Origin of the sequence: Streptomyces sp. AC550_RSS872, from assembly GCF_019049285.1 — a bacterium.
Lineage (GTDB): Bacteria > Actinomycetota > Actinomycetes > Streptomycetales > Streptomycetaceae > Streptomyces.
In genome coordinates, this window is sequence record NZ_JAGMUL010000207.1 from 1 (window position 1) to 112360 (window position 112360).

General features: G+C 71.1%; 102 protein-coding genes and 9 pseudogenes (1 of these 111 cut by a window edge). 57 read left to right on the plus strand and 54 right to left on the minus strand.

The window, feature by feature from the left end; all coding sequences use genetic code 11:
• The coding region (locus tag KUM44_RS42885) for an aldo/keto reductase (protein WP_217212475.1) at positions 1-315 on the plus strand (315 nt) is incomplete at its 5' end.
• A 469-nt stretch (positions 316-784) separates the two neighbouring features.
• Here the strand turns inward: KUM44_RS42885 and KUM44_RS42890 are convergent.
• A pseudogene (locus KUM44_RS42890) lies at positions 785-1964 on the minus strand (IS701 family transposase).
• Between the two features lie 93 nt (positions 1965-2057).
• Between KUM44_RS42890 and KUM44_RS47875 the strand changes: the two are divergent.
• Both KUM44_RS47875 and KUM44_RS47880 read left to right on the plus strand, forming a co-directional pair.
• A pseudogene (locus tag KUM44_RS47875) lies at positions 2058-2449 on the plus strand (IS5 family transposase).
• A 98-nt stretch (positions 2450-2547) separates the two neighbouring features.
• Positions 2548-2913, plus strand: a complete 366-nt coding sequence (locus KUM44_RS47880) for a transposase (RefSeq protein ID WP_217215182.1) — start codon at positions 2548-2550, stop codon at positions 2911-2913.
• Positions 2914-3126: 213 nt separating this feature from the next.
• Here KUM44_RS47880 and KUM44_RS47885 read toward each other — a convergent pair.
• The 5 genes and pseudogenes from KUM44_RS47885 to KUM44_RS42925 all read right to left on the minus strand — a co-directional run bounded on the left by KUM44_RS47885 (position 3127) and on the right by KUM44_RS42925 (position 11005).
• Positions 3127-5115: pseudogene (locus KUM44_RS47885) on the minus strand (beta-galactosidase).
• Positions 5116-5568: 453 nt separating this feature from the next.
• Positions 5569-7923 carry a sialidase family protein gene (locus tag KUM44_RS46550; protein WP_254390954.1) on the minus strand — a complete coding sequence of 785 codons (2355 nt, stop codon included), beginning with the start codon at positions 7921-7923 and terminating at the stop codon, positions 5569-5571.
• Between the two features lie 77 nt (positions 7924-8000).
• A pseudogene (locus KUM44_RS46555) lies at positions 8001-8344 on the minus strand (beta-galactosidase); the annotation flags it as partial.
• 838 nt (positions 8345-9182) lie between these two features.
• A pseudogene (locus KUM44_RS46560) lies at positions 9183-9940 on the minus strand (MMPL family transporter); the annotation flags it as partial.
• A 219-nt stretch (positions 9941-10159) separates the two neighbouring features.
• Positions 10160-11005, minus strand: coding sequence for an NAD(P)H-binding protein (locus KUM44_RS42925; RefSeq protein ID WP_217215185.1), 846 nt, complete (start codon positions 11003-11005; stop codon positions 10160-10162).
• Positions 11006-11152: 147 nt separating this feature from the next.
• Here KUM44_RS42925 and KUM44_RS42930 point away from each other — a divergent pair, with 147 nt between their 5' ends.
• Positions 11153-11545, plus strand: coding sequence for a helix-turn-helix domain-containing protein (locus tag KUM44_RS42930; RefSeq protein ID WP_217215186.1), 393 nt, complete (start codon positions 11153-11155; stop codon positions 11543-11545).
• Between the two features lie 681 nt (positions 11546-12226).
• Here KUM44_RS42930 and KUM44_RS42935 read toward each other — a convergent pair.
• From KUM44_RS42935 to KUM44_RS42945, 4 genes are all read right to left on the minus strand, one after another.
• A complete protein-coding gene (locus tag KUM44_RS42935) occupies positions 12227-12397 on the minus strand; it encodes a hypothetical protein (protein ID WP_217215187.1) in 171 nt (56 codons plus the stop codon).
• Positions 12398-13238: 841 nt separating this feature from the next.
• The gene (locus tag KUM44_RS47425) at positions 13239-13463 is read right to left on the minus strand and encodes a DUF6003 family protein (protein WP_308402851.1); all 225 of its coding nucleotides are present in this window, start codon (positions 13461-13463) and stop codon (positions 13239-13241) included.
• A 222-nt stretch (positions 13464-13685) separates the two neighbouring features.
• Entirely contained in the window at positions 13686-14543 is an 858-nt protein-coding gene (locus tag KUM44_RS42940) for an RNA polymerase sigma factor SigF (protein ID WP_308402852.1), read from the minus strand.
• Between the two features lie 174 nt (positions 14544-14717).
• Positions 14718-15119: an ATP-binding protein gene (locus KUM44_RS42945; RefSeq protein WP_217215188.1), complete on the minus strand. Its 402-nt coding sequence runs from the start codon at positions 15117-15119 to the stop codon at positions 14718-14720.
• 287 nt (positions 15120-15406) lie between these two features.
• On the opposite strand from KUM44_RS42945, the gene KUM44_RS42950 reads away from it, so the two are divergent.
• Complete coding sequence (locus KUM44_RS42950; protein ID WP_217215189.1) at positions 15407-16159, plus strand: GAF domain-containing protein; 753 nt, start codon at positions 15407-15409, stop codon at positions 16157-16159.
• A gap of 118 nt (positions 16160-16277) precedes the next feature.
• Here the strand turns inward: KUM44_RS42950 and KUM44_RS42955 are convergent, their stop codons facing one another.
• Positions 16278-16931 carry a hypothetical protein gene (locus KUM44_RS42955; protein WP_217215190.1) on the minus strand — a complete coding sequence of 218 codons (654 nt, stop codon included), beginning with the start codon at positions 16929-16931 and terminating at the stop codon, positions 16278-16280.
• 165 nt (positions 16932-17096) lie between these two features.
• Between KUM44_RS42955 and KUM44_RS42960 the strand changes: the two genes are divergently transcribed.
• Positions 17097-18536, plus strand: coding sequence for an NF041680 family putative transposase (locus KUM44_RS42960; protein WP_217215286.1), 1440 nt, complete (start codon positions 17097-17099; stop codon positions 18534-18536).
• Between the two features lie 240 nt (positions 18537-18776).
• Here the strand turns inward: KUM44_RS42960 and KUM44_RS42965 are convergent, their stop codons facing one another.
• From KUM44_RS42965 to KUM44_RS42975, 3 genes are read right to left on the minus strand one after another with little or no spacing between them, the layout of a single operon-like run.
• Positions 18777-18989, minus strand: a complete 213-nt coding sequence (locus KUM44_RS42965) for a hypothetical protein (protein WP_217215191.1) — start codon at positions 18987-18989, stop codon at positions 18777-18779.
• A gap of 22 nt (positions 18990-19011) precedes the next feature.
• Positions 19012-19416 carry a hypothetical protein gene (locus KUM44_RS42970; protein ID WP_217215192.1) on the minus strand — a complete coding sequence of 135 codons (405 nt, stop codon included), beginning with the start codon at positions 19414-19416 and terminating at the stop codon, positions 19012-19014.
• Between the two features lie 19 nt (positions 19417-19435).
• Positions 19436-20266 carry a hypothetical protein gene (locus KUM44_RS42975; RefSeq protein WP_217215193.1) on the minus strand — a complete coding sequence of 277 codons (831 nt, stop codon included), beginning with the start codon at positions 20264-20266 and terminating at the stop codon, positions 19436-19438.
• Between the two features lie 239 nt (positions 20267-20505).
• Here KUM44_RS42975 and KUM44_RS42980 point away from each other — a divergent pair, with 239 nt between their 5' ends.
• The 5 genes from KUM44_RS42980 (at position 20506) to KUM44_RS43000 (ending at position 29249) form a co-directional block, all read left to right on the plus strand.
• Positions 20506-21231, plus strand: coding sequence for an SDR family NAD(P)-dependent oxidoreductase (locus KUM44_RS42980; RefSeq protein WP_217215194.1), 726 nt, complete (start codon positions 20506-20508; stop codon positions 21229-21231).
• Between the two features lie 440 nt (positions 21232-21671).
• Positions 21672-22874, plus strand: coding sequence for a glutamate--cysteine ligase (locus KUM44_RS42985; protein ID WP_308402853.1), 1203 nt, complete (start codon positions 21672-21674; stop codon positions 22872-22874).
• Between the two features lie 150 nt (positions 22875-23024).
• Positions 23025-24809 (plus strand): N-acetylglutaminylglutamine amidotransferase, encoded by a 1785-nt coding sequence (locus tag KUM44_RS42990; RefSeq protein WP_217215196.1) that lies wholly within the window; start codon positions 23025-23027, stop codon positions 24807-24809.
• Complete coding sequence (locus KUM44_RS42995; protein WP_217215197.1) at positions 24782-27028, plus strand: prolyl oligopeptidase family serine peptidase; 2247 nt, start codon at positions 24782-24784, stop codon at positions 27026-27028. The genes KUM44_RS42990 and KUM44_RS42995 overlap by 28 nt, the downstream gene beginning before the upstream one ends.
• A gap of 97 nt (positions 27029-27125) precedes the next feature.
• Complete coding sequence (locus tag KUM44_RS43000) at positions 27126-29249, plus strand: SpoIIE family protein phosphatase (RefSeq protein WP_217215287.1); 2124 nt, start codon at positions 27126-27128, stop codon at positions 29247-29249.
• Positions 29250-29292: 43 nt separating this feature from the next.
• Here KUM44_RS43000 and KUM44_RS43005 read toward each other — a convergent pair whose 3' ends face one another.
• On the minus strand, positions 29293-29514 hold the full coding sequence (locus KUM44_RS43005; RefSeq protein ID WP_217215198.1) for a DUF6480 family protein: 222 nt from the start codon (positions 29512-29514) through the stop codon (positions 29293-29295).
• Between the two features lie 35 nt (positions 29515-29549).
• Positions 29550-29972, minus strand: a complete 423-nt coding sequence (locus KUM44_RS43010; protein WP_217215199.1) for a CBS domain-containing protein — start codon at positions 29970-29972, stop codon at positions 29550-29552.
• A gap of 169 nt (positions 29973-30141) precedes the next feature.
• Between KUM44_RS43010 and KUM44_RS43015 the strand changes: the two genes are divergently transcribed.
• The 9 genes and pseudogenes from KUM44_RS43015 (at position 30142) to KUM44_RS43055 (ending at position 38460) form a co-directional block, all read left to right on the plus strand.
• Positions 30142-30564: a hypothetical protein gene (locus KUM44_RS43015; protein ID WP_254390955.1), complete on the plus strand. Its 423-nt coding sequence runs from the start codon at positions 30142-30144 to the stop codon at positions 30562-30564.
• A gap of 88 nt (positions 30565-30652) precedes the next feature.
• Positions 30653-31333 carry a DUF6766 family protein gene (locus tag KUM44_RS43020; protein WP_217215200.1) on the plus strand — a complete coding sequence of 227 codons (681 nt, stop codon included), beginning with the start codon at positions 30653-30655 and terminating at the stop codon, positions 31331-31333.
• A 44-nt stretch (positions 31334-31377) separates the two neighbouring features.
• Positions 31378-31602, plus strand: a pseudogene (locus KUM44_RS43025) (hypothetical protein); the annotation flags it as partial.
• A 228-nt stretch (positions 31603-31830) separates the two neighbouring features.
• On the plus strand, positions 31831-32577 hold the full coding sequence (locus KUM44_RS43030; protein ID WP_217215201.1) for an SOS response-associated peptidase: 747 nt from the start codon (positions 31831-31833) through the stop codon (positions 32575-32577).
• A 146-nt stretch (positions 32578-32723) separates the two neighbouring features.
• Positions 32724-33671, plus strand: coding sequence for a metal ABC transporter solute-binding protein, Zn/Mn family (locus KUM44_RS43035; protein WP_217215202.1), 948 nt, complete (start codon positions 32724-32726; stop codon positions 33669-33671).
• The gene (locus KUM44_RS43040) at positions 33668-34507 is read left to right on the plus strand and encodes a metal ABC transporter ATP-binding protein (RefSeq protein WP_217215203.1); all 840 of its coding nucleotides are present in this window, start codon (positions 33668-33670) and stop codon (positions 34505-34507) included. Before KUM44_RS43035 ends, KUM44_RS43040 begins: the two co-directional genes overlap by 4 nt.
• A complete protein-coding gene (locus KUM44_RS43045; protein WP_217215204.1) occupies positions 34504-35376 on the plus strand; it encodes a metal ABC transporter permease in 873 nt (290 codons plus the stop codon). Before KUM44_RS43040 ends, KUM44_RS43045 begins: the two co-directional genes overlap by 4 nt.
• Before the next feature lie 46 nt (positions 35377-35422).
• Entirely contained in the window at positions 35423-37402 is a 1980-nt protein-coding gene (locus KUM44_RS43050; RefSeq protein WP_217215205.1) for a heavy metal translocating P-type ATPase, read from the plus strand.
• 218 nt (positions 37403-37620) lie between these two features.
• On the plus strand, positions 37621-38460 hold the full coding sequence (locus KUM44_RS43055) for a class I SAM-dependent methyltransferase (protein ID WP_217215206.1): 840 nt from the start codon (positions 37621-37623) through the stop codon (positions 38458-38460).
• On the opposite strand, the gene KUM44_RS43060 is transcribed toward KUM44_RS43055, so the two are convergent.
• The 4 genes from KUM44_RS43060 to KUM44_RS43075 form a co-directional block, all read right to left on the minus strand.
• A complete protein-coding gene (locus KUM44_RS43060; RefSeq protein ID WP_217215207.1) occupies positions 38446-39516 on the minus strand; it encodes a LacI family DNA-binding transcriptional regulator in 1071 nt (356 codons plus the stop codon). The two genes, KUM44_RS43055 and KUM44_RS43060, sit on opposite strands and share 15 nt — an antisense overlap.
• Positions 39517-39689: 173 nt before the next feature.
• Complete coding sequence (locus KUM44_RS47430; protein ID WP_217215208.1) at positions 39690-40031, minus strand: hypothetical protein; 342 nt, start codon at positions 40029-40031, stop codon at positions 39690-39692.
• On the minus strand, positions 40028-41794 hold the full coding sequence (locus KUM44_RS43070; RefSeq protein ID WP_217215209.1) for a beta-galactosidase: 1767 nt from the start codon (positions 41792-41794) through the stop codon (positions 40028-40030). Before KUM44_RS43070 ends, KUM44_RS47430 begins: the two co-directional genes overlap by 4 nt.
• 37 nt (positions 41795-41831) lie before the next feature.
• Positions 41832-43004: a sugar MFS transporter gene (locus tag KUM44_RS43075; protein WP_217215210.1), complete on the minus strand. Its 1173-nt coding sequence runs from the start codon at positions 43002-43004 to the stop codon at positions 41832-41834.
• Positions 43005-43235: 231 nt separating this feature from the next.
• On the opposite strand from KUM44_RS43075, the gene KUM44_RS43080 reads away from it, so the two are divergent.
• The 3 genes from KUM44_RS43080 (at position 43236) to KUM44_RS43090 (ending at position 45462) form a co-directional block, all read left to right on the plus strand.
• Entirely contained in the window at positions 43236-43970 is a 735-nt protein-coding gene (locus tag KUM44_RS43080) for a transcriptional regulator (RefSeq protein ID WP_217215211.1), read from the plus strand.
• Positions 43967-44944 (plus strand): pyridoxal-phosphate dependent enzyme, encoded by a 978-nt coding sequence (locus KUM44_RS43085; RefSeq protein WP_217215212.1) that lies wholly within the window; start codon positions 43967-43969, stop codon positions 44942-44944. The genes KUM44_RS43080 and KUM44_RS43085 overlap by 4 nt, the downstream gene beginning before the upstream one ends.
• 155 nt (positions 44945-45099) lie before the next feature.
• A complete protein-coding gene (locus KUM44_RS43090) occupies positions 45100-45462 on the plus strand; it encodes a cupin domain-containing protein (protein ID WP_217215213.1) in 363 nt (120 codons plus the stop codon).
• A 210-nt stretch (positions 45463-45672) separates the two neighbouring features.
• Here the strand turns inward: KUM44_RS43090 and KUM44_RS43095 are convergent, their stop codons facing one another.
• The 5 genes from KUM44_RS43095 to KUM44_RS43115 form a co-directional block, all read right to left on the minus strand.
• Positions 45673-46647 (minus strand): NAD(P)-dependent alcohol dehydrogenase, encoded by a 975-nt coding sequence (locus KUM44_RS43095; RefSeq protein WP_217215214.1) that lies wholly within the window; start codon positions 46645-46647, stop codon positions 45673-45675.
• A 141-nt stretch (positions 46648-46788) separates the two neighbouring features.
• The gene (locus KUM44_RS43100) at positions 46789-48153 is read right to left on the minus strand and encodes a VWA domain-containing protein (protein ID WP_217215215.1); all 1365 of its coding nucleotides are present in this window, start codon (positions 48151-48153) and stop codon (positions 46789-46791) included.
• Positions 48150-49007, minus strand: a complete 858-nt coding sequence (locus KUM44_RS43105; protein WP_217215289.1) for a MoxR family ATPase — start codon at positions 49005-49007, stop codon at positions 48150-48152. Before KUM44_RS43105 ends, KUM44_RS43100 begins: the two co-directional genes overlap by 4 nt.
• Positions 49008-49146: 139 nt before the next feature.
• On the minus strand, positions 49147-50457 hold the full coding sequence (locus tag KUM44_RS43110) for an FtsX-like permease family protein (RefSeq protein WP_217215216.1): 1311 nt from the start codon (positions 50455-50457) through the stop codon (positions 49147-49149).
• 3 nt (positions 50458-50460) lie between these two features.
• Entirely contained in the window at positions 50461-51246 is a 786-nt protein-coding gene (locus tag KUM44_RS43115; RefSeq protein ID WP_374202128.1) for an ABC transporter ATP-binding protein, read from the minus strand.
• A 287-nt stretch (positions 51247-51533) separates the two neighbouring features.
• On the opposite strand from KUM44_RS43115, the gene KUM44_RS43120 reads away from it, so the two are divergent.
• Positions 51534-53072 (plus strand): FAD-dependent oxidoreductase, encoded by a 1539-nt coding sequence (locus KUM44_RS43120; RefSeq protein WP_217215218.1) that lies wholly within the window; start codon positions 51534-51536, stop codon positions 53070-53072.
• A 12-nt stretch (positions 53073-53084) separates the two neighbouring features.
• Here the strand turns inward: KUM44_RS43120 and KUM44_RS43125 are convergent, their stop codons facing one another.
• The 6 genes from KUM44_RS43125 to rhaI all read right to left on the minus strand — a co-directional run bounded on the left by KUM44_RS43125 (position 53085) and on the right by rhaI (position 60874).
• Positions 53085-53738, minus strand: a complete 654-nt coding sequence (locus tag KUM44_RS43125) for a lactate utilization protein C (RefSeq protein ID WP_217215219.1) — start codon at positions 53736-53738, stop codon at positions 53085-53087.
• Entirely contained in the window at positions 53735-55222 is a 1488-nt protein-coding gene (locus tag KUM44_RS43130) for a LutB/LldF family L-lactate oxidation iron-sulfur protein (RefSeq protein WP_217215220.1), read from the minus strand. The genes KUM44_RS43125 and KUM44_RS43130 overlap by 4 nt, the downstream gene beginning before the upstream one ends.
• A complete protein-coding gene (locus KUM44_RS43135) occupies positions 55219-55974 on the minus strand; it encodes a (Fe-S)-binding protein (protein ID WP_217215221.1) in 756 nt (251 codons plus the stop codon). The genes KUM44_RS43130 and KUM44_RS43135 overlap by 4 nt, the downstream gene beginning before the upstream one ends.
• A 105-nt stretch (positions 55975-56079) precedes the next feature.
• Positions 56080-57528, minus strand: a complete 1449-nt coding sequence (locus KUM44_RS43140; RefSeq protein ID WP_217215222.1) for a rhamnulokinase family protein — start codon at positions 57526-57528, stop codon at positions 56080-56082.
• On the minus strand, positions 57525-59564 hold the full coding sequence (locus KUM44_RS43145; protein ID WP_217215223.1) for a bifunctional aldolase/short-chain dehydrogenase: 2040 nt from the start codon (positions 59562-59564) through the stop codon (positions 57525-57527). The genes KUM44_RS43140 and KUM44_RS43145 overlap by 4 nt, the downstream gene beginning before the upstream one ends.
• A 149-nt stretch (positions 59565-59713) precedes the next feature.
• Positions 59714-60874, minus strand: coding sequence for an L-rhamnose isomerase (gene rhaI / locus KUM44_RS43150; protein WP_217215224.1), 1161 nt, complete (start codon positions 60872-60874; stop codon positions 59714-59716).
• Positions 60875-61167: 293 nt separating this feature from the next.
• Between rhaI and KUM44_RS43155 the strand changes: the two genes are divergently transcribed.
• From KUM44_RS43155 to KUM44_RS43195, 9 genes are all read left to right on the plus strand, one after another.
• Positions 61168-62685, plus strand: a complete 1518-nt coding sequence (locus KUM44_RS43155) for a sugar ABC transporter ATP-binding protein (RefSeq protein WP_217215225.1) — start codon at positions 61168-61170, stop codon at positions 62683-62685.
• Positions 62682-63722 (plus strand): ABC transporter permease, encoded by a 1041-nt coding sequence (locus KUM44_RS43160; protein ID WP_217215226.1) that lies wholly within the window; start codon positions 62682-62684, stop codon positions 63720-63722. The genes KUM44_RS43155 and KUM44_RS43160 overlap by 4 nt, the downstream gene beginning before the upstream one ends.
• A complete protein-coding gene (locus KUM44_RS43165; RefSeq protein WP_217215227.1) occupies positions 63715-64719 on the plus strand; it encodes an ABC transporter permease in 1005 nt (334 codons plus the stop codon). Before KUM44_RS43160 ends, KUM44_RS43165 begins: the two co-directional genes overlap by 8 nt.
• A 99-nt stretch (positions 64720-64818) precedes the next feature.
• Positions 64819-65901: a rhamnose ABC transporter substrate-binding protein gene (rhaS, locus tag KUM44_RS43170; RefSeq protein WP_217215228.1), complete on the plus strand. Its 1083-nt coding sequence runs from the start codon at positions 64819-64821 to the stop codon at positions 65899-65901.
• Between the two features lie 17 nt (positions 65902-65918).
• Positions 65919-66239 (plus strand): L-rhamnose mutarotase, encoded by a 321-nt coding sequence (locus KUM44_RS43175; protein ID WP_217215229.1) that lies wholly within the window; start codon positions 65919-65921, stop codon positions 66237-66239.
• A gap of 49 nt (positions 66240-66288) precedes the next feature.
• On the plus strand, positions 66289-67719 hold the full coding sequence (locus KUM44_RS43180; RefSeq protein ID WP_217215230.1) for a BNR repeat-containing protein: 1431 nt from the start codon (positions 66289-66291) through the stop codon (positions 67717-67719).
• A 74-nt stretch (positions 67720-67793) separates the two neighbouring features.
• A complete protein-coding gene (locus KUM44_RS43185; protein WP_217215231.1) occupies positions 67794-68819 on the plus strand; it encodes a LacI family DNA-binding transcriptional regulator in 1026 nt (341 codons plus the stop codon).
• Between the two features lie 101 nt (positions 68820-68920).
• Complete coding sequence (locus tag KUM44_RS43190) at positions 68921-70222, plus strand: alpha/beta fold hydrolase (RefSeq protein WP_217215232.1); 1302 nt, start codon at positions 68921-68923, stop codon at positions 70220-70222.
• Between the two features lie 28 nt (positions 70223-70250).
• On the plus strand, positions 70251-70994 hold the full coding sequence (locus KUM44_RS43195; protein ID WP_217215233.1) for a PIG-L deacetylase family protein: 744 nt from the start codon (positions 70251-70253) through the stop codon (positions 70992-70994).
• Here the strand turns inward: KUM44_RS43195 and KUM44_RS47890 are convergent.
• Complete coding sequence (locus KUM44_RS47890) at positions 70984-71202, minus strand: hypothetical protein (protein WP_217215234.1); 219 nt, start codon at positions 71200-71202, stop codon at positions 70984-70986. The genes KUM44_RS43195 and KUM44_RS47890 overlap by 11 nt on opposite strands.
• 21 nt (positions 71203-71223) lie before the next feature.
• Between KUM44_RS47890 and KUM44_RS43205 the strand changes: the two genes are divergently transcribed.
• Positions 71224-72054: a pentapeptide repeat-containing protein gene (locus tag KUM44_RS43205; RefSeq protein WP_254390967.1), complete on the plus strand. Its 831-nt coding sequence runs from the start codon at positions 71224-71226 to the stop codon at positions 72052-72054.
• Here the strand turns inward: KUM44_RS43205 and KUM44_RS43210 are convergent.
• Positions 72016-73545: a cytochrome P450 gene (locus KUM44_RS43210; RefSeq protein ID WP_217215236.1), complete on the minus strand. Its 1530-nt coding sequence runs from the start codon at positions 73543-73545 to the stop codon at positions 72016-72018. The two genes, KUM44_RS43205 and KUM44_RS43210, sit on opposite strands and share 39 nt — an antisense overlap.
• A gap of 108 nt (positions 73546-73653) precedes the next feature.
• Here KUM44_RS43210 and KUM44_RS43215 point away from each other — a divergent pair, with 108 nt between their 5' ends.
• Complete coding sequence (locus KUM44_RS43215) at positions 73654-74262, plus strand: TetR/AcrR family transcriptional regulator (RefSeq protein WP_217215237.1); 609 nt, start codon at positions 73654-73656, stop codon at positions 74260-74262.
• Positions 74263-74357: 95 nt separating this feature from the next.
• The gene (locus KUM44_RS43220) at positions 74358-75083 is read left to right on the plus strand and encodes a DUF2470 domain-containing protein (protein WP_217215238.1); all 726 of its coding nucleotides are present in this window, start codon (positions 74358-74360) and stop codon (positions 75081-75083) included.
• Here the strand turns inward: KUM44_RS43220 and KUM44_RS43225 are convergent.
• The 3 genes from KUM44_RS43225 to KUM44_RS43235 form a co-directional block, all read right to left on the minus strand.
• The gene (locus KUM44_RS43225; protein WP_217215239.1) at positions 75051-76271 is read right to left on the minus strand and encodes a lactonase family protein; all 1221 of its coding nucleotides are present in this window, start codon (positions 76269-76271) and stop codon (positions 75051-75053) included. The genes KUM44_RS43220 and KUM44_RS43225 overlap by 33 nt on opposite strands.
• Before the next feature lie 162 nt (positions 76272-76433).
• Positions 76434-77492, minus strand: coding sequence for a hypothetical protein (locus tag KUM44_RS43230; RefSeq protein ID WP_217215240.1), 1059 nt, complete (start codon positions 77490-77492; stop codon positions 76434-76436).
• A 46-nt stretch (positions 77493-77538) separates the two neighbouring features.
• Positions 77539-78789, minus strand: a complete 1251-nt coding sequence (locus tag KUM44_RS43235) for an aromatic acid exporter family protein (RefSeq protein WP_217215241.1) — start codon at positions 78787-78789, stop codon at positions 77539-77541.
• 434 nt (positions 78790-79223) lie between these two features.
• Between KUM44_RS43235 and KUM44_RS47060 the strand changes: the two genes are divergently transcribed.
• The 4 genes and pseudogenes from KUM44_RS47060 to KUM44_RS43250 all read left to right on the plus strand — a co-directional run bounded on the left by KUM44_RS47060 (position 79224) and on the right by KUM44_RS43250 (position 81284).
• A complete protein-coding gene (locus KUM44_RS47060; RefSeq protein ID WP_302186128.1) occupies positions 79224-79352 on the plus strand; it encodes a hypothetical protein in 129 nt (42 codons plus the stop codon).
• Positions 79353-79387: 35 nt separating this feature from the next.
• Complete coding sequence (locus KUM44_RS43240; protein ID WP_217215242.1) at positions 79388-80350, plus strand: phosphotransferase family protein; 963 nt, start codon at positions 79388-79390, stop codon at positions 80348-80350.
• 69 nt (positions 80351-80419) lie between these two features.
• Positions 80420-80895 (plus strand): annotated as a pseudogene (locus KUM44_RS46575) (sugar kinase); the annotation flags it as partial.
• Between the two features lie 149 nt (positions 80896-81044).
• Positions 81045-81284, plus strand: a complete 240-nt coding sequence (locus tag KUM44_RS43250; RefSeq protein WP_217215244.1) for a hypothetical protein — start codon at positions 81045-81047, stop codon at positions 81282-81284.
• Between the two features lie 6 nt (positions 81285-81290).
• On the opposite strand, the gene KUM44_RS43255 is transcribed toward KUM44_RS43250, so the two are convergent.
• The 5 genes from KUM44_RS43255 to KUM44_RS43275 form a co-directional block, all read right to left on the minus strand.
• Positions 81291-82319: an SDR family oxidoreductase gene (locus KUM44_RS43255; RefSeq protein ID WP_217215245.1), complete on the minus strand. Its 1029-nt coding sequence runs from the start codon at positions 82317-82319 to the stop codon at positions 81291-81293.
• Positions 82320-82396: 77 nt separating this feature from the next.
• Entirely contained in the window at positions 82397-83359 is a 963-nt protein-coding gene (locus KUM44_RS43260; RefSeq protein WP_217215246.1) for an SDR family NAD(P)-dependent oxidoreductase, read from the minus strand.
• 189 nt (positions 83360-83548) lie between these two features.
• Entirely contained in the window at positions 83549-84781 is a 1233-nt protein-coding gene (locus KUM44_RS43265) for an aromatic acid exporter family protein (protein WP_254390956.1), read from the minus strand.
• Positions 84778-85479: an HAD family hydrolase gene (locus KUM44_RS43270; protein WP_217215247.1), complete on the minus strand. Its 702-nt coding sequence runs from the start codon at positions 85477-85479 to the stop codon at positions 84778-84780. The genes KUM44_RS43265 and KUM44_RS43270 overlap by 4 nt, the downstream gene beginning before the upstream one ends.
• Positions 85480-85533: 54 nt before the next feature.
• On the minus strand, positions 85534-86580 hold the full coding sequence (locus KUM44_RS43275; RefSeq protein ID WP_217215248.1) for a PHP domain-containing protein: 1047 nt from the start codon (positions 86578-86580) through the stop codon (positions 85534-85536).
• Between the two features lie 144 nt (positions 86581-86724).
• On the opposite strand from KUM44_RS43275, the gene KUM44_RS43280 reads away from it, so the two are divergent.
• Entirely contained in the window at positions 86725-86961 is a 237-nt protein-coding gene (locus KUM44_RS43280) for a hypothetical protein (RefSeq protein WP_217215249.1), read from the plus strand.
• A 39-nt stretch (positions 86962-87000) separates the two neighbouring features.
• Here the strand turns inward: KUM44_RS43280 and KUM44_RS43285 are convergent.
• Positions 87001-87849, minus strand: a pseudogene (locus tag KUM44_RS43285) (family 16 glycosylhydrolase); the annotation flags it as partial.
• 182 nt (positions 87850-88031) lie between these two features.
• Here KUM44_RS43285 and KUM44_RS43290 point away from each other — a divergent pair.
• Positions 88032-88811 carry a sulfite exporter TauE/SafE family protein gene (locus KUM44_RS43290; protein ID WP_217215251.1) on the plus strand — a complete coding sequence of 260 codons (780 nt, stop codon included), beginning with the start codon at positions 88032-88034 and terminating at the stop codon, positions 88809-88811.
• Positions 88812-89008: 197 nt separating this feature from the next.
• On the opposite strand, the gene KUM44_RS43295 is transcribed toward KUM44_RS43290, so the two are convergent.
• Positions 89009-89485: a VanZ family protein gene (locus KUM44_RS43295; protein ID WP_217215252.1), complete on the minus strand. Its 477-nt coding sequence runs from the start codon at positions 89483-89485 to the stop codon at positions 89009-89011.
• Positions 89486-89949: 464 nt separating this feature from the next.
• Between KUM44_RS43295 and KUM44_RS43300 the strand changes: the two genes are divergently transcribed.
• From KUM44_RS43300 to KUM44_RS43325, 6 genes are read left to right on the plus strand one after another with little or no spacing between them, the layout of a single operon-like run.
• Positions 89950-90132 (plus strand): hypothetical protein, encoded by a 183-nt coding sequence (locus KUM44_RS43300; protein WP_217215253.1) that lies wholly within the window; start codon positions 89950-89952, stop codon positions 90130-90132.
• Entirely contained in the window at positions 90129-90581 is a 453-nt protein-coding gene (locus KUM44_RS43305; protein WP_217215254.1) for a monovalent cation/H+ antiporter complex subunit F, read from the plus strand. The genes KUM44_RS43300 and KUM44_RS43305 overlap by 4 nt, the downstream gene beginning before the upstream one ends.
• Positions 90574-90825, plus strand: coding sequence for a hydrogenase subunit MbhD domain-containing protein (locus KUM44_RS43310; RefSeq protein ID WP_217215255.1), 252 nt, complete (start codon positions 90574-90576; stop codon positions 90823-90825). The genes KUM44_RS43305 and KUM44_RS43310 overlap by 8 nt, the downstream gene beginning before the upstream one ends.
• Positions 90822-91562, plus strand: coding sequence for an MnhB domain-containing protein (locus tag KUM44_RS43315; RefSeq protein ID WP_217215256.1), 741 nt, complete (start codon positions 90822-90824; stop codon positions 91560-91562). Before KUM44_RS43310 ends, KUM44_RS43315 begins: the two co-directional genes overlap by 4 nt.
• A gap of 7 nt (positions 91563-91569) precedes the next feature.
• Positions 91570-91920, plus strand: a complete 351-nt coding sequence (locus KUM44_RS43320; RefSeq protein WP_217215257.1) for a sodium:proton antiporter — start codon at positions 91570-91572, stop codon at positions 91918-91920.
• Positions 91920-93680, plus strand: a complete 1761-nt coding sequence (locus tag KUM44_RS43325; RefSeq protein ID WP_217215258.1) for a complex I subunit 5 family protein — start codon at positions 91920-91922, stop codon at positions 93678-93680. Before KUM44_RS43320 ends, KUM44_RS43325 begins: the two co-directional genes overlap by 1 nt.
• A 15-nt stretch (positions 93681-93695) precedes the next feature.
• On the opposite strand, the gene KUM44_RS43330 is transcribed toward KUM44_RS43325, so the two are convergent.
• Both KUM44_RS43330 and otr(A) read right to left on the minus strand, forming a co-directional pair.
• Positions 93696-94358, minus strand: coding sequence for a DUF4230 domain-containing protein (locus KUM44_RS43330; RefSeq protein ID WP_217215259.1), 663 nt, complete (start codon positions 94356-94358; stop codon positions 93696-93698).
• 22 nt (positions 94359-94380) lie between these two features.
• Positions 94381-96312 (minus strand): tetracycline resistance ribosomal protection protein Otr(A), encoded by a 1932-nt coding sequence (gene otr(A) / locus KUM44_RS43335; protein WP_217215260.1) that lies wholly within the window; start codon positions 96310-96312, stop codon positions 94381-94383.
• Positions 96313-96509: 197 nt separating this feature from the next.
• Here otr(A) and KUM44_RS43340 point away from each other — a divergent pair, with 197 nt between their 5' ends.
• Positions 96510-97463: a ribose-phosphate pyrophosphokinase gene (locus KUM44_RS43340; protein ID WP_217215261.1), complete on the plus strand. Its 954-nt coding sequence runs from the start codon at positions 96510-96512 to the stop codon at positions 97461-97463.
• A 5-nt stretch (positions 97464-97468) separates the two neighbouring features.
• On the opposite strand, the gene KUM44_RS43345 is transcribed toward KUM44_RS43340, so the two are convergent.
• Complete coding sequence (locus KUM44_RS43345) at positions 97469-97849, minus strand: anti-sigma factor antagonist (protein ID WP_217215262.1); 381 nt, start codon at positions 97847-97849, stop codon at positions 97469-97471.
• A gap of 173 nt (positions 97850-98022) precedes the next feature.
• Positions 98023-98460, minus strand: a complete 438-nt coding sequence (locus KUM44_RS43350; RefSeq protein WP_217215263.1) for a MarR family winged helix-turn-helix transcriptional regulator — start codon at positions 98458-98460, stop codon at positions 98023-98025.
• Positions 98461-98563: 103 nt separating this feature from the next.
• On the opposite strand from KUM44_RS43350, the gene KUM44_RS43355 reads away from it, so the two are divergent.
• The gene (locus tag KUM44_RS43355) at positions 98564-100015 is read left to right on the plus strand and encodes an aldehyde dehydrogenase (protein ID WP_217215264.1); all 1452 of its coding nucleotides are present in this window, start codon (positions 98564-98566) and stop codon (positions 100013-100015) included.
• Between the two features lie 25 nt (positions 100016-100040).
• Positions 100041-101147 (plus strand): NAD(P)-dependent alcohol dehydrogenase, encoded by a 1107-nt coding sequence (locus KUM44_RS43360; protein WP_217215265.1) that lies wholly within the window; start codon positions 100041-100043, stop codon positions 101145-101147.
• A gap of 27 nt (positions 101148-101174) precedes the next feature.
• Here the strand turns inward: KUM44_RS43360 and KUM44_RS43365 are convergent, their stop codons facing one another.
• On the minus strand, positions 101175-102125 hold the full coding sequence (locus tag KUM44_RS43365) for an NADP-dependent oxidoreductase (protein ID WP_217215266.1): 951 nt from the start codon (positions 102123-102125) through the stop codon (positions 101175-101177).
• 71 nt (positions 102126-102196) lie between these two features.
• Between KUM44_RS43365 and KUM44_RS43370 the strand changes: the two genes are divergently transcribed.
• The gene (locus KUM44_RS43370; protein ID WP_217215267.1) at positions 102197-103174 is read left to right on the plus strand and encodes a GlxA family transcriptional regulator; all 978 of its coding nucleotides are present in this window, start codon (positions 102197-102199) and stop codon (positions 103172-103174) included.
• A gap of 24 nt (positions 103175-103198) precedes the next feature.
• Here KUM44_RS43370 and KUM44_RS43375 read toward each other — a convergent pair whose 3' ends face one another.
• Positions 103199-104833 carry an amidohydrolase gene (locus KUM44_RS43375; RefSeq protein WP_217215268.1) on the minus strand — a complete coding sequence of 545 codons (1635 nt, stop codon included), beginning with the start codon at positions 104831-104833 and terminating at the stop codon, positions 103199-103201.
• Positions 104834-104851: 18 nt separating this feature from the next.
• Entirely contained in the window at positions 104852-106357 is a 1506-nt protein-coding gene (locus KUM44_RS43380) for an APC family permease (protein ID WP_217215269.1), read from the minus strand.
• A 145-nt stretch (positions 106358-106502) separates the two neighbouring features.
• Between KUM44_RS43380 and KUM44_RS43385 the strand changes: the two genes are divergently transcribed.
• The 3 genes and pseudogenes from KUM44_RS43385 to KUM44_RS43395 all read left to right on the plus strand — a co-directional run bounded on the left by KUM44_RS43385 (position 106503) and on the right by KUM44_RS43395 (position 108212).
• On the plus strand, positions 106503-107261 hold the full coding sequence (locus tag KUM44_RS43385; RefSeq protein ID WP_217215270.1) for a TetR/AcrR family transcriptional regulator: 759 nt from the start codon (positions 106503-106505) through the stop codon (positions 107259-107261).
• A gap of 15 nt (positions 107262-107276) precedes the next feature.
• Positions 107277-107740 (plus strand): annotated as a pseudogene (locus KUM44_RS43390) (pyridoxamine 5'-phosphate oxidase family protein).
• A gap of 79 nt (positions 107741-107819) precedes the next feature.
• Complete coding sequence (locus KUM44_RS43395) at positions 107820-108212, plus strand: VOC family protein (protein ID WP_217215271.1); 393 nt, start codon at positions 107820-107822, stop codon at positions 108210-108212.
• 37 nt (positions 108213-108249) lie between these two features.
• Here KUM44_RS43395 and KUM44_RS43400 read toward each other — a convergent pair whose 3' ends face one another.
• A complete protein-coding gene (locus KUM44_RS43400) occupies positions 108250-108558 on the minus strand; it encodes a DUF4235 domain-containing protein (protein WP_217215272.1) in 309 nt (102 codons plus the stop codon).
• Positions 108559-108581: 23 nt separating this feature from the next.
• Complete coding sequence (locus KUM44_RS43405; RefSeq protein WP_217215273.1) at positions 108582-109595, minus strand: glutathione S-transferase family protein; 1014 nt, start codon at positions 109593-109595, stop codon at positions 108582-108584.
• 121 nt (positions 109596-109716) lie between these two features.
• Between KUM44_RS43405 and KUM44_RS43410 the strand changes: the two genes are divergently transcribed.
• Positions 109717-110688: a cation diffusion facilitator family transporter gene (locus KUM44_RS43410; RefSeq protein WP_217215274.1), complete on the plus strand. Its 972-nt coding sequence runs from the start codon at positions 109717-109719 to the stop codon at positions 110686-110688.
• A gap of 66 nt (positions 110689-110754) precedes the next feature.
• Here the strand turns inward: KUM44_RS43410 and KUM44_RS43415 are convergent, their stop codons facing one another.
• Together KUM44_RS43415 and KUM44_RS43420 are read right to left on the minus strand one after the other, a co-directional pair.
• Positions 110755-111204 (minus strand): nitroreductase family deazaflavin-dependent oxidoreductase, encoded by a 450-nt coding sequence (locus KUM44_RS43415; protein ID WP_217215275.1) that lies wholly within the window; start codon positions 111202-111204, stop codon positions 110755-110757.
• An 81-nt stretch (positions 111205-111285) separates the two neighbouring features.
• Positions 111286-111936 (minus strand): LysE family transporter, encoded by a 651-nt coding sequence (locus KUM44_RS43420; RefSeq protein WP_254390958.1) that lies wholly within the window; start codon positions 111934-111936, stop codon positions 111286-111288.
• 305 nt (positions 111937-112241) lie between these two features.
• On the opposite strand from KUM44_RS43420, the gene KUM44_RS43425 reads away from it, so the two are divergent.
• Positions 112242-112360, plus strand: the 5' end (the start) of a protein-coding gene (locus KUM44_RS43425; protein ID WP_217215276.1) for a cytochrome P450. Its footprint extends 1090 nt past the window's final position; 119 of the gene's 1209 nt are visible here — the first part of the coding sequence; it begins with the start codon at positions 112242-112244; its stop codon lies beyond the right edge, outside the window.

A 112360-nucleotide genomic window follows, 5' to 3' on the forward strand; every position in this document is an offset into this window, starting at 1 on the left:
ATGCGCAGCTGGGACGAGCGTTGGCAGGGCGAGAACCACACGTACAACGTGCACGCCATCGAACAGCTCAAGAATCTGGCCGACACCAAGGGCATCACTACCGCCCAACTTGCGCTGGCCTGGCTGCTCGCCCAGGGCGAGGACATCGCGCCCATTCCCGGCACCCGCAGCACCAAGCGCCTCGAGGAGAACGCCGGCGCCACCGACGTCCAGCTCTCCGCCGCTGATCTGGCCCGCATCACTGAGATCCTTCCCCACGGCTCGGCAGGCAGCCGCTACCCCGCCGCGATGCTGTCCAGCTTCACCACAGACTGACCGCGCCAAGCACACGCGCATGCGACGCCGGGCCCATCGGCCAAAGGCGGCACGCGGGCCAGTGCCGATAGCAGGGGGTACCGGGCGGGGGCTCAGGCCTTTTGCAAGGCGGGAGCTCGACGCGGCAGTGGTACTCGCCGACATCGACCTGTCGGCGAGTACCACCGTCGCGAAGGAACTCGGAGAGAACGCGCCGGCCATTCGCCTGCCTCGATCGTCCAGGCGCCGGCGGCGACGAGGTCGAAGCAGTGGCGGCAGAGGTTGAGTTGGCGGACTCGGGCGTCGGTGCCGATCATGGAGCGGGGACGCTCCTGGGTGCTGGTGCTGTATCAGGCGGCCGATCTCGGCGGCCTAGTAGTGCTTCGTTAGGTTCTGGATCTGCTGGTCGGCAGGGGTCGGCCGCAGGTGGTGCAGATGCCGGTCCAGCACCTCAGCAGGTCTTGGAGGACGTCGAGGACCTGGTAGAGGGTCAGGCCGGCATCTGGGCTTTTGGGTCGAGCCGCCGCAGGGTGAGGAAGGCCTGGGCGGCGGTGACGAGGGTGACATGGTGGTGCCGGCCGCGCCAGGTGCGGCCTTCGAAGTGGTCCAGGCCCAGGCCGTGTTTGAGTTCGCGGTAGTCGTGCTCGATCCGCCGGCGCATCTTCGCCCACCGCACCAGATCGGTGACCGGGGTGGTAACCGGCAGGTTGCTCACCCAGTAGCCGGTCGGCTCCGGCGCTTCTTCGGGCTGCTCGACGAGCAGGGTCCGCAGCGGCAGCACTCCGTCCCAGCAGTTGCGTCCGCCGGCCTGCTCCTGGGCGGTGCGGCTGGCTTCCTTGCCCGACGGCCTCACCTCGAGCACGGCGAAACGTGAGGTCATCGCGCCTTTGCTGCCCTGCCGCCAGGTGACCTCCTGAAACAGGGTGTCGGCGTCGATGAGGCCGGGAAGCGGTCGGGCCGGATCGCGGTAACGGGGCAACGTGGGCGGCCCCAGCCCGCCGTAGTCGGGCTGATGAGGCTCCGCAGTCGCGGGCCGGGCGATCTCCTTTGGATCGACGGCCATGACGTAGGACCAGCCGCGTTCCTCCAGCGCGAGCCGTAAGGAAACGCTGCGGCCGTAGCCGGCATCCGCCACGATCACCGGCACCACCAGCCCCTGCGCAGCCAGCCGGTCCAGCAGCCCCAGCGCCAGACGGGTCTTGGACACATGACAGACCCCCTCGGGCACCCCGGCCCGCCGGCGCCGCTGCTGGTCCTGCGACCATTCCTCAGGCAGGAACAACTCCCACTCCAGCGGACACGAGGCAGCGTCAGTGGCCGCGTGCACGCTGACAGCGACCTGGCAGTTCGCCCGCTTGCCCAACGCGCCGCAGTACTGCCGGGCCACCCCCACCGACGCGGTGCCGCACTTGGGGAACGACACATCGTCGACGACCCACACCTCGGGCTGGATCACCCCGCACAACCGTCGGGCGATCCGCTGACGCACCGGCGTCGTCCGGCAGCCGATCGGCCATCGGCTGGATCGACTTGCGCCGGCCGTCCAGCATCAGACCCCGCAGATAACACTCGCCCCACCGACGCTGATCCCGCCGCGGCAACGACCCGAACACATCGGCAACGAACTCCGATAACTCACCCCGGAGCCGTTCCACCTCCCCTAACCTCATACGGTGAAAATGCCCACCACCAGCCGAGATCACCCGACGTGACGAAGCACTATTAGGCAGTTTCGTTCGGATCAGTCGGTCGTTGGTCCGGGTGTGCCGTTAACAGATGCGCAGTGGGCGCGGATCGAGCCATTACTCCCGGACCGGACGCCAAGCGGGGTGGTCGCTGGCGTGATCACCGTGAGGTGATGGACGCGATCGCCTTCAAGTTCCAGGCCGGAACGCAGTGGGTCCATCTGCCGGAGAAGTATGGCAACTGGCGGGGCGTCTACAACCGGTTGCGGATGTGGGCCATCGATGGCACCTGGGAGCGGGTCTTCACCGCACTGATGGCCCAGGCCGACGCTGATGAGGACCTGACCTGGGCCGTGTCGGTGGACTCCACGATCGTGCGAGCTCATCAGCACGCGGCCGGAGCCCGCAAAAAGGGGCCCCGGCCGGCGAACCGGCCGACCACGCCATCGGCCGGTCTCGCGGCGGGCTGACCACGAAGATCCACCTCGCAGCCGATGCCCGTTGCCGGCCCCTGGCGTTCGTTCTCACTGCGGGATAGGCCGGCGATGCACCGGCCTTCACCGACGTCATGGCCCGCTTGCGCGTCCCCCGACGACGTGGTCGTCCACGCACCAGGCCGGACGTGGTCCTGGCGGATACGGCCTACTCGTCCCGCGCGATCCGCGACCACCTGCGAAAGCGCGGCATTCGGGCGGTGATCCCGATCCCGGCGGATCAGCGTGGTCACCGGCTGCGGCGGGGCAGTCGGGGCGGCAGGCCACCAGCCTTCGACCGCGAGACCTACAAGCAGCGCAACACCGGCCCTCCTTGGAGTCCGCGCCCAGGACGTACCGCCCGAGCATCGCGGCGTGAGCGTGGCGCTGGAAGTAGACGGCGGTGTCCAGGAGCCGGTCCACTTCCTTCGCCGTGTTCTCGCGGGCCTTCTCGGGGCTGACGAGCGAGGTCTTCGGGTCGTGGGTGTGACCGAGCTCGCTGGTCGGCACCAGGCCACGCCTCACGACCTGCCTGATGCTGAGTAGCTTCAGCAGCCGGAGCCGCAGAATCAGCGAAATGGTTGGCACTTGGTACAGCGCAGGTCGTGAGGCGTGTGTCGCCGTGGCGGGGCCAGGGTTGCGTCCTGAGAAATGGTGTACGGGCTCGGTCCAGGTCAGGTAATGCGCAGAACGGCGCAGCCACCGGGCGGGACTTCGTGTGCGACGGCCCCGGTGAGCAGGTCGTGCGCGGGCTCCGGCAGGTGCAGGGTGGCGGTGCGGTGGTTGATCAGGACGTGCCAGCGGCGGCCGTCGGGCGCGTGCCGTGTGACGGCTTCAACACCGGGCGGCAGACCTGGCAGTTCGGGCTCGACGCCGGCCTCCTTCAGCATCCGGCGAACCAGAGCGCCGTAGTCGGTCTCCTCCAGGCGGGTCGAGAGGTACCAGCTCTGCCCGGTGCCGAAGCGATGCCGGGTGAGCGCGGGACTGTCCGTGAGCATGCCGTGGGTGTACGTGGCGAGCGTTTCCGCGCCCTCGGCGCGCAGGGACTCGCTCCAGACGGTGCCGTGTGATCCGTCCGACAGGGCGATCCGCTCGGCCCGCCGCAGCGGCCGGTACTCCTCGACGCGGACGCCCAGCGCCTCGCACAGCGGCGCGCGGCGGGGTAGCCGCCCAGCCGGGCATGCAGGCGCTCGTCGACGAATCCGCTCGCGTGTTGGACGAGCAGCGTCCCACCACCCTCGACGTAACGGCGCAAATTCTCGGCGCCCGCGTCGGACATCAGGAACAGAGCCGGCGCGATGACCAGTGGATAGCGGCCCAGCTCGTGTTCGGGGTGGGCGAAGTCGACCGTGACACCCGCGTCCCACAGAGCTCGGTGTGCTCGGCCCAGTTCCGCGTGGCAGTCGAGGTCGGGGGAGGGCAGGTCGTCCATGCTCAGCGCCCACCAGGCGTCCGAGTCGTGGAGGACGGCCACCGGGGCGGTGACCGTCGATCCCGCCAGCTCACCGAGCCGGGCGACCGCCTCGTCGACCTGCGTGACCTCGCGGAAGACGCGGCTGTCGGGTCCCGCGTGCGGGACCATCGCCGAGTGCCACATCTCAGCGCCGGCCCGGGACTGCCGCCACTGGAAGAACAGGGCGCCCTCCGAACCACGAGCGATGTGGCCGAGGGTGTGGCGCACGATGTCCCCGGGCTCCTTGGCGAGGGCCCGGTCGCGGTCATAGACGGTACTGGTGCCCTGCTCCATCAGCAGCCAGGGGCTGCCGCCGGCCAGGGAGCGGGTGCGGTCGGCGTGGAAGGCGACGTCGGCGGCGGCGTCCAGACCGGGTGAGGTGGGGTACTGGTCGGAGCTGACCACGTCGAGTTCGCGGGCGAGGACCCACAGATCGATGTTCTGGTAGGCGGGGAGCATCAGGTTGGTTGTGACCGGCCGGTCACTGTGCGCGCGGATCGCGTCGCGCTGCTCGCGGTAGGCAGCGATGACCTCGTCGGACCAGAAGCGGTGGAAGTCCAGTGCTTGGCCGGGGTTCTTGTGCCACTGCGTCGCGCGCGGCGGCAGCACCTGCTCCCAGGAGGTGTAGCGCTGGCTCCAGAAGGCCGTCCCCCAGGCGTCGTTGAGGGCCTCCAGCGAGCCGTGGCGGGCGCGCAGCCACACCCTGAAGGCCGCGCCCGTGTGGTCGCAGTAACAGATCGTGCCGTACTCGTTGTGCACGTGCCACAGCGCGAGTGGCAGGGTGGTCGCCGTACCGCTCGGCCAGGGCGGAGGCGATCCGGCGGGCCGCGGTGCGGTAGGCGGGCGCGGTGAGGCAGTAGGTGTCGCGGCTGCCGTGGGTGAGGCGGGTGCCTTCGGGGGTGACCGGAAGCGCGTCGGGGTGGGCCAGGCTGAACCAGGGCGGCGGGGAGGCAGTCGGAGTGGCGAGGTCGACGGCCACGCCGTTCGCGTGGAGGCGTTCGACGTGGGCGTCGAGCCAGGAGAAGTCGTAGCGGCCCTGCTCGGGTTCGAGCAGGGCCCAGGAGAAGACACCGAGGGTGGCCAGGTTGACCCTGGCCCGGCGCATGAGCTCGTCGTCCTACTTCCAGACCGGCTCCCCCCACTGCTCGGGGTTGTAGTCCCCGCCGAAGGCGAGCCCGCCCAGGCGGTCGGTGATGCTGCGTGTGGTCATGACGGTGCTTCCTTGTGGAGAGTCGGGTGCTGTTTCCGGTCCGCCTGACCGTCCGTACGAAGAGTCGGGCGGTACTTTCCCGCAGTGGGCGGGCGGGTGCGGCTCTCAGGTGTGGCGTCACTGAGGCCGCGCGCATGCATGACAGATACCTGCTTTCCGTCAGAAAGGTGGCAGGGCAGGGCAGGTGCTGGCGGGGGTTCCGAAACGTCCGCCGGCACCGGGCAGGTGTGAGCGGTGTGAGCCAGTGCGGTGCGGTCGTCTTCCCTCAGAGTGCCGAGGGTCGAGGGTGACCGGACGGGCGAGCCTGAGCTGGTGTAGGCGGCTATGACGAAGCACGTCCAGGCCCTGCTCGGTGATCAGCTCGCTGACGCGTCAACGTCCTGTGGGCTCTGTCCGTGATCGACTGTCCTACGAGGTCACACCTCCGGTCACGACAGCCGTTTGACAACGGCATCAGGAAGCGATGTCGCCGTAGACTATGCCGCGGGCGCTGAGGTAGACGCGGCCGTAGACGAGCGGGTCGCCGGTGATGGCGGACCCGGCGAAGGCCCACTGGTGGTCGTCGTCGTTGATGCGGATCCAGGATTTGCCGCCGTCGGTCGAGCGGAAGATGCCGTCCTGGCCTTCGACCGTGGCTGAGGTGTAGATCGCCGGGTAGCCGGATCGTCTGGCGGCCTTGCCGAAGCCGACCGAGATCGCCAAGTCGATCGTGCGGATGCGCTTCCAGGTCGTGCCGCCGTCCTTGGACTGCCACAGGCCCGTTTCGACGTCATCCTTGTCGCTGCGGCTGGCGAGCCAGATGTGGCCCTTGTGGCCGGGGGCGACCCTGAAGTCGTCGACGCCTTCGGCGGGCAGGCCGGTCGCTCCGGTGTCGGAGAACGTCGCGCCCCTGTCGGAGCTTCGGTAGAACGTGCCGCTGGAGAAGGCGTACAGGACGGACCGTTTGACGCGGTCGGATCGGATCCTGGCGCCTGCCGGGAGTCCCCGGACCGGGTTCCACGTCTTGCCCAGGTCGGTGCTGCGGACCGGGGTGACGTCGGTGTTGCCGGGCGCCCACAGGAGCGCGGCGGCGTCGGCGGTGATCGCGACGACGCCGCCGTGGTTGTTGCCCGGGAGGCCTGCGAGTCGCGTTGCGTTCCGCCAGGTCTTGCCGCGGTCGGTGGAGACGATGACGTGGCCGGACGTGTCGCTGTTGACGTCGCCGCTGCCGACGATGATGTCCGGGTCGGACTGGGCGTAGTCGAGACTGGTGCCGCTCCAGCCGGGGTGGATCATCTCCTCGGCCCGGTCGAGGTCGGTGTGGACGAAGCCGTTGACGTCGCCCATGGCGGAGACGAGGGTGCCGCCGAGGGCGGCGAGGTCGCGGACCCAGGTCATTTCCACGCCTTCGGCCCGCACTCCGACCGTGAACCGCTCGACGGGCAACGCGATCCGCTCGCCGGCCTCGTTCTTGCCGATCAGCTCGCCCTGGGTGTCCCACTGCGTCAGTTCCTCGGTGCCCCAGATGGTGGCGCCGGTGCCCCACATGATGCGGTCGGAGTTGTGCGGGTCGATCGCCAGGCCGTCGATCATCCACCCGTGCTTGACCGCGTATGCGGGCCCCTGGTCGACGCCGCCCCAGTCCAGCCACGGCGTGCCGGTGTGGTCCATGACGAAGCGGTCGGTGCGCTCGGTGCCTTCGGCGTAGTCCCAGCTGAGCTGCCAGGTCTTGCCGGAGTCCGTGGAGCGGTAGAGGATCTCGTCGGGGGCCCAGTTGTTGCACGTGGCCGCCATGAGCGTGCCGGGGTTCTGGCGGTCGATGGTCAGACCGCCGAAACCGGGGATCGGGCCTTTGGGGTTGTACGCGGGGGTGATGTCGGTCCATCGGCCGGTCCGGGTCTCCAGCCGCCAGATCTGGCCGCCGTTGCCCGAGGCCGGTGCGCCGTTGTAGGGGCCGGGGTCCCAGCCGGTGACGATGTAGAGGTACCCGTTCGAGTTGTCCACGGCGGACTGCTTGGGGATGGTTCGGTTCCCGTCGACCTCGCCGAGCGCCTCGGCCGCGCCGGGCACGGGCTGCCAGGTGGCTCCGCCGTCCTTGGACACATAGAGCGGGTCGTCCGGATCGGCCACGCCCACGTAGATGTCGCCGCCGGTCCGGTCGAAGTCGATCCAGATCACGCCCTGGTTGTCGGCGAGGTACTCGTTGGTGGGGTCGACGACGAAGTTGCCGGGGTTGGGGAAGTTCTCGACCGCGGCCCAGGTGCGGCCGTAGTCGGTCGAGCGCCACAGGCCGTTCCCGCTGGGGGTGCCCAGGTACAGCTGTGCGTTGTCGGCCGGGTTGACGACCAGGCGCTCGCCCATGCCGCGGCCGGGCATGTTGCCGCCCTGTTTGAACGGCAGCGGTGCGACGCCCCAGGTCTCGCCGTAGTCGTCGGAGTAGAGGACGGCGCCGTTGTTGGGGTCCCAGTCGGTGGTGTAGGCGCCGACCGCGGCATAGACGCGGTTGGTTTCGACCGGGTCGGTGGCCATCGAGACCACGTACTGGTAGCCCCAGTTGTCGCGGTCGACCCAGTCCATCAGCTGCTTCCAGGTCCGGGACTCCTCCTGCCACCGGAAGGCACCGGCGACGTCGGTGCGGGCGTAGATCAGGTTCCGCTCGGTCTCGTTGAAGATGATGCCGGGAACGAAGCCGCCGCAGTTGACGACGACGTTCTTCCAGGCGTAGGCGTCCTTGCCTCGCGGATCGGCCTGGGCGAAGGCCGGGGCGGGCGCGGCACCGGCCGCGACCGCGGCCGCGCCGAGGGAGGCGATGAACGTGCGTCGTCGCATGACGCTCTCCTTTGCGTTGGATACGAGAGGTTGGTCTTCGACTCGCCCGGCACACGGACATCGCCCAGGTACCACCCGAAGCCGACGACCGAGAGGTGGGCGGCGTAGCGGGCCCGTGATTGCGCGGATCACCCGCCAGGCGTGAAAGCGGAACGCTGCTGCGTGATGTCGCCCTCCTGACGGGCGCCCCACGCGGCGCCGCTCGGTGGGTCCTCCGCGGCGATCTCCGGGTACTGCCGGGCCGGCCACGGGGGCACCGCGTAGGTGGGGGTGCCGAGGACGACGGAGATGCCGCGCTCGTGGCGCCGTCGAGGACGGGTTGCAGCCAATCGAGTTGGAAACAACCGTTCTCCGGTTCCCAGGACCAGAGCGACTCGTCTACGCGGAGGACGGTGTACTTCGCCTGCGCCATGAGTTCGACAGCGCGCGGGCCGATGGGTCATGCGAAGTCCTCGAGGAGAGGTAGGGGTACTGCCCGCCGTGACCCTGGCGGGCGGTTGCGGGATGTCGTACGTCGTCACATAACCGATGGCCCCGCGCGAAGTGTCGAAGCGCTTCACTCGGCAACTCAAGTTAAATGACAACTCTGTGGCGAAACAAGAGGAGTGAAGGCAACACGGCCTTGTTTCTCGCAGGTATCGGCACCGTCTCCAGGGCGATGGGATCGTCGAAGCGCTTCACCATCTGGGTGTCATTCCTCGGGTTCTGCTGCGCCTGTCGTAAGAGTCCGCCTACTCACCGCCCACCTCCGCGCGGGCGGCCTCGGCGCGATCGCCGACCTGGGCTTCGTCGGCCTCGACGACAGCGGACCGGACGCCGACCCCGCGGTGATCACCGGCCACACACCGGCCACAAGGCCACACGCAACCGGCCCCTGACCCGCAGCCAGAAACTGTCCAACACGACACTGGCTGCCGTCCGCGCCCCGGTCGAGCACGGCTTCGCTCACCTGAAGTACTGGCGCGTGCTCGGCAAGGTACACACCGACCCGAAGTGGGCAACCACGCCGGTGAGGGCAGGGTGTGGTCGAGCATGATGGGGGCCTGGTCGAGGCGGCACACCACGGTCGCGGCGCCTCCTTGTTGGGCGTCGTCACGCAGCCCACTGCCACAGCCGACGGCAAGCCGTTCACCAACCACGGCGGACTGGCGGTGCGGTCTTCTTCTCCCGGCCACGGGTGGGCGTAGACCGGCAGTTCGACGGGCTTGCGGCCCTCGCGCTCGGCTGCCTCGCTCGCCTCCGCCGGGTGCGCAGCCGGTTCAGCAGACCCGCTCGGGCTCCTTGTGTTCCGCCTGCGGGGTTTTCTGGAGGCGGGTGCCCTCGACGGGGAGGTTGGGCAGGACGCGGTCGAGCCAGGCGGGGAGCCACCAGGCGTGGCGTCCGGCGAGGGCGAGGACGGCCGGGACGAGGGTCAGGCGGACGGCGAAGGCGTCGATGGCCACGCCGACGGCGAGGGCGAAGGCGATGGGCTTGATCAGGGCGTCGTCGAGGGGGAAGAAGCCGGCGAAGACGGTGAACATGATCAGGGCGGCCGCGGTGACGACCCGGACGCTGTGCCGCGCGGTCGGTCACCGAGCGGCGGGCCACCCCGGGGTGCACCCATTCCTCCCGCATTCCGGAGACGAGGAACACCTCGTAGTCCATGGCGAGTCCGAAGAGCACGCCGATCAGGATGATCGGCAGGAAGCTGACGACGGGACCGGTGTGGGCGAGGCCGAGGACGTCGGCCAGCCAGCCCCACTGGAACAGGGCGACGACCAGGCCGAGCGAGGCGGCGACCGAGAGCAGGAAGCCGACGGCGGCCCTTGAGGGGGACGACCAGCGAGCGGAACACCATGGTCAGCAGGAGCAGACTGAGGCCGATGACGATCGCCATGAACGGCAGCAGGGAGTCGCTGAGACGGTTGGAGACGTCGATGTTGACGGCGGTGGTGCCGGTGACGGCGACCCTTGCTCCGGTGGTTTCGCGCAGTTGCGGGGCGGCGACACGGATGTCGCGGACGAGCGGCGAACAGCGCACGACGAACAGCGCACGGCGACGAATCGAGCAGGCCCGCCGTGAGCGGGTGCGAGGAAAGTCGGGGCGGTTTGAATTGATTTTCCCCACCCTGAACTCGGCACATTTCCGGACCTGCTCACCTTGGATCCCCACTCCGAGGCGCGGGAACCGTCTGGTTGCCGTCGGCGGTGCGTCGTGATGGATTGCCCAGGAATGGCTTGGCCGGAGACGCAGGGTCTATCGGAAGGCGGCGATGTGGCGCTGGGCCCAGTCGGCGAAGGTGCGGGGCGCGCAGCCGAGGAGCCGCTCGACGTCGGGGCTGATGCGCTGCTCGGCGGGGGTGGGCTCACCCAGGATGGTCAGCGTGGTCTCGACGACGGGCTCGGGCATGAACCGCAGCATCTGTGCGTGGGCCTCGTCGCGGCTCTGCTCGATGAAACGGACGGGTTCGCCGAGTGCGTCGGCAATCGCCTCGGCCCGCTGGCGGGGAGTGCTGAGGGCGGGCCCGGTCAGCTCGTATATCTGTCCGGCGTGGCCGTCCTCCCGCAGGGCTGTGGCGGCGACTTCGGCGATGTCGTCCGGGTCGATGGTCGGCAGGCCGATGTCGGCGAACGGCGCGGCGGCGGTCCTTCGGGTGCGGATCGACTCGGCCCAGGCGTACGCGTTGGAGTTGAAGCCTCCGGGCCGCAGGATCGTCCAGTCCACGCCTGACTGCTGGACGGCGTCCTCGATGGATCGTCCCAGGTCCCCGTGAGAGGCCGAATGCGGTCGGGTCGCGACTCCTTGGGAGGACAGCAGGACGACCCGCCCGACACCGCCGGCCTTGGCGACGTCGAGGATGTCCTGGGGGCTCAGCAGGTGCGCGCTGGGGCCGCCGCTTTGAAGGAACAGTGCCTCGGCTCCGTCGAAAACGGGCCGAAGGCTCTCAGGATCGACCAGATCCGCCTGCGTGTACTGGACGCTCTCCGGTACGTCCGCGTCCGAGATCCCCCGGGATGTCGCGGTCACCTGCGCACCGGATTCCGCGAGGGCCTGCACGAGCGATCGGCCGACGTTACCGGTCGCACCCGTCACTACGAACATGAACAACTCCCGTGTCAACTCAGCATGGTTGTGGCCGCCCGAGTGGGCGGGGCCGCCGCGGAGAGCTGTCTCTGGGCGACACGGGGACGCTAACACCGTCGATATAGTAGGTACCTACAGGAAAGTGACTATCCCTAGGGTGTGTGTATGGCCGGTGATGCTGACTGGGTCGCAGCCGCTGCGACCGACCCGGAACTCGCCTGTCCGACCAGTGCGGTCGTGGACATCGTGTTCAGCCGGTGGACCACGCCGATCCTGTGGACGCTCAACATGCATGGTCGGCAACGGTTCGTCGAGCTGGAACGACGGATCGGCACGATCACACCAAAGGTACTGACCCAGCGGCTGCGTCAGCTGGAACGCGACGGCATGGTCGTGCGTACGTACCACCCGGAGGTCCCCCCCAGGGTCGAGTACGAGATCAGCGAGCTGGGCCGCAGCCTGGCCCCACTCTTCGCCCACCTCGCCGAATGGGCTGCCGACAACCTGGACAAGGTCGAGCAGGCCCGGCACGACTACGACTCCGTTCCACCCCGGTAGCGCGTCAGCGAGAGGGCTCGATCCTGTCCGAACTTCCGCTACCTGGTTGATCCCGCAGGCAAGAGGGGCGAAGAGCCGGACTGGCGTACCGGCCCAAGCGCGCCCGGATCACCCCCGACTCGTGAGCCCGGCCTACGGCAGCCGCGAGAAGTACGAGCGGTGGCACATACGCACCTGCGCACGCTGTGGCCGCCGCGCCGCCAAGTCCGCGAACTGGTCAGACGGCGCCATCTGCCGCACCTGTTACGAGCGGGCCATGCGGGACCGGGGCCGCTGCCCAGGCTGCGGAACCGAGCGGCTACTTCCCGGTCGGGACGCCGCGGGAGCCACGATCTGCCGGGACTGCGCAGGCATCAGCCGTGACGTACTACGCCCTGCCGGATTCCGGAAGGAACTGGGCGACGAACCCGTCCAGGAGATCCGGCCGGTCGTGGTTGTCCCACGCCGAGCCGTGATCGACCGCTTCCCCTGGCGGGTGCCGCAGACAAGGCTCTTGACCAGGGGTCAGTCGTGCGGCAACCGAGACGGCATCCTCGTAGCGCCCACGGGCCATCGGCAGGTATGGCCTCATCAACGTGCCCGCGTTCAAGGTCCGGAGCACCGCCCCCTCGCCCAGTCGCAGGGGCGGTGCTCCCGTACCGCTCACAGCTGCCACTCCGGGCAGTTTCTCTCGCGTGATCATCAGGCCTGAGCCTGTCTTGCCGCGCGGGTTCGACGTACGACGGTGCGGTGCCACTTGGTGATGACGGCTGCGGGCTCACCGAAGTAGGACCAGGGCACCGGGGTGGCCCGACCGTCGACCAGTTCGAAGAGGTGCGCCGCTTCGGAGTGGAGGCCGCCTTCGCACGCCACGAGACACCATTCTCACATCGGCTTCAGCAACAAGCGGATCACGGGCCTGCCGACCGGTGTGATCGCTGAACTTCTGGGCCGAGTTGGGCCCTTTGCGGCATCAACGGCACCGGGCAAGGCTTGCGGCGCAGCCATGAAAGCCTGGAGTGCCGTCAGTCAGAGGGCCGCCTCTGCACGGGGCACGGCACGCCCTGCACGTGAAAGACTCCCACAGACGATCAGTCGTCGTCGTGTGTTGCGATCACCACGAGGAATGCGTCCGACTTCAGGTCCATGACGACCTTGGCGGGCTCGCCCCTCGCGCGGCGCGCCGCCGCATACTCCTCCGCCGGCCACGATCCGCGCGGAGATCCCGCAGGAAAACGCTCCAGCACTTTCCTGCCCATCGAGGCAGACACCTGACACCTCCAGAATCGACCATCGACTCGAAGCGGGTACTCCCGTAGAACCCGCCTGCCCCGGATCCGGGCCGGTATGTCTGTACCCGGACAACCGCGGGCCCCGCGCCGACGCAGCCCGCCAACAGGCGCGCTCCGGACGGACGTTGCGCGCGGCCGGCATCTCTGATCTCTACACGCAAGGGCGGGGCTCTCGTAATCTGCTTCAACTGACAACGGAACCGATACGACCGCCGCCTTGCCCAAGACCCCGCGGATCAGGCCGGCAGTCTGGACTTCGTGCGTGGGGTCCGCACGGGGCCTCCTTGGGCGTGCCGATATGCCTCGGAGCCCATGACCGACCGTCCACGGCGTGGATGAGTATCAAGGAAGGCGGGCTCGGCGTCCGCAATGGCAGCGCGCGGTCGCCGTGGGCACCGATGTCCCCGCCTCACGCCATGGTGTCAGCTTTGGACCAACCGACCGATGTCCTGGGGATCCAGCCCTGTGAGCTGGGCGATACGCGGTGCCGGAACAACACCAGCTGTCAGCGCCCGGTGCACGAGTGCCTCCCGGTAATGAGTGAGGTCCCGGAATAGGGCGGCCCAACACACCCGCCCGGCGTCCTCCGGGATGAGCGCCTCCGCTCCTGCCGGAAGGATCCTGACCTGCTCCGAGGATGCGGTCACACCATGAGAAGAAACAGATGAGCGTCATCGGCCATCGCGCAGCATCGCCTTCTCGATCGCAGCAGCGGGGCACTGAGGCGATCGCTGCGACCGCTACACCGTCCGCAGCCGTATCGCACCCATCGACAGCGCCGTCGTCATTCGACATTCGACGAGTTCCTCGTGACCGTCGTCCGACTCCCTCGCGCCGGCCGCCCACAGGGGTGAGACGGCCGAGGCTGATCAGCTCGGGGTTTCGAGGGAGAGCATGCCTGAGCGCAGGCGGGCCAGAATACGGGTGATGAGCCGTGAGACATGCATCTGGGAGACGCCGAGTTCCGTCCCGATCTGTGCCTGGGTGAGCTCCTCGACGAACCTCATGTGGAGGATGCGGCGGTCCCGTTCATTCAGGTCGGCGATGAGGGGCGCGAGCGCATGGAAGTCCTCGACGAGTTCGAGGGCGGGATCGTCTTCGCCGATGAACTCGGACAGAGTCACCTCACCGTCGTCGGCGTCGATGCCGAGGGCGGCGTCCAGGGATGCGGCGGTGTAGCCGTTCGCCGCCATCTGGGCGTCGATGACCTCGTCCTCGGTGAGGTCCATCAAAGAGGCCAGTTCTGAGACCTTGGGGGTGCGGCCAAGGCGAGTGCTGAGTTCCTCGGTGGCCTTGGCGAGTTCCGTACGCGCCTCCTGTAGACGCCGCGGAACGTGCACGGACCAAGAGGTGTCGCGGAAGAACCGCTTGATCTCACCCATGATGTAGGGCACGGCGAAGCTGGTGAACTGGACCTCGCGGGAGACCTCGAACCGGTCGATGGCCTTGATCAGACCGATGGTGCCGACCTGGACGATGTCCTCCATGTCCTCGCTGCGGCTACGGAAGCGGCCGGCGGCAAAGCGCACCAGCGACATGTTCATCTCGATCAGGGTGTTGCGCGCGTACTGATACTCGCGGGTTCCCTCCTCGAGCACCGCAAGCCGCTCGAAGAACAGCCTGGACATCGCCCGGGCGTCGTTGGGCGCCATCTTCTGCGGGTTGGTGATCTGTGGCAGCTCGGTGTCGGAATCCGTCGTTGTCTCGACGTGCGTCGTGGCTGTCACAAGCCCTCCCTGTCGCCCCGGTCTCGTCGGGCAACCAGCAGACCGGCCTCAGGCGCGCTTACCCGGCGTCACCACTTTCATGCCCTGGCGGGTGCGCGGAGCGTGATCAGCGGCGGCCCGTCGGACCAATCCCGGTGCGGCTGCGCGGTGGAGTGGCGGTGTCGTTCCTCGAGGTCAGTGCGCCAGAGGCAGAACAGCCCGCACGGTCTTCCCACCCGGTCTGGTGCAGACGTCTACGTCTGCGGACAACTCCTGGATCAGCGGCCAGCCGAAGCCGCCCGGCCCCCATTGCGCGGTTCGCTCGGACCGTCGCGGACGGGGCGGGTCCGGACTTGCGTCTTCGACACTCACCGTGACTGTTCCTGGGTCCGCCCGCAGCTCAAAGCCAGTGACCCCGCCGGCGTGCACCGCCGCGTTGGTGACCAACTCCGACACCACGATCAGTACGGCCTCCGCCTCCGCCACATCCGTGGGCGCGATCACCGACAGAAAGCCTCTTGCCATGTCCCGCGCGCGCTCCGCTGTCTGCGGGCTGCTCCCGAGCAGGGAGTCCTCCGCGTCGAAGTAGTGCACCATCGCAACCTCCGGTGCTCGTCGCGGTTCCTTCTTTACCCGCTTGCCCGCATCTGCGTGATTCAACAAGCCATCCACTCGCGTGGCGGCAGGGTGGCGGCGACGCGCACCGTCACCGTTCAAAGCCGCCCCAAGTAGCCGCCACAGCAGCAGAGTTGGGTGGGCGACACATGAGATGGCCTGTCGGGTGGTAGGCGCACTCTTACCTCTTGGGCGCCGGGTACGGCCATCCGTACCGCTCTCAGGGCGCCCGCAACGCGCGATCAGTGCGCGACTGAAGGATGATGACGATGCTGGAGGAAACACCGGAAACATCATCGATTGTGCATGACGTCTCGGTCGCGGCAGCGGTGGGGCGAGGTACTCTGCCACGCCGACTGTGCACCGCGTTCGCGGAGGGCATGGGGGCGCAGCGAGCGGCTCTCTCGCTTCTTCCGAGTCTGAACCGCTGGCAACTGCTGCATGCCACCGATGAATCGGCGCTACTGGGCGAGGCCGTGCAGTTCACGCTTGCTGACGGGCCGTCGATCAATGCGGCACTGGAGATGCGGCCGGTCCTGTTCTCGGGCTTGCAGGACCAGGTACTGGCGCTGCCGTTGAACGAACGCCGTACGCCGATCGGCGTCATGTGCCTGTACTACACGCAACCGGCGCAGGTGACAGGCTCCCACATCGAGTATGCGCAACATGCCGCTGACGTTGCCTTGGACGCGCTACTGCGCTGGCGGCAGGTGCACGCGAGCACGGGTTGTCAGCGCCCGGTGTGGACAACGGATACACGTGCGGCACGCTGGCACCGCATCCACCAGGCCGCCGAACGGGTCGCGGGATGCGAAGGCTGCTCCACCGAGGATGCGTTGGCCTGGCTGCGGGCAGTCAGCGCGCGCGACGGGCTGTCGCTCCTCGACACAGCTGACGGCCTCTTGCAGCCCAAGCCTGCGCCCCAGGAAGAGGTGGCACAGCAGCGGCAGCGTCACCGGCGTGTGTCCGTGGGAGCGGCAAGGGAGTGGGCGGGAGGCGCTTCGGTCACTTCGCCGTCGTAAGCTTGATCCTTAACGTCTGGCGTTCTGCGTCATCGGAACCTTGATCGCTTGTCGTTGAGGCTTGACTGCCGGAAGAGGCCACTTACCTGCTGGATCTGGGCAGGTTCACGTGCAGAGCTCAACTCAGAGGTTCGCTCTTCAACGCGTGGCTGACCTCCTCGAAGAACGTCTCGCGTGAGCGCCTTACAGCCTGCTGGCTTTGATTCATCGTCTCCTGGGCCATGCTCCGGAGAGCCTCGTCCGTGAAGGCAGCCGCGGACTCGACCGTTGCGAGGCAAGAGTCCAGGTAGGAGCCGACATGGCGTGTCAACCTGCGCACTGCTGCGCGAACAGGCTCCGGTCCCTCTACGGCGGCTTTGGCGCCGAAGGGGCGCAAGGCATCAACAAGCTCCCGGGCCTGTCGCCTCTCCTCCGCCCTAGCCTCATCAGCCAGTTCCAGCGCGACGCTCTCAACCGCTCCGGCTGGTCTCAGGTACGCGACGAGCAGTTTGGTGGCCTGCTTCCGAACGGGATCAATGGCGTCCACGGCCGCGTCGAGTGCTGCGGCGTAGGCCGTGTATACCTCGCGACGTGTCTGGGACCGCCACAAGTGATGCTGAGCACGAGCCTGCTGACGCGAGGCCCGGCCGGCGATCAGGGCCGCCAAAGTCGCCGTCGCACCACCGATCGCGGCGCCTACGAGTGCCGCCACCCCCTGGTCCACCGTGGCTCCCTTTCCGTCGGCAGATGCTGGCAGATGAACGACAGCCGTGTACATGAACGTACTGATCATTAGTCTTCGATGGCAACGACCAGCCTTCGCCGCCATGGGACTTCTAGCTTGATCATCGACGTTCGGCAGGTCGCTCGTTCGGGTGATCGCCGGACGTGGGTACGGCCTTCGCCTGATCCTGAACTCTGCGACGAGGTCATGGTGTTCACGAAGAAGGCCGTGGTGATGAGAGTGCTGGAACGGGTCGCGGAGCGGGACTCATTCGTGGAACTGTCACGCTTCCGGACCGATTTTTACGGGTGCTTGTCGGCGCGGGCGGACGCGTTCTTCGAGCTCACCGACGCATTGCTGTGTGCGGACGGGCCGGTGAAGACGCCCGTGGAGCTGTCTCTGACCGCCGAGCATCGTCGCGGCTATGGCTCGCTGTACGGCGCGTTGAACCACGGCGGCCTGGACGTGGACCGACTGCGGGATCTTCTGGTGCCGCTGCCGTTGCCGCGTTTCGACGGGCGGCTCGTGCTCACCGTGGACGTCTCCCCGTGGCTGCGGTCGGATGCCGCGTGCGCACCGGAGCGGTTGTTCTGTCACGTCCACGGCCGGTCCGGCGCGGCCGCGCAGATCATCCCAGGCTGGCCGTACTCCTTCATCGCCGCCCTGACGCCGGACCGCACGTCGTGGACCGCCGTTCTGGACGCCGTCCGGCTCGGTCCCGCCGACGACGCCGCGGCCGTCACCGCCGACCAGCTCCGGCAGGTAACCGAACGCCTCATCACGGCCGGACAGTGGCGGCCCGGAGACCGGGGCACGCTGATCGTGATGGACGCTGGCTACGACGTGATGCGCCTGGCCTGGCTGCTGCGGGACCTGCCGATCGAACTGGTCGGCCGCCTGCGCTCGGACCGTAACCTGCGGCTCCCGGCCCCGCCCCGCGTCTACCAGCCCAAGGGCGGCCGACCGCCCGAACATGGCAAGGAGTTTCGCCTCGCGAAGCCGGAGACCTGGCCGGAGCCGCCGACGGTGCCGGTGAATGACACGCCCCGCTACGGCAAGGCCGAGGATCGGGCATGGGACCGGCTTCACCCGGAACTCCAACAACGCTCCGCCTGGATCGACCACGACAGCGAACTCCCTATCATCGAGGGCACGCTGATCCGCCTCAAGGTCGATCACCTGCCGGGCGACCGCGACGCGCCACCGGTGTGGCTGTGGTCCTCTGCCACCTGGGCCAGCCCGGACGGCATCGATTTCGTCTGGTCGTGCTACCTGCGAAGATTCGACCTGGAGCACACAGTCCGCCTGTTCAAACAGACGCTCGGCTGGACCAGGCCGCGGCTGCGTCACCCACAGGCGGCGGACCGCTGGACCTGGCTCGTCATCACCGCCCACACCCAACTCCGCCTCGCCGCCCCGCTCGCCGCCGACCAGCGCAAACCCTGGGAGAAGGTCACTCGCTCCGGTACGGTCCTCACGCCGACCCGCGTCCGGCGCGGGTTCCGACACCTCCGACCTCACTTGCCCTGCCCGGCCCGCGTGCCCAAACCCAGCCGTCCCGGCCCCGGACGCCCACCCGGCTCCAAGAACCGGCACCCCGCCACCCGCCACGACGTGGGCAAAACCGTCAAACGACCCAGCACCCTCTACGAACGAGATCAGGCCAAACGTTAAGGATCAAGCAAAGCCATGCAGGCGTCCTCGGGCAGGCCGGAGATCAGGCGCTTCGGCCGTGCCGCCGCGTACGGCCCCTACGACGCCTGCCTGGCCCACCCGCCGGAGGTCGAACGCACGAACTGCCTGTCCGGCCCGGCCCCCGATGCCGACATCGACCCCTCCGGCATCACCTTCTCCAGCGATCCACTGCACCGACTACTCGACGCCTTTCGGGACCGGCGACCGGACAGGCCCTCCTCAACCGCGCCCGCTTCGACGCCGCTGCGTTCTGCGGCAGTGCCGACTTCGGTGAGGCGGCGACGGGAAGTCGCTGAAGGTGCGGGGAAGTTGCCGTCGGCGGCGGGCCCCCATGACCACGAAGTCGCGGACCCCCATGACCACGAAGTCGCGGACCCCCATGACCACGAAGTCGCGGATCCCGAGGATCACGAGGGTGGTGGCGAACGCCACCGTTTCCTTTTGCGGGGCCGGGCTATTCCGGGCCGCCGGGCAACCGGCTGGACCTCCGGGCGCGGCGATGGCGCCACCAGCGGATCACCACGCCGATGGTGAGAAACAGCACCGGCACGCTGACCATCAGGCCGCCGACCAGCAACTCGCCTGAACCGCCTCGCTGCACGTCGAGAACTCCCGCGTAGACGAAGAGAGCCATGGCGCTGTCGAAGACCACGACGAAGCCCCATTCGGCGGCTTGGGGCCGGCCGGTCGGATCGGACTCCGGCGGCGGGCGGCCCAGCCACTCACGGATATCAATGACCAACATCAATACGAGCGGGCCCAGGAACACGACGGCGAGAAAGACAGCCACCAAGCGCATCACAGGATCACTGATGTTCACGGCCAGGATCACCGAACCCACACCCGCTGCGGCCGACATCAACCGCACCCCGATCTCGCTAGGTAACAGCATCGCTGCCCGCCTCGTCGTTGCCCGAGCCACCGGGTGTGCCGGGCGGCGGGCAGGCGGGGCGCCACCCTTGCCGGAGGACGCGATGCAACGCCTGGTCGAGCATGGCTCTGCCCGCTCCGGGATTCCACCAGAAGGACCAGTTGACGCTGATCGTCATCTCGATGAACTCGTCGTACTCGCGCGCGTCGGGGTACTGCGAGCCGCAGGACTTGTTGGTCACCCGCAGCTGGAACGGGTAGTACACCGTGGCCTTGGTCGCCCATATGCGGCCGTTCATGCGTTCAAGGGGGATCGGAACGCGGTGCAGCCGGTTGTCGTAGTCGTCGATGCGCAGTTCGCCCTTCTCCAGGTGCCGGTCGGGTTCGGGCAGCCGGGCCCAGGTGTGGTCGATGAGCAGCTCGTCCCACGCCAGGTGATCGCCTTCGGATGCCGCGCACGGGTCGTCGAGTACGCGGTCGACAGCGGAGTGCATCGACTCCTCGTCCAGCGTCGCCGTCTCGATGACCTGCGCGTCCACATACGTCGAGCGGGCGTCGGGCGGCGACTGCGGGGTCGTCACGAACCAGTTCCACCGCGGCGGTCTGTCGTCGGCCGGCCAGTCGTACTCGTCGTCCACCCACTGTCTGGTCACGCCGAACGTCATGGGCCTGATGAGCCCCTCGCACAGCGAGGCCAGCGCGCGGACCGCACAGTGAGCGGTGATGCCTTCCCGCTCGACCGGATTCCGGCCGGACGCCGATCCCCACTGAAATCCGCGCTCCAGCACGATCGCCTTGCTGTCCTTGAAGATGTAGTCCTCGGTGAGTTCCGGCCGCATCAGTCGCATTCCTGTGCAGTGACGGCGAAATGGGGCCGCCGGGCGGAAGGCCCCTGCCGACCAGCCAACGGCAAGGGCTTCGGGACCCGTCCCGAGGGATCACGACTCGATAATTCGGCCCCACTGGCTTCGGGCGAGAAGGACTACCCGGGCAGGCACGGCCCGGCCGGCGGGTCTTCGCGGCAGTGGCCGCCGGTCACCACCGGAAGGACGCCTCGCCCGGCGTGGGTGGTGCGCTCGTGAGCCGCGTTCTGGTGACCGGCTCCGTGGACGGTCTTGGGCGGGCCGCGGCGGAGGCGTTGCTGTCCGCGGGCCACGGTGTGGTGGTGCATGCCCGGAACCAGGAGCGTGCGGCGGTGCTGCGCCCTTTGGCCGAACGCGGAGCGGACCTCGTCGTGGGTGACTTCGTCGAGCGGGCCGCCGTACGGCGTGTCGCCGCCGAGCTGAACGACGCGGAGCCGCTCGACGCGGTCATCCACAACGCCGGAGTGTGGAGCGGGCCGGCGGTCATGCCGGTCAACGTCGTCGCGCCGTATCTGCTCAGGGCCCTGCTGCGTGGGCCACGCCGACTGGTGTACCTGAGCAGCGGCTCGCACTTCGACGGGCGCCCCTCGCTGGACCGGGTCGACTGGCGGGGTGAGCGCGCGGGCTCGTACTCCGACAGCAAGCTGTACGTCACGGCCCTCGCGGCAGCCGTGGCCCGCCTGCGGCTGGAGGCGCTGAGCAACGCCGTGGATCCGGGCTGGGTGCCGACCAGGATGGGCGGACCCCATGCGCCGGACGACCTCGAGCTCGGCCATCGGACGCAGGAGTGGCTCGCGGTCGGCGACGAACCCGAGGCCCTGACCACCGGCGGGTACGGGTACCACCGGCAGCGGATGGAGCCGCACCGCGCGGTCCACGACGAGGCGCTCCAGGGCCGGCTGCTGCGGGCGTTGGCCGCGGAGACGGGCACCGAGTTCTGAGGTGGGTGCGCGCGGCCCGGGCGGGGCCCTCTCAGTGCGCACGCGCCGCCGCGTTCGACGCGGTGCGGATCTACGTGGCCGATCTCCAGCGCGGTTCGTCGCGCCTCGAGGTCCTGGCTGCCGCGTCCTCGGGCGGCGGCCGACCTGACCGGGCTGTCACCGAGCCGGCACGGCTGATCCGGAGGGTGTCAACTGGCTGCTGCGCGGTGTCTCCCTCATCCTGGAGACGACGATCGTCCACGAGCAGGGCCGTGGCCCCGAGGTCACGGTGGTGGGCCGACCCCCTCCTGCTCATCTGCGAGACCCGCGGCTCATATGCGCAAATGGAGCTTACCTGTCCGAAAGGTGGGAACTCAGAAAGCACCACAAGCCGCCGCATCCCCCCGGGGGCCGGGCGATCCCCACCCTGCGGGCAGGCTCTCGGATCCCTAGGAGCGATCGTGACCGTGTGCATCGGAGTGGAGGAGGAGTTCCACGTCCTGGAGGTGGAGAGCGGAAGGCTCGTCCCGCGTGCCGATGCGGTGCTGCGGCGGCTTCCCAGACGCACCTTCACGACCGAACTGCATCAGTGCACGGTGGAGTCCAACAGCGCAGTGCACGCATCCCTGCACGACCTGTACGCCGACCTCACCAGCACCCGACGGCAACTGGACGCGGCCGCCTCCTCGTTGGGCCTTGCCGTGGTCGCCGCCGGCACGGCCCCCCTGGCACCCGCCGCGCTGGCACACCTGACCCCCGGGGCACGCTACCGCCACATGGCCGACGAGTACCGCAAGGTCGCCGACGAGCAGCTCATCTGCGGCGCCCAGGTCCATGTCGACGTACCCGACCGCGACACCGCCGTACGCGTCATGTGCGAGGTCTCGCCCTGGCTGCCCGTGCTGCTGGCCATCTCCGCCAGTTCACCGTTCTGGCAGGGCGCCGACACCGGATACGCGAGCTGGCGCACCCTGCTGTGGCAGCGCTGGCCCACCGCCGGGCCGGTCGGCTGCTACCAGAACGCGGCCGAGTACGACGCGGCCGTGGACGAGCTCGTACGGGCCGGGATCATCAGCGACGCGGGGATGATCTACTACGACATCCGCCCCTCCGCTCATCTGCCGACGCTGGAACTGCGCACCTGTGACGCCTGCCCCCGGGCGGAGACCGTCGTCCTCCTCGCCGGACTCTTCCGCGCCCTGGTGACCGAGGCCCGCGAGCGACTGCGCAGGAACGGTTCCTCCGGCTGCGCGGGCCGGCACGAGTGGCTGCGCGGCGCGTCATGGCGTGCCGCCCGCTCCGGCCTCGAAGGCACGCTGGTGGACCCCGAGACCCACCAGGAGGCGCCCGCCCACCAGGTCGTGCGCAAGCTGCTCGTCCGGCTGCGGCCCGCGCTGGAGACCCACGGAGACTGGGACGCCGTCCGGGAGCTGACCGAGGCGGCCCTCGCGGACGGCAGCGCCGCCCAGCGCATACGCCGGGCCGCGCAGAAAGAGGACCTGCTGGGCTGTGTCGACATGCTGATCGCCGAGACCCGCGGCGAACGCGGACACCACAGGCCGGTACGGCGCCGACAGCACGACCGCGTGCTCGCCCCGGTCGTCGTCACGGGCCGTTCGCGCGCCTCCGCCGATCCCGCCGCGCCGGACGGCATCGGAGGCTGATGTGCCGGTGAACATCGCCGGGTCACCCCGAAGGGGCTTCGCGCTGTCCCGCGCCACCGCCCGGATCTTCACGATCCCGGCCGGCGGACGCGGGCAGGCACACCCGTGGCAGTGCGTCAACGCAGAGGCGTGGAAGGGAGGCGGGCCGTCATGTGCGGTCTGACTGGGGAGATCCGCTTCGACGGCCGGCGAGCCGACCGGGCGGCGGTCGGCCGGATGACCGACCGGCTCGCCGCCCGTGGGCCCGACGGTCAGGGCACCTGGGCACGGGGCCCGGTCGCCCTCGGCCACCGGCGACTGAAGATCATCGACCTCTCGGACCGCGGCGCCCAGCCGATGACCGACGCCCGTGCGGAGATCACCGGCGTCTTCAACGGCTGTGTGTACAACCATCCGGAGCTGCGCGAGGAACTGCGCAGCCTCGGGCACCGTTTCGAGTCGACCTCCGACACGGAAGTGGTGCTCAAGGCCTACCAGCAGTGGGGCACCGCCTGCGTGGAGCACTTCCTCGGCATGTTCGCCTTCGCGATCGTCGAGCACCGCACCGGCCGGGTCGTCCTCGCCCGGGACCGGCTGGGCATCAAGCCCCTGTACCTGGCGCGGACACCGGGCCGGCTGCGGTTCGCCTCGACACTGCCCGCCCTCCTCGCCGCCGGAGACGTCGACACCTCACTCGACCCGGTGGCCCTCCACCAGTACCTGAGCTGGCACGCCACGGTCGCCGCGCCGCACACCCTCCTCAACGGCGTACGCAAGCTGCCGCCCGCCACCGTACGGGTCGTCGAACCGGACGGCACCCATCGCGACCACTGCTACTGGCAGCCCTCCTACACCCGCCGGGCCGACTGCGCCGGCATGGGCGCCGACGAATGGCGGGACGCCGTACTGGACGCCCTGCGCACGGCCGTACGCCGCAGGATGGTCTCCGACGTGGAGGTCGGGGTCCTGCTCTCCGGCGGCCTCGACTCCAGTCTGATCGTCGCGCTGCTGGCCGACGAGGGCCAGCGTGACCTGATGACGTTCAGCGTCGGATTCGAGACGGAGGGCGGTGAGAAGGGCGACGAGTTCCGGTACTCGGACCTGGTGGCCCGCGAGTTCGGGACCGTCCACCGGCAGCTGATGGTGCCCTCCGACCGGGTGTCGACGGCTCTGGACGGGGCGGTCGCGGCCATGAGCGAGCCGATGATCAGCCACGACGTGGTCGCCTTCTACCTGCTGTCCGAGCAGGTGTCCAAGGAGGTGAAGGTCGTGCAGTGCGGCCAGGGCGCCGACGAGGTCTTCGCCGGCTACCACTGGTACCCGCAGCTCGCGGAGGTGTCCCGGGAGGAGGAACCGGAGCGCTACGCCACGACGTACTTCGACCGTCCGCACGCCGACCTCGCCCGGGTCCTGCGGCCGGACATGATCCCCCGCGACGACGTCTCGAGCCGGTTCGTCGACCGACACATGGCCGTACCCGGAGCGGAGACGGCCCTGGACGCCGCCCTCCGCCTGGACACCCACGTCATGCTCGTCGACGACCCCGTCAAACGGGTCGACAACATGACCATGGCCTGGGGCCTGGAGGCCCGGGTGCCCTTCCTCGACCACGAGCTGGTGGAACTGGCTGCGGCCTGCCCGCCGGAACTGAAGCTGGCCGACGGCGGCAAGGGCGTACTGAAGGAGGCCGGCCGCAAGCTCCTGCCCCGCGAGATCGTCGACCGCCCCAAGGGCTACTTCCCGGTCCCGGCGATCCGGCACATGGCGGGCCCCGTCCTGCAACGCGTGCGGACGGCACTCGACGCACCGGAGGCCCGAGGACGCGGTCTGTTCCAGGAGTCGTACGTGGCCGAGCTCCTCGCGGCGCCCGACGAGCACCGGACCAGGCGCGGGGCGAACGCCCTGTGGCAGATTGCTTTGCTGGAGATATGGCTGCAGACCCACGGAATCAAGTGACCGAGGACGGGGAGACACGGGCGGCACCCGCACCCGCGCACGTGCTCGCTCGGCCCGGGGCCTTCGAACCGAACCGCGCGCAGCCTCCGGACAGCCGGACGGGGGACCTGCACGACACGGCCCGGGCGGCCCCGGAACCGGTGCCGCTGCCCGAGGCGGGCGGCCCGCGCGACGCCGTGACACGGCTGCGCGCGCACGGCTGCTGGTATCCCTCGGCCAACGCCGACGGCACCGAGACGGCCTTCATCTGCGACCGGGGCGGCGTGCCGCAGCTGTGGGCCGGCGCCGTCGGCAGTGACGACGTACGGCTCCTCGACTCCTCACCGGATCCCGTCAAAGAGGTGCTCTGGTCGCCGGACGGCCGCTGGATCGCGTACACCACCGCGCCGGGCGGCGGCGAGCACACGCGCGTGCTGTGTGTGCGTCCCGACGGCTCCGGCCGGCGCCTCCTGGCCGGGTCCGACCCGGCGAGCTCCGCCTATCTGGGGTGCTGGGCGCACGACAGCTCGGCCGTCGCCGTCACCTTCGCCGCGCCGCCCGCCCCCCGGTACGAGAGCTTCGCCGGGCACGCGGTGCCGGACACGGACGTTGAACCCGCCGACGGCCACCCCCTGGGCACCCGCATGGCGGCCGACTGGGCGGACCGGGACGGTCATCCGACCCTTCTGGGCCCCGCTGCCTACGACGCGGCACCGGGAACGGAGCCCCTCGGCCCGGCCATCGACGTCGCGGCTCCGGCGGCGCCCGCGGTCCGGCCCGACGGAGGACTGTCGGTCTACCTGATCGACCCGGACGGTCTGGCCTCCCCCGTGCTGCTCACCACGGAGACCCACGCCGCCTCCCTGCGGGTCTGCGATCTCAGCCGCGACGGCGGCCTCGCACTGCTGCGCCGGGGCCCGCGCGGCCGGCGCGAGGCGGTCGTCCGGCGCACCGCCGACGCGGAGAACACCTTCACCCTGCCGGTCGCCGACGGCGACCCGTGGATCGGCCGGTTCTCCCCGGACGGGCGGACCCTGTGGCTGCGCAGCAACACCGCCCGGGAGTACGCGGCGCTCTTCGCGGTCGCTCTGGACGGCGACGGCGAGGCACGCGCCGTGTCGGTCGTGGCGGAACGCCGGCGCAGCGACCTCGAACTGCTCGCCTTCGCCCACGACGGCCGCACCGCGGCGCTGGCCTGGAACGTCCAGGGAGCGAGCGAGCTGGAACTCGTCGAGACCTTCCCGACCCGGCAGGCCCCCGACCGCACCGGCCCGGCACGGCCCGTCCCCCTGCCCCACGAGGTCGTCACCCGCATCACCGCCGCCGGCACCGGACGCCTGATGCTCGCCCTGTCCGGATCGCAACGCCGGCCCGGTATCTGGTGGGCCCACGAAGGCGTGTCCATGCTGCGCACCCCGTGGTCCTCCCAGGACGAGGACGCCGTCCCGCCGGGCCGCCCACCGGTACGCCCCGTCCCCTTGCGTCTGAAGGCGAGGGACGGGCTGCCCCTGAGCGGCTGGTACTACCGAGCGCCCGGCCGGGCCCCCGACGAACCGGCACCCTGCGTGATCCACCTGCACGGCGGCCCCGAGGAACAGGAACGTCCGGTGTTCCACCCGCTCTACCACGAGCTGGTCGGGAGGGGCCTGGACGTCTTCGCCCCCGACGTCCGGGGCTCCCTCGGGCACGGCCGTTCCTTCGTCGACGCCGACCTGGGCACCGGTCGCTTCGCGGCGTTCGACGACGTCGCCGACTGCGCGGGCCACGCCGTCATGGCAGGCCCCGCCGACCCGACACGGCTGGCGGTCATGGGACGCTCCTACGGCGGCTATCTGACGTTCGCCTCCGTCGTCTGGCACCCGGATCTGTTCCGCACCGCGGTCGCCGTCTGCGGCATGTCGGACTTCCTCACCTTCTTCGCCGGCACCGAGCCCTGGATCGCGGAATCGGCGGCGCACAAGTACGGCCACCCGGAACGCGACCGGGAACTGCTGAACGCCCTGTCGCCGATGAGCCGCATCGACGCGCTGCGCGTCCCGCTGCTCGCCGTCCACGGCGAACACGACACCAACGTGCCGCTGGGGGAGTCCCAGCAGTTCGTACGCGCCGCGCGGGAGCGGGGGATCGACGCCGAACTGCTCACCCTGCGCGACGAGGGCCACGACTTCCTGCGCGCGGAGAACCGGCGGCTGTTCCGCCGGGCCGCCGCGGACTGGCTGGAACGCCACCTCCATCTCTGAAGCCGGGCTGACCCGGAGGTGTCAGCCGGTCGTGCCGTGGTGCGGCGACCCACGTGCCAACCGCCCCTCAGGGGCGTAACGTCCTGGTATGGGCGGCATGACCGGTACGGGCGATGGGGCCCCGGACGCCGACGCGCTGGATGCCGCCTTCGCGGAGACCGTGCGCCGAACCGGTGCGTCCATCGGCGCTCTCTACCTGCTCGCACCGGACGAGCGGCTCCTCCTCCTGGACCTGCTGTGCGGGGCTCCGGTCGAGTTCGCCGCACCGTGGACGAAGGTCCCGCTCGCCTCCCCGGCTCCCGTGGCCGACGCCGTCCGTGAGGACCGTCTGGTGTGGGTCGGCAGCCAGGAGGAGATGGTCCGCTCCTACCCGCGCACCGCGCTGGTCCTGCCCTACCCGTTGGCGCTGGTCGCCGCGCCGGTGAACGGCGTGCGGCCGTGCGGCTCCCTGCTCCTGATGTGGCCGGCGACGCGCCCGCCGTACATGACCCAACGGGAGCGGGGCAACATCACGTCCAGTTGCCGGCGTCTGGCCCGGCTGCTCGAAGAGACGGCCGAGAAGGCCGGTTCCCGCGCCGGACGCGCACAGCCACGCGCCGTCCCCGTCGGAACCGGCCACCGCTCGGCGAGCCCGGAGGCGGCCCTGTCCGACTTCGTCGAGCGGCTGCCCGGCGGCAGCTGCGCCCTGGACCTGGAAGGGCGTTTCACCTACGTCAGCTCCGGCGCCTGTGCACTGCTGGGCCGTGACGCCGGTCAGCTGCTCGGCACCCAGCCGTGGCAGTCACTGCGCTGGCTCGACGACCCCAGCTACGAGGAGCGCTACCGTGCCGCGGTGATCAGCCGGGAACCCGTCTCGTTCACCGCGTGCCGCCCGCCGGGCCAGTGGCTGGACATTCATCTGTACCCGGACGCCAGCGGCATCAGCGCCCGTGTCGTCCCCAGCGGGGCGCACCCGCCGCCCTCGCCCGCGCCCCGCCGGTCCGCGCGCGACGCCCCCACTCCGGCCCGGGCCGGACAGCTCTACCAGCTCCTGCACCTTGCCGCCGCGCTCACCGAGGTCGTCGGAGTGCAGGACGTCGTCGATCTCGTCGCCGACCAGATCATGCCCGCCTTCGGCGCCCAGGGACTGGTGCTGTCCACCGCCGACGCCGGCCGGTTGCGGATCACCGGCCATCGTGGCTACCCCTCGCACACCATCAGACGCCTCGACGGGCTGCCCCTCGACACGTCCTTCACCCCGGCCGGGCAGGCCCTTGGCAGCGGCATCCCCGCGTTCTTCGCCACCCCGGAGGAGATGCGGCGCAACTACCCCGAGGCGCCGCTCGTCAGCGGAAAACAGGCCTGGGCATTCCTGCCCCTGATCATCTCCGGCCGGCCCGTCGGCGTCTGCATCCTGTCCTACGACAGCCCTCACACGTTCCCCGCCGAGGAACGCGCCGTCATGACCTCTCTCGCCGGACTCATCGCCCAGGCCTTCGACCGCGCCCGCCTCTACGACACCAAACACGCGCTCGCCCACGGCCTCCAGCAGGCACTCCTCCCACGCGGCCTGCCCCCGATCACCGGCCTGCGGGTCGCCGCCCGCTATCTGCCCGCCACCCGGGGCATGGAGATCGGCGGTGACTTCTACGACCTGATCCGGCTCGGCGAAACCGCGGCAGCGGCCGTCATCGGCGACGTCCAGGGCCACAACGTCGCGGCCGCCGCCCTGATGGGCCAGGTGCGCACCGCTGTCCACGCCCACGCGACCCTCGGCACACCCCCCGACCAGGTCCTCCACCGCACCAACCGGCTCCTCACCGACCTCGGCCCCGACCTGTTCACCAGCTGCCTCTACGCCCACCTCGACCTCGCCCGCAGACGTGTCACCCTCGCCGCCGCCGGGCACCCACCGCCCGTTCTGCGTCTCCCCGACGGGGAGACACGGCCCGTCGTCGTCCCGCCCGGCCCGCTCCTGGGCATCGACCCCGACGCCGTGTTCCCCGTGACCGAGATCCCGCTCACCACCGGGATGCTGCTCGTCCTCTACACCGACGGCCTCGTCGAAAGGCCGGGCACCGACCTCGACGAATCCATCGCCCACCTCACCCACCGTCTCGCCGCCGCCGACGACCGGGACCTGGACCTGCTCATCGACACGCTGCTCGGGAAGGCCGCCACCACCGGGCAGCGCACCGACGACATCGCCCTGCTCGTACTCCAGCACGCGACGCATCCCTGACGGCCGAGGGCGCGGTGGACGGCTCCTGGTGCCGCTCACGCGATCAGAGCGCCACGACCATGGCGATCAGCCCGACCGCCACCAGCACCACCACCAACATGATCAGGACGAGCGGCGCGGCAGCCCAGCCCCTGCGCAACTCGTTCTGCGGATAGGAGATGCCGGCCGTGCTGTCGGCCTCGGCGGGCGGTGTCTCACCAGGCGGTACACCGCTGCCGGGTTCGGGACCCGGAGCTCGGGTCGGCTCGGGATCGGGGTTCGTCATGGCGCACCCTCCTCTCCGGGACGGGTCGCTGCGGCTCACTTGTTGGGGCGCGCGGAGCTGATGTCGCCGAGAGCGGACTCGGGATCGCGTTCGATGGCCAGGTCACCGATGGAGACGATGCCCACCGCGTGATCCTCCTGGTCGACGACCGGTACCCGCCGTACGGAGTGCTCGCGCATCAACCTCACCGCGAGCCCCAGGTCGTCGTCGGGCTTCACCGTGACCAGGTCCTCGCTGCACGCATCGGCGACGGTCGTACGGTCGGGGTCGCCGCCCTCGGCCATGGCGCGGATCACCAGGTCACGGTCGCTGACCAGCCCGCGCAGATGCTCGCCCTCGGTGACCAGTACGGCACCGATGTCCTCGTCGCGCATCATGCGGGCCACCGTCTGCACCGAGGTCAGCGGTTCGACCGTCATCGGGTCGGTCGTCATGACGTCGCGGACATGCTGAGTCATGGGAACGTCCCTCCGTGGAGTGGGGCGGTGCCGCTCACCGCCGTACGGCCACCGAGTACCCGTGGACGACCTTCTCCCACGTGACCCGAGCGGGTGTCTCTCACCGTGCGGCCCCTCGACACGTCGCCGATGCTGGTCCTCCACGCCACAGAGATCGGGATGTGAGCGGATGCGACGCGCGAGGGCGATCAGGAGAGTGTGCCGGGGCGTGCTGCCGGCCGTGCTCGCCGTGACGACCGGCTGTGGTGCCGCCGCGGGCGAGCGCGGGGATGCCGCGTCCGCCGCCGCGACCGGGTTCACGGCCGCCTTGCAGCGGGCCGACGGCCGGCAGGCGTGCGCCCTGCTGGCGCCGAGAACGCTCGACGAACTGGAGAAGTCCGAGCAGACGTCCTGCGATCGGGCGGTGGTCCAGGAGCGGCTGCCCGCCGGGGACACGGTCCGCAGCGTGGACGTGTACGGGGACCAGGCCCGGGTGGTCCTCACCGATGACACGCTGTTCCTGGCCCACTTCCCGACCGGCTGGAAGGTCACCGCCGCCGGGTGCACCCCCCGTCCGGAGCAGCCGTACGACTGCACGGTCCAGGGCGGGTGAGGGCATCGATGCGGACCATGTTCACCCTGTGCCTGGTGCTCGTGATCGGGGGCCTCGCCTACTTCATGACGCTGGGGCTGATGCACCGATGAGAGTGCGTCGCTTCCTGCACGAGAACGGTCTGAGCCTGGCCTTCGGAAGCGGCTTCCTGCTGGCCCTGTGCGGACAGGCCGTCGCGGGGCACGCGGACTTCAACAACGCGCTGGTCACCGACGGAATGGCGCCGATCGGCCTGGGCGCGTACCTGACCTCGTCGGACTTCGCCGTCGACGTGACGGAGAACTGGCAGTCCGAGTACCTCCAGTTCTTCCTCTACATCTTCGTCACCGTCTGGCTGCTCCAGCGCGGCTCGCCGGAGTCCAAGGAACTGGACAAGGCGGGCCCCGAGTCCGACGAGGACCAGCTCGTCGGGGAGCACGCCCCGCCGGACGCCCCCCGCTGGGCACGGGCCGGCGGCTGGCGGCAGGCGGTGTACTCCAGGTCCCTGGGCCTGGTGATGGGCGGCGTGTTCCTGCTGTGCTGGCTGGCCCAGTCCGTGACCGGCACCGCCGCCTACAACGAACAGCAACTGCGTGACCTCCAGGCCCCGGTCAGCTGGGCCGAGTACCTCACCGCCGCCGACTTCTGGAACCGCACCTTCCAGAACTGGCAGTCCGAGCTGCTGGCGGTGGCCTCGATGGTCGTCCTGTCGATCTACCTGCGCCAGCGCGGCTCCCCCGAGTCCAAGCCGGTCGGCGCCGCCCACACCGCGACGGGCGTGGAGGGCTGACAGGGGCCCGGCGTCAGGCAGCCGTGGCCAGGGGTACCGGGGACGCATGGCGCGCCGCGAACGAGACGACGATCACCGACTGGGATCCGGTCTCCAGGCAGCCCCTGTTCAAGACCGCCGCGGCCGCGCTGCACCGCGTCCAACGCGCTGACGGCGACACCGCTCCCGCGCCGAGGACCACCGCATCCGCACCGGCCCGCGCAGGCGCGGTACCGGGCACGACCGGCGGCCGGTCCGCCCTCGTCAGCGAGTCGGGGGACGCCATATGAACGGCATCACTCTCACCTTGCGCGCCCTCCACCACGGCGAACAGCCCGCCTGGCCGAGGAGCTGACGGCGGTGGCGGAGCGCCACCGCCCGGAGCACGAGGTCCACCCTCGCCGGCCCTGCCGACCCCGAACCCGCCGACCCCGGCCCGGGTCCCCTCCTGCTGCGTGACCTGCGCGGCCTCACCAGCCTGTGAGGACGGACCCACCGCGCCGTGGCACAGTGGCCGTATGTGCGGCCGCTACGCCTCCACCCGCAGCCCCCAGGACCTCGCCCAGCTGTTCCAGGTCGCCGAGTGGCATCCGGAGGAAACCCTGGCGCCGAGCTGGAACGTGGCGCCGACCGACGAGGTGTGGGCCGTACTGGAGCGCCCTCCGCGCGGCGCCGGCGAGGGCGAACCGGCCCGGCGCCGGCTGCGGCCGCTGCGATGGGGTCTGGTGCCCTCCTGGGCCAAGGACGTCAAGATCGGCGCGCGCCTGATCAACGCACGGGTGGAGACCGTGCACGAGAAGCCCGCCTTCCGCCGGGCCTTCGTCAAACGCCGCTGCCTGCTGCCGGCCGACGGCTTCTACGAGTGGGACGAGGTCAAGGACCGCAGGTCGGGCAAGGTCCGCAAGCAGCCGTACTTCATCCATCCGGAGGAGGGACAGGTCCTGGCACTCGCCGGGCTGTACGAGTTCTGGCGCGATCCGGAGATCAAGGATGCCGACGACCCCGCCGCCTGGCTGCTGACCTGCACCATCATCACCACCGAGGCCACCGACGCGGCCGGCCGCATCCACCCCCGGATGCCGCTCGCCCTCACCCCCGAGCACTACGACGCCTGGCTCGACCCCGACCACCAGTGCACGGACGACCTGCGCGCCCTGCTCACCCCACCGGCTGACGGTCACCTGGACGCGCGCCCGGTCTCCCCGGCGGTGAACAGCGTCCGCAACAACGGCCCGCAGTTGCTGGACGAGGTGCCCGCCCCCTGACCTGGCGGAAGGTGAGTTCTCGGTAAGGGTTGCCCCAGGGGCCGGTCGAAAGACGCGTTTGACATCCGTTTTCATCTAGCGTGGGCGCGACGCCGGCCCGAACGGACTTCGGCGGACCATTCGCTTTCCCTGCCCCGGAGGAACCCATGCCCGCGCCCTCGCTCCGACTTCTCGCCCCGGTGATAGCCGGCACCTGCCTCGTCTGCCTCGCGGGCTGCGGCGGTTCGTCCGGCTCCGGCGGCGCTGACAACGATGCCGCGCAGAGCCCCGCCGCGACGTCCCTCGTCCCCGTCGTCGCCTCGACGAACGTCTACGGCGACATCGCCGAGCGGATAGGCGGCGGCAAGGTCCAGGTCACCTCCGTCATCAGCGACCCCGACCAGGACCCGCACTCCTACGAGGCCAACACGCAGAACCAGTTGGCGCTGTCCAAGGCCAAGGTCGTCATCGAGAACGGCGGCGGCTACGACGACTTCATCGACCGCATGCTGAAGAGCGGCGACGGCGACTCCTCCGCCGACGTGATCAACGCCGTCAAGCTCTCCGGGAAGACCGCCCCGGCGGGCGGGGAGCTCAACGAGCACGTCTGGTACGACTTCCCCACGGTCGCCAAGCTCGCCGACGGCATCGCCGCCGCCCTGGCCAAGGCCGACCCGGCCGACGCCGCCACCTTCACCGAGAACGCCAAGGGCTTCAAGGACAAGCTCAGGCCGCTGGAACAGAAGGAAGCCCGGATCAAGGCCGACCACGGCGGTGAGCGGGTGGCCATCACCGAGCCCGTGCCGCTGTACATGCTCCAGGCCGCAGGGCTGAAGAACGCGACGCCCGAGGAGTTCAGCGAGGCCATCGAAGAAGGCGACGACGTCTCCGCCCGGACCCTCCAGGAGACGCTGGCCCAGTTCACCGGCAAGAAGGTCAAGGCGCTGGTCTACAACGAGCAGACCTCCGGCCCGCAGACCGAGAAGGCCGAGCAGGCGGCCAAGGCCGCCGGAATACCCGTGGTCCCCGTGACCGAGACCCTTCCCCACGGCAAGGACTACCTCGGCTGGATGACCGCCAACGTCGACGCGCTCGCGAGCGCGCTGGCCAAGTGAGCCGGTCCGCCGGGGCCGACGACGCCGCGCCGATCAGCCTGCGCGGAGCGGCCCTGTCCTACGGCGAGCGCGTGCTGTGGCAAGGCCTCGACCTCGATGTGCGGCCGGGCGAGTTCCTGGCCGTGCTCGGCCCCAACGGTGCGGGCAAGACCAGCTTCGTACGGGCCCTGCTGGGGCAACGGCAGCTGTCCGCGGGCACGTTGACGGTCCTCGGCCGCCCGCCCCACAAAGGCAGCCGGCACATCGGCTACGTCCCGCAGCAGGCGACCTTGTCCGCGCAGGCGATGCTGCGCGCCCGCGACCTGGTCCGCTTCGGCATCGACGGGCACCGCTTCGGACCCCGGCCGCGCACGGCCGCCGTACGCCGCCGCGTCGACGAGGTCCTCGCCTCGGTCGGGGCCACCGCGTACGCGGACGTCCCCGTCGGCCTGCTCTCCGGCGGCGAACGACAGCGCGTACGCATCGGACAGGCCCTGGTGACCGACCCCCGCATCCTGCTCTGCGACGAACCGCTGCTCTCCCTCGACCTGCACCACCAGCGGGCCGTCACGGAACTGGTCGACGCCCGGCGCCGCTCCCACGGCACCGCGGTGGTGTTCGTGACCCACGAGATCAACCCCGTGCTGGGACTGGTGGACCGCGTGCTGTACCTCGCCCGGGGCGGCTACCGCGTCGGCACCCCCGACGAGGTGCTGACCTCCGAGGCCCTGTCGCGGCTGTACGGCACCCAGGTCGACGTCATCCGCGTCCGGGACCGCGTCACGGTCGTCGCCGTACCCGACGAGGCGGCACAGGAGCCGCACCATCCCGAACTGCCCCACGGAGTACGGCCATGACCCTCGCCGACGGGATCTGGCAGCAGATCTTCAACTTCGAGAACTACGGCGAACTGCTCGCCCTGGTCCGCAACTCCCTCATCGCCGGCGCCGCGCTCGGCCTGGTCGGCGGCCTGGTCGGGGTGTTCGTGATCATGCGGGACCTGCCGTTCGCGGTGCACGGGATCAGCGAGCTGTCGTTCGCCGGCGCCTCGGCCGCGCTGCTGCTGGGCGTGAACATCGTGGCCGGCTCGATCGTCGGCTCGATCCTCGCGGCCGGGACGATCGGGCTGCTCGGCTCCCGCGCCCGGGACCGCAACTCCGTGATCGGCACCATCATGCCGTTCGGCCTCGGGCTCGGCGTGCTGTTCCTCGCCCTGTACAAGGGCCGGGCGGCGAACAAGTTCGGCATCCTCACCGGGCAGATCGTCGCCGTCGAGACCCCGCAGATGTCCTGGCTGCTCGGCACGTCGGCCGTCGTGCTCGTGGCACTGGCGGTGATGTGGCGGCCGCTCGCCTTCGCCAGCGCCGACCCGGAGGTGGCCGAGGCGCGGGGCGTACCGGTGCGCGCGCTGTCGTTCGCCTTCATGATCGTGCTGGGCCTCGCGGTCGCGCTGTCGGTGCAGATCGTCGGCGCGCTGCTGGTCCTCACCCTCGTCGTCACGCCGGCGGCCGCCGCGGCCCGGATCACGGCCTCGCCGGTGCTCCTGCCTCTGCTGAGCGTGGTGTTCGCGGTGGCCTCCATCGAGGGCGGGATCCTGCTGGCCCTGGGCAGCTCTCTCCCGATCAGCCCGTACGTCACCACGATCTCGTTCGCGATCTACCTGGTGTGCAGGGCGCTCGGTACCCGCCGGGCGCGGAAGTGGGGAGCCGTTCGAGCCGCCTCCTGACATGAAGACATGAATGAGTCTTCATTCGTTCCTTTATGGTAGGGGTATGACTTCCACGCTCACCCCACCGTCGGCCGACGCCGCCGCGTCCACGCGTGCCACCGCCGCGCCACGGCGGCGCACCCGGCTCCTCGCGCTGCCGGAGGTCCGCTGGGCCGTCGCGGCCACCGCACTGTTCCTGCTCGCGCTGCCCCTGCAACTCGCCGGAGCGCCGGCGTGGACATGGGGCCCGCTGTACGCGCTGGCCTACGCCACGGGCGGCTGGGAGCCGGGCTGGGAAGGGCTCAAGGCGCTCAAGGACAGGACGCTCGACGTCGACCTGCTCATGGTCGTAGCCGCGCTCGGTGCCGCCTCCATCGGCCAGGTGATGGACGGCGCCCTGCTGATCGTCATCTTCGCGACCTCGGGCGCCCTGGAAGCGCTCGCCACCGCCCGCACCGCCGACTCCGTGCGCGGCCTGCTCGACCTGGCTCCCGCCACGGCCACCCGGATCGCCGGCGACGGCACCGAACAGACCGTCGCCGTCGAGGAGTTGACGATCGGGGACACCGTCCTCGTACGGCCCGGCGAGCGCGTCGGCGCCGACGGCCGGGTGCTGGACGGCGCCAGTGAAGTGGACCAGGCGAGCATCACCGGCGAACCGCTCCCCGCCGCGAAGGAGCCGGGCGACGAGGTCTTCGCGGGGACCCTCAACGGCACCGGCGCCCTGCGCGTCCGCGTCGAACGCGACGCCTCCGACTCCGTGATCGCCCGGATCGTACGGATGGTGGAGGAGGCGTCCGAGACCAAGGCGCCCACCCAGCTGTTCATCGAGAAGGTCGAACAGCGCTACTCGCTGGGCATGGTGGCCGCGACACTCGCCGTGTTCGGTGTCCCGCTCGCCTTCGGCGAGGAGTTCTCCGAGGCGCTGCTGCGCGCCATGACCTTCATGATCGTGGCCTCGCCCTGCGCGGTCGTCCTGGCCACCATGCCGCCCCTGCTGTCCGCCATCGCCAACGCCGGCCGGCACGGCGTGCTGGTGAAGTCGGCGGTGGTCATGGAACGCCTCGGCCAGGTCGACGCAGTCGCGCTGGACAAGACCGGCACCCTCACCGAGGGCACGCCACGGGTGGTCGCCGTACGGCCGCTGCCCGGCTCCGGCCTGGCCGAGGACGAGCTGCTGAGGCTGGCCGCGGCGGCCGAGCACGCCAGTGAACATCCGCTGGCCCGAGCGGTGGTGGACGCCGCACGCGACCGGCGTATCGACCTGCCCTCCGCGCAGGACTTCACCTCCGCGCCCGGGGTCGGCGTGAAGGCGGTCGTCGACGGCCGCACCGTCGAGGTGGGCGCCCCGGCCCGCCTGCTCGACGACAGTGACGGCGAGGTCGTTGCGCTCGCCGGGGAACTCGAGGAGTCCGGCCGTACCGCCGTCGTAGTGGTCGTCGAGGGTACCCCCGCCGGACTGCTCGGCATCGCGGACCGCCTGCGCCCCGACGCCGCCGCCACCGTCGCCGCTCTCACCACCCTCACCGGCACCGCCCCGACCCTGCTCACCGGCGACAACCCCCGGGCCGCCGCCCACCTGGCCGCCGAGGCCGGCATCGAGGACGTGCGCGCCGGGCTGCTGCCCCAGGACAAGATGGCCGCGGTCAAGGAGCTGGAGTCGGCCGGCCGCAAGGCGATGGTCGTCGGGGACGGCGTCAACGACGCGCCCGCCCTGGCCGCCGCCCACATCGGCGTCGCCATGGGCCGGGCGGGCTCCGACCTCGCCCTGGAGACCGCCGACGCGGTGATCGTCCGCGACGAACTCGCGGCCGTCCCCACCACCGTCGCCCTGTCCCGCCGCGCCCGGAAACTGGTCGTGCAGAACCTCGTCATCGCCGGCGTGTTCATCACCGGCCTCGTCATCTGGGACCTCGCCGGCACGCTGCCACTGCCGCTCGGCGTGGCGGGCCACGAGGGCTCCACCGTCCTGGTCGGCCTGAACGGGCTGCGGCTGCTGAGGGACGCGGCGTGGGAGCGGGCGGCGGCGGACGGGACGGCCTGACCGCCCCGTCGTTGATCAGCGCGTGCGCAGGAGGCTCGCCGCTCCCCTCATATTCCCTCGCCGGTGCGGCTGCTGGGCGCAGGGGGGTTTTGAAGGTCCCGCACAGCACCCGTGGCGTCCGGCACGCACCCTCGCCGCACGCCGCGGGACCAGCCGCTGCCGCGGCGGGCGCGGGCACCGCACGGGACTTTCAAAACGCCCCCTATAGCCTGCTCCGCATGCCCGACAACACCACCCGAGCACAGCGCGACGACAGGCCCGAGGAGTCCCGGCGGGTGCGCCTGAGCCGGACGTTCGACGAAGACGCCGAGCTCTATGACCGGGCCAGGCCCGGATATCCCCCGGAGCTGTACGACGACCTCGCGGAGCTTGCGGTCGCCGGCCCCGGCAGCCGTGTACTGGAGGTGGGCTGCGGGACCGGCCAGGCGACGGTGCCGCTGGCTGCGCGGGGCTGTCGGATCACGGCCGTCGAGGCGGGACCGAGCATGGCCGCGGTCGCGCGTCGCAACCTGGCCGGGACCGCCGGCGTGGAGGTGGTGACGGCGGAGTTCGAGAGCTGGCCGCTGCCGCAGGAGCCGTTCGACGCGGTTGTCTCGGCCACCGCGTTCCACTGGATCGACCCAGCGGTGCGGGTGTCCAAGGCCGCCGACGCGCTGCGTCCGGGCGGGGCGCTCGCCGTGGTGCGCACCCAGCATGTGAGGGGTGGCACCGAGGACTTCTTCGCCGAGGTCCAGCACTGCTACGAGCGCTTCGACCCGGAGACGCCGCCCGGTTTGCGGCTTCCGGCGGCCGCCGACGTCGACGGGTCGGAGCATGCACGGGAGGTGGCGCGCAGCGGTCGGTTCGGCCCCGCGGTCTTCCGTCGTCATGAGCGGGATCTCACCTACACCACGGCCGAATACCTGGAGTTGTTGCGCACCTACTCGGGCCACCGAGCTCTTCCGGACCCCGCCAGGAACGGACTGCTGGGGTCCATCGGCGACCTGATCGACGGGCGGTACGGCGGCCGGGTGACCAAGCGTTACCTCATCGAGCTGGGAGTGTCATACAAGCGGTGACGCGGGGCCGCTGCTGCGGCGCACCACCAGGTCCACCGGAACCAGGGAGTCGACCACGGGCGGCTCGGTGGCGCCGTCGAGGCGGTCCAGGAGCAGGCGCAGCGAACGGGTGCCGATCTCGGCGAAGTCCGTGCGGACGGTGGTCAGCGGGGGGAGGAAGTGCGCGGCCTCGGGGATGTCGTCGTACCCCACGACGCTCACCTCGCCGGGGACGGAACGGCCGGCTTCGTGCAGTGCGTGGAGGACGCCGAGGGCCATCTGGTCGTTGGAGGCGAACACGGCCGTGACGTCCGCGCGCCGGGCCAGCTCCCGGCCCAGCTCATAGCCCGAGTCGGCGCTCCAGTCGCCGATCAGCGGGGCGGGCACCTCGGCGCCCGCCGCCTCCAGAGTGGCCTGCCAGCTGCCCAGCCGGTGGTCGGCGGAGGTCCAGCCGGTCGGGCCGGCGATGTGCCACACGGTGCGGTGGCCCAGCCCCAGCAGATGCTCGGTGGCCTTGCGGGCACCGGTCCGGGAGTCGCCGGTGACCTGCTGGGTGCCGGCGTCGAGGCCGTTCTCCAGCACGACCAGCGGGGTGTCGAGGCGGGTGTCCGCCAGCGCCTTTCCCACCCACAGCTGCGGGGCGATGGCGATCACGCCGTCCGCGCCCTCGGCGGACAGCCGGTTCACCGCCTCCACGACCGTGTCCGGCTCGGCCGTGTCCAACGCGATCGAGCTCAGCAGATAACCGGCCTCCTGCGCCGCGGTGTTGATCGCGGTCAGGATGGCGGCAGGCCCGTAGCGAGCGGCGTCGAACGAGATCACGCCGACCATCCGAGTCCTGCCGCTGGCCAGCGACCGGGCACTGCGGCTCGGCCGGTAGCCCAGGGTCCGCATGGCGGCCAGCACTGTTTCCCTGGTCTCGGGCCGCACCGACGGATGGTCGTTGAGGACACGGGACACGGTCTGTTTGGAAACCCCGGCCAGCCGGGCCACGTCGTCCATCACCGGACGCGCACCCGCGAAGTTCCGTCTGCTGCGCCCTCTCGGAGCGGAGTCGTCGGCGGACCTTGGGGTCATGGTGGCTGTTTCCTCGACGTCGTCACGGCGGTGGTGTCCCGCCCCGGCAGAACCCCAGCATAGGCAGGGCCACGGAGCGGGAACCCCCGAGACCGGCGCCTCATCCCGACCGAACCGGCCAGGCACGGCTGATGACCCACTCGGCCCGCGTCACGGCAGCCGTACGCGCCGCCTCACTCGCCCCGTCCGGCACATGAACCTGGGCATCCGCGTGCAGCGGCAGCACCCGTACGCGCAGGGTCGCGCCTCGCGCATGCGGGCAGTCGGCCGATGTCCCACACCCGACCCGAGATGAACCGGTCGGCGACGAGGGTGCCGCCCACGTAGGCACGCCCGAGGTCCCCGGTCCGGGGCAGCCGCAGCACGGCCCCGTCGGGGAGGAGTACTTGTCCGCGGGCACGCTCGCCCGCCTCGTCGGCAACCGCTTCCCTCTCCAGCAGTTCCTCCTCCGGGAGGCGGCCGGCCGGCGGGGGTGCGGCGGGCTCGGGGACGCGCGGGCGGTGTGAGCGGGTCACCAGGTGTTCTCCGGACCGAGGTCGGCGGTGTCGGTGAGAAGAGCGCGGGTGCCGGTCGTGGCGTGCAGTTCCAGCACGACGAGCTGGTTGGCGCCCGGGCGCAGGATCGGTGCGGGGACGTACAGCGTGTGCTGCGGGCCGCGGTTCCAGTAGCGGCCGAGGTGGAAGCCGTTGATCCAGGCCTGGCCCTTGGTCCAGCCGGGCAGGGCGAGGAAGGTGTCCGCCGGGGCGGCCACCTCGAAGGTGCCGTGATGGAAGGCCGGTCCGGCGGCCGTGGGCGCGTCGGACGGCTCGAACGGCACCGCGTCCAGGGTGTCGAGGGGCAGCGGGTGGCAGTCCCAGCCGTGCAGCGGGGTGCCGTTGAAGGTGACGGGGCCGAGGAGGCCCTTGGGGGCGCCGATGCGGGGGCCGTAGTTGACGCCGCCCATGTTCTCGACGAGGACGTCCAGCGTGGCGCCAGGTCGCGGGACGCGGAAGGGCAGGGTCTCGTCGTGGCGTTCGCGCTCCAGTACGCCGACGGGGGCGCCGTCGACGAAGACCTGGGCGCGGTCGCCGACACCGCCGGCGAAGTGCAGCAGACCGTCGCCCGCCGCCTCGACGGTCGTGCGGTACAGGGCGTAACCCCTGTGCAGGCCCAGGTCGTTCATCGTCACCGGGTCCTCGGTGCGCACCGGCTCGGCGAGGGCGGACGCGTGGGGGAGGAGCGGGGCCCGACGGTCCAACTCGACTGCGGTGACCGGGAGTTTGGGCGTCGGTGCGGGGGCGGGCTCGTCGGGGACCGGGGCGTGTCGGGCGATGACCTCACGGAAGGCGTGGTACTTGGGGGCGGGGTCGCCGCACTCGGTGAGCGCGGCGTCGTAGTCGTAGGACGTGACCGTGGGCTCGTAGGCGTGCTTGTGGTTGGCGCCGTTGGTGAAGCCGAAGTTGGTGCCGCCGTGGAACATGTAGATGTTGACCGAGGCACCGCTCGACAACAGTCGGTCCAGGTCGGCCGCGGCGTCGGCGGCGTCCCGCACATGGTGGGGACCGCCCCAGTGGTCGAACCAGCCGATCCAGAACTCCGCGCACATCAAGGGACCGTCGGGCTGGTGCCGGCGCAGCTCCGCCAGGTTCTGGTCGACCCTGCTGCCGAAGGTCACCGTGGCGAGGACGCCGGGCAGGGAACCGGCCGCCAGATGTGCGGGGTTGGCCTGGTCGCAGGTGAAGAGCAGTTCCTCGACACCTCGGGAGCGGAAGGCCTGTTCGAGGTGCTTGAGATAGGCGGAGTCGTCGCCGTAGGCCCCGTACTCGTTCTCCACCTGTACGGCGATCACCGGGCCGCCCGCCGCGGCCATGTGCGGCAGCAGCGGGGGCAGCAGTGCGTCAAGATAGCGGTCGATCGCTCCGGTGAAGCGGGGGTCACTGGTGCGCAGCCGGATGTCGTGGTCCGAGACCAGCCACGCGGGCAGGCCGCCGTCGTCCCACTCGGCGCAGATGAACGGACCCGGGCGCAGCAGGACGTACAGTCCCTCGTCGCGGGCCAGGCGCAGATAGCGCGGCAGATCGAGGAACCCGTCGAGGACGAGCGGGCCGTCCGGGTCGGGCTGGTGCAGGTTCCACGGCACATACGTCTCCACCGTGTTGAGCCCCATCAACCGGGCCTTGTGCAGCCGGTCGGCCCACTGGTCGGGGTGGACACGGAAGTAGTGCATCGCACCGGAGATGATCCGGAACGGCTCGCCGTGCAGCAGGAAACCGTCGGGGGACGTCGTCAGAGCGGACATGCGGAAGCTTCCCTTCGCTAGGGGGTAGGCGGCGGACTCAGCGCGTTCGGCTACTTCGGATCAGCCAGAGCGTGGCGGCCAGACACAGCGCCGAGACCCCGGACAACACAAGCGGGACCGTACGGATCCCCGACCACTCGATGGCCTTGCCCAGCGCCGGACCTGCCACCACGCCGCCGACCATGGAGGCGGCGATGACCAGCGCCCCCGCTCTGCGCGCCCGCGGGGCCACCCGGTTGAGCCAGGGCAGCCCGGTCGGGAAGATCGGGGCGATGAACAGGCCGACACCGGCATACGCGTACGGGGCGAGCGCCGGGACCGAGGCGAGCAGCAGACAGGCCGTCATGCCCGCGCATGAGACCGTGATGATGGCCTGGGCCGAGAAACGCAGCGCGATCGGGGCGACCAGGAAGCGCCCGACGGTCATCATCAGCCAGTACACGGACGTGGCCGTGGCCGCGAATCCGGCGCCGTAGCCGACGGTCTCCAGATGCGTCGGCTCCCAGCCGCCGACACCGGCCTCGATACCGACGTGCAGCACGTACAGGGCGACGAACACGGCGAGTACGGAGGCAAGACTGCGGGCGAGGACCTGCCCGCCGTGCGACTCACCGGCCGCCTCGGCCGGCTGCGGAGCCCGGTCGCGCACGCCGCGCAGACACAGCAGCAGCGGCAGGTTGGCCAGCGCGAAACCGAGGAAGACCGCGGGGTAGTGGCCGGAGCCGACGAGGCCGATGAGCGCCGGGCTGAGGATCGCGCCGATGCCGAAGTGCGCGTGGAGGATGTTGAGCATGGCGGTCGACCGCTGCCCGAAGCCGACGGCGAACAGCTGGTTGAGGCCGTAGTCGATCCCACCGAAGCCGAGCCCGGCCAGCAGGGCCATGGCCAGCGCGGCCGGCCAGTTCGGCGCCAGCGCGAAACCGGCCGCACCGACCGCCATCAGCAGGTACGAGGCACCGAGGATGCGCCGGTTGCCCACCCGCCCGTAGAGCCGGTCGAAGAGCAGCACACCGGCCACCCCACCGACGAAGTGCGCGCTCAACCCGAGACCGGCAGCCGACGGAGACAGCCCGAACTCCTGACGGAAGGCCGGAATCGCCGGGCCGTACAGGGCCTGGAGAGCCCCCATCAGTACGAAGCCCACGCAGGAGGCGACCACGGCGGCGTGGCTGAAGACCCGGGGGTGCGGGGGTGCCGACGTCACTGCCATAAGGACGGATGTTACCGGTAACATCGCCGCTCTCGTCAAGGTGGTTGCCTGCCTCTGGAGATGCGTCGACGGTGCCCACCCAGGGGCCCGGGGATCTGCGCGACCAGCCCACGACGACCCGCAGCCCGGCTCCAGGCCATGGCCCTCGAGTCACGATTGGACTGCCAGTACAGAATCTGGACGTGTAGTCTAGGTCGTGCCCCGATGGACCGGAGCCGACAGGAGTGGGCGATGACGGCCGAGCAGCCCCTGCAAGCCGAGCGGGACGCAATCGTCGACGCCCTGAGACCGGTCGTCGACGGACTCGCGGCCACGTTCGGCCCGATGTGCGAGGTGGTCCTGCACGACTACCGGCAGCCGGACCGGTCCGTCGTCGCCGTGGCCGGTTCGGTGACCGGCCGGACCGTGGGCGGGGCGATGAGCGAGATCGGCATGCGGATCGTCGCGCGCGGCGACGACGCCGGCGACGAGCTGAACTACGTCACCCGTACCCGCAACGGCCGACTGGTCAAGGCGTCCACCATGGTGCTGCGGGACTCGACGGGCACCGTGTTCGGGGCCCTGTGCGTCAACCTGGACGTCACCGCCGTCAACGACGCCCACGCGCTGCTCGGCGCGCTCGCCGGCGTCGGCACCCTCAAAACCAGCGGCGCCACCTCGGCCGACGTGCCGGTCACCGCCTTCGGCAACGACATCGACTCCGTCGTCGACGCCATCCTCGACGCCCACCAGCTCCGGCAGAACGGGAGTTGGGCAGGGCTCGACCGGGCCGGGCGCCTGGAGCTGTTCCGCGGCCTGGACGAGCGGGGCGTGTTCGCCGTGCGCCGCGCGATCGAGCAGGTCGCGGCACGACTGGGCATCTCCCGCGCGTCCGCCTACAGCTATCTGTCGCAGGCGCGCGCCGAGGCCGCGACGGCGACGAACGGGGCCGCGACCGACACGACACCCTCTGGAGGACACGCGTGACGACCACCACCCCACCGGTCACCCTCGACGACGTGCGCGACGCCGCCGCACGGCTCAAGGGCGTGGCCCACCACACCCCGGTGCTGCGCTCGCGCACGCTCGACGCCCTCGTCGGAGCCGAGGTCTTCCTCAAGTGCGAGAACTTCCAGCGCATGGGCGCCTTCAAGTTCCGCGGCGCCTACAACGCGGCCTCCCGGCTCACTCCGGAGCAGCTCGCGGGCGGCATCGCCGCCTACTCCTCCGGGAACCACGCCCAGGCCGTGGCCCTGGCCGCCCGTGAACTCGGCACCACTGCCGTCATCGTCATGCCCGAGGACGCCCCGCCGTCGAAGCGGGCCGCGACCTACGGCTACGGCGCCGAGATCGTCACCTACGACCGCTACACCGGCGACCGTGTCGCCATCGCCGAGGCCCTGGCCGCCGAGCGGGGCCTCACCGTCATCCCGCCGTACGAGCACCCGCACATCATGGCCGGACAGGGCACGGCCGCGCTTGAACTCCTCGAGGAAGTGGGGGAGTTGGGGGCGATGCTGGCGCCCGTCGGCGGCGGCGGGCTCATCGCCGGGACCTCCACTGTGGCCAAGGGGCTGCACCCGGGCATCCGGGTGATCGGCGTCGAACCGGAGACCGGGGACGACACCAAGCGATCCCTGGAGGCGGGCCGGCGCGTCAGCATCCCGGTGCCGCACACCATCGCCGACGGCCAGGCCCTGCACACACCCGGCGAGCTCACCTTCTCGGTCAACCAGCGGCTCGTCGACGAGATCGCGCTGGTCGGGGACGACGAGATCCGGGACGCGATGCGGTTCGCCTTCGAACGACTGAAGATCGTCGTGGAGCCGAGCGGCGCCACCCCGCTGGCCGCCCTGCTCACCGGCCGCGCGGGCGCGCTGCCGCGCCGCGTCGGTGTGATCGTCTCCGGCGGCAACATCGACGCGGAGCGCTTCGCCGAGCTCTGCGGGAAGCGGGACTGAGGACCGGTTCTCGGAGCGCGTGTCCCTCGGTTGGCGGCCCCGGATGGACGGGCGGACGATTGAGTAGTAGGAGACCGGCCACCGACGGCGGTGTCCAGGGCCGCCGGGGCGACCGGCCCCGGCCGCGCTGGGGCGCGGCCGGAAGGGAGCGCGTCATGTTGGAAGTGAAGACGCTCGACAAGCCTGACGAGCGGCGTGATTTCCCCCACGGCCACATGGAAGCCGTCCATATGTCGGACCTCGACTTCGCCGTGGCAACCTTCGAGCCCGGCTGGCGCTGGACTCAGGACGTGGCCCCGATCGCGGGCACGGACACCTGTCAGATGCACCACAACGGCTACGTACTCCGAGGCCGTATGCGCATCCGAATGGACGACGGTGGTGAGAGCGAGGTCGGCCCCGGCGACGTCTTCGTCGTCTCACCCGGACACGACGCCTGGGTCCTGGGCGACGAGCCGGTCGTGGTCTGTGACTTCCAGGGACAGACGGCGAGGGAGTTCGCGAAGAAGAACGACTAGGCCCTGTCGTTTGGATCAGCCCGGCTGTGAGGCGCGGCTCCTTTCAGCCGACCCGAGCGGGGCCTGGTGGGTGCAGCTGCAAGGCGGAGGAGGGCGCCAACGCGGAGCGTTGGCAACCGACGACAACGCCGCAGATGCGCGTGCCAGGCCCCGCGACGCCGGGGTGATCCAAACGACAGGGCCTAGCCCAGGCCGGCCCACGCCGGCACCTCACACGGTGACGACCACCTTCGCGCGCGCGTGCTCCACCTCCACGTACCGGATCGCCTCGGCCGCCTCGCTCAGCGGATACGTGCGTTCGACGACCGGGGCGATCTTCCCGGACTCGGTGAGTTCGCGCAGCGCCGCGAGGTTCGCCCTGCTCTGCCGGGCCGGGAGTTCGAGCAGCCGCTGGCGGGCGAAGGGCGCGGCCAGCCGCCTCCTGAAGAAGAGCCCCATGGGTCCGACGAAGCTGCCGCCCTCGTACACGCCGCCGCCGGACAGCACGAGCGTGCCGGTGGGAGCGAGCGCGCGCCGGAACCCGGCCAGTGAGTGGTTGCCCACCAGGTCCAGCACGACGTCGTACCGCCGGCCGCCCCGGGTGAAGTCCTCCAGCCTGTAGTCGATGACCTGGTCCGCGCCGAGGGAGCGGACCAGGTCCACGTTCCGCGTGCTGCACACCGCCGTCACCTGCGCGCCGTAGGCCTTGGCGAGCTGCACGGCGAACGTCCCCACCCCGCCCGACGCGCCGTTGACCAGGACCGACTGGCCGCTCCGCACCCGGGCCACGTCCCGCAGGCCGATGAGTGCGGTGTTCCCCGCCAGGGGTATCGCCGCCGCCTGCTCGAAGGTCAGGTTGGCCGGCTTCGGGCCCACCAGGCCGTCCTTGGCGCACACGTACTCCGCGAACGCGCCGTCCGCCTCGCCGTACACCTCGTCGCCGGGCCTGAGCCCCGAGACCCCGGCGCCCACCGCCTCCACCAGGCCCGCGAAGTCCCGGCCCCGCACGGGCGCCTTGGGCCTTCGGAACCCCATCATCGTGCGACCGATCACCGGGTCGCCGTGCATGAGGTGCCAGTCGTACGCGTTGACCGAGGCCGCGTGCACCCGCACCAGCACCTCGTCGGCCCCCGGCTCCGGCCGGTCGATGTCCCTGAACTCCAGGACGTCCGCCGAGCCGTACCGATCCTGCATCACTGCCTTCATGGGATCCCCCTCCGCTCCCGCCGAGCGTAGGAAGTCCACCGCGCGCCGGCCATCGGGGACGAACCCTGATTTTCTCCGGGGTCCGGCCCTCTCCTCGCCCTGAGCGTCGCCGCCCAGGCCCGCGACCGGATCACCTCGTGGTCACACCGGCAACAGCCGCGCCACCAACGCACTGAGCTGCCGGGCCGTACGGCACTCGTGCATCTCGACCAGCTCGGCGTAGTCGGGCGCGGCGGAGTCGCCCGTGCCCCAGCGGGAGCGCTGCTCGGGGTTCAACCAGTAGACCCGGCGCGCACGTTCGGAGATCTGTCGTACGGCCGGCAGGTTCGGGTCGCTCATGTTGGTACGGGCGTCGCCGAGGACGAACACGGTCGTGCGCGGGCCGACCGTGTCGCCGTAGCGCTCGGCGAACTCGCCCAGCGCCAGGCCGTAGTCGCTGCTGCCGTGATAGCCCGTGAGCGTGGCCTCCGCCTCGATCCGGGCGCCGAGCCCCTCGGGGTCGGCGCTGCCGTGTTCGAGCAGCTGGGTCACCTCGTCGATCCGGTTGACGAACGCGAACACCCGCACCTTGCTGAACTGGTCGTGCAACGCCTGCACCAGCAGCATCGTGAAGTCCGAGAACCCGGACACCGAGCCCGACACATCGCACAGCAGCACCAGTTCGGGGCGGATCGGACGGCGGCGGCGCAGTACCGGCTTCATCGGCACACCGCCCGTCGACAGCGACCCGCGCAGAGTCCGCCGTAGATCGATCGAGCCCCGGGAGGCTCGGCGGCGACGGGCGGCGAGACGGGTCGCCAGCTTGCGGGCGAGCGGCTGAACAGTCCTGCGCAGTTCGGCCAGTTGGGCCTTCCCGGCGAACAGGAAGTCCAGCCGGTCGGCGGTCGGAGTCACCGCGCGCCGGGCGATCTCGTCCCGGCCCCGCCGCTCGGCCACCCGACGCCGCGCCTCCGCGGCCACCAGCACCCGGAACGCCTCGATACGCCGGCGGATCTCGTCCTCGAGCAGCCGGTCGGTGAACCCCGAACTGCCGCCCCGCCCACGGATGTCGTCACGCACGCGGGCGAAGAGGGTCTGCGGGCGCAGCCGTTCGAGCGTCTGGTACGACGACCAGCCGTCCGACTCCGGAGAGGAGCCGTATCCCCCGAAACCGTCGACGGCCTCGACCGCCAGCCGCGCCATCATCGCCCCGTCGTCGGCGGTCAGGGCGTCCGCCAGCCGGTCGCGGAGATCCTCCCGGCCCGCGGTCCGCTGCTCAGGGCCGCCGACGCCGCGCGGGAAGTAGAGGTCGAAGACCGGGTCGAACACCGGCCGTTGACCGGGGCCGTGCAACAGCGTCGCCGCCAGCCCTTCGCGCAGCAGCTCCCGGTCCGTGAGGCCGAGCGCCTGCACCGCCTGTGCCGCGTCCACCGTCTCGCCGGTGCCGATCCGGACGCCGTGCGCGCGCAGAGCCGCGACGAACGACGTCAGCCGCTTTGCGACCCCCGCCCCCGCGGGCGTGGTCACAGGGCGTCCAGGTCGAGCTTGGCGGAGGCCTTGAGAACGTCGTCCTGGTGCTTGAGGAGGACGCCGAGCGTGTCCCGTACGACGGTCTCGTCCAGAGTGCCGGCGCCGAGCGCGAGCAGGGTGCGCGCCCAGTCGATGGTCTCGGCGACCGACGGCACCTTGCGCAGGTCCATCGCCCGCAGCGCGCCCACGACCCGTACGACCGAGCGGGCCAGCGCCTCGTCGAGGCCCGGCACCTTCAGCCGTACGATCCGCCGCTCCAACTCCTCCTCCGGGAAGCCGATGTGCAGGAACAGACAGCGGCGACGCAGCGCCTCGGACAGTTCCCGGCTCGCGTTGGAGGTGAGGACGACGAACGGGCGGCGCGTCGCGGTGATCGTGCCCAGTTCCGGGACGGTGACCTGGAAGTCGCTGAGCACCTCCAGGAGCAGGCCCTCCACCTCGACGTCCGCCTTGTCGGTCTCGTCGATCAGGAGCACCTTGGGGTCGTCGCCCCGGATGGCCGTCAGCAGCGGCCGGGTGAGCAGGAACTCCTCGCTGAAGATGTCCGTGCGCGTCTCGTCCCAGGTCTCGTCACGGCCCGCGCTGATGCGCAGCAGCTGCTTGGCGTGGTTCCACTCGTACAGCGCCCGGGACTCGTCGACCCCCTCGTAGCACTGGAGGCGCACGAGCCGCGCCCCGGCGACCTCGGCCACGGCCTTGGCCAGCTCGGTCTTGCCGACTCCGGCCGGGCCCTCCACCAGGAGCGGCTTGCCGAGGCGGTCGGCGAGGAAGACGGTCGTGGCGACCGCGGGCGAGGCGAGATAGCCGGTCCCGGCCAGACGTGCGGAGACGTCGTCGACGGAAGTGAACAACGGGGCCTCCAGCTCGGCGGCTACGGTCGGGGCGTGCGGGACGAGCAGCGCGGGCATATCTAAGCGCTTGTTCACCGATGATGTCATGGAGGTTCCGCGCATCGGAAGGTGGTAGACCGATCGGTTTCCCCGCGTCCTCTCACGATGCCACCGCGACCGCCCTCACCGCCGGCGTCCGCAGCATCCGCCGCGCCGTGGTCAGGCTCGTCCCCAGCGTCACCGACGCCCCCACCGCGACCACCGCGCCCCCGATGCCGTAGACCTCGCCCGGCAGCGCACCGTCCGAGCGGACCATCGTGAACGGGACGATGCCGGCCAGTGCCGCGGCCAGGCCGAGGAGTGCTCCGGTGGCGGTAAGGATCAGGGTCTCGGCGCCCACCGTCCCGAGGACCTGACCCGGGGTGGCCCCCGCCAGGCGCTGCTGGCCGAACTCCCGCGCCCGATAACTGGTCGCCGCGTACAGCGAGTTGACCAGCATCACACAGACGAAGACCACGATGATGCCGACGACCGTGAAGTTGAGCGTCTCCAGGTTCCTGGCGTCGATCGACTTCGTCAGGCCCGAGGCGGCCACGGCGTCGCTCTCCACCGCCTGCATGGTGAGCGTGGCTGTGGCGACCGCCGTGAACAGGATCAGCGACATCAGGATCCCGGCCAGATGACCGGCCCGCTCCCGCAGGTTCCGTACGGCCAGCCAGCCGCTCGCGCCGTTCAGCGGCAGCCGGTCCAGCACGGCCTCCAGCAGTCGCGGCGCCATCAGCGCGCAGCCCACCGACAGCAGGATGGCCCCATAGGCGGGCGGTGCCATCAGGGCCGCGTCCGTCGCCGAGAACACGAACGTGGAGGAGGCCGACGCGGTGCCGGTGAGCAGCGCGGCGTACGCGAGGAACTTCCGTGCCCCGCCCCGCCGTTCACGCCCGCGTGTCGCGCGCCGTACGGCCAGGAAGGCGGCGCCCGCCGACGCGAGCAGCGTGATGCCGATGCCCGTCAGGAGCGCGATCGGGCCGAAGGAGGGGGCCACGGACTCGGCCACCTGGCCGCTGTCCTGGAACACCTCCAGCAGCGCCCGGCCACCCAGCATCGCCGGGCCGATCGCCAGCGCCGCGCCCACCAGGGCCACGACCACCGCCTCGCCGACCACCATCCGCTGGAGCTGCGCGGGAGTCGCCCCCGAGCAGCGCAGCAGATCCAGCTCGGCCGCGCGTTGCCGGACGTTGACCGTCAGGGCGGAGGCGACGGCGAAGAAGACCAGCAGGGTGCCGTAGCCGCCGACCACGCCCGCGGCGGTGGACAGCGTCTGCGCGCCGGCCGAGTCCACTCCGTCCTGAGCCGCCGTGTCGTGCATCGAGTTGAACGTCATGATGATCGCCGCGCCCAGGAACGCGGACAGCAGCGTCGCGAGGAACCGCCCGGGACGGTGCCGTATCGACCGCAAGGCCAGCAGGAACATCGCTCACACCCCCATCGCGACGTCGTCGCCCAGGTGCGCGAGGCGTTCGGCCACCGCGTCCGCCGTCGGGGCCTCCAGCCGGCCCGCCAACCTGCCGTCCGCCAGGAACAGCACCGAGTCCGCGTAGGAGGCGGCGACGGGGTCGTGGGTCACCATCACCACGGTCCGGCCCTGCACCCGCACCGCCTGCTGGAGCAACAGCAGCACATCACGCGCGCTACGGGTGTCCAGGGCGCCCGTCGGCTCGTCCGCGAAGATCACCCGGGGTTCCGTCACGAGCGCGCGGGCGATGGCGACGCGCTGACGCTGACCGCCGGACAGCTGGCCGGGGCGGTGCCCGAGCCGGTCGCCGAGGCCGACCGAGGCCAGCACCTCCTTGGCGCGCCCACGGTCGACGCGCTGCCCGGCGAGCTTGAGCGGCAGCACCGTGTTCTGCGCGACGGTGAGCGTCTCCAACAGGTTGTACTGCTGGAACACGAACCCGATCCGACCACGCCGGAACTTCGTCAACTCGGCCTCGCCGCCCCCGGTCAGCTCGGCACCGTCCACGCACACGATGCCGCTGTCGGGCCGGTCCAGACCGGCCGCGCAGTGCAACAACGTGGTCTTGCCGGAACCCGAAGGCCCCATCACCGCGGTGAACGTGCCCCGCCCCAGCCCGAGGGTGACCCCGTCCAGAGCGGTCACGGCGCTGTCCTGCGCGCCGTAGGTCTTGGTGACCTTGACCAACCGGAGCGCCTCGGCGGCCGGTCCCCTGTCGTGCGTCCGTCGCGAGCCTGCGCGCACCATGGTCATCACTCCCCGTCCGGCACTCCCTGTGCCCTGCGCAAGACGCTACGGAGCAGACGCCCCGACCACAGGGGGCGCAGGACCCGTAATGCCAGGTGTACTTGACGACACCCCGGGTCGCGTCGCGGCGCGGCGCCGGAAGCACGGTAAGAGTGTCTTGAACGGTTTCAATTCGAGGGCGGGACCGCGAGCTGCCGGCTGCCGTCCGGCCGTCACCAGGTGACCTGCGCTCTGGGCTGACCTGCGGTCCCTCGTGTGACGGAGCCGGTGCGGGGAACTCGGCCGCCATGGACGAGCCGACCCGCACCCACCCGTCGTACTGGATCGAGACGGCACCACCCGGCGACCTCGCACCCCCGCCGGACGGCGATCTCACGGTCGACGTCGCCGTCGTGGGTGCGGGCATCGCCGGGATCGCCACCGCCTGGGAACTGGCCCGGCGGGGGCACGGTGTCGCCCTGCTGGAGGCGGACCGGGTCGCCGCCGGCGTCACCGGGCACACCACCGCCAAGCTCACCGCCCAGCACACCCTGATCTACGACCGGCTCCGGCGCACCCGCGGCAAGCACGGCGCCCATCTGTACGCGGCCTCCCAGACGGACGCGATCCGGCATGCCGCCGAGGTCGTGGACGAGTTCGGCATCGACTGCGACTGGGAGGAGACGGCGGCCTACACCTACGCCGAGGACGGCGACCGTACCGACGAACTGCGGGCGGAGGCCGACGCGGCCCGGGAGGCGGGCCTGGCCGCCGAGTACGTGACCGACACGGACCTGCCGTATCCGGTGGCGGGCGCGGTGCGCGTCGCGGGGCAGGCGCAGTTCCACCCCCGCAAGTACCTGCTGGCGCTGGTCGCCGACCTCGAACGCCTCGGCGGGCAGGTGCACGAGCACACGCGCGTGGTCGGTCTCTCCGAGGGCGAACCCTGCGTGCTGACTACCGAGGACGGGGTGAAGGTCAGGGCCGGGACCGTCGTGGTCGCCACCCATTACCCGATCTTCGATCGCGCCCTGCTGTTCACCCGCCTCTCGACGCGCCGGGAACTGGTGGTCGCCGCCCCCGTCGACGCGGCCGCCGCACCCCGCGGCATGTACATCACCCCAGAGCAGAACACCCGCTCGGTGCGCACGGCGCCCTACGCGGACGGCCGACGGCTGCTCATCGTCACCGGCGAGCACTTCACCCCGGGCACGGGCGGCGATGTCGAGGCACGCGTCAAGGACCTGTCCGGCTGGGCGACGGACCGCTTCGGCGAACTCACCTTCACCCACCGATGGGCCACCCAGGACAACGACTCCACCGACTCCGTACCGCTCGTCGGCCCCCTGCACCCCGCCGGCCGCCACTGCTACGTGGCCACCGGCTTCGGTGGCTGGGGCCTGAGCAGCGGCCTCATGGCGGGCCGGCTGCTCTGCGATCTGATCACCGGCCGCGAGAACCCGTGGAGCGGCCTGTACGACCCCGGCCGGGTGCTGTCCGTCGTCCGCGAGGGAAAGGGCTTCGTCAAGCACCAGGCCGACGTGGCACGCCATTTCGTCGGCGACCGGCTCCAGCACCTGCCGGGCCCCTCGGCCCGCTCGGTGGACGACATCGCCCCCGGCGACGGCGCCGTCGTCCACGTGTCCGGCAAGCGCTGCGCCGTCCACCGCGACGGGGACGGAAACGTGCACGCCGTCTCCGCGAAGTGCACCCACCTGGGCTGCCTGGTCGCCTTCAACCGCGCGGAACGGGCCTGGGAGTGCCCGTGCCACGGCTCCCGCTTCGACCCCGACGGCCGAGTCGTCCAAGGCCCCGCCGTACGGCCGTTGGAACGGCGCGACCTCTGAGCCGGCGCGCCCTCAGTCGCCGACCAGGACGACCTCCAGGGTGCGCGGGCCGTGCACCCCCTCGACCCGGTCCAGCTCGATGTCGCTGGTCGCCGAAGGCCCGGAGATCCACGTCAACGGGCGGGTGGGATCGAGGCGTTCGAGGGCCTGCGGGACGGACGACACGACCTGCTCGGGGACCCGTACGACACAGATGTGATGGTCGGGGACGAGCGTGATGCGGCGCCGACCCTGGTCGGGGGAGCCATCCAGGACGAGGGTGCCGGTCTCGGCGATGGCGAGCGCGCAGCCGGTGACCACGCTCTCGACCTCGTCGAGTTCGTGCGGCGTACTCACCGCGCGGTCATGGACGCGGGTGGGATCGGCGGCCGACATCCATTCTGGAGGCAGCCCCGGCGGGACAAGCACATACTGAGGCCCGCGTTCGGCGAGCAACCGCATGATCAGGTAAGGCAGTTCCTCCGTGGTCGTACGGTGCACGATCGCCCGGTAGTCCGCCAGATTCCCGGCCAGCAACTCGACCGTCTCGGCGACACTCCGCTCCCCGTGCTCACGCAGATAGTCGCGCGGCACCGCCCGCTCGTACGCCGTCTCCTCGCGCTCCGTGTCCGGTACGTCGGCCAGCGCCCGCCGCACCCGGCCCAGGATCCGTTCCCTGCTGCTCACTTGGCACCGTCCTTTCCGCCCTGCGTCCGCTGCCACCAGTCCCGGAACGGCTCCGCGGGCACCGTCGGCAGATCCCGGGTCCCGCTCCACGCCTTGCCCGGTCCGGGCAGCGTGCGCGGATGCATGCGGCGGGTGCGCGAGGCGAGCCGCTGCCCGGTCCGCAGGGCGCCCGGGTGGCTGAACGCCCAGCGTGCCGCCCGCATCGCGGCCCGCTCGGCGGCATGCCCCTTCGCCGGCTTCAGCACCACCTTGTTGCCGTTCGCGGTCACCTGACCGCCCTCGACGACCCGCTCCCGCAGATGCACCAGCACCTCGGGGATGTCGATGGCGACGGGGCACACCTCGTAGCAGGCGCCGCACAGCGACGACGCGTACGGCAGCGAGGCGTCGATCTCGCTTGAGACGCCCCTCAGTTGAGGGCTGAGGATGGCGCCGATGGGGCCAGGGTAGACCGAGCCGTAGGCGTGCCCGCCCGCACGCTCGTACACCGGGCAGACGTTGAGGCAGGCCGAGCAGCGGATGCAGCGCAGGGCCTGGCGGCCGACCTCGTCGGCGAGGGTGTCCGTGCGGCCGTTGTCGAGCAGGACCAGGTGGAAGGTCCGCGGTCCGTCGGCCGTTCCGGCGTCGGTCGTGCCGGTCCACATGGACGTGTACGGGTTCATCCGCTCGGCGGTGGAGGAGCGGGGGAGGGTCTGGAGGAACACCTCCAGGTCCTGCCAGGTCGGCACGATCTTCTCGATGCCGACGACCGAGATCAGCGTCTCGGGCAGCGTCAGACACATCCGCCCGTTGCCCTCGGACTCCACGACGACCATCGTGCCGGTCTCGGCGACCATGAAGTTGGCGCCGGAGATGCCGACCTTGGCGCGCAGGAACTTCTCGCGGAGGTGCAGCCGGGCGGCTTCGGCGAGTTCGGCGGGCGTGTCGGTCAGGCCTTCCGGAGCCGGACGGCCCCACTTGCTCATCTCGCCCCGGAAGATGTCGCGGATCTCGCCCCGGTTGCGGTGGATCGCCGGGACGAGGATGTGCGAGGGGCGGTCCTTGCCCAGCTGCACGATCAGCTCGGCGAGGTCGGTCTCGTAGGCACGGATGCCCTCGGCTTCGAGGGCCTCGTTGAGCCCGATCTCCTGCGTGGCCATCGACTTGACCTTGACGACCTCTGACTCGCCGGTCATCTTGACGAGTCGGGTCACGATCTCGTTCGCCTCGTCGGCGTCCGCGGCCCAGTGGACCGTGCCGCCCGCCGCCGTGACCGACTCCTCCAACTGCACGAGATACCCGTCGAGATGACGCAGCGTGTGGTCCTTGATCCGTTTCCCGGCCTCCCGCAGCTCGGCCCAGTCGGACACCTCCGTGACGGCCTTGGCCCGTTTGCCGCGGATGGTGTGCGTGGCGTGGCGCAGATTGCCGCGCAGGGTCGTGTCGTGGACGGCCTCGTGCGCGGCCTTCGGAAACGCCGGCATCCCGACGAATGTCCCACTCATGCCGCCGACTCCTCCTCCGTGCTCGCCAGGATCTCCGCGATGTGCACCGGCCGCATGCCGGTGCGCAGGCGCGCCATCGTGCCGCCGATGTGCATCAGACACGAGTTGTCGGCCGCACAGAGCACTTCGGCGCCCGTGGACTCGGCGTTGCGTACCTTGTCCGTGCCCATCGCCGCCGAGACATCGGCGTTCTTCAGCGCGAAGGTGCCGCCGAACCCGCAGCACTCCTCGGCACCCGGCAGCTCCACCAACTCCAGCCCCTTGACGGCCTGGAGGAGCCGCCGGGGCCGGTCGGCGAGGCCCAGCCCGCGCAGACCGTGACAGGTCGGGTGGTAGGTCACCTTGTGCGGGTAGTAGGCGCCCACGTCCGTCACCCCCAGCACGTCCACCAGGAACTCCGTCAGCTCGTACGTCTTCGGCACCACCGGTGCCAGGGTGGCCGCGAGTGTGTCCCCGCGCCCCTCGGCCCGGGCGCGCTCACCCATCCGCGGATACAGCTCGCGCACCATCGCCCCGCACGATCCGGAGGGGGTGACGATCGCCTCGTACTCCCCGAAGACATCGGAGAAATGCCTGGCGAGCGGCTCGGCCTCATGGCGGTAGCCGGTGTTGTAGTGGGCCTGTCCGCAGCAGGTCTGGGCCATCGGGAAGTCGACGTCGACGCCCAGCCTGGTCAGCAGTTTCACCACGGCGCGGCCGGTATCCGGATAGAGCGTGTCGTTGACACAGGTCAGGAACAGGGCGACACGCATCGCGGCTCCTTGTGATCGATCATCGGATGAGTGCAGGGTAGTGCGGGCACGCGGTCCGGGGGAGACCCCGCTCACTGTCGAGTGAGTCTCCCCCTTGGGTGAGGTTCACCCCCGGGCGAGCCGGGCCTCCGCCTCGCTCCAGCGCGCCGCGTCCCCCTGAGGCTCGTACCGGGTCAGCGGCTGCGTACGGGTGAGCAGACGCCGCCCGTCGGCGAGATCGCCGACCAGCCCGTGGGTCCGCGCCTGGACCAGGACGTTCCCGAGAGCGGCGGCCTCGGTCGGGCCGGCCACCACAGGCAGCCCGCACGCGTCGGCGGTCAGCCGGCACAGCAGGGCGTTACGCGTACCGCCCCCGACGACGTGCACGACGTCGACCGGATGGTCGGCCAGCCGCTGGGCGTCGGCAATCGCCCTGCGATGGGCGAGGGCGAGCGAGTCCAGGATGCAGCGCGTGATCTCGGCGGGCGAGACGGGCACCGGCTGCCCCGAGGTGCGGCACGCCTCGGCGATCCGCTCCGGCATCCGCCCCGGCGCCAGGAACGCCGCGTCCCCCGCGTCCACGACCGACCGCAGCGCCGGCACCTTGGCGGCGTCGAGCAGCAGCGCGCCCAGATCGGGCTCGCCCCAGGCCCGTACGCACTCCTGGAGCAGCCACAGCCCCATGATGTTGCGCAGATACCGGACCGTGCCGTCCAGCCCCAGCTCGTTGGTGAAGTTGGCGGCCCTGCTCTCCTCGGTCAGAACGGGGGCGTTCAGCTCAAGGCCGGCCAGTGACCATGTGCCGGTGCAGATGTACGCGAACCGCTCGCCGTCGGCCGGGACTGCGGCCACGGCGGACGCGGTGTCGTGCGAACCGACCGCCGTCACCGGCACCGGCCCGCTCAGCCCGGTCTCCTCCAGCACCTCGCCGCGCAGCATCCCAGCGGGATCGCCGGGCTGCCGCAGCGGTGCGAACAGGCCGAGGTCGATGCCCAGCCGCGAGGCGACGTCGTACGACCAGTCCCGCGTCCGCGGATCGATCAGCTGGGTGGTGGAGGCGTTGGTCAGCTCGGTGCCCTGCTCGCCGGTGAGCCAGTACGTCAGCAGATCCGGGACGAGCAACAGCCGTTCGGCGTAAGACAGTTGAGTGGAACCCCGGGCGGCCGCCAGCTGGTACAGGGTGTTGAAGGGGGCGTACTGCAACCCGGTGGCGCCGTACAGCTCCGCCGCCGGGACGGTCGCCCACACCTTCTGCGCGACCCCCTCCGTGCGGGAGTCGCGATAGTGCACGGGATTGCCGAGCAGCGCCCCGTCGGCGTCCAGCAGCCCGTAGTCCACGGCCCAGCTGTCGATGCCGACGGAGTCGACCTGCCCGGCCGCCCGCAGCCCGTCCAGCAGTCCCGCGTACAGCCCGAGCACGTCCCAGCGCAGCCCCTCCGGCAGGCGCACCGGCCGGTTCGGGAAGCGGTGGGCCTCGCTCAGCTCCAGCGAGTCCGGGCCGACGCGGCCGACCATGACACGCCCGCTGGAGGCGCCCAGGTCGACCGCGGCGTACGACTTCACGCCCGTGCTCATCGCAGGAAGGCGGCCGCGACGCCGGCGTCGACCGGGATGTGCAGCCCGGTGGTGTGCGTCAGGTCCCCGCCGGTCAGGGCGAACACGGCGTTCGCGACATGGTCCGGCAGCACCTCGCGCTTGAGGATGGTGCGCTGGGCGTAGAACTCGCCCAGCTTCTCCTCCTCGACCCCGTACACGGCGGCCCGCTTGGCTCCCCAGCCACCGGCGAAGATCCCGGACCCCCGCACGACACCGTCCGGGTTGATCCCGTTGACACGGATGCCGTGCTCACCCAGCTCGGCGGCCAGCAGCCGCACCTGGTGAGCCTGGTCGGCCTTGGTGGCCGAGTAGGCGATGTTGTTGGGTCCGGCGAAGACGGCGTTCTTGGAGGCGATGTAGACGATGTCGCCCCCCAGCTCCTGAGCGATCATCACGCGCGCGGCTTCCCTCGACACGAGGAACGAACCGCGCGCCATGATGTCGTGCTGGAGGTCCCAGTCCTTGGCCGAGGTCTCCAGCAACGGCTTGGAGATGGAGATTCCGGCGTTGTTGACGACCAGATCCACACCGCCGAAGGCGAGCACGGCAGCCTTGAACGCGTCGGCGATCTGCTCCTCGGACGTGACGTCCACGGCCACCGCGACGGCCTTGTCCGGCCCGCCCAGCTCCTCGGCGACGGCCTGGGCGTTGTCGGAGTTGAGATCGGCGACGACCACACACGCGCCCTCGGCGACGAGCCGCTGTGCGATGGCCTTCCCGATCCCGCTGCCGGCCCCGGTCACCAGGGCGACCCGGGTCGCGAGCGGCTTGGGCTCGGGCATCCGCTGAAGCTTGGCCTCCTCCAGCGCCCAGTACTCGATCCGGAACTTCTCGGACTCCTCGATGGGCGCGTAAGTGGAGACGGCCTCGGCCCCGCGCATCACATTGATGGCGTTGACATAGAACTCACCCGCGACCCGCGCGGTCTGCTTGTCCTTGCCGAAGCTGAACATGCCGACGCCCGGAACCAGCACGATCGCCGGGTCGGCGCCCCGCATGGCGGGGGAGTCGGGCAGGGCGTGCCGCTGGTAGTAGGCGGCGTACTCCTCGCGGTACTCGGCGTGCAGCTCCTTCAGCCGGGCGACGACCTCGTCGAGCGGCGCGGTCGGCGGCAGATCCAGCACCAGCGGCCGTACCTTGGTCCGCAGGAAGTGATCGGGGCAGGACGTCCCCAGCGCGGCCAGCCGAGGATGCTCGGCCCGCGCCAGGAACTCCAGCACCGCGTCGGAGTCGTTGAAGTGCCCGACCTGAGCCCTGTCCTGCGAGGCAATCGCGCGCACATACGGCGCCAGCGCCGCCGCCCGCTCCCGCCGCTCGCCCTCGGCCAGAGCCTCGTATCCCTCGACGACGCTTCCGAAGGGCTCGGCCTTCCCCTTCTCCTCCAGGAACTTCTCGGCGGTCCGGATGATGTGCAGCGAGTTCCGCTCGCACTGCTCGGAGGTGTCGCCCCACGCGGTGATCCCGTGCCCACCGAGGATGCACCCGATGGCCTGCGGGTTCGCCTCCTTCACGGCGGCGATGTCCAGCCCGAGCCGGAACCCGGGCCGCCGCCACGGCACCCACACCACGCTGTCCCCGAAACACTCGGCGGTCAGCTTCTCCCCGTCGGCGGCACAGGCTAGCGCGATACCGGAGTCGGGATGCAGATGATCGACATGCGCCGCCTCGACGAGCCCGTGCATGGCGGTGTCGATGGACGGAGCCGCCCCACCCTTCCCGTGCAGGCAGTAGTCGAAGGCGGCGACCATCTCGTCCTCACGCTCGACCCCCGGGTAGACATCGACCAGCGCCCGCATCCGATCCAGCCGCAACACGGCGAGCCCGGCCTCGGTGAGCGTCCCGAGGTCACCCCCGGACCCCTTGACCCACATCAGCTCGACGTCACCACCGGTGACGGGATCGGTGCCGGTGCCCTTGGCGGACGCGTTTCCGCCGGCGTAGTTCGTGTTGCGGGGGTCGGAGCCGAGCCGGTGGGATCGGGAGAGGAGAGCGGCGGCCTCGGGATGGGTTGCCATGAACGTCCAGTCCTTATGAGAGAGGGGAAGTGCACTTACCTAGGGGCGCGGGGCTGTGCTGAACTTGCGGCTACCGCCGCGTGGGCGCGATCGGCCACAGACGGCCCGCAGCCTGCAACCGGTCGAACCCGGCAGACGAGACGCAGTAATCACGCCCCCCACCCGGCCTGCTCCCCACCAACCCGCTCCGCCACGATCTTCTCGGCCCACCCGGACCGGCGGTACGCGGCAATGGGGTCGCCATCGAGTCCCATCTCCCCCCGCACCTCGGCCAGCAACGGCCGCACATCCGTGTTGTACGCGTCCATCAGCACGGCATTGGCCTCCAGCACATCACCAGAGGCCTGCGCCGCGGCCAACGCCGACCGGTCGACCAGCAACGCCTTCGCCGTGGCCTCCTGCACATTCATCACCGACCGGATGATCGCCGGAATCTTCGCCTCGATGTTGTGACACTGGTCGAGCATGAACGCGACGTCGGGCGAGAACCCACCCCCACGCACGACCTCGTACATGATCCGGAACAACTGGAACGGATCCGCGGCCCCCACCATCAGGTCGTCGTCCGCGTAGAACCGCGAGTTGAAGTCGAACCCCCCGAGCTTGCCCTCCCGCAGCAGCGTGGCGACGATGAACTCGATGTTGGTCCCCGGCGCATGGTGCCCGGTGTCGACCACGACCTGCGCCTTCTCGCCGAGCTTCAGGCAGTGCGCATACGCCGTCCCCCAGTCCGGGACGTCCGTGGAGTAGAAGGCCGGCTCGAAGAACTTGTACTCCAGCAGCATCCGCTGCCCGTCCCCGAGCCGCTCGTACACCTCGGCCAGCCCTTCGGCCAGCCGCTCCTGCCGCGCCCGAAGGTCGTCCTGCCCGGGATAGTTCGTGCCGTCCGCGAACCACAGCTTCAGATCGGCGGAGCCCGTCGCATCCATGATGTCGACGCACTCCAGCAGATGATCGACGGCCTTGCGCCGCACCGCCGCGTCCGGGTGGCAGATGCTGCCCAGCTTGTAGTCGTCGTCCTGGAAGGTGTTGGAGTTGATCGCGCCCAGCTTCACGCCACGCTCTTCGGCGAACTTGGCCAGCGCCGCGTAGTCGTCGACCTTGTCCCAGGGGATGTGCAGGGCGACGGTGGGCGCGACACCCGTGAACGCGTGCACCTGGGCCGCGTCCTCCAGCTTCTCCCGCGGCGTGCGGGGCACGCCCTGCTGGGCGAACACCTTGAACCGCGTCCCCGAGTTCCCGTACGCCCACGACGGCGTTTCGACTGCCTGGGTCTTGAGTGCGGCCTTCACCGCGGCGAGCTCGGTCACTGAGGGCTCCTGTGACGTCGGGACGGAAGTCGGACGGTAGTCGGACGGTAGACATCTGAACCGTCTCGCCGTGAAACGATTCAAGACGGGAACGTATGAGTCGCCCGAAGGGGTGTCAACCCCCGCAGTCAAGGCTGATTCTCGTGACTCCCTCGTGACCTTTGTTCATCGAAACTTTTTCGACACGGACCCATTGACGTGACATGCACTCCGTGCCTAACGTCCCGGCAACCAAGTTGAAACCTTTCACGACGTCGAGAGGGCCGTCCCGCCGGCGTCGTCGAGGAGCCCCCATGACCCACCCGTCCACCACGGGTCCGGCCCCGGTTCTGGCGCTCAGGGACATCTCGAAGTCCTTCGGCGCGGTCCGTGCCCTGCGGGACGTCTCCCTGGAGCTGTTTCCCGGGGAGGTGCACGCCCTCGCCGGAGAGAACGGCGCGGGCAAGTCGACCCTCATCAAGACCCTCGCCGGGGTGCATCGGCCGGACGCCGGCCAGGTGCTGCTCGACGGTGAGCCGGTTGTCTTCCACGGCCCCGGCGACGCCCGCGACGCCGGCATCGCCGTCATCTACCAGGAGCCGACTCTCTTCCCCGACCTGTCGATCGCCGAGAACATCTTCATGAGCCGCCGGCCACGGCGCGCGCTCGGCCGGATCGACCACAAGGCCACCCACGACGCGACCTTGGCCCTGATGCGGCGCCTGGGCGTCGAGCTCGACCCCGACCGCCCCGCGCGCGGCCTGTCCATCGCCGACCAGCAGATCGTCGAGATCGCCAAGGCGCTCTCCTTCGACGCCCGCGTCCTCATCATGGACGAGCCGACCGCCGCCCTCACCGGCAGCGAGGTCGCCCGGCTCTTCGGGGTCGTCCGCACCCTGCGCGAGCAGGGCGCCGCCGTCCTGTTCATCTCGCACCGGCTGGAGGAGATCTTCCGGATCTGCAAGCGGGTCACCACCCTGCGGGACGGCGCCTGGATCGCCAGCGAGCCGCTGGCCGGCATGACCGAGGACGACCTCGTCCGCCGGATGGTCGGCCGTGACCTCGACGAGCTGTACCCCAAGCAGGACGTGAAGCCGGGCGAGGTCGCCCTGAGCGTGCGCCGGCTGACCCGCGAAGGCGTCTTCACCGACGTCTCCTTCGACGTACGGCGCGGCGAGATCGTCGGCCTCGCGGGACTGGTCGGCGCCGGCCGTACCGAGGTCGCCCGGGCCGTGTTCGGCATCGACCGCTGGGACGCCGGGGAGGTCGAGGTGGACGGTCGCAAGCTCACCAATGGCGCCCCGTCCACCGCCATGGCCTCCGGCCTCGCCCTGGTCCCCGAGGACCGGCGTGCGCAGGGTCTGGTGATGGACATGTCCATCGAGCGCAACATCGGCCTCACCGGCCTTCGTACCACCGTCAGGGCCGGGCTGATGGACCGCGGCGCCGAACGCAGCCGCTCCCTCGACTGGGCCGTCAAGCTCCAGGTCAAGTACGCGCGGATCGCCGACACCGTGAACACCCTGTCCGGCGGAAACCAGCAGAAGGTCGTCCTCGCCAAGTGGCTCGCCACCGGCCCGAGGGTGCTGATCGTCGACGAGCCCACCCGCGGTATCGACGTCGGCACCAAGGCCGAGGTGCACCGGCTGCTCAGCGAGCTGGCCGCCGACGGCGTGGCCGTCCTGATGATCTCCTCCGACCTGCCCGAGATCCTCGGCATGGCCGACCGCGTGCTCGTGATGCACGAGGGCCGCCTGACCGCCGAGATCCCCCGCTCCGAAGCCACCGAGGAAACCGTGATGGCCGCAGCAACGGGGAGGGCCGCCGCATGACGGTGACCACTCCCGACGAGGCACCTGTCACCGACGTACCCAAGTCCAGCGGCACCCGCCTCGTCGACCGCGTCTTCAAGATGCGCGAACTCGCCATCCTGGCCGTCTTCCTGGTGATGATCGTCGTCACCCAGCTCGGCAACAGCCAGTTCCTCACCGAGCAGGGCATCAAGGACCTGCTGCTGAACGCGACGATCCTCGTCCTGGTCGCCACGGGCCAGTCCCTGGTGGTGATCACCAGGAACGTCGACCTCTCCGTCGGCTCCACGCTCGGCGTCAGCGCCTTCGCCGCCGGTACCTATCTCCAGGGCGGCGGCAACCCGGTGGTCGCCGTGCTGCTGGCGATCCTCATGGGCGTCGGCTTCGGCCTGCTGAACGGCCTGCTCGTCAGCCTCGGCCAGGTGCCGGCGCTGGTGGTCACCCTCGGCACGCTCTACATCATCCGCGGCATCGACTCCATCTGGGTCGGCTCCCGCCAGATCACCGCGGCCGACCTGCCGGACGGCTTCGTCGACTTCGGCTCCGGTGGCATCTCCGCGGTGCCCTGGCTGGCGCTGATCGCCGTCGCCGTCCTGGTGGCCACCGCGTACTACCTCAAGCACTACGGCAGCGGCCGCGAGCTGTACGCCCTCGGCTCCAACCCCGAGGCCGCCCGCCTCGCCGGCATCCCCGTCCGCAAGCGGATCCTCGCCGCGTACACCTTCTGCGGTGCGCTCGCCGGACTCGCGGGCGCCATGTACCTGGCCCGGTTCGGCAACGTCGACTCCGGCACCGGCAACGGCTATGAACTCACCGTCGTCAGCGCGGTCGTGGTCGGCGGCGTCGTCTTCACCGGCGGCTCCGGCAGCGTCTACGGCGCGGCACTCGGCGCACTGCTGCTGACCTCCATCAACAGCGTGCTGCCCGCCCTCGGCGTCAGCTCCGTCTGGGTCCTCGCCATCAACGGCATCCTGCTCATCCTCGCCATCGCGGTCGACCGGATCGTCGCGCTGCGCGTGGCCAACGCACTGAAGAAGAGGAACGCCCGCCATGGCTGACTTCTCCCTGAGCCGAGCGATCCGCTGGTCCGCCTTGAAAAGGTGGGATTCAGCCGTCGGCGCGCTGCTGATCGTCGTGCTCCTGCTGTCCTTCGGAACGGTCGACGGTTTCGGGAACGCCCTCAACCTGTCGTTCCTGATCGGAAACACCCTTCCGATCGCGATGATCGCCCTGCCGATGACGCTCCTGGTCGTCTCGGGCGAGATCGATCTCTCGGTCGCCTCCACCGCCGGTCTCTCCGGCGCCGTGATGGGCGCCCTGTGGAACCAGGGCATGACGATCGAGACGATCATCCCGGTCTGCCTGGCGCTCGGTGTGGTGTGCGGACTGATCAACGGTCTGCTGGTGACCAGGCTGGGACTGCCGTCGCTCGCCGTCACCATCGGCACCCTCGCCGCCTACCGGGGCATCGCACAGATCGTGCTCGGCTCCGACGCGGTGACCGACTTCCCCACCCAGTACCTGGACTTCGCGGCCGGACGCATCGGCGACACCTTCATCCCGTACGCCCTCCTGCCCTTCCTGGTCCTGCTCGCCGTCGCCGTGGTCGCGCTGCACGCCACCCCGTTCGGACGGTCGCTGTTCGCGATCGGCGCGAGCGAGGAGGCGGCGCGGTTCGCCGGGATCCGCGTCAGGCGGCAGAAGCTGATCCTGTTCACGGTGACGGGGCTGATGGCCTCGCTCACCGGGATCTTCTGGGCGCTGCATTACGCGAGCGCTCGCTATGACAACGCCACCGGGCTTGAACTGTCGGTCGTGGCTGCCGTGTTGCTCGGCGGTATCGACTTCGACGGGGGCAAGGGCACGTTGGGCGGTGCGATTGCGGGAGTGTTCCTGCTCGGCGCGCTGCAAAACGTCATGAGCCTCCAGGACGTCTCCGCCCAGTCGCAGATCGTCGTCACCGGCGTACTGCTGGTCCTGTCCGTGCTCGGCCCCCGGGTCGCTCGGCAGATCTCCGTCGCCAGGGCCGGGCGCAGAGCGCAAGCGCTCCGCTAGCAAGGCCGTCTTCCGTCTTCCGGCCGTATGTGGCTGGTCGCGCAGTTCCCCGCGCCCCTTTGGGGCGCGTCACACTCACCTTCGTAAAAGGAACCCACCATGCGCAAGGCATCCGCCCGCCGTACCTGCGCGGCCCTCGCCGCCGTCACCTCGCTCGCCCTGGCCGTCACCGCCTGCGGTGGCACCACCAAGGAGGACGTCAAGAACGAGGGTGCCTCCGCCGCCACCGGCGGCAAGGCCGACCCGAATGCCGAGCTGAAGAAGGGCCTGACCGTCGGCTTCCTGCCCAAGCAGGTCAACAACCCGTACTTCACCTCCGCCGACAAGGGCGGCGAGGCGGCCCTGAAGGAGCTGGGGTCCAGCTACAAGGAGGTCGGCCCGTCCAGCGCGACCGACACCGCCGGCCAGGTGTCGTACGTCAACACGCTCACCCAGCAGCAGGTCGACGCGATGGCCGTCTCGGCGCAGGACCCGGGCGCGCTGTGCACCGCGCTGAAGCAGGCCATGAAGAACGGCATCAAGGTCGTCACCTACGACTCCGACACCACCGCCGACTGCCGCAACGCCTTCGTCTCGCAGGCCTCCGCCGAGGACCTCGGCCGCACCGAGGTGCAGCTGCTCGCCGAGCAGATCGGCTACAAGGGCGAGATCGCGATCCTGTCCGCCGCGCAGACCGCGACGAACCAGAACGTCTGGATCGACTACATGAAGAAGGAGCTGGAGGACCCCAAGTACAAGGACATCAAGCTCGTCAAGGTCGCCTACGGTGACGACGACGCCCAGAAGTCCTTCCAGCAGACCCAGGGCCTGCTCCAGGAGTACCCGAACCTGAAGGGGATCATCTCCCCGACCACCGTCGGCATCAAGGCGGCCGCCCAGTACCTGTCCGGCTCCAAGTACAAGGGCAAGGTCAAGCTGACCGGCCTCGGCACCCCCAACGACATGCGCAAGTACGTCAAGAACGGCACCGTCGAGGCGTTCGAGCTGTGGGACCCGTCGAAGCTGGGCGAGCTGGCCGCGCGTACCGCCGTCGCCCTGTCCTCCGGGCAGATCACCGGCAAGGAGGGCGAGACCTTCAAGGCCGGCGCCATGGGCGAGTACACCATCGGCAAGGACGGCGTGATCAGCCTCGGCAAGCCGACCGTCTTCGACGCCAAGAACATCGACCAGTTCAACTTCTAGGATCTGGAGGGTTGTTGATGCAACGCGTGTGCTTCCTGCTGAAAGTCCGTCAGGACCGCCTGGACGAGTACCGCGAGCGGCACGCCGCCGTGTGGCCGGAGATGCTCGAAGCGCTCTCCGCCACCGGCTGGCACAACTACTCCCTCTTCCTGCGGGAGGACGGCCTCCTGGTCGGCTACCTGGAGACCGAGGACTTCGCCGCCGCACAGGCCGGCATGGAGGCCGCCGAGGTCAACGCCCGCTGGCAGAAGGAGATGGCGCCGTTCTTCGAGTCGCTGGACGGCGCCCGACCCGACGAGGCCATGAAGCCGCTCACCGAAGTGTTCCACCTGGCCTGACCCCCGCGTTCCCGCTCCCCGCTCCTCGCCGACAATGGAGTCCCCTGAGATGAAGAGACGTACGCTGCTGGGCGCCGCCCTCGCTGGAGCCGTGATGACCCCCGCCCTCACCTCGGGCATCGCCCGAGCCGCCGACCCCGGGCCCTCGGTCACTCCGACCGGCACCACCACGCTGGACACCCAGGCCATCTTCTTCGTGTCGTACGACGGCCTGGTCAACAACAACTCCTTCCAGAAGAACGGCCTGCTGACCTACAAGGGCTACCAGTACGCCGTCTGGTACACCGCCGACCGCAACGCCGTCGTCGGCCGCCGCGCACTCGGCTCCAGCACCTGGTCCACGGTCAAGGTCGGCCACACCCTGCGCTACAACGACTCCCACAACGTCATCTCGATGGGGATCTCCAAGGTCGACGGCCGTCTCCACCTCAACATGGACTCGCACAGCGACGGGTTCACCTACGTCAAGTCGGTCGCCGGGCTCGTGGACAACCCGGCCGGCCTGAGCTGGACCACGAGCCGCTTCGGCGCACCCCAGTCGACCCTGGACGGCCTCGCGCTCACCTCGCAGTTCACCTACCCCCAGTTCGTCTCCACCCCCGACGGCAAGCTCCAGCTCGGCTACCGGGTCGCCATCTCCGGCAACGGCCGCAACGCCCTTGCCGAGTACGACGGTTCGACCTGGACCAACCTGGGGGAGTGGAGCAGCTCCACGGGCACCTACACCAGCGAGCACGGCTCCTCGACCGCCCGCAACATGTACCTGCACGGCATCGACTACGACAGGAACGGCCGGCTGCACTCGTTCTTCACCTGGCGTGAGCAGAACGGCGCCGTGATGTGCAACGGCGGCGGCATCACCAACCACGACACCGGCTACGTCTACTCCGACGACCGCGGCCGCACCTGGCGCAACGACGCGGGCGCCGTGGTCGGCACCACCGGCGGCTCCGACAAGGTCGCCGTCACCGACGGCGGCCTGGTGATCGACGCGCTCAACCCGGACCACTCCCTGATGAACCAGGAGAGCCAGTTCACCGACTCCGCCGGCCTGCCGCACGCGATCATCAGCTATGTTCCCGGCCGCTTCGGCCAGTGCACCACGAACTACGTCGCCGACCGCACCGCCAGCGGCCGCGCCTTCCATGTCCGCAAGAACTCCTCCGGCACCTGGCAGAAGACCGAGATCCCGGTCCCGCTGAACTCCAGCCAGCGCACCAAGCTGATCCTTGACAAATACGACAACGCGTATGCGATCTTCCCGTTCTGCCGGATAGCGGGCGCCTCCAAGGCCTCCGGATACACCGACTGGACGGTGCTGTACGACGGCGTCACCGCCGGACTCAACGCCTTCGGCGAGGTCGTGATCGACGAGAGCCGTGTCGCACAGGACAACTTCCTGTCGATCATGTACCAGGAGAAGTCCAGCGGTACGACGCCCTCGGCGCTGCGCAACGTCAACTTCCGCCTTCCTGTCTGACCACAGCCGTTGTGGGCGGCTTGACGGTAATGTGCCTTCCCGCCGCCCCTCGTCTCCCTGGAGGTCCCTGCCCGATGACCCAGTCGGTGGGTATCAAGGACGTCGCCCGCGCCGCCGGAGTCTCCGTCGGCACGGTCTCGAACGTCATCAACCGCCCGGACGCGGTCGCGACCGAGACCCGGGCGCGCGTGCAGTCCGCGATAGACCGGCTGGGCTATGTCCGCAGCGAGTCCGCGCGCCAACTGCGCGCGGGCCGCAGCAGGATCATGGGGCTGCTCGTTCTCGACATGGGCAACCCCTTCTTCGTCGACGTGGCGCGCGGGGCCGAGCGGACCGCGCGCGACGCCGGGCTCGGCGTGATGGTCTGCAACAGCGCACAGAGCGCGAGTGAGGAGGCCGACTATCTGTCGCTCTTCGCCGAGCAGCGGGTGCGGGGCGTCCTGCTGACCCCGGCCGACGCCACGGGCCGCAACATCGAAACGTTCCGGCGGCACCACATCCCCTTTGTCCTCGTCGACCGCGTCGCCGAGGGCACCACCGAGTGCTCGGTCTCCGTCGACGACGTCGCGGGCGGCGCGCTCGCCGTGCGCCACCTCGTCGACGCCGGCCACCGCTCCATCGCCTACGTCAGCGGCCCGCCCGGCCTGAACCAGGTCCGCGACCGTCGCACCGGCGCCCTGAACGCGCTGGAGGAGGCCGGCCTCGGTCCCGAGCACTTGCGTGAACTGCCCACCGAGCGGCTCGACGTCGCCGCCGGCCGCGACGCCGGCGCGCGCCTGCTCGGCCTCGCGGACCGCCCCACCGCCGTCTTCTGCGCCAACGACCTGCTCGCCCTCGGCGTCCTCCAGGCCATGTACGCGGCCGGCATCAAGGTCCCCGACGACCTCGCGATCGTCGGCTACGACGACATCGAGTTCGCGGCCGCCGCTGCCGTCCCCCTCACCTCCGTACGGCAGCCGGCCGTCACCATGGGCACCCTCGCCGCGGAGATGCTGCTGGAGGAGACGGAGGAGGAGGCCGGAGGGAAGAAGCACGAGCACCGCAGGGTCGTCCTTCAGCCGGAGCTCGTGGTACGGCGGTCCAGCCTCGCCGCCCGCTGATCGACCGTTCAGTACGATTTCATGATCCTGGGGGTCGGTCGACGGACGAACATGTGCTGAACTGGGACGCGGCCCGAAAACCCTCCGTCCCGGGAGCCCTGTTGACCGTCAGCTACCGCCAGCCCGGCGTCGTCCTCACCGACCGCCACTTCATCGTGCCCCTCGACCACGACGCCCCGAAGGGCGAGACGATCGAGCTCTACGCCCGTGAGGTCGTCGCCACCGACAAGGCGCACCAGGACCTGCCGTGGCTGGTCTACCTCCAGGGCGGCCCCGGCTTCGGGGCGAACCGCTTCGTCGGCAAGGGCGCCTGGCTCGGCCGCGCGCTGAAGGAATACCGCGTCCTGCTCCTCGACCAGCGCGGCACCGGCCACTCGACCCCCGCCAACCGCCAGACGCTCCCGCTGCGCGGGGGCCCCGCCGAACAGGCCGACTACCTCACGCACTTCCGCGCCGACTCGATCGTCCGCGACTGCGAGGCGATCCGCGCGGACGTGACCGGCGGCGCCCCCTGGACCGTCCTCGGCCAGAGCTTCGGCGGCTTCTGCACCGTCAACTACCTCTCCAGCGCCCCCGAAGGCCTGACCGCAGCCGTCATCACCGGTGGCCTGCCCTCCCTCGACGCCCACGCCGACGACGTCTACCGCGCGGCCTACCCGCGCATCGAGAGCAAGGTCGCCGCGCACTACGCCCGCTACCCGCAGGACGTCGAGCGCGCCCGCCGTATCGCCGACCACCTCCTCGCGCACGACGTGGTCCTGCCGAACGGCTACCGCCTCACCGCCGAGGCCTTCCAGTCCCTAGGTATCGTCCTCGGCGGCAGCGAGGGCAGCCACCGTCTGCACTACCTGCTGGAGGACGCCTTCGTGCGCACCCCGCACGGCCCGGCCCTCTCGGACGCCTTCCAGGAGGAGGTCCAGGGCCTGCTGTCGTACGCGAGCCACCCGCTGTACGCCCTCGTCCACGAGGCGATCTACGGCCAGGACACCCGCCCCACCGCCTGGTCCGCCGAGCGCGTGCGCGCCGAGTTCCCGCAGTTCGACGCGGCCAAGGCCCTCGCCGGCGACGGGCCGCTGCTGTTCACCGGCGAGACCATCCACCCCTGGATGTTCGACTGCGACCCGGCGCTGCGCCCCCTGCGCGAGACCGCCGAACTCCTCGCCGCCCGCACCGACTGGACACCCCTGTACGACCCGGCACGCCTCGCCGCCAACGAGGTGCCGGTCGCGGCGGCCGTCTACCACGACGACATGTACGTCGACACCGCCCACTCCCTCGCCACCGCCCGTACGATCCGGGGCCTGCGCACCTGGGTCACCGACGAGTTCGAGCACGACGGCGTACGGGCCGGTGGCCCCCGTGTCCTGGACCGGCTGCTCGCCCTCACCCGTGACGAAGCGTGATGTCAGTGTGACCGGTTAGTGTGCGGGCATGACCGAGCCGACGATCACTCAGCTGAAGCCCATGCCGGACGACTGGCGGCGCGCGCTCGCCGTCGTCGCCCACCCGGACGACCTCGAGTACGGCTGCTCGGCGGCGATCGCCGCCTGGACCGACGCCGGTCGCGAGGTCACCTATGTCCTCGCGACCCGCGGCGAGGCCGGGATAGACACTCTGGAACCCGCGAAGTGCGGCCCGCTGCGGGAACGCGAGCAGCGGGCCGGCGCCGCCGTGGTGGGCGTGTCGGCGGTGGAGTTCCTCGACCACCAGGACGGGGTGATCGAGTACGGCACCGCCCTGCGCCGCGACATCGCCGCCGCGATCCGTCGGCACCGGCCCGAGCTGGTGATCACGCTCAACCACCGGGACACCTGGGGCGGCGTCGCCTGGAACACCCCCGACCATGTGGCCGTCGGCCGCGCCACGCTGGACGCGGCCGGCGACGCGGGCAACCGCTGGATCTTCCCGGAGCTGGCAGCACAGGGCCTGGAGCCGTGGAACGGCGTCCGCTGGGTCGCGGTGGCCGGCTCCAGCACACCCACGCACGCGGTGGACGCGACGACCGGTCTGGAGCGCGGGGTGCGCTCGCTGCTCGAACACCGCACTTACATCAAGGCGTTGACGGACGAGGACCCGGAGACATACGCCCGCGGCTTCCTCACCGCGAACGCCGAGGCGACGGGGGAGCGGTTCGGCGGGAAGCCGGCCGTGGCGTTCGAACTGTTCAGCCGGTGAACGACACGGACCTGCCGGCGGACCGCTTCGAGAAGCACCGCGGCCGAAGCTGAGCCGCAGCGACGCTGGACCTGCTGCGCTCGCGCACACGCCGCCACGAGGCGCCGCTGGACGACACCTTCGTCCCGGACCCCGTGATCAGACCGCTGTCGACGATCGCCCCGAGCAGGAAGTGCTCCAGGCCGCCAGGACACTCATCGGTGCTCATCTGTTCCGTATGCTGAACGGTATGCAAGATCAGATGTTCGACCGGGCCGACCTGCGCGGCGACTGCGCCAGCTGCTTCGGGCTGTGCTGTGTGGCCCTGCCCTTCGCCGCCTCCGCCGACTTCGCGGTGGACAAGGCGGCCGGGAAGCCCTGCCACAACCTGCGCGACGACCACCGGTGCGGCATCCACGACCGGCTCCGGCAGACCGGCTTCACCGGCTGCACCGTCTACGACTGCTTCGGCGCCGGCCAGAAGGTCGCGCAGGTCACCTTCGGCGGCCAGGACTGGCGCACGGGCTCCCGGGAGCACGCCCGGCAGATGTTCGACGTCTTCCCCGTCGTCCGCCAGCTCCACGAACTGCTCTGGTACCTCAGCGAGGCGCTCACCCTGCCCGCCGCCCGTCCCCTGAAGGCCGACCTGCGTCAGATCCTGGACCGCACCGAGGAACTCACCCGCCAGAGCCCGGACGAGCTCGCGGTGCTGGACGTGGCCGCGCACCGCCAGGACGTCAACGTCCTCCTGCTCAAGGCCAGCGAACTGGCCCGGGCCGGGTTCGGCGGCCGCAAGAAGAACCGCCGGGGCGCGGACCTGATGGGCGCCCGGCTGCGGGGCGCCGACCTGCGCGGCGCGAACCTGCGCGGCGCCTACCTCATCGCCGCCGACCTCACCGGGGCCGACCTGCGCGGCGCGGATCTCATCGGTGCCGACCTGCGCGACGCCGACCTCAAGGACGCCGACCTGACCGGCGCCTTCTTTCTGACCCAGCCCCAGCTGAACGCCGCCCGCGGCAGCGCGGGCACCCGGCTGCCCGCCTCAGTCGGCCGCCCGGTGCACTGGACAGCGGACGTCTGACGCCGCCCCCTCGACCGTCTCGGACGAGGTGTCGCCGGGCGCCGTCCGCGCGGCGCCGGGCGACCGCCGCTCCAGACGCAGCCGCAACCCCTCCGGCATCAGCGTCAGGCGCTCCGTCACCCGCAGCCGATAGTCCGGGTCGCTCCCGAACTCGTACCGGCGCAGCAGCAGGCCCAGCACCAGCGTGGCCTCGTGCAGCGCGAACTGGCGCCCGATGCAGGCCCGTCCCCCCGTCCCGAACGGCTTGAAGGTGTGCGGCGGACGCGTCCGTACCGCCTGCGGGTCGAAGCGGTCCGGATCGAACCGCTCGGCGTCCGCGCCCCACACCTCGGGATCACGGTGCAGCATCGCCGTGAGGACCAGCGCCCAGGCGCCCCGCCGCATCGGATGGTCCCCGCCGAGCACGGTGTCCTTGCGTGCCTCCCGGGCGAAGGCCGGCGCCGTCGGCCACAGCCGTAGCGACTCGTCGAGGATCCGGCGCACATACCGCAGCCGCGCCACCTGGTCGTAGCCGGGCGTCGCGGTGGCGCCCCAGACACGGTCGACCTCGGCACGGGCGCGCTCGGCGACCTCGGGGTGCCGGGAGAGATAGTGCAGGGCGAAGGAGAGCGCGCCCGAGGTGGTCTCGTGGCCGGCCACCAGGAAGGTGATCACCTGCCGGCGGACGTTCTCGGGGGAGAGGCGCTCGCCGGTCTCCGGGTGTGCCGTCTCCAGCATCCGGCCGAGCAGGTCCCCGTCCCCGCCGCCGCTCGCCGTACGGGCGCGGACCAGGTCGTCCACCGTGCTGTTGAGACGGGCGATGTCGTCCTGGTTGCGCCGCGCGGCGCGGCGGAGCAGGAACGGCGTCGGCACGGTGTTGAGGCGCTGGGCGTAGGTGAGCGTGCCGACCATCGCCGTCACGAAGGGATGCGGACGCGACCGTTCGAAGGAACCGAAGTCGTGGCCGAACCCGGTGCGCGCGATGGTCTCCAGGGTCAGCTTGGTCATGTCACCCGGCACGTCCACCGCCCGGCCCGTCACCACCGCGCGGTCCCAGTGGTCCATCAGCCGCTCGGCCACGGCCAGCATCATCGGGTGGTAGCCCGCCATGGCCTCCCGGCTGAAGCCCGGCGCCAGCACGTCGTGCGCCAACTGCCAGTTCGGCTCGTGGTTGTACGCCGTGAACAGTCCGTCCCCGACCACGGGCCGCAGATTGGCTATGCCGAGGCCCACGTGCTTGGCGAACCGCGCCTCGTCCGCCATGTCGGCGGCGAGTGCGGCGCCCCACACGAACACGAACTCCCGGTTGAGGGCCCTGCGCCGGAAGATCGGCCCCAACTGCCGGGCGTACCGCAGGGAGTCCTGCAACGGGGTACGCCTGCTGGCGCCGAGCACATCGCCGAGCAGCGGGAGCCGGCGCGGGGGGTGCGGGATGCGGGTCAGCTCCGGCCAGCCCTGCTCGGCGCTGCGGAACCCCTTCGGAAGCCCGGATCCGGTCGTTGCCTCCGCCATGACGCGATCTCCCTTGATCCAGCGGCACGTTGAGCTCGTTGTACGTGAGTTCAATAACGCGTTTCAGTCTGGTCCCGCTGTTGAATCCACGTCAAGTAAAGTGCGGGCATGGCCGCGGACCAGGGTGAGCGCACACGTCGCCGGCTCAGCACCGAGGAGCGCCGCGAGCAGCTCCTCGCGGTCGGGGCGCGGCTGTTCTCGGAGAGTCCGTACGACGAGGTGTGGATCGAGCAGGTCGCCGAGATCGCCGGCGTCTCACGCGGGCTGCTCTACCACTACTTCCCCACCAAGCGGGACTTCTTCACGGCGGTCGTCGAGCGGGAGAGCCAGCGCATGCTGCGGATGACGGCGGCCGTGCCCGGCATCCCGGTCCGCGAACAGCTGACCGCGGGGCTCGACACCTATCTGGAGTACGTCGAGGCCCACGCCCACGGCTACCGCGCCTTCCACCGTGCCGACGCGGCCGGTGACCAGGCCGTGCGCAAGGTCTACCAACAGGCCCTGGCCGCACAGGAGAAGCAGATCCTCGCGGCGATGGCGGCGGACCCCGAGTTCGGCCCGGCCTTCGAGGGGCAGCCCGATGTCCGGCTCGCCGTACGGGGCTGGCTGGCGTTCACCACGGCCGTCTGCCTGGAGTGGCTGCGCGGCTCGGACCTGGCCCGGGATCAGGTGCGCGACCTGTGCGCCCGTGCCCTGCTGGGTGTCATCACCCCCTGAGCTCCCGCAAAGAGATCGCGCGGTATCGCCGTGGCCGGTTGGCGTGCGGCTGGATCTTCGGTAGGTTAGGCAAGGCTTACCTAAGGAGGAACGGGATGGGTGACAGCCAAGCCTGGACGGCGGCACCTTCCGCGGCGGAACAGGCCCGGTCGGTGCTCGCCGGCGCGTGGTCCTGCGGGGTGACCGCGGAGAACTGCCGGGAGGAACTCGTCGGCGCGCACACGGTGACCGAGGACGGCGCCGTCCTGCTGGACGTGCCGGAGGACAGCGTCCTCGTCACGGCGGCGATCTGCGCGCCCCGCGGAGAGCCGTCCGCCGTCCTGGAGTTCGCCGACGTCGCCCCCGTGCCGGTGCGCAAGCGGATCCGCGCACGGCTCTGGATGTCCGGCTGGTTCACCCCCGCGGACGGCGGACTCGCCTTCCAGGCGACCCGCGTGGTGCTGCGCCGACCGTCCGGAGCCGTGGTCGTCGGCCTCGACGAGTTCGCCGCCGCCGCGCCCGACCCGCTGACCACCGCAGAGGCCCGGTTGCTCACCCACCTCGCCGACTGCCATCCGGACGCCGTCGAGCGGCTCACCCGCCTCGTCGACTCCGACAGCCTGCACGGCGCCGTCCGCGTCCAGCCCCTCGCCGTCGACCGGCACGGACTGACGCTGCGCATCGAGCGCGCCCGCTCCGACGGCGACGTACGACTGCCGTTCCACCGGCCCGCCGACGACGTCGCGCAGCTCACCGAACGCATGCACGTCCTGCTCGCCCAGGCCAGCGCCGCCTCCTGCCCGCGCGCCCTACAGCGGCAGCGCACAGACGGCGACGGGTGACGCGAACGGCTCGCCGGCGAGCCGCAGTTCACCGCTCTCCTCGTCGACGAGGAAGACGCTCACGGTGCTCGACCTCTGGTTCGCGGCGAACAGCAGCGCGCCGTCCGGGGAGAGGGCGATCTGCCGGGGGAAGTCCCCGGACACCGGCACCGTGCCGAGCAGTCGGAGCCGGGCGCCCTTCGCCTCCACCGCGTAGCGCGCGAGGCTGTTGTGACCCCGGTTGGCGAGATAGGCGTAACGGCCGTTCGGCGTCACCACGATCTGCGCCGGGTAGCTGGTGCCGGAACCCGTCCCCGTCTCCTGCTCCTCGCCGATGGTCACCCGGCCCGTACCGGGGTCGTATGTGCAGACAGCGACGGTGTTGTCCACCTCGTTGGCCAGATACGCGTACCGGCCGCCCGGGTGGAAGGTGAGATGACGCGGGCCCGCCCCCGGCTTCGTCTGCGCTCGCGCGACCTCGGAGAGCGTGCCGGCCTTCTGGTCGAGGCGGTACGTGTACACCGTGTCCGTGCCCAGGTCCACCGCGAGCACATGGCCGCCGTCGGGGCTGGTGATGATCTGGTGGGCGTGCGGGCCGTCCTGGCCGGGACCGGGCGGCGGGCTGGAGTGCGTCACCAGGTCGGTGCGCTCGCCGAGCGCGCCGGATGCGTCGATCGGGTGCACGGCCACGCTGCCCGTGCCGTAGTCGGCGCTCAGCAGCCAGCGCCCGCCCGGATGCACCGACAGATGGCAGGGCGCCGCCCCGCCGGTGCTCCGGCTCCCCAGGACCTTGCGGTCGGCGAGACGCACCGCGGTCACGGCACCGTCCTCCCGCTCGTTGACCGCGTACAGCGTCCGGCCGCCCGGATGCAGTGCCAGATACGACGGGTCGGCGACGTCCGTGATCGTGCCGGTGCCGGTGATGCGACCCGTGCCCGGGTCGTACGTGGCGAGCCCGATGCCCTTGCCGCCGCCCTCGACGGAGGTGTACGTGCCGAGGTAGAGGGGGCGCGGGCCGGACGGGGCACGGCTCTCGGTCTGGGCACTCGGACGCGTCCCGGGCGTGGTCGCCTCGGGGGCCGCCGTGCCGGCCGTGTCCTCCGGCGCAGGCGCGTCGTCGCACGCCGTGGCCGCGGGGAGGGCCACTCCCGCGGCCGATCCCGCGAGCGTGCCGACGAAACGGCGCCTGCTCAGCCCACCACTGCCCATGTCCACACCTCAGGTCGTCGGTCGTCGTGGTCGCGACAGCAACCTTGGCGTGGAGCACCCGTCGAGCGCAAGAAAAGCAACGCGCGTTGCGCAATATGCAATGCGACGGCGGGCTCGGGCTCCTCGGTCTCTTTGTGCCGGGCCCTGAGCGCCTCGCGCCGCCTACCAGTCCCCGTCCTGCACCGGCTTGCCCGGCGCGTCCTTCAGTGGCTTCACCTGGCCCGGCGTCGGCGCCTGCCAGGGCTCGTGGTCGTCGCCGAGCCAGTCACCGACCGGCTTCACCGCCTCCAGCGTCTCCGTGGGCGCGAGATCCTCGGCGTCCTGGTCGTAGTAGTCGAACCAGGGCAGCCCCGCCCGGGTGTACGCGGCCCGGTCCACCGGCGACGGCGGGGGAGCCTCACCGGTGATACGGCGCCACTCCGGAGGCGTCACCAGATGGACGAAGACCCGGCCGGCGGGGGCCTCGGACCAGTCCGACAGCGGTCGGTCGTCCTCGTAGACCTCCTGGCGCATCGAACCGCCCACGCCCAGGCCCATCGCCGCGGCCGCGCGGCGTACGCCGCGCGCCGGAGCGGCGGCGGGCGCCGGGACCGCGCCCGGGGCGGGCGGCGCGGCCATGGGCATGGCCGCGCCGTAGCCGCCGTACTGCGGCATCGCCCGCGCCTGCTCCGTCCGGCGCCGCTCCTCCTCGCGCCACCGCTCCAGCAGCGGCTCCCGCAGCGCGAAGGACTGGAGCTGTACGCCGCCCCAGACCTCCTCGCCGGTGACCTGACCCTCGACGGTCGCGCCCAGCCCGAGCGGCACCGCGACGAACTGGCGGACCGTGCCCTTCCCGGAGTTGATGCCGTCCAGCCAGGGCTGCCGGGGCAGTACGAGGTAGTTCTGCGGCTTGCGGGCGAGCCGGTCGCTCCACGGCTTTCCCGACACCGCGCACACCTTGCCCACGCCGACCTGCAAGGCGGCCGGCTCGGTCGTGCCGCCGAAGCTGAGCCACATCGCCTCGCGCAGGTAGACCGGCAGCATCACACCGCCGCGCGCCCGCCACGTCTCGGGAACCGTGTCCGCGTAGTCCGCCACCCGTCGGACCGGGAACTCGCCGAGCCCCGGCGGCAGCGGATGCGTGCCCTTCTCGGGCAGCCGCAGCGTGCGGATGAACCGCACCGCCACGCCGCCCGGCAGCCGTAGTGTGTTCCCGTCGATCCGCACGGCGGACTCGCCCATCGGCCGTCTCCCCAAGGCCCGTCGCCGGCCTCGTCCCGGCGCTCCCTCACGAAGAACGTCCGCCGATCCCCGTACGGTTCCACAACTGCTCCTGAACACCCATGCGCTCGCGCAGCCGATTCAGGCGCGGCATGCGGGCCCGCTGTTCCTGCGAGACGCGGTCCAGTTCCTCCAGCAGCCGGCGCGAGCGGTGCTCGGTGTCCATCTCGTCGAGGATGCGGTTGACCTCCGTGAGCACGGCGCCGAGCAGCTGCCAGTGCCGCTCCTCGCGCTCGGCCTCCTCGCGCAGCAGCAGGGCGAGCTTGTCGCGGGTGCCCCCCGCGGTGCGCAGCTCGGCGGCAAGCCGGGACTCCGCCGCGTCGGCGTTGCTGCTGACATGCGTGGTGACCAGCACCGAGAAACTGACCACCGCGTCGGCGATCTCGGACAGCAACTGCTCCAGGACCGCGCCCGTCTCCTTCGCGAACAGCGGCTCGGGTTCACGTTCCTTCGCGAGGTCGGTCAGGGTGCGCGCGAGCACCCGCAGGACGACCGTGCAGATCTCCAGCGTGTCCAGCCCGGTGCGCAGCACCACGCGGTGCAGCAGGCTGTCCCGCACGCGCGGATTGAGCCGCAGGCTGTCCTCGGCCTGCCGGAGCGCCGCGTCCACCTCGACGATGTCGTGGTCGAGCCGGCGCGCCTCGTGCAGCCGGGCCGCGGCCTGCTCGAACGGGGTGTGGCCGGCGGCCTCCTCGCCGATGCGCAGCATCAACTGCCGCAGCCGGCGGGCCAGTCCCTCCAGCGACTCACCGGCCTCCTCCACCCACACCGGCGGCGCGAGCAGCAGATTGAAGCCGAGCCCGACCACCGCGCCGATCAGGGTCTCCACGACCCGCGCCCACGCGGTGTCGCCGACGGTCGTGACCCCGAGGACCAGCATCGCGCTGATCGCCACTTCGGGCACGTACTCGTTCACGCGCACCAGATGACCGACCGCCAGCGAAGCCACGATCAGCAGGGCGAGGCTCCACCAGGTCAGGCCGACCAGGAGGCTGAAGGCGATGGCCACCAGGACGCCGGCCACCACGGAGTTCACGCGGCGGATGCCATTGGTGAGCGTGGCGTAGAAGGTGACCTGGACGACCAGCAGTGCGGTCAGGGGTGCCGTCAGCGGTGCGGCCTCGGGGCTCAGGCGCAGCGCGATGACGTAGGCGATCGTCGCCGCTGCCGCCGAACGCAGCGTCTGGACCACCACGGGGTCCCGGCGCAGCTTCGCCAGCCGCTCCCGGGCCGGCGTCCCCTCGCGTGCCTCTCGCATCCTCGGGCTGCTCCCCTTCCATCCACAGGATGCTTCCCACACCCTGCTTGCGGAACGTAACGGTCCGCAAGGACCCCCAGAGTGATCGCAGCGGCCGTGCTACGGCAAGGGGCCGGGCTGGTGATCGTCGACACCCGCAGGACGCCGGGCCGGGCGCCCGAGCGTGCCCGGGGCCGAGGAAAACCCCCCGCCGCCACCCCGTGGTTGTGCGCACCCGGGGACGGAGGGCCACCGGATGGCCCCCACCGGCCCGGGGCCAAGCAATGGATCATGAATCGGTGTCTCACCGGATCAGTGCTGACCCTGTTCATCATCCTCGCCGTCCTGACGACCGGCATCCCGGCCACGGCGGCACCGCCCGCCCCCACTCGTCGAGGCGCTCGACCGCGCCGCCCACCCGCTGCGGACCGTCGAACCGGGCGGTGCCGCCGGGTGTGAGGGAGGCGTTCCGTACGCTGTACCGGGAGCACAGGCCGGGCGCCGACGACGCGGCCGCCGGGCTGTGGCTCGACGCACTGATCGCGGACGGCCGCTACGCCGAGGAAGTGTACGCGGCCGGCTGAGCGACGGGACATCGAAGGGGCGGGGTGGGCGCACGGTGGTGGACTCCTGGGAGCGAGCCCGGCAGGTCCTGGACGCGGCGGGCATATCGCCTGAACACCTCGCCCACCTCCGCCCGCTGACGGGCGGCACCTACAACACGGTCGAGGAACTCCTGCTCACCGACGGCCGCCGCTACGTGCTGAAGGTGCCGCCTGCGCCCACCGCCCCCGGACTGCGCCACGAGAACCGGCTGCTGGTGTCCGAGGTGGAGTTCTACCGGGGCGCCGCCAAGGCGGACGTGCCCGCGCCGCGGGTGGTGGCCGACGGGGAGCTGCTGCTGATGACGGCCTGCCCCGGCGAACCCTGGAACGGCGAGCTCACCGACACCGAACGCACCGCCCTGCGCACGGAGTTGGGCCGCCAGGTCGCCCGTCTGCACCGGGTGACCGGACCGGCCTTCGGCTATCCCTCCGGTGCCCTCGGCCCGCTCGCCCCCGACTGGCGCACCGCCTTCACCGGGATGCTCGACGCCGTCCTCGACGACGCCCGCCGCTACCGGGCCGTGCTGCCCCGCCCCGCCGACGCCGTCGCCTCCACGCTCCGGGCCGGTGGCGACGCGCTCGACGAGGTCACCGTCCCGTGCCTGGTCCACTTCGACCTGTGGCCGGGCAACATCCTGGTGGACCGGGCCTCGAGCCAGGCCCGGATCGGCGGGCTCATCGACGGCGAGCGCATGTTCTGGGGCGACCCGCTCGCCGACTTCGTCTCCCTGGCGCTGCTCGGCGACATCAGGCAGGACGGCGCCTTCCTCGCCGGATACCGGGAGGCCGGAGGCCGGGCCGACTTCGATGCCCCGGCCCGCCTCCGCCTGGCCCTCTACCGCTCCTACCTCTACCTGATCATGCTCACGGAGACGGTCCCCCGGGCGGTCGACGCCGCCCAGCACCGCTGGGTCCAGGACGCGGTCGCCCCGGAGCTGGTGGCGGCACTGGCCGAGATCGAGGACCTGACCTCGTAGACCGTCTCGTGGTCCACGATGTGGAGCGTTCGAGCAGGTGGGGAACAGGGCCGGCCGGGAGGGAGCCGCATGGCGGGGCGGGGTGGGCGCACGGTACGGGACCTCAGGCGGGGCAACCGTACGGCCGTCCTGCAACGCCTCTACTTCGACGGCCCCCTCAGCCGCTTCGATCTCGGCCCGGCGGACTCAGCTCCGGTTCCATCAGCAACGTCGTCGCCGAGCTGATCGCCGACGGCCTGGTCGAGGAGGCCGGCAGCGTCGACTCCGACGGCGGCCGCCCCCGCATCCTGCTGCGCGTCACCCCCGGCAGCGGCCACATGATCGGCGTCGACGTGGGGGAGACCCGGGTGCGGATCGGGCTTCTCGACCTCACCCTCACCGAACTCGCCCGCGCGGAACGGCCGTTGACGCAAGCGCGGTACGACGTCGAGGGCATCGTCGGCCATGTGCGCGACGGCATCGCAGAGGTGCTCTCGGACGCCGGCATCGGACCCGAGCGGCTCCTCGGCGTCGGCATCGGCGTCCCCGGGATCGTCGAACACACGCGGCGGCCGACGCGCCGAACCGGCGTCCGAGGGGCCCGGGCCCGCCAGGGACACGGCTTCCGTGGAGCGCGTGCCGCACTGAGGTTTCGCCGGTCGTGCAGGCGGTACTCGCGGTGCCCTGACCTTGGACGACGCGCAGGAGGTGCACCATGGCCGACGACCGTCGCGAGGCGCCGGAACAGAACGGCGGGCTGGTTCCGCGAGATCTGCCGGACCAGCAGGCGAACGAGGGGGAGGACCCCTGGGAGGTACCGGTCGAGCCGGCGGACGAGTCCGGTGAGGGGGACGACGTCCCCGACACGGACGAGGCGGGAACGGGCCGACGGGGCGCGTCTCAGTCGGGCGCGGTCCATCCCGGACATCCGGCACCCGAGGAGCCGTCCGGCTGAGCCGGGTCAGCCGACCTTGCGGCCCCGCATCGGCTCCGTCGGCGCGCCCTCCCCGCGCTGGAGGCCCTGGAGGAACTCCTCCAGCACCTCGGTCGCCGTACGCTCCGGCCGCCAGCCCAGTTCCGTACGGGCCCTTGTGCAGTCCATCAGCGGCAGCCGCAGCACCGCGTCGAACAGGTGCGGGGAAGCGGGCAGCAGATGCAGCCCCCACGCGGCGGCGATCGCCGAGCGCGCTGCCGGGCGGGGCAGCCGGACCGGGCGGGCACCGAGCATCTCGCCCAGCAACCCCGCGTCGACCGCAGGCTCGGCCGCCAGGTTGAACGGGCCTCGGACATCGGACTTCACGGCGAGCTGATACGCCTTCGCCGCGTCGTCCGTGTGCAGGGCCTGTACCCGCAGGCCCGGAATGTCGGGCAGGACCGGCAGCAGCTCGGGCCGGGCCAGCGGCCCCGGCAGGAAGCGGCCCCCGAAGATGCGGCGCTGCTCGCTCGCTGACTCCCGCTTGAACAGGAACGCCGGCCGCATCCGCACCACCCGCACCCGGGGATGGGCACGGTCGAAGGTGTCCAGCGTGCGCTCCAGATAGGCCTTCTCCCGGCAGTAGGCGGCGTCGGGCCAGCCGTGCGTCGGCCATGACTCGTCCACGGCGTCGTCCTTCGGCCCCGGCGAGTACGCGCCGACCGACGACGCGTGCACCAGGGTCGGCACCTTGGCCGCGGCCACCGCCTCGAAGACCCGGATGCCGCCCAGCACGTTCGTCCGCCAGGTCCTCGCCGGATCGTGCGTCGGCTGGAACGCCCAGGCCAGATGGACGACGGCGTCGGCGCCCTCGAAGACGCCCGCCAGGTCGGCCTGCTCGGAGCCCAGGTCGACCGCCGTCCAGTCCGTCTTCGGCGGCGACCAGTCGGGGATCCGGCGGGCCAGCCCCAGCACGGAGCCGACGTCCGGATCCTCCGAGAGCAGCCGCACCACACTCGTACCGACATTGCCCGTGGCACCGGTGACCACGATCCTGCGGGCCGCTTCGCTGCTCACCTGCGGCTCCTTACGAAGAGTGGGGACGGGGAGCGTCCGAGTACCCCTTCGGGGTGCCGGCACGCTCCGGGCCCGCACTATGCGGCGAACGCGTTCACCCCGGTGAGCTCCGCCGACAGCGTCCACAGCCGCGCCGCCTGCTCCGGGTCCACCGCCCAGTCCTTCACTCCGGCGCGCTCGCCGTCGGCCGGAGCCGGCTCGGCGATGTCGCAGTCCTCCAAATAGACGCCGCCCATGCCGGTCAGCTGGGGTGAGGTCGCGGCCCACACCTGGGTCGCGGCGCCCTGCTCGGGCGTCTTGAAGCCGTCCTGCGGGATCGGGTTGCCGTCCTCGTCGATCCAGCCGTGGGCCACCATCTCCTCCTTGGGCAGATGCCGCTGGAGAGGGGTGAGGATGCCGCCGGGGTGGAGCGCGAAGGCCCGTACGCCACGGTCCGCGGCGAGCCGGTCGAGCTGGACGGCGAACAGGACGTTCGCGGTCTTCGCCTGGCCGTAGGCCTGCCACTTGTCGTAGCCCTGCCGCCAGTGCACGTCGTCCCAGCGGATGCCGGAGAAGTGGTGGCCGCGCGAGGACACGGACACCACCCGCGCGCCGCCGGGCTCGATCGCCGGCCACAGCCGGTTGACCAGGGCGAAGTGACCGAGGTGGTTGGTCGCGAACTGGGCCTCCCAGCCGGGCCCCACCCGGGTCTGGGGGCAGGCCATGATCCCGGCGTTGTCGATCACGATGTCGATCGTGCGCGCCGAGTCGAGGAACCGCTCGGCGAAGGAGCGCACGCTCTCCAGGTCCCCCAGGTCGAGCGCGTCCACCTCGACACCGTCCACGCCCTCGAGCGCTTCGCGCGCGGTGTCCGGCCGGCGTGCGGGTACGACGACCCGGGCGCCCGCCTTCGTGAGGGCACGCGTCGTCTCCAGGCCGAGCCCCGAGTAGCCGCCGGTGACGATCGCGAGCTTGCCGGAGAGGTCGATGCCGTGGAGGACGTCGTCGGCGGTGCTGTGGGCGCCGAACCCCGAGCCGATCTTGTGCTGTGCAGTGCTCATGTCCGGAACGCTACGAATTGGAGTGCTCTCGAAGTCAAGCCGACCCGGCAGGGTGCGCCCACACAGAAGAGAGCCCCGACCGGGACGGGGGAACCACGGTCGGGGCGGTCTGGGGTGCGCCTATATGTTGTTCAACGGGCAACCACCCTTGGGTGTTCCAAGGCGGGGTCTGATGTCAGGTGATCCGCATCACCCGCGCTGACCTGCCGAAACGGTCTCGCTCCACACGTTCTCGGCCTGAAGCAGCAGGGTCCCGAGCACCGTCGCCCGAGCCGCCCCCTGCCCGGCGTGCTCCCGCAGCCAGTCCTGGAGCTCCCGTTGCAGCCGCAGCATCGTGGCCTCGGCCCGCCCGTCCGGACCCGGGGCGTCCGCGCCGGCTCCCAGCAGACGGCTGCTCTCCACGTGGCATACGTCGCCGATCAGGTCCAGTAGCCCGGCGTACGCGTGCAGCGCCGGCCCGTCCGGCGGAAGCGGCGTGCGCTCTTCGTCGGACGCGACGGCCAGGGTCCGGGTCAGCGCCCTGATGTGCCCGGTGACGCGGCTCCAGCGTTCGTCCTCCTCCTCCGGCGGCGCCGGCGTCGGCGGGCGCCGCACCCGCAGCGGTCCCGCGGTCAGCCGCAGGCTCTCCCGGCTCCAGCCCCGCGCCGAGCGCAGCGTCTCCAGACGACGCTCGAGCCGTGCCGAGGCACTCGACCAGCCGGCCGCGCTCTGCGCGTTCCACTCGGTGTCCCGCAGATCGGCGGCCACGGTGTGCAGCAGGTCCCCCGCCTCCCGGGCCAGCGCCGCGAGGTTCTCCCGTACGTCCCGCAGATGGATCGGCGGCAGCACGAGCGCGTTCACGGCGACCCCGATCACCGCGCCGAGAGCGGCCTGCCCCACCCGGTGCCCGACGGCCGACGACCCGGCCGCGCCCGTGGCCAGGGTGAACAGCGCGGTCGTCGCGCCGAAGACGCCCTGGTCGCCGAAGCGCGACCAGTTGGCCAGCAGCATCAGCAGGGGGACCGACAGGGCCAGCGCGCCCAGGGTGCTCCCGGTGAGCGCCAGCGCGGCCGACGCGAGCACGGTTCCGGCACAGATCGCCGTGAACTGCTGCGCCGCCTGGAGCAGCGAGCTGTACACGGTGGCCTGCACCAGGATCAGCGCGACCCAGGACGCCATCAGGGCCATCGGATCGCCGAGCCACACGCTTCCCACGAGCCAGGCCAGCAGCGCCGCGGCCGCCGCCTTGAGCGACTGCACGACCAGGTCCCGCTCCCGGCCGGGCCCGGCCCAGGCCGCCCGCGCGGCCCTGCCGACGGAGTGCCCCTCCCGCCGCAGCGCGTTGATCACCCGGGCTCCCCCGTCGGCCCGCTGTCGTACCGATTCCGCCGCCCGGGTGCCCCGGCGCGCGGGCCGGCGCACCCCCTCCGTCGCACGCGTCATCCGTTGTGCGTGTGCGTGTGCGTGTCCGGGCCGCCCGGCACGTCGGCCAAGGGGCTGTCCGCCAGCGTCGCCAGCAGATGGGCCGGATCGTCGTAGACCGCCTGCGCGCCCGCGTCCAGCAGGTCGGCGCGGGGGATGCCGCCGCACAGGACGCCCACACAGCGCACCCCGGCCCGGGTGCCGGCCCGCATGTCCCACACGGTGTCGCCGATGAAGACCGCCCGCTCGGCGGGGGCCCCGGCCAGTTCCAGGGCGTGCTCGACGGGCTCCGGTGCGGGCTTGCCCTCCTCGACGTCGTCGGCGCTCGCGGTGGCGTCGATCGCGTCGTCGGCGGAGATCGCCCGGCGCAGCGCGGACAGCTCCGCGCCGCCGGCCGAGGTCGCGAGGACGACGCGCCAGCCCTCGCGGGCGAGCCGCCGCAGCAGCCGGTCCGCGTCCCGCAGCGGGGGCAGCCGGTCGAAGTACTGGCCGTACAGGGCCTTGTGCGCGGCGCTCAGCTCGGCGTCCCGGTCCGTGTCCCGGTCGTCGCCGAGGAGGTGGGCGATCAGATCGGTCGAGCCGAGTCCGACGGCCCGGTGGACGGCGTGCATGGGCACCCGGTGCCCGGCCTGGCGGAAGGCTTCCCACCAGGTCGTCACATGGAGGTGATTGGTGTCGACAAGGGTTCCGTCGACGTCGAACACCGCCGCCCGTTCCATGGACTGCCCCTTTCCTGGCGCGAACCGTTCCCCTGGCGCGGGACGAGTACCACGTCAGACGCCCGTCACTCGGGCCGGTGTCCGTCCCTCGTAGGTCCAGGCCAGCAGTTCCTCCACCCTCCAGGTGGTCACCACTCGCTCGGCCGGCACCCCGCACTCCTGCGCGCGAGCGCAGCCGAGGATCTGCCAGTCCAGCTGCCCGGGGGCGTGCGCGTCGGTGTCGATCGAGAACAGCACGCCCGCGTCGGCGGCCCGGCGCAGCAGCCGGCGCGGCGGGTCCAGCCGCTCCGGACGGCTGTTGATCTCCACCGCCGTGCCCGACTCGGCGCACGCGGTGAACACCTCGTCCGCGTCGAACTCCGACTCGGGCCGCCCCCGTCCGGTCACCAGCCTGCCCGTGCAGTGCCCCAGCACATTCGCGTGCGGATCGCGTACGGCCCTGACCATGCGCCGGGTCATCGAGCGGGCGTCCATGCGCAGCTTGGAGTGCACGGACACCACCACGACGTCCAGCCGGTCCAGCAGCTCCGGCTCCTGGTCCAGCGAGCCGTCCTCCAGGATGTCGCACTCGATGCCGGTGAGCAGCCGGAACGGCGCCCAGGTCTCGTTCAGCTCCGCCACCACGTCCAGCTGCTCGCGCAGCCGCTCGGGGGACAGCCCCCGGGCCACGGTCAGCCGCGGCGAGTGATCGGTCAGCGCCGCCCACTCATGCCCGAGCCCGGCCGCCGTCCGGCCCATCTCTTCGATCGGGCTGCCGCCGTCCGACCAGTCGGAGTGCAGGTGGCAGTCCCCGCGCAGCAGCGCCCGCAGCCGCCCGCCGGCCCGGGCGTCGGTCCCGGCGGACTTCTCGGCCTCGCCCTCCAGCTTCGCCAGATAGCCCGGCGTCCCACCCGCCAGTGCCTCGCGGACCACCTGAGCCGTCTTCGGGCCGACGCCCTTGAGCGACTCCAGCGAACCGGCCTCCGCCCGCTCGCGCACCTCGCCCTCGGGGAGCCCGGCGAGCACGCGGGCGGCCGTCCGGAACGCACGGACGCGGTAGGTCGGCGCCAGGGCCCGCTCCAGCAGGAAGGCGATCCGCTCCAGGGCCTCGACGGGGTCCATCGCCACCTCCTCCTCCAGACTTCCCCAGGCTCCCCGGGGCCGCACCCCCGGACGGCCGACGCGCTCCCGCCACCTGACGCCGGCCGAAGGAACCGTGGACGGCTGAAGGAACCGTTGACGCGGGTAGCGCTCTACGCTCTATTCATGACCGAAAGCGCGAGCCCGCACATATCACACCCGCGGATCATGGTGCTCGGGGTTCAGCCGAGTACGCCCCCGTTCCGCATCATGGAGATCGACGGCATGGTCGTCGGTCAGGCGAGGACCATCACCGACGTCCTGGAGTATGCCGCCGCCTTCGGCATCACGGTCCATGACCTGGACGACCCGGACGTGGTCCGCTGGGTCGGCGGAGACAAGTTCACCTGGCACCACCACTAGGGCCTGTCCGGCAGGTCACCCGACCGTCCGCGGTGCCGTCGCTCCGGCGCCGGTGGTCACCGAGACATGGTCCACCACCAGCTGTTGCGGAAAGACCGTGGAGCCGTCCGGGTCGCCGGGCCAGTGGCCGCCGACGGCGAGGTTCAGGAGCAGGAAGAACGGCTTGTTGAAGACCCATTGCCCGCCGCCCAGATCGGCGGGTGTGCGGCGCTGGTAGACGTTCCCGTCCACGGACCAGGTGAGGGAGTCGGGCGCCCAGTCGACGGCGAAGGTGTGGAAGGCGTCGGCGAAGGCCTGCCCGCCCGGCAGGGAGCAGGCGGCGCCGATGCCGCCCGAACCGGAGTAGCCGGGACCGTGGATCGTGCCGTGTACGGTCGACGGCTCGAAGCCGACGTTCTCCATGATGTCGATCTCGCCGGAGTCCGGCCAGTTGACGGGCGTGCCCAGCATCCAGAACGCGGGCCACATGCCCTGACCCCGCGGCACCTTCAGCCGCGCCTCGACATGCCCGTACTGGGCGGTGGACTTCCCGGCGGTGTTCAGCCGGGCCGAGGTGTACTGGCAAGTGCCGTACCAGCACTGGTAGTTGGCGGGGTTCTCGCGGCGGGCCGTGATCACCAGATGGCCCTGGCCGTCCAGCGCCGCGTTCTTGTTGCCCGAGGTGTAGTACTGCCGCTCGTGGTTGTTGACGTTGTCGCCGGTCTCGATCTGCCACTTCGATGCGTCGACCGCGGCGCCCGCGGGCCCGTCGAAGGTGTCGGAGAACGTCACCGCCGCTGCCGGGACGTCCGGTTGCCCGGCCCGTGCCGGGCCGACCGCGGCGGACGCGACCAGGACGGCGGACAGTGCGGCGAGCAGAGACGTGCGGAGCAGGCGTGGGGAGGCCATCGTGCTCCCTTCCGTACGGCGGCCCGCGGGGCGGGGTGCGCCGACCGATGTGGGGGGGGGTAAGGGCGTCGCCACTTGATTCAAGGAGTGAGGTAAGGGGTCGTCAACACCTTGGTACGGACCAGAAGTCGGCGGGGAACCTTCGTCCGCCGCCGAACTGTCCAGTTCCTAGGCTTCTCACCATGAACGCCGCACACCTCGGTGAACTGCTCGCGATCCTGGGCGCGGGCATGGCAGCCGGAGCCGTCAACGCCGCCGTCGGGTCGGGGACGCTGATCTCGTTTCCGGTCCTGCTCGCCACGGGCCTGCCGCCGGTCACCGCCACGGTCTCCAACGCGCTCGGACTGATCCCGGGCTCGATCAGCGGAGCCGTCGGATACCGCGCCGAACTCCGCGGCCAGCGGCGCCGCATCCTGAAGTGGAGCACCGGCGCCCTGCTCGGCGGGCTCACCGGGGCCGCGCTGCTGCTCGCCCTGCCCGCCTCGGCGTTCGAACGGATCGTGCCGGTCCTGGTGGGACTCGCCCTCGTGCTGGTCGCCCTCCAGCCGCTGATCAGCAGGAGGCTGCGGGTTCGCCGGACGGGCAAGGAACGCTCCGCGCGACCCGACGGCGGCCCCCTGCTGCTCCTCGGACTGACCCTGGCCAGCGTCTACGGCGGCTACTTCTCCGCCGCCCAGGGCATCATCTACGTCGCCCTGATGGGCATGCTCCTCGACGACGGCCTGCAACGCCTCACCGCGGTCAAGAACGTGCTCGTCGCCGTGGTCAACTCCGTCGCCGCGCTCTTCTTCCTCGTCGTCGCCGACTTCGACTGGACGGCCGTGGCCCTCCTCGCCGTCGGCTCCGCAGTCGGCGGCCATCTCGGAGCCACCGTAGGCCGCCGCCTGCGTCCCGCCGTCCTGCGCACGTTCATCGTGGTGGTCGGCACGGTGGCCATCGTCCAGCTTGTCCTGCGGTTCTAGGCCCTGTCGTCAAATTCCCGCCTGCCGGGCGGCGCCATGCACGCTCCCCCAGAGGGGGGACCCCACTCGCCGCACCGGGCGCCGAGAGCACGCTCCCCCACCCTCGAACCGCGCTTCGCTCGGCTCGGGCGGGAGGTGCCCCCACGGCGCCGCGCGGCCCGCCCTTCGGGCGGACGACGGGAATGTGACGACAGGGCCTATGAGCTCTTGCCCCGGGCCTTCCCGGAGCGCGACCCCCGCGCGTGCACGGCGCGGCTCAGCCGCCGCCCCAGCAGGAGGTAGCCGACCAGGGCCCCGGTGGTGTTGAGGATGACGTCGTCGATGTCGAAGGCGCGCCCCGTGACCAGGGCGCCCTGGGCGAACTCGACGAGGAGCATGACGGTCGCCGTCAGCAGGAGCACGCGCAGCGCACCGCGTGTCCTCGGGGCGACGACGGGGACCAGGACGCCGAACGGCACGCCCAGCAGCAGATTGCCCCCGATCTGCCGGACCGCGTCGCGCAGTTCGGGCTGGTCCAGATAGGCCCGCAGCGACCGGCCCGGCCGCAGGTTGGTGTGCGTCAGGGCCTCCGACGCGGGGGACGGCTCCAGGGTGAGCTTCGCCAGGACGACGGCGAAGGCGACCATGAACGCGAACGCGCACACCATCGCCAGCAGCCGGGCGAGGAAGCGCAAGGGATGCCGCCCGGATCGCGGGGACGGCTCGGGCTTTGTGGTGCGCCCGGACTTGGCGGAGCGCTCGGATGTGGCTGTGCGCCCGGATTTGGCGGCGCGTCGGGACTTGGCGCCCCTCGCGGACCTGCCGGTACCTCGGGACTTCGCGCCGCCCTCCGATGCGCCGGCGCCGGCGGACTTGGGATCGGGAGTGCCGGGGTGCAACGCGCCACGCGAACGTGGGGTTCCACGGGCCATGCGGTCCTCCAGTCTTCAACTTCCCTTCGTAGTAAGGGGATTACCCCGGACCGGCGTCACAATGCCCACCGTCCGGCTCCCGGTCCCGGCCGCCCGCGGTTTCCCTTCACGCTGTCGGGGCACTCCGGGCGGAGGCCCGCGCGCGCCGCCGCCTCTGTCACCCGAGGCGGTGTTTGGATGGCGCGGAACGGAAGTAACGGACATCTGGCCCACGGAGGTGACGCAGCATGGACCGGCGTACGACGCTCGTCGCCACGGCCGAGTTCCTTGCCTGGTGGGCCGCGCTCGCCATGCTGTGGCTGATCCTCATCAGCGCCGTGGACACCCTGGAGCTCGCTGTCGGCGCGGGCGTCGCCGCCGTGGCCGCGCTCGCCGCCGTCGCCGCCCGCCGGGCGGTGACCGGACGATGAACGGCTGGCTTCTCGCGGCGGCCCTCGTGCTCGGCGGAGGAGTGGGCGCCACCCTCTGGGGCGTCGCCACCGGACCGCTGCGACGCCGGGTCGTGGCGCAGAACCTGTCCACCGCCCTGGCCTGCCCCGGACTGCTCCTCCTCGCCCAGGGCTACGACCGCCCCGCATACGTCGATCTCGCCCTGGTCCTCGCCCTGCTCGGCCCCGTCGGCACCCTTGTCTTCGCCCGTCTGCTGACCGACGAACTCGCCGAGGACCCGCCCCGCGCCCGGAGCGTGACGTGGGTCGCCGCAGGGCTCGGCGCGGCCGTGGTCGCACCGCTGTGCGCGGCGGTCGGACCGAGCCGGGCGATGGCCAAGCTCCTTCTCGTCGGCGCGCTGCTGATCGGCGGGAACCTCGTCGCCTCGCGCGCGCTGTCCGGTGGAATCGCGGGGGTGCGCGGTGGCTGACGCGGTCGTCGTCGTCGCGCTGCTGCTGGTCGCCGGCTCCGCGACCGTGGCCGTACTGGTCCGCGACCCCGTGCGCCAGGCCCTCGTCCTCGCCGTCTCCGGCGTCGTGCTCGCCGTGCTGTTCACCGCCGTACAGGCACCGGACGTCGCCCTGTCGCAACTGGCCGTCGGTGGTGCCCTCACGCCGCTGTTGCTGCTCCTCGCGGTCCGCAAGGTCAAGCGGCGCAAAGGGCGGGAGCGATGAACCCGCGCACCCGGCTCGGGCTCGTCGCCTTCGGCGGGGCCGGCCTCGCCGTGCTCCTCGTCGTCGCCTGTCTGCGGCTGCCGCCCTTCGGCGGCGACAGCCACCCGTACGGCGACCGCGCGGTCCGCACCTCCCTCGCCCGGCACACCGCCAACACCGTCGCCTCCGTCAACTTCGACCAGCGTGCCTTCGACACCCTCGGCGAGATGACCATCCTGTTCGCGGCCGTCGTCGGCTGTGTCGTCCTGCTGCGACAGACCCGCGACGAACACCGCGCCCGCCCCGAACCCGCCGACGTCGCCGAGCCCGTACGCCGCTACGCCCTGATCGTCCTGCCGATCGCCCTGGCCACCGGCCTGTACGTCATCGCGCACGGCCAGCTCAGTCCCGGCGGCGGCTTCCAGGGCGGCGTCGTCGCCGCCACCTCCCTGCACCTGCTCTACCTCGGCGCCGACTACCGCGCCCTGGAACGCATCCGCCCGGTCGGCCTGTACGAGGTCGGCGACGCCGTATCGGCCTCCGCCTACGTCGTCACCGGCCTCGCGGGCCTCGTCGGCGGTACGGCCTTCCTCGCCAACACCCTGCTGCCGTACGGCACGTTCAACACCCTGTCCTCCGGCGGCACCGTGCCGCTGCTGAACGCGGCCATCGGCATGGAGGTCGCCTGCGCGGTCGTCGTGCTGCTCGCCCGCTTCCTGGACCAGGCCGTCGAGATCGAGGAGGAGAGCGGGAAGTGAGAGCGCCGTGACGGACGTCCTGCCGTACCTCGTCGCCGTATGGGTCTTCCTGGCCGGTTGCTACGGCCTGGCCACCAGCCGCAATCTGATCCACGCCGTCGGCTGTCTGTCCGTGTGCCAGTCCGCCACCTACGTGCTGCTGCTGGCCGTCGGATACCGCGACGAGGCCACCGCTCCCGTCTTCTCCGACATCGAGCCCGGCTCACGCCCCGTCGTCGACCCCGTCGTGCAGGCCCTCGCCCTGACGGACGTCGTCGTCGGCGCCACCGTCACCGCCCTCCTCCTCGCCCTCGTCATCCAGGTCGCCAAACGGCACGGCACCGTCGATCCCGACGAACTCTCCGAGCTGCGCGGCTGATGAACGACCTGCTTCCGCTGCTCGTCGCCGTACCGCTCCTCGGGGCCGCCCTCCTGGTCGCGGGCGGACGCCGGGTGCCCCGCGTCCTCGCCGAGTCCGTGGGCTGTGCCGTCTCGGCGGGCACGGCCGTACTCGCGATCGTGCTGTTGCTGAACTCCTCGCCGCCGATGACCGAATGGGTCGGCGGCTGGTCGCCCGCCGACGGCCGCAGCGTGGGCATCGTCCTGGTCGGGGACGGCGCGGGTCTCGGCATGGCGGCTCTGGCCTCCCTGCTGACCCTCGCGGCGCTGGCGTACTCCTGGCACTACTTCGAGGAGCCGCCACGCCGGCACGCGGGCTCGTTCCCCGCGCTGATGCTGCTCCTCCAGGCCGGGATGTGCGGGTTCTCGATCGCGGGCGACCTCTTCAACGCCTTCGTGTGGTTCGAGCTGATGAGCGTCGTGGCCTACGCACTGACGGGTACCCGGGTCGAGGAGGCCAAGGCCGTACAGGGCGCGCTGACCTTCGGCGTCGTCACCTCCCTCGGCGCCTACGCCATGCTGATGGGCATCGGTTTGCTCTACGCCCGCACCGGCGAACTCGCCATGACGCAGATCGGCCGCAGCCTCGACGCGCACGGGCCGCCGGACGCCCTGGTCCTCGCCGCCTTCGTCCTCGTCCTGACCGGCCTGCTGGTCAAGGCGGCCGCCGTTCCCTTCCACTTCTGGCTCCCGGACGCCCACGCGGTCGCGCCCACGCCCGTGTGCATGCTGCTGTCGGGCGTCATGGTCGAACTCGGCGTGTACGGCGTCTGGCGGGTGTACGGCACCGTCTTCGCGGGGCCCGGCGGCATCCCGGCCGCCGACCTGGAACGGGTGCTCCTCGTGCTGGGCGCGGTGACGGCGGCGCTCGGCGCGGTCATGTGCTGGTACCAGCGGCACGTCAAACGACTGCTGGCGTACTCGACGGTCGCCCACACCGGGCTGTTCCTGATCGGCATCGGCGTCCTCACGCCCGAGGCCGACGACGGGGTCGCGCTGTACGTCCTCGGACACGCCGGAGTGAAGGCCGCCCTGTTCGCCTGCACGGGCATCCTCCTCGACCGGTACGGCACCGTCGACGAGCACACCTTGCACGGACGGGCCCGGGAACTGCGGGGCGTCGCCGTGCTGTTCGCCGTGGCCGGACTGGCACTGGCCGGACTCCCGCCCTTCGGCACGGCGTTCGGCAAGGCCGTCACGGAGGAGGCCGTCGGCGGCCCGGTCGTCGCCCTGTACGTCGCCGCGAGCGCGGTTACCGCCGGGGCCGTACTGCGGGTCGCCGCACGGGTGTTCCTGGGGCTCGGGCCGACCCCCGAGGACGACACCGAGTACGAGACGACCGGCGCCGGGGAGCGCCCCGAGACCCGGCACCGGCTCAGCCGCGTCCCCGACACCATGACCGCGGTCCCCGCCGTGCTGCTCGCCGGCTCGCTCGCCGTCGGCGCGGCCCCCGGCTTCGGCGAGATCGTGGCGCACACCGTCAACGAGGCCGGGTCCGGCGGTGCCGTCGTTCCCGCACCGCATTGGAGCCCGGCCGGTGTGCTGCTGGACCTCGCCTCCACGGTGCTGGCCCTCGGCCTCGCGGCCCTGGCCGTCACCCGGCCGGCGCTCCTCGCCGCCCCGGACCGCGCGCGCCCGCTGCGACGTCTTCAGTCCGGGCACGTCGGGGACTACGTGGCCTGGGTACTGGTGGGAACCACGCTGCTCGGCGCGCTGGCCCTGCCGGGCCTGCTGTCGTAGCCAGGACCGTGGGGATCACGTCCCGTATGTCACCTTCACCTCCTTGAAGCCGAGGGAGTGCAGCAGGCCTTCGAGCATGCCGGTGGTGTTGGTCTCGGCGCGTGCGGTCAGGCCGCTCTCCTTCGCCGCGTCGCCGATGTGCCGGACGGCAAGTTTCTGCACGGCCTGTTCGCTGTTCGGGTTGTCCGAGAAGAGATCGCCGAGGCGGTCGAGGAGACCGCGCTCCTTGGAGACGGCGTAGGAGCGGTCGGGGTCCAGGGCCGGTGTGCCGAGGGCGGCGTGCGGCAGACGGAGCGTGGCGGACGTACGGTCCTCATTGACCGTGACGTCGTCCTCGCCGACCTTTCCGAGGTCGACATAGGCGTCCACGGTGCCCGCGCCGACGTACAGCGTGCGGGTGCCGCGGATCGCGTCGGGCAGGAACTTGGCGTCCTTCTCCAGATCCACGACGATCTGGAAGTTTCCGGAGGCGGCTTCGTAGCGGCTCATGTCCTGGATGGACTGAAGCAGCGCGGGACCCGAACGGTCGTTGGTCTCGGTGCCGAACAGGTCCTTCAGACCGGGGATCACGCTCAGCCGGATCCCGGCGAAGAAGACGACGAGCACCAGGATCAGGGCGCTCACCACCTTCGCCCAGCCGGGCATGCGCTTGTCGATGCGCTTGACGGGAGTCGTCATGGCGACGTTTCTCCTTCCCTCTTCAACCAAGTACCCCCAAATCCCTTGCCGGACCTGTCTGTTGGCCGCGCTTCAGCTCCCGGTCCCCGGACACCCGCGACCACCACACCCCTTCGCCATGCGTGAGCCCCGGCAGCCGCAGCTCGACCTCCCGCACCCGCCGGGCCGGCAGCTCGCCGGTGATCAGCCATGACGTCGATCCGCCCGTCGTACCCGTGAACTCGGCTCCGCACGAGGCGAGGTGGGCGGAGACCGGAGACAGGGCGTCCAGCGGGACTTCCGTCTCGAAGGCGTGGTACGGCTCGTACCGCCGTGTCCCCGCCCGCTCCAGCGCGCGGTGCAGCACGATCGGGGTGAGCCCGCGGAAGTCGGCGGCCGTGCTGATCGGCGCGGAGTAGCCGGACCGGGTCAGTGTCACCCGGTAGTCGGTCACCGGCGCGCCGGACGGGCCCGTCTCCATCGTCGTGTGGACCGTGTCCTCGATGGCCTGGTGGAAGGCGCGGGGGAGTGCGCCGAGTTCCGTCTCGTAGGTGAACACCCCGCCCGAGCCACGCGGTCCCGGTTCGACCCGCAGTCCGATCGTCGCCCAGTACTTGGTGTGGTCGTGCCACGGCATCTGCGCGCAGGCCTCGCCGACGCCCCGCGGACGCTCCAGCATGCGCACCCGGCCCGGCTCGAACTCGGCCTGCACGCCGAAGTCCTGCGCGAGGGTAGCGGCGAGCACTTCCATCTGCACCTCGCCGTACAGCAGAAGCGCGGTGGCGCCCGTGGGCGTGGGGCGGGCGTGGATCAGGGGGTCCTGGTCCGCCAGGGTCAGCAGCGCCGTGCGGAGCGGCGCCGCCTGGACGGGGTTGCGGGCCCGGACCAGCGTCTCCAGTGTCGGTGGTGCGAACTGCGGCGCACGGGCCGTGAGTTCGCCGAGCCGGTCGCCGACTCGGATGCCCGGGACGCCGGTGAGCGCGGCGATGTTCCCGGCGGTGAGGATCTCGGCGCCGCCGATCACGTCGAGGTGCGTGGCCCTGCCGGTGACCTCGGTGGTCCGGCCGTCGGCCGCGCGGCGCAGGAACGTCAGCCGCTGACGCCGGGCCACCTCACCGTCGTACAAACGCAGATACGCCGTCCGCTCACGGTCGGGGCCGGGCCGTACGGCGAACACTGTGCCGCGCGGTGCGCCGGTCCCGGACGCCGGCGCCGGAGGGATGAGCCGGGTGATGCCCTCGACCAGGTCCGGGATGCCCTGGCCGCCGAGCGCCGAGCCGAAGAAGACCGGGTGGAAGGAGCCGTCGGCCGTCCGGGCGGCGAGCGACCTGCCCAGCTCGTCCGTGGTCGGTTCGGGGCCGTCCACGATCCCTGCCAGGATGTCGGCGTCCACCTCCGCGAGCGCCTCGGCCAGGTCGGCGCGGCCCTGGGGATCGGCCGGCGAGTACGGTCGCACGCGGGCGTCGGCAGTGCCGAGTCCCGTCACCGCGTTCAGCGGCGCGACGGTCGGCGCCAGCCTGCGGCGGATGTCGGCGAGCAGGTCGTCCGAGCGGGCGCCCGCCCGGTCGATCTTGTTGACGAACACGACCGTGGGCAGCCGCAGCCGCCGCAAGGTGCGCATCAGTACCCGCGTCTGCGCCTGCACGCCCTCCACGGCGGACAGCAGCAGCACCGCGCCGTCGAGGACCTCCAGGGCCCGCTCGACCTCGGCGATGAAGTCGGAGTGCCCGGGGGTGTCGATCAGGTTGACCTGGGTGTCGCCGACGGTGAACGCGGCGACGGCGGAGCGGATGGTGATGCCGCGCTGCCGCTCGATGGCGCCGTCGTCCGTGCGGGTGTCACCGCCGTCGACGCTGCCGAGCCGGGTGATCGTGCCGTGGTCGAAGAGCAGTCGCTCGGTGAGGCTGGTCTTACCGGCGTCGACGTGGGCCAGGATGCCGATGTTCAGGATGTTCGGGGTGTTCGGGGTGTGCATGCGGGATGGAGTCCTCGATGACCGTGGGCCGGCAGGGGCGCTGGGTGCTGTCGAGGAGTCGGCGCATGTGAGGGATCCTGACGTGAGGGAACGCGGACGCCGCCATCATGGCGTGGCTGCACAGGCGGACGGCAAGCGAATTTCGGGTCCCCGTAGCATGACCCCGGGAGCAGAAACGATCATGCGAGGAGCCGAGCGTGCGAGAGATCGCCGTGTTCAGCGGCAGTGCCCACCCCGAGCTGGCGGCGGAGGTCTGCGCTCATCTGGGGGTGCCGCTCAGTCCCACCCGGGTCAGCCGGTTCGCCAACGACTGCCTTGAGGTGCAGCTTCAGGCCAACTGCCGGGAACGGGACGTCTACCTCATCCAGCCGCTGGTGCGGCCCGTCCAGGAGCATCTCGTCGAGCTGCTGCTGATGTGCGACGCCGCACGCGGGGCGTCCGCGCGCCGGATCACGGTCGTCATGCCGCACTACTCCTACGCCCGCTCGGACAAGAAGGACGCGCCCCGGATCTCGCTCGGCGGCCGGCTCGTCGCGGACCTCATGGTGGCCGCCGGCGCGAGCCGCGTGCTCGCCATGACCCTGCACGCGCCCCAGGTGCACGGGTTCTTCACGGTGCCGGTCGACCACCTGCACGCGCTGCGTGAACTCGCCGCGCACTTCCGGCAGTACGACCTCTCCCGTACGACCGTCGTCTCGCCCGACCTCGGCAACGCCAAGGAGGCCGCCGCGTTCGCGCGGATGATCGGCGCGCAGGTGGCCGCGGGCGCCAAGCAGCGGTTCGCGGACGACCGGGTCAGCATCAGCTCCGTCATCGGCGAGGTCACCGACCGGGACGTGATCGTTCTGGACGACGAGATCGCCAAGGGCAGCACCGTCCTCGAACTCCTCGACCGGCTACGGGAGTTGGGGCCGCGCTCGATCCGCGTCGCCTGTACGCACGGTCTGTTCGCGGCCGGTGCGCTGAAGCGGATCGGCGAGCAGCCCGACGTACTGGAGATCGTGTGCACCAACACCGTGCCGGTCCCCGTGGAGGAGCGCACCGAGAAGCTGCGGGTCCTGTCCATCGCCCCGGCGCTCGCCGAGGCCGTGCGCCGCATTCACAACGGGGAGTCCGTCAGCGCCCTGTTCGACGCGCCGGGAACCGAGTAGACGCCTCATAACGTGCCGGACGTGGCCTCCGGCTGGTTCAGGGCCGCGTCCAGCGTCGGGTGCGGGGGCAGCAGCCGGGACAGGCCGGTGATCCTGAGGACGCGCAGGGTGAGCGGGTGGGTGCAGACCAGGTGCAGCTGCCCGCCGTGGTCGAGCGCCCGGCCGCGGGCGCGGTAGAGCAGGCGCAGCCCGGAGCAGTCGAAGAACTCGATCCTGCGCAGGTCGATCACGACCCTGGCGTCGGGGTGTGCCGTCACCCGGTCCAGGTATGGCGCGATTTCGACGGCGGCCGCGATGTCGATCTCGCCGTGGAACTCCAGCACCGTGTGTCCCCGGTGCCGGTGGACGCGCAGATGCCGGCTGAACGGCGCAGGATCCTGCTGCACGACGACATCGCCTCCAACCTGCTCACTTGCGGCGGGCTACTCAAATCCAGTCCCCGCACTGCAAGTTACCCTCGAACGACCGAATTTGAGCATGTTCGATTGACATATGTCTTCGAATTGCGACAGACGTTTCGCCGACTGCTGCGCGGGATGCGCGAGATGCGCGGGCGTGACTACGACAACGCGTGCCAGGACTTGCTGAGGGCCTGGCGGAACTGCTCGGCCTGGTGGGCCGTGAGGTCCCGCACCATCCGCTCCTCCAGCTCCCGCACCTGCCCCGCGTGGCGCGCCAGCAGCTCACGGCCGGCGTCGGTCAGCAGGATCAGCAGCTCGCGGCGATTGCGGGGATTGCGCTCCCGGCGGACCAGCCCGCGGCTCTCCAGCGACCGTACGAGATCGGCGATCGACTGGGCCGTGACGAACGAGTCGCGGGCCAGCTGTGCGGCCGACAGTCCGTCGTGCCGCTCGAGGACGGTGAGTGCCGTGTACTGGAGGGCGGTGATCCCGGACGGCTTGACGAGCTCGTCGAGGTGGGAGCGCACGACCAGCTCCACCTGCTTCACCATGTAGAGAAGCGACGGAGCTGCCTTGGTCACCTGGGTGTCGAGCATGAGTTCAGCCTAGAGCATTGACAGGAAACCTGTCTGTAATGAGACTGCGGACCAACAGGAATCCTGTTTGTTGAAATCTTGGCGATGGAGCTGGGGAGTGGCGATGACCACCTTCGAGATCGAACCCGGTCGGCTGTTCATCGGGGGCCGGTGGCGCGAGGCCGCCGACGGAGCGCGCACCGAGGTGGTCGACCCGTCCCGCGGCACGGTCCTCACCACGGTCGCGGACGCCGGTGCCGCCGATATGGACGCGGCCGTGCGCGCCGCGCGGGACGCCTTCGACGACGGCGCCTGGTCCGGGCTGAGCGGCCGCGAGCGGGGCCGGGTGCTGCGCCGGGTCGCCGCGCTGATCCGGGAGAACGCGGACACGATCGCCGAGCTGGAGAGCCGCGACGTCGGCAAACCGATCACGCTCGCGCACGCCGTCGACGTCACCAACGCCGCCAACGACTACGAGCACTTCGCCGCCCTCGCCCACTCCCTCGACGGCTCCGTCCGGGACACGCCCATGAACGCCCTCGCCTACGTCCGGCGCCGGCCGATCGGCGTGGTCGCGGCGATCACCCCGTACAACTTCCCCCTGATCCTGGCCGGTTCCAAGATCGCCCCGGCGCTCGCGGCGGGCAACACGGTGGTGCACAAGCCGGCCGAGGAGACCCCGCTCAGCGCCCTGTACATGGCCGACCTCTTCAAACGGGCCGGGGTCCCCGACGGCGTGGTCAACGTCGTCACCGGCGGCCCCGCGGCCGGCGAGGCGCTGCTGCGCAACCCCGGGGTCGACAAGGTCGCCTTCACCGGCTCGACCGGCGTCGGCAGGAAGGTCGCGGCCATCGCCGGGGAGTCGCTCAAGCCGGTGACCATGGAACTCGGCGGCAACGCGGCCCACGTCGTCTTCGAGGACGCCGACCTGGAGAAGGCCGTCGGCGCGGTCATCAAGGGCTTCGTCTTCAACACCGGACAGTTCTGCATGGGCGGACCGCGGCTCCTGGTGGCGCGCCAGGTCTACAGCACCCTGCTCGGCATCCTCGCCGACGCCGTGCCCGGCGTACCGCTCGGCGACCCGCGCAAGCCGGAGACCGTCATCGGACCGATGGCGGGGGAGCGGCATCTGCGCAAGGTGGAGGAGTACGTCGACCTGGCCCGCAAGGACGGCGGCCGCATCGTCTGCGGCGGCGAGCGCCTCGACCTCGACGGCGGCTACTACTACAAGCCCACCGTGATCGCCGACCTGCCGGACGACTCCCGCGTGATCCAGGAGGAGATCTTCGGCCCGGTCCTCACCGTCCAGCCCTTCGACTCCGAGGACGAGGCCGTCGAGCTCGCCAACTCCACGCCGTACGGTCTGGCCTCGGGCATCCAGACCGGCAGTCTGGCCCGCGCCCACCGGGTCGCCGACCGCCTCCAGGCCGGGATCGTCTGGGTCAACGACTGGGCGATGCTCGACCCCGCGGTCCCCTTCGGCGGCGTCAAGGACTCCGGCTTCGGCCGCGAGTACGGCCCCGAGGCGCTCGACGCCTACACCACGACCAAGTCCGTCGTCGTCTCGCTCGACTGAGCGCCCCCGCCTAGGAGTTCGTACGATGTCCATCCCCACCCGCGCCGCCGTCGTCGAGTCCGGCGGAGCGCCCTTCACCCTCTCCGACGTCGAACTCGCCGAGCCCGGTCCGCACGAGGCCGTCGTCCGCATGGTGGCGACCGGCCTGTGTCACACCGACCTCGGCGTGGCGAGCGGCGGACTGCCCTTCCCGCTGCCCGGCGTCCTCGGCCACGAGGGCGCGGGCGTCGTCGAGGCCGTCGGCCCCGCCGTGACCGGCGTCGCACCCGGTGACCACGTCGTGCTGTCCTTCACTTCCTGCGGTGACTGCCGCAACTGCCGCGGCGGACACCCGGCGTACTGCGCGACCTGGCTGCCGCTGAACCTCATCGGCGGCCGCCGGGCCGACGGCACCAGCACGATCAGCCGGGACGGCGAGGACCTCGGCGGCCACTTCTTCGGACAGTCCTCCTTCGCCGAGCGGGCCCTGGTGGACGAGCGCAGCCTGGTCAAGGTCGACCCGGAGGTGCCGCTCACCTCGATCGCCCCGCTGGGCTGCGGTGTGCAGACCGGAGTCGGCGCCGTCTGGAACGTGCTGAAGCCGGTCACCGGCAGCACGGTCGTCGTCCTCGGCGCCGGAGCCGTCGGCCTGTCCGCCGTCATGGCCGCCGCCCTGACCCCCGCCACCAACATCGTCGCCGTCGACCGGGTCGCCGAACGCCTCTCCCTGGCAAGGGAGCTGGGCGCCACCCACACCGTCGACGCGGCCGAGGCCGACCTCGGCGAGGCGCTCGCCGGGATCACCGGCGGACAGGGCGCCGACGGCGTCGTGGAGACCACGGGCAACGTCGGCGTCCTGCGCCAGGGCGTCGACGCGCTCGCCGCCCGCGGCACCCTGGTCGTCGTCGGCGCCCCGCCGTTCGGTACCGAAGTCGCCCTGGACGTCAACGGGTTGCTCGGCGGAAAGCAGGTCGTGGGCCTCACCCTCGGCGACGCCGAGACGCAGACCTTCATCCCCGCCCTGGTCCGGCTGGTGAAGGAAGGGCGGCTCCCGCTGCACCGCCTGATCAGCACCTATCCGTTCGCGGAGATCGACCAGGCGGTGCGGGACATGGGCGCGGGCAAGGCGATCAAGCCCGTGCTGACCTTCTGACCCGGGCCCTTCCGGCCCCGGTCGGCCTCAGTCGACCGTCAGGACCAGTTTCCCCGTGGTCCGGCCGGTGTCACCGAGCGCGTGCGCCTCGGCGGCATCGGCCAGCGGGAAGGTGCCGGCGATCTCGACGCGCAGCTGCCCCTTCTCGACCAGGTCCGTGATCGCCCGCAGGTCGGCGCGGTCGGCGTCCACGAGCATCCGCACGGCCCGTACGCCGAGCCGCTCGGCCTCCTCGTGGAACTCGTCCGACCCGACCGGCAGGATCGAGACGACGACGCCGCCCGGGCGCAGCACCTTCAGTGAGCGCACCGAGGTCTCACCGCCCAGGGTGTCCAGCACCACGTCCACGTCCTTCACCGCCTCGGCGAAGTCCGTCTCCCGGTAGTCGATCAACTCGTCCGCGCCGAGGCCCCGCAGGAACTCGTGCTTGCCCGCGCTCGCCGTGCCGATCACATACGCGCCCCGCGCCTTGGCGATCTGCACGGCCACATGCCCGACCCCGCCGGCCGCCGCGTGGACCAGCACCCGCTGGCCCGGCCGCACATCGGCGTACTCGACCAGGGCCTGCCACGCGGTCAGCGAGACCAGTGGCAGCGCGCCCGCCTGGGTGTGGTCGATCGAGGCCGGTTTGTGGGCGAAGGTGCGGGCCGGCGCGGTGACGTACTCGGCGTGCGAGCCGTGGCCGAACGGGTAGGACAGCATGCCGAAGACCTCGTCGCCGGGCCGGAACCGGGCGACGCCGATGCCGACCGCCTCGACCACACCGGAGACGTCCCAGCCCAGGACGAAGGGCGGCTCGCCCAGGAAACCGCCGTTCGCGCGGTGCTTCCAGTCGGTCGGATTGACGCCGGCGGCTCGTACGCGCACCAGTACCTCGTTCGGGCGCGGCGTCGGGCGCTCCAGCTCCACTTCCTTCAGAACCTCGGGACCGCCGAGGACGTCCTGGCTGATGGCTCGCATCGTGTTCTCAGTGCTCATGGTGAAACAGCCTGCCCGGGCCCGCCGCTCCGGAAAATGGCACGATTGCCAACCTTCGATAGGATCGTGCCATGCGTGGTCGTCGAGACGAACGAGATGAACGACAGGTGGAACGGGTCGTGGTACTGGCCCTGGACGGCGTCTACCCCTTCGAGCTCGGCATCCCCAGCCGGATCCTCGGCGCGGCCGACGGCCGGTACGAGGTGCTGACATGCAGCGTCGACGGCCGGCCGGTGCACAGCACCGCGGACTTCACGATCGGCGTCCAGTACGGCCCGGAGATCCTCGCCACGGCCGACACCGTGGTGGTCGCCTCCATGGCGCCCCCGTACATCCCCATGGAGCTGCCTGCCGAGGTCGCCGCCGCCCTCGCGCTGATCCGCCCGGACGCACGCATCGTGTCGATCTGTACGGCCGCCTTCGTCCTCGCGGCGGCGGGCCTGCTGGACGGACGCCGGGCCACCACGCACTGGCAGGTGACCGACGCCTTCCGTCGCCTCCACCCGCACATCGACCTGGACCCGGACGTCCTCTTCGTCCACGACGGCAGGATCCTCACCTCGGCCGGCGCGGCCTCCGGCGTCGATGTCTGTCTGCACATCGTCCGGGTCGACCACGGCCACGAGCTGGCCAACGCCGTCGCCCGGCGCTGCGTCGTACCCCCGTTCCGGGACGGCGGCCAGGCCCAGTACATCGAGCAGCCGGTTCCGGAGAGCGGCGCCGCGAGCACCGCCGCCACCCGTGCCTGGGCCCTGGAGCGCCTCGGCGAGCCCCTCACACTGACCGACCTCGCCACCCATGCCGGGATGAGCCTGCGCACCTTCGCCCGCCGCTTCCACGACGAGGTCGGCCTCAGCCCCGGCCGCTGGCTGATCCAGCAGCGCGTCGCCCGCGCCCGGCATCTGCTGGAGTCCAGCGACCTGTCGGTGGACCGGATCGCCGGCCAGGTCGGCTTCGCCACGGGCGCCTCCCTGCGTCAGCATCTGCACGCCGCGATCGGGGTGTCACCGCAGGCGTATCGCCGTACGTTCCAGGCGGCTGCGCGGTGACCGGACGGTGGTTCGCGTGACTTCTCACGCCTCCGCAGCGGCGTACACGCGCGTGCCCCCGACGTAAGTGAGGGATACCCGCGTCTGCGCGATCGCCTCCACCGGCCCGGCGAACGGATCGCGGTCCAGGACCACGAGATCCGCGAGTGCGCCGGCCCGTACCTCGCCCGTGTCGTCGAGGTGGTTCACATACGCCGAGCCCGCCGTGTAGGCGGTCAACGCCTCGGCGAGCCCGATGCGTTCGCCCGGCAGGAACACCGGGGTGCCGTCGGCGTCCGGGGCCACCCGGTTGACCGCCACATGGATCCCGTGGAGCGGATCAGGGCTGCTCACCGGCCAGTCGCTGCCCGCCGCGAGCCGGGCACCGGAGCGCAGCAGCGCGCCGAACGGGTACTGCCACGCGGCCCGTTCGGGGCCCAGGAACGGAATCGTCAGCTCGTCCATCTGCGGTTCGTGCGCGGCCCACAGCGGCTGGATGTTCGCGGTGGCCCCGAGAGCGGCGAACCGTGGTACGTCGGCAGGCTGGACGACCTGGAGGTGGGCGAGGTGGGGCCGCGTGCCGCTCGGCCCGTTCGTGGCCCGCGCCGCCTCGATGGCGTCCAGCGCGTCGCGTACGGCCCGGTCGCCGAGGGCGTGGAAGTGGCACTGGAAGCCGAGCGCGTCCAACTCGGTGACGTATTTGGGCAGTTGCCCGGGGTCGATGAAGCTGGTGCCCCGGTTGGCGGTGGCGCAGCCGCACTTGTCGAGATAGGGGTCCAGCAGCGCCGCCGTTCCGGTCTCGGCGACACCGTCCAGCATCAGCTTGACGCTGCCCGCGCGGAACCGGCCATGGCTCAACGCGGCCCGCCGCTCGACCAGTTCGGGAATCTGCTCGGCGCCCCGCTCGCGGTCCCACCACAGCGCACCGACGACGCGGGCGGTGAGCGAGCCGTCCAGCGCGGCCGCCACATACGCATCGGCCGGGTCGTCCATCCCGAGGAAGTCCCCGACCAACGCGTCCTGCCAGGCCGTGATGCCGAGCGCGTGCAGATGCCGTTGGGCGTGCAGCAGCGCCGCCAGCCGGTCGGCCGGGGTGGTCGGCGGGGTGAGCCGCCCCACCAGCTGCATCGCCCCCTCCTGCAAGGTCCCGCTCGGCTCACCCGAGGCGTCCCGGTCGATCCGCCCGTCGGCCGGGTCGGACGTGTTCCGCGTGAGGCCGGCGAGCGCGAGGGCACGGCTGTTGACCCAGGCCCCGTGATGGTCGCGGTTGGGCAGATACACCGGCCGGTCGGGCACGACCGCGTCCAGCAGCTCCTTCGTCGGCGTACCGCCCGCGAAGGCCTCCATCGACCAGCCGCCGCCCGTGATCCACTCCCGCTCCGGGTGCGCGTCGGCGTACGCGCGCACCGCGGCGAGCGTCTCGTCGGCCGTCCTGGCCCCGGTCAGGTCGCACTGGGAGAGTTCCAGCCCGGCCGGCACCGGATGCACGTGCGCGTCCTGGAATCCGGGCAGCAGCAGCCGCCCGGCGAGGTCCACCACCTCGGTCCGCGGCCCGGCGAGATCGTGCACCTCCTGGTGTCCTACGGCGGTGACGCGGTCGCCGGTGACGGCCACGGCGGTCGCGGTGCGGCCCTCGGGAGTGAGGACTGGGCCGCCGGTGAAGAGGAGATCTGCGTGCATGATCCGTTTCCTGGTCGGTTATCGGGAGGTGGCGAGAAGCTGCGGGGCGTCGGCGTCGGTGCCCTTGCCGGTGCGGAAGTACGGGGACCTGCGCACCCACCTGGCCCACGCGGCGGCCACGAAACCGGACGCGATCATCGCCAGCGGGGTGACCAGCAGGAACCAGCCGTTGTCCGCGCTGACTTCGAAGTGGTCGGCGGAGGTGTAGAAGGACCAGCCGAGATAGCCGCCGAGGCCGAGCAGTACGGCCGCGCTCAGCGTGGGCAGGACGACCGCGCGCACCCCCTGCCGCCAGTCCTCGCGCAGCAGGCCGCGGAACCGGACGGCCGCGGCTAGTGCGGTGAGGGCGTACGACAGGGCGACCACGATGCCCACCGCGCTCACCGTCGCCATGATCATGTCGGCGAGCCGGGGGATGACCAGCGCCAGGCCCGCGACGCCCGCCGCGAGGGCGCCGATCAGCATCGTGCCGGTGGCCGGAGTACCGTACCGGGGGCTGACCTTGGACCACACCGGCCCGAGCGTACGGTCCCGGCTCATCGCGAACATCGCCCTGGCCGTGGGGATCACCCCGGCCTGGAGCGAGGCGACCGCCGAGAACATCAGGGCGACCAGGGGCAGCGCCGCCCACGGCTGGGACGCCAGCCGGTCGCCGAAGAAGGCCAGCCCCTCGGCGCCGTGGCCCGCCAACTCCTGCTCGGACAGGACACGTTGGAAGGCGACGGAGCCGAGCAGGAACAGCGCCAGCATGGTGAACAGGGTGGTGATCCCGGCCCGCGACGCGTCGCGCGGGTCACGCACCTCCTCGTTGACACTGAACGCCGACTCGAAACCCCAGTAGCAGAACACCGACAGCAGCATCCCCTGCGCGAGGGCCGTCGCCGACGGGATCGCGAACGGGTCGAACCAGCTCAGGCTGAAGTCGTGCGGACCGGTGACGATGCCGTAGCCGCAGAAGCCCAGCAGGACCACGTACTCGAAGACCAGCAGCCCGGCCTGGAGACGGGCGGCGGTGCGGATGCCGGTGACGGCGGTCAGCGTGACCGCCACCAGGACCAGGATGCCGAGCGCCGTCGTCTGCGCGGTCGAACCCGGGTCCAGCGCGAGGCCGCCGATCCGGTGCAGGCCCGCGTCCCCGGCGAGCTGGAGCAGGGCGGAGCCGGTGACCGCCGTGGTGTACGCGAGGAACGCCACCACGGCCACGATGTTCACCCAGCCGACCATGAAGCCCAGCCAGGGCGTGAGCGAACGGCCCACCCACACATAGCCGTTGCCCGCGTTCGGCTCGACCTGGTTGAGCCGCGCATAGGCGCCCGCGATGCCCAGGACCGGCAGGAACGCCAGCAGCATGATCGCCGGCAGATGCAGGCCCACCACGCCGGCCGTGACCCCGAGCCCGATGCCGATGCTGGTGGTCGCGGCCGTGCTGGACGCGGCGATGGCGACCCCGTCCAGGACGCCCAGGGACTTGCGCAGCTCGGGCCGCGCCGGAGGGTCGACGCTGTAGGACTGCTCGTCGGGCATGGCCGCTCTCCGCTCGCACCGGGGGCCTGGAAACGGCCCCGATGAGCGGACATGAAACTGTCCGGGGGGTTAACAGGTCAACGGTGTTGTCATAAGGTGCGGGGCACCGGACCGTGCGAGGCAGTCCATGGGAGGCAGGCAGTCCATGAGCGAGCGCGTCGTCCCGCCCGCCGCCCGCCGGCGCAGGCGCCCCACCAAGCAGGGCGTCGTCCTGTCCGAGGAGCTCATCGTCGAGACGGCCCTGCGGCTCATCGAGGAGCACGGCGCCGACGCCCTCTCGGTCCGCCGCCTCGGCCGCGCGCTCGGCGCCGACCCCAGCTCGCTGTACCGGTACTTCCGGCACACCGACGACCTGATGCTCGCCATCGCCGACGAACTCATCGGCCGTACGCTGCGCACCTGGCGCCCCACCGGCGACTGGCGCGCCGACCTGCGCGACCTCGGCCTGCGCATGCACGCGGGGGCCCTCGCACACCCGCGCGCTGCCGTGCTCAGCTCGTACCGGGTGACCGGGCGGACGTACGAGATCCAGGCCGTCGAGACCATCCTCGGCGTGCTGCGCGACGCGGGTTTCCCCGACGCCGAGGCGGTGCGGATCTACCACGCGTTCGTCGACCAGACCCTCGCCCACGGCGCCCTCGACTCGGCGAGCGCGGCCATGCCGAAGGCCGCGCGGGAGGCGGAGGCGGCCGTCTGGCGGGCGACGTACGCACGGCTGCCCGCCGACACCCACCCGCACATCGCCGCCACCGCCCGCCACCTCGTGGCCGACATGACGCGCAGCTCCTATCCGGCCGCCCTGGAGCTGCTTCTCGGCGCGGCGGCGGGTCTGCTGGCGGAAATCCGCTCCCGGTCCGGACACCCGACGGCCACACTGGACCCGTCCGTCAAAGCCGACCCCTGAGGAGAGACTTCGCCGATGGCCGCGTCACCCGCACGCCCCGCCGAGCAGCGCAAGAAGGACACCCTGCACCGGCTCGAACACGACGAGGACGTGTGGGTCGCCACCGCCGACGCCGACGGGGGAGTGCCGTTCCTCGTGCCGCTCTCCTTCCTCTGGGACGGCTCGACGCTGCTGCTGGCGACACCCGCCACCAGCCCCACGGGCCGGAACCTGAGGACGACCGGCAGAACGCGCCTCGGCATCGGTCCGACCCGCGATGTCGTCATGATCGAGGGCACGGTCGAGACGATCACGCCGGCGAGCTGTCCGAGGAGGAGGGCGACCGCTTCGCCGCGCGGACCGGCTTCGACCCGCGCCGACTCAGCACGCCCTACCTGTACTTCCGTGTCCTGCCGACCCGGGTACAGGCCTGGCGCGAGGCCAACGAGCTGGCGGGGCGGTTGCTGATGCGGGACGGGAAGTGGCTGGTGGCGGACTGAAACCGCCCGACCGGGACACCCGTCGGGGACAGGGCGGCGGGACAGGTCCGTCCCGCGCCCCGGATCCTTCGGAGGAGTCATGCCACTGGTGACAGCGGGTTTCGTGGTGCTCGACTGTGCCGAGCCGGAGAAACTCGCCGTGTTCTACAAGGAACTGCTGGACGGCGAACAGACGGAGGCGACCGCCAACCGCGTGGAGATCAGGGGCGCCGACGGCACCCGGCTCGCGTTCCGCCGCGACATGAACGCGACGCCGCCGAGCTGGCCGCGCCCCGAGAACTCCCTCCAGGCCCACCTGGACTTCGTCGTGGAGGACCTGGACGAGGCCGAGCGCAGGATCGTCGGGCTCGGCGGCCGGCCGTTGGAGACGAAGGACGCGGCCGGCCCCTACGAGGCACGCGGCTACTGCGACCCGGCCGGCCACTCCTTCACCCTGCGCCGCCTGGCCCCCACGGCACCGAAGCAGGGCTGAACCGCTTCGGTGCCGGCACCTCGGCCGGGGTGGCCGCTCAGTCCCGCCCGCCCTTGTCGCTGACCGGCCACACCCCTGTCGACCGCTCGATCGCCTTGGCGCCCGTGCGGTCGGCCAGGCTGCGCGCCATCGCGAACAGGGCTCCCTGGACCGCGGCCGCCAGCAGGATCTCGCCCCAGCCGCGGTCCCGGTCCAGAGCGTCGGGGGCGTCCTCCTCATGACGTATCGCCATCCACGTCTTGCGGAAGGCGAGTCCCGCCAGCGCGCCGCTCGCCCACCCGAGGGCGAATCCCAGCGGCTTGTAGGCGAGGGGGAGTTTCGCCTTCTTCTGCTTCTTCTTGGCCATGTGCCTGTGCCTCCTTCGTACGTTCACGGTCGTCCGTGCGCCGGGACCCGCTCGGCCTGCGCGGGAGGCCCGGGCGGTGTCCCGTCGCCGAACGCCCTGCCGCCCAGCTCCTGACGGTGGTGCGGGGTCAGCCAGCCCGACAGATCCGGCCCGAGGGGCACGATGCCGGTCGGGTTGATGCCGCTGTGCACCTGGTAGTAGTGCCGTTTGATGTGGTCGAAGTCGACGGTGTCACCGAAACCGGGCGTCTGGTAGAGGTCGCGGGCGTACGCCCACAGGACCTGATGTTCCGTCAACTTCCAGCGGTTGCACTTGAAGTGGCCGTGATAGACGGCGTCGAAACGGACCAGCGTGGTGAACAGCCGGATGTCCGCCTCGGTGATCGTGTCGCCGACCAGATAGCGCTGCCCGGCCAGTCGCTCGCCCAGCAGCTCCAGCCGCCGGAACAGGCGTGCGCACGCCTCCTCGTACTCCTGCTGGCCGGTGGCGAACCCCGCCCGGTACACACCGTTGTTGACGTCCTCGAAGACATCCGCCATCACGGCGTCGATCTCGTCCCGCAGCGGCTCGGGGTAGAGATCGGGCGCCCCCGCGCGATGCAGGGCCGTCCACTCGGTGGCGAGGTCGAGCGTGATCCGCTGGTAGTCGTTGGTCACGAGCCTGCCGCTGGGCACGTCCACGATCGCGGGCACGCTGACGCCGCCCGGGTACTCGGTCTCCCGCCTGTCGTAGGCCTCGCTGAGGAAGCGGATGCCGAGCACCGGGTCGCGGTCCCCGGGGTCGAGGGTGAAGCGCCAGCTGCGGTCGTCCTGGAGCGGATCGGCAATCGCCAGGGACAGGGCGTCCTCCAGGCCGAGCAGCCGCCGGGACACCACCGCCCGGCTCGCCCACGGACAGGCACGGCTGACCACCAGACGGTAGCGGCCGGCCTCCACCGGCCAGCCCTCCCGGCCGTCCGCCGTGATCCGGTCCGTGAAGTGGGCCTTCGACCGCTGGAACGCCTTCCTCCCGTAGGCCGTGTTGCCCCCGCCGCTCATGACCCGGCTCCTCTCTGCCGTGCGTCCCCCGTTCCGTGCCGGGGTTCCTGATCTCACCGAGTCCCCCGATTTCCGCCGACGGCACGGTGTGAGCGGGATCGACCGGGGCAGTCGGTGGAAAATGAGCAGCACGCCAGGCGCACCGAAGGCTGATCGCAGGACCCGGGTCACCGTCCTGGTGGCCCTCACCGCCAATCTCGTCATCGCCGTCGCCAAGGCGGTCGGCGGAGTCGTCGCCCACTCACCCGCGCTGTTGTCGGAGGCCGCGCACTCGATGGCGGACAGCATGAACGAGATCTTCCTGCTGGCCGCGCTGCGCCGCAGCCGCCGCCCCGCCGACGCGCGCCATCCCTTCGGCTACGGCAAGGAACGCTTCTTCTGGTCGCTGCTCGCGGCCGTCGGGATCTTCGTGATGGGCGGGTGCTTCTCGTTCTTCCAGGGCGTCGAGGCGCTGCGCGGGGACTCCGAGGAGAGGTTCAGCGGCTATGTGGCGGGCATGATCGTGCTCGGTGTCGCCTTCGTCGCCGAGGGGCTGTCGCTGGTGCGGGCGCTGTACCAGGTACGCAGGCAGGGCGGCGTCGCGGACGGGCTGCGCGACCCGGCCCTGCGCACGGTCGTCGCCGAGGACTCCACGGCGGTGCTCGGCGTGAGCCTCGCCCTGGCGGGCATGGCGCTGCACATGGTCACCGGGCAGGTCGTCTGGGAGGCGTCCGCGTCGCTCGCGATCGGCGCGCTCCTCGTCTACGTCGCCTACCGACTCGGACGCGACGCCCGCGACGAGCTGATCGGGGAGGCCGCCGACCCCGAGGCGGCCGGCCGGATCCGTGCGCTGCTGGAGGCCCAACCCGAGATCGACAGCGTGGAAGCCCTGCTCACGATGAAGACCGGCCTTGAAACGGCTCTGGTGGCGGCCCGGGTCGATCTGGTCCCAGGCCTGGACAGCGAACACGTGGAGGAGGTCGCTGTGCGCATCAAGCGCTCCCTCTCCCGGACCGTGGCGGAGGCCGACCAGATCTTCCTCGACGTGACCGAACGCTCCGCGCGCGAGGCACAGGGAAGCCCCGCCGCGACGGGGGAACGCGGCGGGGCCTGACGCACGTGTGCCCGGGGGAGAGGGGTTCATGCGTCCGTACGGAGAAAAAGTTTCCCGGAGGCCCGTTCAGCCCTCGTCGAGCGGCTCCAGTACGAAGACCGGGATCACCCGGTCCGTCTTCTCCTGGTAGTCGGCGTACGGCGGGTACGCCGCCACGGCCCGCTCCCACCACTCGTCCTTCTCCGCGCCGGTGATCTCGCGGGCCCTCATGTCCTGCTTGACCGGCCCGTCCTGGAGCTCGACATGGGGATCGCCCTTGACGTTGTGGTACCAGACCGGGTGCTTGGGCGCCCCGCCCAGCGAGGCCACCGCGGCATAACGCCCCTCGTGCTCGACGCGCATCAGCGGCGTCTTGCGGATCTTGCCGCTCTTGACGCCCCGGGTCGTGAGCACGATCACCGGCATCCCCGTGTTCTGGAGGGTCGTCCCCCGGGTGCCGCCGGAGCTCTCGTACAACTCCACCTGGTCGCGGACCCACTTGGTCGGGCTGGGCTCGTACTCACCGTCGAGAGGCATGTTTCGGTCCCATCGTCGTGTCCTGAGGCTGACTGGCTCCACCCTTCAACACGGGCGCCAGCGGAAATCATCCTGACGCGGCTACGCCGCCATCCCCGCGGCCAGCGCAAGGATCACGCCGCTCGACACCAGCGCCGTCACCAATCGCCCCCGACGCCCCGTCAGCACGCGCCCCAGCAGGGCCCCGCCCCCGGCCAGGAGCACCTGCCAGCTCGCCGACGCGACGAACGCGGCCAGGACGAAGACGCCCTGTTCCAGGGGCGCTGTCGCGTCCGCCGTGCGCGTGCCGAGGACGAGGGCCGCGAAGTAGACCACGGTGGTCGGGTTCAGCAACGTGATGCCGAGCAGCGCCAGATAGGCGCGTGCCGGGCTCGGGGGAGAGGGGGGAGTGGAGCGGGTGGCCTGGGGACGGGTGCGGTAGTGGCGTACGGCGATGACGGCGCCCCGTACCGCGAGGGCCGCCAGCACCAGGGCCGAGGCCCAGCGCAGCGGGACCAGCACCGGTCGCAGCGCGCCGGCCAGGGCGGAGCCGCCGAGGGTGGCCACGAGTGCGTAGAGCCCGTCGGCCGTCGCGACGCCCAGCGCGGCGCAGACGCCGGTCCGCAGCGAGGTACGGGCGGTGAGGGAGACGAGGTAGGTCGCTACCGCGCCGACCGGGACGGCGATGCCGTAGCCCGCGATCAGCCCCGCGACGAGCGCGGCGGTCACGACGTGGGAAGCGTGGGCCTCCATGGACGGCCGGGCTGCTGCTGGAGCGCCACGGGACGGACGGCGGCGGTCAGCGGAAGGAAGGCGCGGGTTGTGGGCATGGCCGGATTCTGTGGCCGGCGGCCCCGTGCCGACAAGCGATTTTCCAGCGATGTGCTCCGGGCGAACCGGTCGGACGGGCCGGACGTCCCCGTGACCGAAGTTCTGTACGACGATCCCCGGCCAGATTGCCCGGGAGGCTGATCTGGCCGAACTTGGCGTCGTCCGCTAGGTGCCTGAGGCATCTAATGAAGATCGGCACGACGCACTCTTCGTCTGCGAGGTCTTCCATGACGGACATGACGGAACCGCACACCGTCGTCTTCCCCCAGAGCCGGACCTGCCCCTACCACCCGCCCACGGCCTACGACCCCCTGCGCGAGGCCCGCCCCCTGGCCCGCATCAGCCT

Excerpts from the sequence above, each read along its gene's own strand:
- KUM44_RS43415 (WP_217215275.1), bottom strand. The coding sequence starts at position 111,204 with ATGCCTCTCGACGGTGAGTACGAGCCCAGCCCGACCAAGTGGGTCCGC.
- KUM44_RS43115 (WP_374202128.1), bottom strand. The coding sequence starts at position 51,246 with ATGGTGCGCGCAGGCTCGCGACGGACGCACGACAGGGGACCGGCCGCC.
- KUM44_RS47890 (WP_217215234.1), bottom strand. The coding sequence starts at position 71,202 with ATGAGCACCGATGAGTGTCCTGGCGGCCTGGAGCACTTCCTGCTCGGG.
- KUM44_RS43275 (WP_217215248.1), bottom strand. The coding sequence starts at position 86,580 with ATGGACCCCGTCGAGGCCCTGGAGCGGATCGCCTTCCTGCTGGAGCGG.
- KUM44_RS43400 (WP_217215272.1), bottom strand. The coding sequence starts at position 108,558 with ATGGCCAAGAAGAAGCAGAAGAAGGCGAAACTCCCCCTCGCCTACAAG.
- KUM44_RS43270 (WP_217215247.1), bottom strand. The coding sequence starts at position 85,479 with ATGGAACGGGCGGCGGTGTTCGACGTCGACGGAACCCTTGTCGACACC.
- KUM44_RS42925 (WP_217215185.1), bottom strand. The coding sequence starts at position 11,005 with ATGTTCGTAGTGACGGGTGCGACCGGTAACGTCGGCCGATCGCTCGTG.
- KUM44_RS43260 (WP_217215246.1), bottom strand. The coding sequence starts at position 83,359 with ATGAGCACTGCACAGCACAAGATCGGCTCGGGGTTCGGCGCCCACAGC.
- KUM44_RS43300 (WP_217215253.1), top strand. The coding sequence starts at position 89,950 with ATGGACCGGCGTACGACGCTCGTCGCCACGGCCGAGTTCCTTGCCTGG.
- KUM44_RS43130 (WP_217215220.1), bottom strand. The coding sequence starts at position 55,222 with ATGAGTGGGACATTCGTCGGGATGCCGGCGTTTCCGAAGGCCGCGCAC.
- KUM44_RS43395 (WP_217215271.1), top strand. The coding sequence starts at position 107,820 with ATGCCACTGGTGACAGCGGGTTTCGTGGTGCTCGACTGTGCCGAGCCG.
- KUM44_RS43280 (WP_217215249.1), top strand. The coding sequence starts at position 86,725 with ATGACCGAAAGCGCGAGCCCGCACATATCACACCCGCGGATCATGGTG.
- KUM44_RS43370 (WP_217215267.1), top strand. The coding sequence starts at position 102,197 with ATGCGTGGTCGTCGAGACGAACGAGATGAACGACAGGTGGAACGGGTC.
- KUM44_RS43080 (WP_217215211.1), top strand. The coding sequence starts at position 43,236 with ATGACGGCCGAGCAGCCCCTGCAAGCCGAGCGGGACGCAATCGTCGAC.
- KUM44_RS43090 (WP_217215213.1), top strand. The coding sequence starts at position 45,100 with ATGTTGGAAGTGAAGACGCTCGACAAGCCTGACGAGCGGCGTGATTTC.
- KUM44_RS43350 (WP_217215263.1), bottom strand. The coding sequence starts at position 98,460 with ATGCTCGACACCCAGGTGACCAAGGCAGCTCCGTCGCTTCTCTACATG.
- KUM44_RS43165 (WP_217215227.1), top strand. The coding sequence starts at position 63,715 with ATGGCTGACTTCTCCCTGAGCCGAGCGATCCGCTGGTCCGCCTTGAAA.
- KUM44_RS43325 (WP_217215258.1), top strand. The coding sequence starts at position 91,920 with ATGAACGACCTGCTTCCGCTGCTCGTCGCCGTACCGCTCCTCGGGGCC.
- KUM44_RS42950 (WP_217215189.1), top strand. The coding sequence starts at position 15,407 with ATGCTGGAGGAAACACCGGAAACATCATCGATTGTGCATGACGTCTCG.
- KUM44_RS43070 (WP_217215209.1), bottom strand. The coding sequence starts at position 41,794 with ATGTCCGCTCTGACGACGTCCCCCGACGGTTTCCTGCTGCACGGCGAG.
- KUM44_RS42945 (WP_217215188.1), bottom strand. The coding sequence starts at position 15,119 with ATGGTGCACTACTTCGACGCGGAGGACTCCCTGCTCGGGAGCAGCCCG.
- KUM44_RS43180 (WP_217215230.1), top strand. The coding sequence starts at position 66,289 with ATGAAGAGACGTACGCTGCTGGGCGCCGCCCTCGCTGGAGCCGTGATG.
- KUM44_RS42960 (WP_217215286.1), top strand. The coding sequence starts at position 17,097 with ATGAGAGTGCTGGAACGGGTCGCGGAGCGGGACTCATTCGTGGAACTG.
- KUM44_RS43055 (WP_217215206.1), top strand. The coding sequence starts at position 37,621 with ATGCCCGACAACACCACCCGAGCACAGCGCGACGACAGGCCCGAGGAG.
- rhaS (WP_217215228.1), top strand. The coding sequence starts at position 64,819 with ATGCGCAAGGCATCCGCCCGCCGTACCTGCGCGGCCCTCGCCGCCGTC.
- KUM44_RS43375 (WP_217215268.1), bottom strand. The coding sequence starts at position 104,833 with ATGCACGCAGATCTCCTCTTCACCGGCGGCCCAGTCCTCACTCCCGAG.
- KUM44_RS43195 (WP_217215233.1), top strand. The coding sequence starts at position 70,251 with ATGACCGAGCCGACGATCACTCAGCTGAAGCCCATGCCGGACGACTGG.
- KUM44_RS43175 (WP_217215229.1), top strand. The coding sequence starts at position 65,919 with ATGCAACGCGTGTGCTTCCTGCTGAAAGTCCGTCAGGACCGCCTGGAC.
- KUM44_RS43305 (WP_217215254.1), top strand. The coding sequence starts at position 90,129 with ATGAACGGCTGGCTTCTCGCGGCGGCCCTCGTGCTCGGCGGAGGAGTG.
- KUM44_RS43210 (WP_217215236.1), bottom strand. The coding sequence starts at position 73,545 with ATGGCGGAGGCAACGACCGGATCCGGGCTTCCGAAGGGGTTCCGCAGC.
- KUM44_RS42955 (WP_217215190.1), bottom strand. The coding sequence starts at position 16,931 with ATGATCAGTACGTTCATGTACACGGCTGTCGTTCATCTGCCAGCATCT.
- KUM44_RS43355 (WP_217215264.1), top strand. The coding sequence starts at position 98,564 with ATGACCACCTTCGAGATCGAACCCGGTCGGCTGTTCATCGGGGGCCGG.
- KUM44_RS43420 (WP_254390958.1), bottom strand. The coding sequence starts at position 111,936 with ATGGAGGCCCACGCTTCCCACGTCGTGACCGCCGCGCTCGTCGCGGGG.
- KUM44_RS43405 (WP_217215273.1), bottom strand. The coding sequence starts at position 109,595 with ATGAGCGGCGGGGGCAACACGGCCTACGGGAGGAAGGCGTTCCAGCGG.
- KUM44_RS46550 (WP_254390954.1), bottom strand. The coding sequence starts at position 7,923 with ATGCGACGACGCACGTTCATCGCCTCCCTCGGCGCGGCCGCGGTCGCG.
- KUM44_RS43120 (WP_217215218.1), top strand. The coding sequence starts at position 51,534 with ATGGACGAGCCGACCCGCACCCACCCGTCGTACTGGATCGAGACGGCA.
- KUM44_RS43140 (WP_217215222.1), bottom strand. The coding sequence starts at position 57,528 with ATGAGCACGGGCGTGAAGTCGTACGCCGCGGTCGACCTGGGCGCCTCC.
- KUM44_RS43185 (WP_217215231.1), top strand. The coding sequence starts at position 67,794 with ATGACCCAGTCGGTGGGTATCAAGGACGTCGCCCGCGCCGCCGGAGTC.
- KUM44_RS43365 (WP_217215266.1), bottom strand. The coding sequence starts at position 102,125 with ATGAGCACTGAGAACACGATGCGAGCCATCAGCCAGGACGTCCTCGGC.
- KUM44_RS43060 (WP_217215207.1), bottom strand. The coding sequence starts at position 39,516 with ATGACCCCAAGGTCCGCCGACGACTCCGCTCCGAGAGGGCGCAGCAGA.
- KUM44_RS43385 (WP_217215270.1), top strand. The coding sequence starts at position 106,503 with ATGAGCGAGCGCGTCGTCCCGCCCGCCGCCCGCCGGCGCAGGCGCCCC.
- KUM44_RS43005 (WP_217215198.1), bottom strand. The coding sequence starts at position 29,514 with ATGACGAACCCCGATCCCGAGCCGACCCGAGCTCCGGGTCCCGAACCC.
- KUM44_RS43050 (WP_217215205.1), top strand. The coding sequence starts at position 35,423 with ATGACTTCCACGCTCACCCCACCGTCGGCCGACGCCGCCGCGTCCACG.
- KUM44_RS43230 (WP_217215240.1), bottom strand. The coding sequence starts at position 77,492 with ATGGGCGAGTCCGCCGTGCGGATCGACGGGAACACACTACGGCTGCCG.
- KUM44_RS43315 (WP_217215256.1), top strand. The coding sequence starts at position 90,822 with ATGAACCCGCGCACCCGGCTCGGGCTCGTCGCCTTCGGCGGGGCCGGC.
- KUM44_RS43160 (WP_217215226.1), top strand. The coding sequence starts at position 62,682 with ATGACGGTGACCACTCCCGACGAGGCACCTGTCACCGACGTACCCAAG.
- KUM44_RS42990 (WP_217215196.1), top strand. The coding sequence starts at position 23,025 with ATGTGCGGTCTGACTGGGGAGATCCGCTTCGACGGCCGGCGAGCCGAC.
- KUM44_RS43095 (WP_217215214.1), bottom strand. The coding sequence starts at position 46,647 with ATGAAGGCAGTGATGCAGGATCGGTACGGCTCGGCGGACGTCCTGGAG.
- KUM44_RS43110 (WP_217215216.1), bottom strand. The coding sequence starts at position 50,457 with ATGTTCCTGCTGGCCTTGCGGTCGATACGGCACCGTCCCGGGCGGTTC.
- KUM44_RS42995 (WP_217215197.1), top strand. The coding sequence starts at position 24,782 with ATGGCTGCAGACCCACGGAATCAAGTGACCGAGGACGGGGAGACACGG.
- KUM44_RS43215 (WP_217215237.1), top strand. The coding sequence starts at position 73,654 with ATGGCCGCGGACCAGGGTGAGCGCACACGTCGCCGGCTCAGCACCGAG.
- KUM44_RS43360 (WP_217215265.1), top strand. The coding sequence starts at position 100,041 with ATGTCCATCCCCACCCGCGCCGCCGTCGTCGAGTCCGGCGGAGCGCCC.
- KUM44_RS43225 (WP_217215239.1), bottom strand. The coding sequence starts at position 76,271 with ATGGGCAGTGGTGGGCTGAGCAGGCGCCGTTTCGTCGGCACGCTCGCG.
- KUM44_RS47880 (WP_217215182.1), top strand. The coding sequence starts at position 2,548 with ATGGCCCGCTTGCGCGTCCCCCGACGACGTGGTCGTCCACGCACCAGG.
- KUM44_RS43410 (WP_217215274.1), top strand. The coding sequence starts at position 109,717 with ATGAGCAGCACGCCAGGCGCACCGAAGGCTGATCGCAGGACCCGGGTC.
- KUM44_RS43205 (WP_254390967.1), top strand. The coding sequence starts at position 71,224 with ATGCAAGATCAGATGTTCGACCGGGCCGACCTGCGCGGCGACTGCGCC.
- KUM44_RS42975 (WP_217215193.1), bottom strand. The coding sequence starts at position 20,266 with ATGCGGCCGGAACTCACCGAGGACTACATCTTCAAGGACAGCAAGGCG.
- KUM44_RS43155 (WP_217215225.1), top strand. The coding sequence starts at position 61,168 with ATGACCCACCCGTCCACCACGGGTCCGGCCCCGGTTCTGGCGCTCAGG.
- KUM44_RS42970 (WP_217215192.1), bottom strand. The coding sequence starts at position 19,416 with ATGTCGGCCGCAGCGGGTGTGGGTTCGGTGATCCTGGCCGTGAACATC.
- KUM44_RS43250 (WP_217215244.1), top strand. The coding sequence starts at position 81,045 with ATGGCCGACGACCGTCGCGAGGCGCCGGAACAGAACGGCGGGCTGGTT.
- KUM44_RS43290 (WP_217215251.1), top strand. The coding sequence starts at position 88,032 with ATGAACGCCGCACACCTCGGTGAACTGCTCGCGATCCTGGGCGCGGGC.
- KUM44_RS43015 (WP_254390955.1), top strand. The coding sequence starts at position 30,142 with ATGCGACGCGCGAGGGCGATCAGGAGAGTGTGCCGGGGCGTGCTGCCG.
- KUM44_RS42930 (WP_217215186.1), top strand. The coding sequence starts at position 11,153 with ATGGCCGGTGATGCTGACTGGGTCGCAGCCGCTGCGACCGACCCGGAA.
- KUM44_RS43235 (WP_217215241.1), bottom strand. The coding sequence starts at position 78,789 with ATGCGAGAGGCACGCGAGGGGACGCCGGCCCGGGAGCGGCTGGCGAAG.
- KUM44_RS43380 (WP_217215269.1), bottom strand. The coding sequence starts at position 106,357 with ATGCCCGACGAGCAGTCCTACAGCGTCGACCCTCCGGCGCGGCCCGAG.
- KUM44_RS43030 (WP_217215201.1), top strand. The coding sequence starts at position 31,831 with ATGTGCGGCCGCTACGCCTCCACCCGCAGCCCCCAGGACCTCGCCCAG.
- KUM44_RS43035 (WP_217215202.1), top strand. The coding sequence starts at position 32,724 with ATGCCCGCGCCCTCGCTCCGACTTCTCGCCCCGGTGATAGCCGGCACC.
- KUM44_RS43135 (WP_217215221.1), bottom strand. The coding sequence starts at position 55,974 with ATGCGTGTCGCCCTGTTCCTGACCTGTGTCAACGACACGCTCTATCCG.
- KUM44_RS43145 (WP_217215223.1), bottom strand. The coding sequence starts at position 59,564 with ATGGCAACCCATCCCGAGGCCGCCGCTCTCCTCTCCCGATCCCACCGG.
- KUM44_RS43220 (WP_217215238.1), top strand. The coding sequence starts at position 74,358 with ATGGGTGACAGCCAAGCCTGGACGGCGGCACCTTCCGCGGCGGAACAG.
- KUM44_RS43330 (WP_217215259.1), bottom strand. The coding sequence starts at position 94,358 with ATGACGACTCCCGTCAAGCGCATCGACAAGCGCATGCCCGGCTGGGCG.
- KUM44_RS43000 (WP_217215287.1), top strand. The coding sequence starts at position 27,126 with ATGACCGGTACGGGCGATGGGGCCCCGGACGCCGACGCGCTGGATGCC.
- KUM44_RS43075 (WP_217215210.1), bottom strand. The coding sequence starts at position 43,004 with ATGGCAGTGACGTCGGCACCCCCGCACCCCCGGGTCTTCAGCCACGCC.
- KUM44_RS43020 (WP_217215200.1), top strand. The coding sequence starts at position 30,653 with ATGAGAGTGCGTCGCTTCCTGCACGAGAACGGTCTGAGCCTGGCCTTC.
- KUM44_RS43010 (WP_217215199.1), bottom strand. The coding sequence starts at position 29,972 with ATGACTCAGCATGTCCGCGACGTCATGACGACCGACCCGATGACGGTC.
- KUM44_RS43265 (WP_254390956.1), bottom strand. The coding sequence starts at position 84,781 with ATGACGCGTGCGACGGAGGGGGTGCGCCGGCCCGCGCGCCGGGGCACC.
- KUM44_RS43045 (WP_217215204.1), top strand. The coding sequence starts at position 34,504 with ATGACCCTCGCCGACGGGATCTGGCAGCAGATCTTCAACTTCGAGAAC.